Source organism: Stenotrophomonas sp. CCNWLW162 (genome assembly GCF_037203745.1).
Classification (GTDB): domain Bacteria; phylum Pseudomonadota; class Gammaproteobacteria; order Xanthomonadales; family Xanthomonadaceae; genus Stenotrophomonas; species Stenotrophomonas maltophilia_AQ.
In genome coordinates, this window is the sequence record NZ_JBBCBL010000001.1 from 925975 (window position 1) to 1040655 (window position 114681).

Consider the following 114681-nt stretch of genomic DNA (forward strand, 5'->3'; position numbering starts at 1 on the left):
GCGGAGCGGACGGGACTCGAACCCGCGACCTCCGGCGTGACAGGCCAGCATTCTAACCAGCTGAACTACCGCTCCGCATTGTTACCTTTTTTGTTTTCTGCCGATCTGGACCGGGAAGAAAACAAAGCCTCCAGCTTTTGGCCGGAGGCCTCGTTGAATGGCGGAGCGGACGGGACTCGAACCCGCGACCTCCGGCGTGACAGGCCAGCATTCTAACCAGCTGAACTACCGCTCCACACTCAAACTTTTACCGCGGTGCTGTGGTGGGTGCTGAGGGTTTCGAACCCCCGACCCTCTCCGTGTAAAGGAGACGCTCTACCGCTGAGCTAAGCACCCCAGCGAGCCGCTTAGTTTACAGCATCCTTCAGGGCCTTACCAGCCTTGAACGACGGATTCTTCGAAGCAGCGATCTTGATGGTGTCGCCGGTCTTCGGGTTGCGGCCGGTGCGGGCAGCACGGTCGCGGACCTGGAAGGTACCGAAGCCAACCAGGGTGACCGCATCGCCGTCCTTCAGCGCCTTGGTGACGGCAGCAACGACGGCATCGACAGCGCGGCTGGACTCGGCCTTGGTCAGGTCGGCAGCTTCAGCAACGGCATCGATCAATTCGGTCTTGTTCATTCTTTACAACTCCTTTGGCGGTGGGTTCCGCAGATTCGACAGGGAAGCAACCGCACGCCTTCTGCATGCGGCCGCCATGTGGAAACGGTTCGCTGATTCAGTCATCGCCGACAGCGATCACTCATTCGCGAGTGCTGCTTTTATACCAGTGGCCCTACCCCCACGCAAGCTGGAAAGCCAGCAACGACGCGGGTTTCAAGCCATTGGACAGCGCGCGTCAATGCTTGACGCGCGCGCTTCCACTCGGTTTGGCCTTGCTGCGCACCGTGACGCGTTGCGCACTCTTGCGCGCCTTCTTCGGTGCCAGCGGACGCTCCAGCGCCAGGTCCAGGACTTCTTCGATGTACTTCACCGGCACGATCTGCAGATCGCGGGTGACGCTGGCCGGGATGTCGGCCAGGTCCTTGCGGTTCTCTTCGGGGATGATGACGGTGCGGATACCGCCACGCAGTGCGGCCAGCAGCTTCTCCTTCAGGCCACCGATGGCAGTGACGCGACCACGCAGGGTGATCTCGCCGGTCATCGCCACATCGGCACGCACCGGCACCTTGGTCAGCATCGACACCAGCGAGGTGACCATCGCGGCACCGGCGCTGGGGCCGTCCTTCGGCGTGGCGCCGTCGGGCACGTGCACGTGCACGTCGTGCTTCTGCAGGAAGTCGCTGTCGATGCCAAAGCCCACCGCACGCGAACGCACCACCGACAGTGCCGCCGACGCCGATTCCTTCATCACGTTGCCGAGCTGGCCGGTCAGGATCAGCTGGCCCTTGCCCGGCACCAGCGTCGATTCGATCTGCAGCAGATCGCCGCCCACCTCGGTCCAGGCCAGGCCGGTAACCAGGCCGATCTCGTTCTCTTCCTCGGCGCGACCGAAGTCGAAGCGACGCACGCCCAGGTACTTGTCCAGGTTCTTGCCGGTCACGCTGACCAGCGCCTTGGACTTCTTCGCACCCTTCTTCGCCTTCACCGGCTGCGGGCCGGCCAGCGCGATCTCCTTCACCACCTTGCGGCAGATCTTGGCGATCTCGCGCTCCAGGTTGCGCACGCCCGATTCGCGCGTGTAGTAACGCACGATGTCCTGGATGGCATCGGCGCCGATTTCCAGCTCTTCCGGCTTCAGGCCGTTGGCCTTGATCTGCTTGGGCGACAGGTAACGGGTGGCGATGTTGAGCTTCTCATCCTCGGTGTAGCCGGGGATGCGGATCACTTCCATGCGGTCCAGCAGCGGGCCCGGAATGTTGAGTGAGTTCGAGGTGGCCACGAACATCACTTCGGACAGGTCCAGGTCCACTTCCAGGTAGTGGTCGTTGAAGGCGTTGTTCTGCTCCGGATCGAGCACTTCCAGCAGCGCCGATGACGGATCGCCACGGAAGTCCATCGACATCTTGTCGATCTCATCCAGCACGAACAGCGGGTTCTTGCTGCCCACCTTGTTGAGGTTCTGCACGATGCGGCCGGGCATCGAACCGACGTAGGTGCGGCGATGGCCACGGATCTCAGCCTCGTCGCGTACGCCGCCCAGCGACATGCGCACGAACTTGCGGTTGGTGGCCTTGGCGATGGACTGGCCCAGCGAGGTCTTGCCCACGCCCGGCGGACCAACCAGGCACAGGATCGGCCCCTTCATCTGCTTCACCCGCGACTGCACTGCCAGGTACTCAAGGATGCGTTCCTTGACCTTCTCCAGGCCGTAGTGATCGGCGTCCAGGGTGTCCTGCGCGGCCTTCAGGTCCTTGCGCACCTTGCTGCGCTTCTTCCACGGCACGCCCAGCAACCACTCAAGGTAGTTGCGCACCACCGCCGCTTCGGCGGACATCGGCGACATCTGCTTGAGCTTGTTCAGTTCGTTGCGTGCCTTGGCTTCAACAGCCTTCGGCATGCCGGCTTCGGCGATCTTGCGGGCCAGCTCTTCCAGCTCGCCCGGTGCGTCGTCGAGGTCACCCAGTTCCTTCTGGATGGCCTTCATCTGTTCGTTGAGGTAGTACTCGCGCTGGCTCTTCTCCATCTGCGACTTCACGCGGCCGCGGATGCGCTTTTCCATCTGCTGCACGTCGATCTCGCCGTCGACCAGGCCGACCAGCATCTCCAGGCGGTCGCCCACCGCCAGCGTTTCCAGCAGGCGCTGCTTGTCGGACAGGCGCACGCTGATGTGCGCGGCAATGGTGTCGGCCAGACGCGCCGGCTCATCGATGCCGGACAGGGTCTGCAGCAACTCCGGCGGCAGCTTGCGGTTGGTCTTCACGTACTGCTCGAACAACGACATCAGCGAGCGGGCGATCGCCTCGACCTCGCGTGCTTCGCGTTCGTCGGTGGCGTCGATCTCCACGGCCTGGCCATGCAGCGAGCCGTTGCGCTCGTCGACGTGGGTCACCTGCACGCGCGACAGGCCTTCGACCAGCACCTTGATGGTGCCGTCGGGCAGCTTCAGCAGCTGCAGCACCTGCGCCAGCGTACCGACCTGGTAGAGGTCGGCCGCATGCGGGTCATCGGTCTCGGCCGACTTCTGCGCCAGCAGCAGGATGCGCTTGTCCGCTTCCATTGCCTGTTCGAGCGCGTGCATGGACTTGTCACGGCCGACGAACAGCGGGATGACCATGTGCGGGAACACCACTACGTCGCGCAGCGGCAGGACCGGCAGGTCGAGGGTTTCACTTGGGGAACGGGCCATGGGGGCTCCAGGGAAGGGGAAAACCGCCTCCGGGAGGGCATCTTCCGGAGACAAAAAAAGCCGATGGCCCCGTTATGGGGCCATCGGCTTTCAGATGCAAGGCGTTCGTTTAAAATCCTTTCAAATCAAAAACTTGAAAGGATCACTCGGCGCCTGCGGCCTTCTGTTCGGGGGCCGCCGGGGTCTGGTAGATCAGGTACGGCTCGGACTTGTGCTCGATCACCGACTCGTCTACCACCACCTTGCTGACGTTTTCCTGCGACGGCAGGTCGTACATGGTGTCCAGCAGAACCGATTCGACGATGGTGCGCAGGCCACGGGCGCCGGTCTTGCGCTTGAGCGCCTTCCTGGCTATGGCCGACAACGCGTCCGGACGGAACTCCAGCTCGACGTTCTCCATCTCGAACAGCTTTTTGAACTGCTTGGTGATGGCGTTCTTCGGCTCGGTCAGGATCTTGATCAGGGCCGGCTCGTCCAGCTCCTCCAGGGTCGCCACCACCGGCAGGCGGCCGACGAACTCGGGGATCAGGCCGAACTTGATCAGGTCTTCCGGCTCGACTTCAGCCAGCACCTTGCCCACTTCCTGCTTGCGCTCGGCGCTCTTCACCTTGGCGCCGAAGCCGATGCTGCCGACGTCGGTGGAACGGGCCTGGATCACCTTGTCCAGCCCGGCGAACGCGCCGCCGCAGATGAACAGGATGTTCTTGGTGTCCACCTGAAGGAATTCCTGCTGCGGGTGCTTGCGGCCGCCCTGCGGCGGAACGCTGGCCACGGTGCCTTCGATCAGCTTCAACAGGGCCTGCTGCACGCCTTCGCCGGACACATCGCGGGTGATGGACGGGTTCTCGCTCTTGCGCGAGATCTTGTCGATTTCATCGATGTAGACGATGCCCTGCTGTGCCTTCTCGACGTCGTAGTCGCACTTCTGCAGCAGCTTCTGGATGATGTTCTCCACGTCCTCGCCCACGTAACCGGCTTCGGTCAGCGTGGTGGCGTCGGCCATGGTGAACGGCACGTTGAGCAGGCGGGCCAGGGTCTCGGCCAGCAGCGTCTTGCCCGAACCGGTCGGGCCGACCAGCAGGATGTTCGACTTGGCCAGTTCGACCTCGTCGTTCTTCTGCCGGCTTTCGATGCGCTTGTAGTGGTTGTACACAGCCACGGCCAGGGTACGCTTGGCACGGTTCTGGCCGATCACGTACTGGTCGAGGACCTCGAGGATCTCGCGCGGCTTGGGCAGCGAGCTGCGCGCCGACTGCGCCTTTTCCTCAAGTTCCTCACGGATGATGTCGTTGCACAGCTCCACGCATTCATCGCAGATGAACACGCTCGGACCCGCAATCAGCTTGCGCACTTCATGCTGGCTCTTGCCGCAGAAAGAGCAGTAGAGGATCTTGCCGGTGTCCGTGGAACGACCTTGGCGGTCTTCGCTCATGCTTCGCTTACCCAGTTACCCCACCCGCTGAACGGGGGTTCGATTCGAGAATAGCACAGGGCCGGAGGGACACCAGTCCCGCCCGACCCTGCAGGAACGGGACCTCCAGGGCCCCGTGATGATGGCTCAGCCGGCCTGGATCGACTCATCCGGACGACGCTCCAGAACCTGGTCGACCAGACCATAGGCCTGTGCCTCGAACGCGCTCTTGAAGTTGTCGCGCTCGGTGTCGCGGGCGATCGTCTCCAGCGACTGGCCGGTGTGCTTGGCCAGCACTTCGTTCAGGCGCGAACGCAGGGTCAGGATCTCACGCGCGTGGATGTCGATGTCGGTGGCCTGGCCCTGGTAGCCACCCAGCGGCTGGTGGATCATCACGCGCGAGTTCGGCAGCGCATAGCGCTTGCCGGCTTCGCCCGCGGCCAGCAGCAGGGCGCCCATCGAGGCGGCCTGGCCGATGCAGGTGGTGCTCACATTCGGCTTGATGTACTGCATGGTGTCGTAGATCGCCATACCGGCGGTGACCACGCCACCCGGCGAGTTGATGTAGATGTTGATGTCCTTTTCCGGGTTTTCCGATTCCAGGAACAGCAACTGCGCCACCACCACGTTGGCCATGTGATCGTCAATCGGGCCCACCAGGAAGATCAGGCGCTCCTTCAACAGGCGCGAATAGATGTCGTAGGCACGCTCGCCGCGGCTGGTCTGCTCGACCACCATCGGAACCAGGTTCAGGGCTTTGGTTCGGTTGTCCATTACGTGAGGTACCTATCTTGGGGGAAAACAACCCCGCGCCGGGACAGGCGCGGGGCATCCGGTGATCCGCCCGGACTTACTGGCGGATCGCGTCCTGGAACGACAGCTTTTCTTCAGTGTGCTGGGCACGCTCGGCGATCCAGTCGATCACCTGCTCTTCCATCACTCGGTTCTGCAGGCCAGACATCAGCTGGGGGTCGTTGCGGTACATCTCAATGACCTGTTCCGGCTCTTCATAGGTCGAAGCGATCAGGCGCATCGTTTCGTTCAGGCGCTTGGCTTCCAGGCGCAGATCGTTGACGCGGGCCACTTCACCGACCAGCAGACCGACCAGCACGCGCTTGGCGGCAGCATCCTTGAAGCCTTCATGGGCATCGGCCGGGATCTCACCGACGTTCTGGCCATTGCGGCGGATCTGCTCGACCTGCTGGGCCAGCATGGCGCGGGCTTCGTTCTCGACCAGGCGCGGCGGCATCTCCACCGAGGCATAGGCGGCGATCAACTGCTCGCCCACTTCACGGCGCAGGCGGTTCATCAGGGCGCCCTTCAGCTCGCGCTCCAGGTTGGCGCGGATGTCGCTGCGGAACTGCTCGACGTCGCCGCCCTTCACGCCGAAGCTCTTGATGAAGGCTTCGTCTACCGCCGGCACGACCGGCTCGGACACTTCGGCGACCTTGACGGTGACCTGCACGGTTTTGCCAGCCAGCACCGGCACGCGCCAGTCCGCCGGGAACTCGACGTCCAGCGTCTTTTCTTCACCCTTGGCCAGGCCGACCAGGCCCTTTTCGATGGTTTCGAACATCATGCCCTGGCCGAGCACGATCGAACCCTTCTCGGTGCCCTCGGCCGGCAGGCGCTCTTCGCCGGCCTGCGACCAGGTTTCCACCGCGACCAGGTCACCGTCCTGCGCGCCACGGCTGACCGGGGCCCAGGTGCGACGCTGGTTCTGCAGGTTCTCGATCATCTGGTCGATGTCGGCATCGGTGATCTCGGCGCTGTGGCGCACGACGGTCAGCTTGCTGACGTCGATGTCGCCGAAGTCCGGCACCACTTCCACAGTGGCGACGAAGGAGAATTCACCTTCGTCACCCTTGTCGATGCGCGGGCTGCCGACGATGCGCAGGTCGTGCTCGCGCACGGCCGCGTCGAAGGTCTCGCGCAGCAGGCCATCCAGCGCCTCGCCACGGACCTGCGCGCCGAAGCGCTGCTCGATCACCTTGGCCGGCACCTTGCCCGGACGGAAACCCTTGATGCGGGTGGTACGGGCGATTTCGCCCAGGCGGCCGACGATGTGGCTCTGCAGACGGTCTTCCGGCAGCGAGAAGCTCAGGCGGCGTTCCAGGTTGCCGGTGGATTCGATCGAAGCTTGCATGTTGACTCCTGCCACCGGTGGCCCAGGCCCCCGGCTCGATGATTGGGATGAAACGGTTGTAAGGACACGACGTCTGGGACGCGCCTGCTTGCCGCAGCCCTTTAGTTTCGCCCAATTTGGCCTGCACTGCCAGCGCGTGCCGGTCAAGGGGCGCAGATGGCCCAATCAGGGCGGGGACAGGCCGGCACTGGTGCGAAAGGGGGGACTCGAACCCCCACGCCTTGCGACACTGGAACCTAAATCCAGGGCGTCTACCAATTCCGCCACTTTCGCGTGGCCGGCACAGGGATTCATTGTCGCAGGCGGGGCTGGAAAGCGAAAGGCATGACAAAGATGAATGTGCGCCCGTCCCGCAATCCAAGCGCGCAAGGCAGGTCGTGCGACAGCCAGAGGGCCCGGAGGACCGGGGCCATTCCGGGCCCGGCAGGTTACTTCACCGGCGCGACCAGCTCCGCGCCCGCCTTGTCCACTTTGTGTACCTCGACGCCCTGCCCATCGGTCGAATGGCGAATCTCCACATCGGCCGCCGCCGGATCGGCGGGCGTCGCACCCGTTTCACCGGCATGCATGCCAGTTCCGGCCTGCTGCGTGGGAATCGAATCGGTACCGGCCGGCCGCTCGACCGTGCGGGAGGGATCCTGCTCCGGCGTTTCGCTTCTGCCGCAGGCCGACAATGCCATCACCAACAGGCCCGCTCCAACCAGCTTCGTGCTTCGGTTCACTCGCAACATCGACGTGCTCTCCAACATGCGCTTTGCGCGGAACATCCATTGGGAGTGATGCAGCGCGCGCCCGGTGAGATGCAGAGCACAGCATTGAAAACACTGATGACGCATGCAACCCGGTTTCAGGCATCCCTGGTGGATCCACGTCATGCGTGGATGTGCGACTACAGCTGATCGCCCGAGCGCAGGCAAGAAAAAAGCCACTTGGCGGACCAAGTGGCTTTTGTCTGGTGGGCTGTCAAGGATTCGAACCTTGGACCTATTGATTAAGAGTCAACTGCTCTACCAACTGAGCTAACAGCCCGAAATCGGGGCGCGAATTATGACCCGATCCGCTCGGTGGGCGCAAGCACTTTTTTCAACAGCGTTGAAAGCAGCACTACGATCCCGCTCCCGCAGAAGACCCGCACCAGGCGGGACTCCGCAGCGTGTCCGCCATCGAATCGAAGGGGTCACACTTATAAGAAAAAAGCCACCTGGCATGCCAGGTGGCTTCTGTCTTGGTGGGCCGTCAAGGATTCGAACCTTGGACCTATTGATTAAGAGTCAACTGCTCTACCAACTGAGCTAACGGCCCGTGAAACTCAGACGCACATTGTAGCGTGCCTTCTGTTTATTGCAATACCGTGTCGGCTGCGCCGATGCGGTTGAATCAGTGGGGTGGCTGAGGGGATTCGAACCCCCGACCACCGGAATCACAATCCGGTACTCTAACCAACTGAGCTACAGCCACCACTGAAACTTTCGTCCCTGCATCGATACCACTGACACCTGGACTTGATGCGTTGCGACCGGGTGGAACCAGAAGTCCGTCCCCCGAAGCGAGTCCGGCATTTTCCGGGAGCCGCAAGGGAATTGCAAGCACTTCTTCACATTGATGTGCAGGGGCAGGGCCAAGGCTTGCCGTTCTCCCCCACCCCTTGTTCAACCCAACGTTGCCACTGCTGCGTCGGCAGTCACCACACCACACCTGGTGGACGGTGGATCAGAGGGCGGTGCCCATTTGGAGCATCGCGTTGAACGATTCCGCATTGCCGGGAAACGCGGCAAGTGACCGACGACGCACCTCATTGCTCGGGTGTTGATCTTCGACAGAGAAGATGAGGCACCGCGACCCATCGGCGACATCAAACCGCCAACAAGCCGCATGCGCCTGGAAATGACCAGATGCCGCGTGCCATCGCGGTCCTCGATGTTGAGGTCCTACGCACCGATCGCGTCGAACAACGCCTGGAAGCAGCCCAGCCACCCGCTTCGCCTGACTCGCGCCTGCCCGTCTCGCCCGCTTTCGCCGAGTGAACAAAAAGTGAATGAATCGTGAACAAATCCGGAATGGGAATGGGGGAGATCTGTTCATGCAACGTTAGCTGCTGACATGGAACGCGGCGCTCGCGTTTGCAACCATGCCGGTTCCTGCAACGAAGGTGAGATCAGTAAATGAGAAAGCGGCTAATCGGATTCGTCACGCTGGCAGCGGCACTGGCAGTGGCAGCCGTTGCAGTGTCCAGCTATCGGCAGCAGGAGACGGCTGGCACCACACCGCAGGAATCCGACAGCAGCGGAAGCCAGCAAGGCACGCCTGCTCATGGAAAGCAGCTTCCTGCATCACGCGCAACGGCCGCACAGACGCTTGAAAGCGAGAACAAGATTCCTCGGGGCTCGTACAAGGCAGTGGGACCCAAAGCCTACGAAATCGTCAGGGGAAATGAATTCCGCCCTCCTGGTGACGCGCTCGCCCACGTCAAGCAACTGATGCAGCGCTCCGAATCTGGAGATGCCACGGCGACCTACGAAATCTATCGGACCGTCGAGCAATGCCAGACCTTCATCTCCGATCGCGCTGACAACCTGGCCGATTCAGCTGCCAGCGTCGGGGCAGGCAACTGGTTCCTGGAAAGATCCGAGCGAATCCTCAAGGAGTGCGAGTCGCTCGCTCTGGATCAGGACATCTATCACGCCGATTGGCTCTCGAAAGCCGCCGCCATGGGCTCGCAGGAAGCGATGCGCGCCTACTCACTCTCTCCAGAGAAGGCCATCGGTTCGCTTGATGACGCCATCCGTGACCCGGCGAAGCTTGAGGCATGGAAGGAGACAGCCACCGGGTATCTGCGCGAGCTGGAAGCACAGGGGAACGTCAACGTCATCAGCGACATGGCAATGGCCTACACCTACGGCGGCATCGTTCCTGCAGATCCTGTCGCCGCCCTGGCTTACACCCGCGTCCTCAACAGACTGGACCCGCGATTCGCCACAACCAATGACATTGCAACCCGTGAGAAAAACCTGAGCAGCCAACAGAAAGAAACAGCCCGCCTGTCATCCAACGAGATCTTCAAGAACTGTTGCATCCCACGATAAGGACATATTGTGAAAGCTAGACTGATTGGGATTATCCCTTCGCTTGGTAGAAGCTCCATCCCCGCCGTTGCAGGCGTCCTGCTGTTCATGGCGGCAGGGAGTGTTCAAGCGAAAAAGCTTCCTGGCGTCATCAACTGCACCGCCGGGTGCACGCTGGCAACTCCCTATCCGGACCCGGTGACCAACCAGCAGCTTTCCCAAGAGGTTGCAAAGCTCAACGACGGGCGGACAACCGTGTGGACAGCCCAGACCCGAGTCCAGTCAGGCGACGTCCTGACCGTCTGTAACGGCATTTCCTGCGTCAACTACACCTGGCGAAACGGGAAATTCGATTCCGGTGAAGTCATCTCGACCGTTCTTCCGCCCAACTCCCAGGGTGGCGGCGGCGGCGGTGGTGGCAGCGGTGGTGGTGGTGGCAGCGGCCCGATCGGCGGCGGCTGCTACGGCAACTGCGGCGGCGGCAAGGTACGGGTAGGCGAGCTGGAACAGATGTAACCCACCGCACCGCGACACAAAGAAAAAAGGCCAGCGCAGTGCGCTGGCTTTTTTCGTTGCTCGTTCCGCTACGACCAAGCCGCCACACTCACGGAGACGCCGAGTCAAAACGGAGCTGAATTCAGTAAGCCATTGATTTCAATGGCGCGCCCGACAGGAATCGAACCTGTAACCGCCGGCTTAGAAGGCCGGTGCTCTATCCAGTTGAGCTACGGGCGCCCAGACCGAACGGTGTCCAATCCGACATGGCGTGGGATTGGTCGGGGTAGAGGGATTCGAACCCCCGACATCCTGCTCCCAAAGCAGGCGCGCTACCAGACTGCGCTATACCCCGATCTTGCAATCCCCTCGGGCCGTGCCCGGGGAGCTCGCCATTGTCGCCAAGCGCATCGCGAACTGTCAACGCGGGATGTGCAGGCCTGAAGCCTGCCACAGCGCCGAAAGCAGTCATCGGCTATGCTCGCGACCATCGGCCGGATGGCCGTCCTGACCTTCATTCGCACGGAGAACACGCATGCGCAGCGGCAACCCGGCTCTTTCCGAGTCCACCTTCCTCGACCTTGCCAGTGGCTCGGTGGTGACCAGCCCCGACCAGGCCATGACCCTCAACGGCACCGTCAACAAGACCGGCTTCCTGCTGCTGTTGACCGTGCTGACCGCCGCCTTCGCCTGGAACCAGACCATCGATGATTACGGCCAGGTCATGGCCGGCGCCAAGCTGTATGCCATGGGCGGCGCCATCGGCGGCCTGGTGCTGGCGCTGATCACCGTGTTCAAGAAGGAATGGTCGCCGGTCACCGCACCGATGTACGCGCTGGTCGAAGGCCTGTTCCTGGGCGCGATCTCGGCGCTGTTCAACGCCAAGTTCCCCGGCATCGTGTTCCAGGCGGTATTGCTGACCTTCGGCACCCTGTTCGCGCTCCTGTTCGCTTACCGCAGCGGCCTGATCAAGGCCACCGAAAACTTCAAGATGGGCGTGGTCGCGGCAACCGGCGGCATCGCCCTGCTCTACCTGGCCTCGTTCGTACTGGGCTTCTTCAACATCAACGTGCCGGTGATCCACGACTCCAGCTGGCTGGGCATCGCCTTCAGCCTGTTCGTGGTGGTCGTGGCCGCGTTGAACCTGGTGCTGGATTTCGACTTCATCGAAACCGGGGTCGCCCAGCGCGCGCCGAAGTACATGGAGTGGTATGGCGCATTCGGCCTGATGGTGACCCTGGTCTGGCTGTATGTGGAGTTCCTGCGCCTGCTGTCGAAGATCCAGCAGCGCTGAGCCGCAACATGCCATAGACGACAAAGGGCGCCTCTCCTGGCGCCCTTTTTCGTTCCTCCCTCAGCGTGCCAGCAGCACCGGCAGCGACGACGCCAGCAACGCGATGCCTGACACGGTCAGCAGGCCCAGCACGACTTGCCGGAAGCGTGCCTCGCTGATGCCGACGTAGACCCGCGCGCCCAACAACGTAGGCACCAGCATGGCCGGTGCCACGATGGCGAAATAGGGCAGCATCTGGCGGTCTACCAGACCACTGCCGACGTAGGTGGCCATGGTCACCGCCAGCATCGCCAGGTTGAAGTTCTGGATGACCGCGCGCTGCTCGTCCTTGCCGAAGCCGCGCAGCGTGCTCCACAGCGTCGGTACCGGACCGGCAAAGCCACCGATGCCGCTGAGCACGCCACCGGCCATACCGGCGATCGCGTCCCCGAAACGGCCTCCGACGGTGATCGGCGGCAGCGAGCGCGCCATCAGCATCACCGGGCACCACAGTGCCAGGAAGCCACCCAGAAGCGCCTTGAACCAGTTCATATCGAGCTGCGGCAGCACCATCACGCCCAGCGGAATACCAGCCAATCCACCGAGCACGAACGGCAGCAGCAGGCGCAGGTTGAAGCCGCGGCGTACGGTGAACACGGCTACCAGCTGGCCAACCAGCGCGCCGAACACCGACAGCGTGGCCGCCAGTCGCGGCTCCAGCCCCCACGCCCAGAACGACATCGCCACCATGCCGAAAGCGAAACCGGACAGGCCCTGCACAAATCCGGCGACGATCGCACCGAGCGCGACCAGCAGATACACCGACTCCATCACCACCCTCGCTAAAACCGCGCGGCTAACCTGCTGCGCCGATCTGTGCAGCGTAGTGCGCGGCGAGGTGCTCGACCAGCGCGCGCACCTTGGGGGCGAGTGCCCTGGCATGCGGATAGAGCGCGAAGTAGCGGCGCTGGCCTGCATGCCACGCTGGCAACACGCGGATCAGTCGACCGGCACGCAGGTCTTCCTGCACGGTGAGCGCAGTGAACAGGCTGATGCCCATTCCAGCCAGTGCGGCGGCATGCAGCGCTGGCGTCGCGTCCACCCGCAGACGCTGGCCGGCCTCGATGCTGGCGCTGGCACCGCGCGGCCCCTGCAACTGCCATGGCGACATCGCAGGCGTAGGACTGAAGCCCAGCAGGGTGTGCTGCCGCAGGTCCGCGGCCTGCTGTGGCAGGCCGTGCCGGGCCAGGTAAGCAGGCGCCGCCACCAGGATGCGCGGGCAACTGGCCAGTTCACGCGCGACCAGTTGGCTGTCCGGCAACGAAGCCGCGATGCGCAGCGCCAGGTCGAAGCCGCCGCCGACCACGTCGACCAGCTGGTCATCGGCAGAAAGATCCAGCGTCACCTGCGGGTAGCGCTGAAGGAATGAGGGCAGCCAGTGCGGCAACTCCTGGCTGGCAACCACCTGCGGCACGCTGATCCGCAGCGTGCCACTGGGCTGTGCCTGGCCGGCACGCGCATGCTCGTCCGCTTCCTGCAGCCGATCCAGCAGCGCTGCCGCTTCCCGGTAGTAATCGCGCCCGGCTTCGGTCAGCGACAGCCGGCGGCTGTTGCGATCGAGCAGGCGCACCTGCAGGTGTTCTTCCAGCTGCCGCAGTTGCCGCGACATCGCCGAATGGGTGGTACCCAGGCGCTCGGCGGCAGCAGTGAAGCTGCCTGCGTCGACGATGGCGCGCAGCGCACGCAGGGCGGCGAAGTGATCCATCGGCGGGCGGCTCCACGTGTCGGGGCCCACGGCATGCGGGCCCCACCAGCTTATCAAGCGCGGTCGCCGGCCTTGCGCACCGGCAGCGCCAGGATCGCGTCGGTACTCATGACATCGCCGAAGGTGTCTTCGATCTGCGCCAGCGAGGCGTCATGCAGCGCGCGATGACCGATGCGCTGGCCACCGGCCAGGTCCAGGTCGCGACTGGCGGTTGCATCGGATGACACGATCACCCGGTAACCACGCGGTGCGGCTGCGGCATCGCGGGCGGCACCGGCCACGCAGGCATGGGTCTGCAGGCCAGTGACGATCAGGGTGTCGATGCCGGCATCCTTCAGCACCTGGTCGAGCACGGCCGCCGAGTCACCGGCGAACACGCTGACGTTGTCCTTCTGCACCACGGTCTCGCCCTGGCGCGGCTGCAGATCACGATGGAAGGCGGCGTTGACGCTGCCCTGCGCGAACAGCGGCGCGCCGACCGGCAGCACATGCTGCACGTGGATCACGCGGATGCCTTGGGCATCGGCAAATTCGACCACCCGCTTCGCCTGGCGCAGCGCCGCCACGCCATCGGGGATGACCATGCGGCCACCGGCAAAGCCCGAGGCGGCACTGGCATCGAAGTACTCGTTCTGGAAGTCGATCACCAGCACGGCGGTCCTGGCCGCATCCAACGAGGTCGCGACCGGTGCGCCCGCCATATGCCGGATGGTGGGATGCGCCGGCTCGGCGGCGGCCAGCGGGGACAGGGTCGCCATGCCGATCAGACTGGCCAGGCCAAAGGTATTGAGGTTCATCGTCGCGCTCCTGTGCGCTGGAAAGTGGACACAGGATGCGGAACGCGGCATGCACGGACCAGCCAGGAAAGCGCACATGATCTGTGCGTTTTTTGCACAGAAAGAAACCCCCTGGAACGTCATGCTGTTGGTCTTGTGCACCTTGGTGAACACTTCTCCGCCGGTGCTGCGGGCCAGCCAGAAGGCGTAGCGAGGGTGCGCTACTGGTCAAAAGCACGTGACTACGCCGCAGTGCCGTTCAGGCGCAGCACCCAAGCATGCTGACTGCCGACTACGACCTCGGCGTTGTTGTCGCCAGCACGCAAGGCCTGCTCCTGGCCGGACGCGAACTTCACCGGCACGCCGGCCAGGGTGTGCAGTTGCTGCGGCCCGCTCATACTTCCCCAGGTGAGCAACACGTACGGCCCGTGCAGCGAATACACCGGGGAATCGGCAGGAACAGCGAACACCTGCATCCAGCGCGCCTCACTCGGCGTGAGCCGGCGCAGCGGCGCTCCCTCGCGGCTCAGGCGGGACAATGCGCGTTGCGCGCGCGAGGCGGGCCAGAAGTAAACGGAGTACACAGCCACACCGAGCATATAGATCGCAACGGCGGCGAGGACCCACCAGGTCGTAGAGGACATGCAGGACTCCTGCGCCCGTAGCAGTTGAGGAGCGAAAACGCAGACAGGCCCGCTTCAACGGGCCTGTCGCGCATTGCATGCATCGGTATCGGTGCACATCGGGAGTCGCGTGCCGCGTCCCGCTGTGCACATCCAGACCGCTTACAGGCGGCTGGCGATCGCCTTGGCGAAGCCCATCGTGTTGCCAGTGCCGCCGAGGTCGCCGGTCAGCGAATCCTTGGCTTCCATGGTGGCCACGATGGCCTTGCGCAGGCGCTCGGCGTTTTCCGGCTGGCCGATATGGTCCAGCATCTGCGCGGCTGCCAGCAGCAGCGCGCACGGATTGGCCTTGCCCTGGCCGGCGATATCCGGCGCGGTGCCGTGCACGGCCTCGAAGATTGCCGCGTCCTTGCCGATGTTGGCACCCGGGGCCAGGCCCAGGCCGCCCACCAGGCCGGCGCACAGGTCGGAGATGATGTCGCCGAACAGGTTGGTGGTGACGATCACGTCGAACTGTTCCGGACGCATCACCAGCTGCATGCAGCAGTTGTCGACGATCATTTCCTGGAATTCGATGTCCGGGTACTGGGCGGCGACTTCACGGGCGACGTTCAGGAACAGGCCCGAGGTCGACTTGATGATGTTGGCCTTGTGCACCGCGGTGACCTTCTTGCGGCCGACACTGCGGGCCAGCTCGAAGGCATAGCGCACGATGCGCTCAGAGCCCTTGCGGGTGATACGGGTGCCGGAGAAGGCGGTCTCGCCATCGGCCGACACTTCCTGGCCTTCAGCCAGGTAGGCGCCTTCGGTGTTCTCACGAACGGTGATCAGGTCGACATTGTCGAAACGCGACTTGGTGTTCGGGAAGGTATGGGCCGGACGCACGTTGGCGTACAGGTCGAAGTGGCGGCGCAGGCTGACGTTGATCGAGGTGAAGCCACCACCGACCGGGGTGGTCAGCGGGCTCTTCAGCGCGACCTTGTTGCGCGCGATCGATTCCAGGGTCACCGCCGGCATCAGGTCGCCGTGCTTTTCCAGGGCCACCAGGCCGGCGTCAGCGTCTTCGTACTCCAGGCCAGTCTTGAGCTGGTCGAGCACGTACAGGGTGGCGTCCATGATTTCCGGGCCAATGCCGTCGCCGCGGATGACCGTAATTTTCTGCGTCATTGATCGATGTTCCGAACAGGGGGAAAAACGCCGTCCGGACGTGCCCGGAAACGCCGGCGCAAAGGAAGTTTCACCCGCAATTATGCCTGAGCCGGGGCCGAGGTCCCAAATAGACCATGGTCCCACTCCCCGGCTCAGGCAGAATTGCCCGCGCGTTCCTCCTCTACCCCCGCCTTCGGCGCGCCCCTCCAACAAGAAGGGGCTCCTGGGTTGTTGGATCGCGGGAAAGGCCCCTCGCGGGTGCGGTAGTGCCGGCCGCTGGCCAGCAACCTCGGCCATGTCGGGTTAACGGGATGCCGGCCAGCGGCCGGCACTACCGGGAGGGCCACAGGGCCCGGTTCCCGGCCCCCGCCAGGCTCAGTGCTCGTGCGCTTCGGGGGCGGCAGCACCGCTTTCGAGCTGGTCGAGGAAGTCGACCGCTCGGCGCAGGTGCGGGATGACGATGGAACCGCCGACCACCAGGCCGACCGAGAAGGTCTCGAAAAACTCTTCGCGGGTCACCCCGGCATCCTTGCACTGGGCTACGTGGTAGCTGATGCAGTCGTCGCAGCGCAGCACCATCGAGGCCACCAGGCCCAGCAGCTCCTTGGTCTTCACATCCAGCGCGCCGGCCTGGTAGGTCTGCGTGTCCAGCGCGAAGAAGCGCCTCACCACCTGGTTCGGTTCGCCCAGGATGCGCTCGTTCATGCGCTTGCGGAAGTCGGTGAACTCGGCGATGCGGTCCTTGCTGCCGTCGTCAGCCGCGCTCATGCCTGGCCCTGCCCGGCCAGCAGCGGCTCGAGCTTGCCTTCACGGTGCAGGGCCATCATGTCGTCGTAGCCGCCCACGTGGACGTCGCCGACGAAGATCTGCGGCACGCTGGTACGGCGGGTCCTGGCCATCATCTTCTCGCGCTCGACCGGGTCCAGGTCGATGCGGACCTCGGTCCACTGCTGTCCCTTGCTCTTCAGGAAGTTCTTGGCGGCTACGCAGTACGGGCAGACGGCGGTGGAATAGATGGTGATGGCGGGGGCACCGCCGGCGGTCTGGGCTGTCACGGGAAACTCCACGATGGATCGACGGTCCATATATGGTACCGGTGCGCTGGAATTTCCACGCCACGGCCGCAACACTGTGGATTAACGAATGGTTGCCCCCTGCCCTGCCACGCTTGGTGCGCCCCGCCCGAGGACCTTCTGCTTGCGAGCCCTGCTGCTGACTACCGCCGTCACCCTGGCCCTGGCCATGCCGTTGGCCCAGGCCCAGGAGAAGCTGCCCGACATCGGCTCCTCGGCCGGCGAGCTGCTGACCCCGGCGCGCCAGGCCGAGTACGGCGCGATGATGCTGCGCGAGCTGCGCAACTACGGCTACCTGCTGGACGATCCGCTGGTCAACGACTGGCTGCAGACCATGGGCACCCGGCTCGGCTCCAACAGTGACCAGCCACGCCAGCCCTACACCTTCTTCGTCATGAAGGACCGGCAGATCAATGCCTTCGCCACCCTGGGCGGCTACATCGGGGTCAATGCCGGCCTGGTGCTGACGGCCGAACGCGAAGACGAAGTGGCCGCCGTGCTGTCCCACGAAATCGCCCACGTCACCCAGCAGCACGTGCTGCGCGGGGTCGAGCGCGCGCAGCGCGACCAGATCCCGATCCTGCTCGGCATGCTGGCGGCCGTAGTGGCCGCCCAGGCCAGCAACAGCACCTCCTCGGGCAACGCGACCATGGCCGCGATCAGCTCGGGCATGGGCCTGATGCAGCAGCGCCAGATCAACTACACCCGCTCCAACGAGTCCGAGGCCGACCGCCTCGGCATCCGCACGCTGGCGCGCAGCGGCTACGACGTGGATGCGATGGCCGGCTTCTTCGAGAGGATGTCCGCAGCAATGCGCGGCAACGAGGGCGGCTACAGCGTCCCCGAGTTCCTGCGCACGCACCCGGTCAACATCACCCGCATCAGCGAAGCCAAGGCCCGCGCCGACCAGATGAAGAAGGACACGGTGCTGCTGACCACCAGTACCCCCAGCGGCGAGCGCAAGGAACGGGTGGACCCGGCCGATCCAAGCCTGGCCGAACCGCTGCTGCGTGGAAACAACCCGTTGCTGCCCAGCAGCGTGCTGCGCATTCCGATGGGCCAGCTCAGCCGTGGCGCCAGCGGCGACTTCGATTGGGCACGCGAGCGCCTGCGCGTGCTCAGCGCGGATTCCACCGCTGAGCTGGAGCGCGAGTATGCGGACATGGCCAAACGCCAGAAGGACGGCCTCAACGATGCCCAGCGCTATGGCCAGGCCCTGGCCATGATGCGCGGCGGCCGCAGCGGCGCCACGCAGGCCCGGCAGACGCTGGCGGGCCTGCTGCAGACCCGCCAGGACAACCTGTGGCTGGCGCTGGCGCTGGGTGAGGCCGAACTGCGCGCCGGGCAGACCGCCCAGGCCAACAGCCGCTTCGAGCAGCTGCTGCGCGAACACCCCAACAGCCGCCCGGTGGCGCTGACCTATGCCGAAATCCTGAACGAACAGGGCAACCGCGAGGCCGGCCAGCGCGCTCAGGCCATGTTGCGGCCTCTGCTGTCGCAAAGTGGTAACGATCCGGTCTTCCAGCAGCGTTACGCCCGCGCCAGCGAACTGGCCGGTGACAGCGTGCGGGCCAGCGAGGCCTATGCCGAGGCAGCGTTCCTCAGCGGGCGGCCGGAACAGTCGCTGATGCAGCTGCAGGCGCTCAAGCGCAATCCGGCGCTGGACTATGTGGGGCGGGCCCGGGTGGACGCACGCATCGAAGCGATCACCCCCACCGTGCTGGAACTGCGCCGGCAGGGCGTGCAGGACCCCGATCTGGACCGCCGCTGAGCGCTGCATGACCGGCCGATGGCACTGAGCGCGGGTTCCGGCCGGTTGGTCACAAACATGTCATCAAACCGTAGTCTACTGGCACCACTCCAGTAACCGAGCCCTACGGTGTCCTCGTGCAGAAACGCATCCTGATCGTCGACGACGAGCCCGCGATCCGTGAAATGGTCGCCTTCGCCCTGCGCAAGGGCGATTACGAACCGGTCCACGCCGGCGACGCCCGCGAGGCCCAGACCGCGATCGCCGATCGCGTTCCGGACCTGATCCTGCTGGACTGGATGCTGCCCGGCACCAGCGGCCTGGACCTTGCCCGCCGCTGGCGCAAGGAGACCCTGACCCGCGAAGTGCCGATCATCATGCTGACTGCCCGTGGCGAAGAGAACGACCGCGTCGGTGGCCTCGAAGCCGGCGTTGACGACTACGTGGTCAAACCATTCTCGGCGCGCGAACTGCTGGCCCGCATCCGCGCGGTCATGCGCCGTGCCCGCGAGGACGACGAGGACGGCAGCGTCGCGGTCGGCCCGATCCGCATCGACGGCGCCGCCCACCGCGTGTTCGCCAACGACCAGCCGGTGCCGATCGGCCCGACCGAATACCGGCTGCTGCACTTCTTCATGACCCATCCGGAACGCGTCTACACCCGCGCCCAGCTGCTGGACCATGTATGGGGCGGCAGCGTGTACGTGGAAGAGCGCACCATCGACGTGCACATCCGCCGCCTGCGCAAGACGCTGGAACCGTTCAACGCCGAGAACATGGTGCAGACCGTGCGCGGCGCTGGTTATCGCTTCTCCACGTCCACCTGAGTCTCGTCGTGCCGGCGCCGCGCACCCGCGGGTGCCGGCACCGGCAACTCTGCTATAACCCTCGGTTCACCCCAGTGAACCGCCGCACTTCAACGACGAGATCGCAATGCCCCGCCACATCCGCTCTGCCTGGTTGAAGACCCTGGCCACTGTCGCCGCGGTACTGCTGTTCTCCGGACTGGTGGGGTGGTTCACGGGCCACCTGTGGTTGTGCATCGCACTGGGCGCGCTGGCGACCCTCACCTGGCACTACTGGCGCCTGCGAACCGTGCTGCGCCGGCTGACCGCGCGCCAGCGCTGGGACACCGCCGAGGAAGGCACCGGCGTCTGGAACGAGCTGGATCGCCTGCTGTACCGCAACCAGGTGGAGATGCGCGTGCGCAAGCGCCGCCTGCTGGACATGCTGCGCAGCTACCGCGCCGCGGCCGCCGCGCTTCCCGATGCGGTGGTGGTGCTGGATCGCAACAGCCAGCGTGTGCAGTGGTTCAACGAGGCCGCCACCGCCCTGCTCGGCCTGCACCATCCCGGCGACCTGGGTGAGGCGCTGGTTGAGCGCCTGCAGCCGATGCCGCTGGCGCACTGGCTGGCCGGCGGCCGCAATGCCGAGCCGATCCTGGATGTTCCCTCGCCGGTCGATCCGGCAATCCGCCTCAACCTGCGCCTGATCCCCTATTCGTCGGATTACTGGCTGCTGATCGCCCGCGACGTCAGCAAGCTGCTGCGCCTGGAACAGGTGCGCCGCGATTTCGTGGCCAACGTTTCACATGAGCTGCGCACGCCGCTCACCGTGGTCCACGGCTACCTGGACATGATGGACCCGGAAGATTTCCCGGGAACCGGACCGATGCTGGAAGAAATGCGCAAGCAGAGCCAGCGCATGGCCCAGCTGGTGGAAGACCTGTTGACCCTGTCGAGGCTGGAGTCGCAGGAGCACAGCGAGGAGGAGACCGTGGCGATGCAGCCGATGCTGGCGACGCTGCGCCGCGAGGCCGAAGCGCACAGCCAGGGCCGCCACCAGATCAGCATCGACGACCTGGCCGGCGTCGACCTGCAGGGCTCGACCAAGGAACTGCACAGCGCGTTCTCCAACCTGGTCACCAATGCCGTGCGCTACACCCCGGCCGAGGGCCGCATCGCGGTCGAGTTCCGTCGCGAAGGCGATGGCGCGGTGCTGGCGGTACGCGACTCCGGCTATGGCATCCCGGCCAGCCACCTGCCGCGCCTGACCGAACGCTTCTACCGTGTCTCCAGCAGCCGTTCGCGCGAAAGCGGCGGTACCGGCCTGGGCCTGTCCATCGTCAAGCACATCCTCGGCCTGCATCACGCACGGCTGGAGATTGAAAGCGAAGTCGGCAAGGGCTCGGTGTTCTCCTGCCATTTCGATGCCGACCACGTGCGCCCGCGCGAGTCCGCCCCCCTGACCTCCATCGAAGAATGACGCCATGAGCAGCCTCGGATCCCTCCCCCTCCCCGTGAGCCCGGACAACGATCCGTTGCGCGACCCGGCGCTGTACATCAACCGCGAACTGTCTCAGCTGGATTTCAACTTCCGTGTGCTGGCGCAGGCGATGGACCCGCAGGTGCCGCTGCTGGAGCGCCTGCGCTTCATGTGCATCTCCTGCACCAACCTCGACGAGTTCTTCGAGATCCGCGCCGCCGCGGTGCGCCATGCGCAGGAATTCGGCCTGCCACCGGCGCCGGATGGAATGAGCCCGCAGGCCATCCTCAACGCCATCCACGACCGCGCCGCGGAACTGGTGGACCAGCAATACCGCTGCTGGAACCAGACACTGCGCCCGGCATTGATGGAGGCCGGCATCGGCGTGCTCGGCCGTCACTCCTGGACGCACCGCCAGAAGCGCTGGCTGCGCGCGTACTTCCGCAACGAGATCATGCCGGTGCTGTCACCGCTGGGCCTGGACCCGGTGCACCCGTTCCCGAAGATCCTCAACAAGTCGCTGAACATCGTGGTGGTGCTGAAGGGTACCGATGCGTTCGGCCGCACAGGCCACCTCGCCATCGTGCGCGCGCCGCGCTCGCTGCCGCGCATCATCCAGCTGCCGGAGAAGCTCGGCGGGCCGCAGAACTTCGTGTTCCTGTCCTCGGTGCTGTCCACCTTCGTCGACGAGCTGTTCCCTGGCCTGGAAGTCCAGGGCGCCTACCAGTTCCGCGTCACGCGCAACTCCGAGCTGGTGGTGGACGAGGAAGAAGTGGAGAACCTGGCGCTGGCCCTGCGCGATGAGCTGGTCGACCGTGGCTACCGCCCGGCGGTGCGGCTGGAGATCGCCCATGACATGCCGCGCGAGATCGTGCGCACCCTGCTGCAGAATTTCGGCCTGACCGAGAACGCGGTGTACCGCATTGACGGCCCGGTCAACCTCAACCGCATCATCCAGCTGTACGACCTGATCGCACAGCCCGACCTGAAGTACCCGCCGATGACCCCGCGCACGTTGCGCGACAGCGACGGCATCTTCGAGACCACGGCCCGCCAGGACCTGCTGCTGCACCACCCGTTCGATGCCTTCACCGCCGTGCTTGACCTGATCAGGCAGGCGGCGATCGACCCCAACGTGCTGGCGATCAAGCAGACCCTGTACCGCACCGGCAAGGATTCGCTGATCGTGGACGCACTGATCCAGGCCGCACGCAACGGCAAGGACGTGACCGTGGTGGTCGAGCTGCGCGCCCGTTTCGATGAAGAGGCCAACCTCGGCCTGGCCGATCGCCTGCAGGAAGCCGGCGTGCAGGTGGTGTATGGCGTGGTCGGCTACAAGACGCACGCCAAGATGCTGCTGATCGTGCGCCGCGAGGGCCGCAAGCTGCGCCGCTACGTGCACCTGGGCACCGGCAACTACCACAGCGGCACTGCCCGGGCGTACACCGACATCAGCCTGATCACCGCCGACGCGGACATCGGCAACGACGTGCACCTGCTGTTCCAGCAGCTGTCCGGGCTGGCCTCGAAGATGAAACTCAAGCGCCTGCTGCAGTCGCCCTTCACCCTGCACACCGGCATCCTCGGCCGCATCGAACGCGAAACGCGCATCGCGGCTGCCGGGCGCCCGGCGCGGATCATCGCCAAGATGAACGCACTGAACGAACCGCAGGTGGTGCGCGCGCTGTACGCCGCCTCGCAGGCCGGTGTGCAGATCGACCTGATCATCCGTGGAGCCTGCACCCTGCGCCCCGGCGTGCCGGGCGTGTCGGACAACATCCGCGTGCGCTCGATCGTCGGTCGCTTCCTCGAGCACAGCCGCGTGTACTGGTTCGGCAACGACGGTGCACCGGAGCTTTACTGCGCCAGCGCCGACTGGCTGGAACGCAACCTGCTGCGTCGGGTCGAGACCTGCTTCCCGATCCTCGACCCGGGACTGGCCAAGCGGGTGTACCGCGAGGTCCTGCAGAACTACCTCGATGACAATCTCAACGCCTGGGACCTGGACGCCGACGGTATCTACCACAAGCGCACCCCGGCCCACGACGAAGCCCCGCATTCTGCGCAGATGGCATTGATGCAGGGGCTCTGACCCGGTAGGTGCCGACCTTGGTCGGCACGTTTGGATTCATCCACGCATGGCGTGGATCTACCGTGTCGACCAAGGTCGACACCCACCAACAGTCGCGCAGAACGCCGTCCCGGCAGATCGCAGAGAACTGTCGAAGGCGGGGTGGGTCCGGTCGCGGGGGCGTGAGCCGCATGGGCCCGAGGCATGCCTCGGGCGGGTTGGGCAGGACGCCCAACCCCGGTCGTGCCGTGTGCGCAGGACTGCGCACACGAGCAAGCGGCGATCGAGCTTACATCGACGTACTTGCAGCGCCCCCGCAACCGGACCCACCCCGCCATCCCACGGATAGCCCGCCGTTGCCGTTGATTCGGCAGGTGCAGGACGCAGCCCTGCCGCCCCCTCCTCTTCCAAAATGTGAAGGCCGCGCGGTGACGAGCACACCGCCCCTTCGGCTAACATTCGTCCATGCCGCATACCACCACGACTCCGCCCGCATTGCAGGATGGCGACCTGCTGGCCGCCATCGACCTTGGCTCCAATAGTTTCCACATGGTCATCGCGCGCTACACGCTCGGCCAGCTGCGGGTGATCGACCGCCTGCGCGAAACGGTGCGCATGGCCGATGGCCTGGATGGCAAGGGTGGACTTTCCGCCGCCGCGCGGCAGCGCGCGCTGGAGTGCCTGGCCCGTTTCGGCCAACGCATCCGCAATGTGCCGCCACACCAGGTACGCGCGCTGGCCACCAATACCGTGCGCCAGCTGCGCTCGCCGCAATCGTTCCTGGTTCCGGCCGAGACCGCGCTCGGGCATGCGATCGAAGTGGTCAGCGGCCGAGAAGAGGCGCGCCTGATCTATCTTGGCGTGGCCCACGCGCAGCCACCCAAGCCCGGCCAGCGCCGGCTGGTGATCGACATCGGCGGCGGCTCCACCGAGTTCATCATCGGCATGGGCATGCAGACCCTGGAGCGCGAAAGCCTGCAGGCCGGCTGCATCGCCAGCACCCGTCGTTTCTTCCCGGGCGGCAAGCTCAGCAAGAAGCGCTGGAAAGATGCGCTGGCCGAGATCGGCCGCGAGTTCCAGCCCTTCGCCAGCAAGTACCGCGCCCTGGGCTGGCAGGAAGCATTGGGCTCATCGGGTACGCACAAGGCAATCAGCGAAATCTGCGCGACGATGAAGCTGAGCAAGGGCGCGATCACCGCCGAAGCCCTGCCGCAGCTGCGCGACGAACTGCTGAAAGCCAAGAAGATCGACGACATCGAGCTCCCGGGCCTGTCCAGCGATCGCCGCCCGATCATCGCCGGCGGCATCCTGGTGCTGGAGGCTGCCTTCCAGGCGCTGGGCCTGCAGAAGCTGCTGGTCAGCAAGGCGGCGATGCGCGAAGGCATCCTCTACGACATCGTCGGCCGCGCCGGCGAGAACGACCTGCGCGACGAATCGGTCACCGCGCTGACCCAGCGCTATGGCATCGACACGGTGCAGGCCGACCGTGTGCAGGACACCGCGCTGTCGCTGCTGGAGCAGGTACAGGAGCGCTGGAAGCTCGACGCCGACGATGCGCGCATGCTTGGCTGGGCCGCGCGCCTGCACGAGCTGGGGCTGATGATCGCCCACAGCGGTTACCACGTGCATGGCAGCTACGTGCTGGAGAACTCGGATATCGCCGGCTTCTCGCGGCAGGAACAGCAGATGCTGGCCGCGCTGGTGCGCAGCCACCGTCGCAGCGTGACCAAGACCGCCTTCGATGCCCTGCCCGAGCGACTGCTGCTGACCGCACGCCGGCTGGCCGCGCTGCTGCGCCTGGCGGTGCTGCTCAACCGTGCCCACGAAGACGACCCTATGCCGGTGCTGGAGCTGACCGCCGACGACAACCGGCTGTCGCTGATCGTGCCGCAGGCATTCATCGATGCGCGCCCGCTGCTGCGCGCCGACCTGATCGGCGAAACCGACGGCATCGCCGGCCTGGGCATCCAGTTCCGTCCGTTCGTGGCTTGATCGAGGGGGGGTGGCCTCGGGTCTATGTGGACCGTGCTTCGGGCCGAATCCGTCACACTTTGCGCAATCTGGCCTCTTTTTTTGTTGCGATGCAGCGACCTCGAACGACTGCGCGTCAGGCCCGCTTCGCGTAAGTCGATGCTTTTGTTCATTTTTTGTGAAAAGAAACGGCGTATCGCGAAATAATTGGATACGAAGTCTTTACAGATCATTAACCAACGAGACTACTATCAGGTCACCGGCTCAGTCCTTGGACCCGCCGGCTTCTTCGACGCCCACTTTGGCGTCTTTTGCACGACCTGAGAGAGAGAGCTCGCCATGACTTCACGCACCACCGCACTGGGGCAGGCCATCCGCTATGCCCTGGCAACCACCGCAGCGCTGGCTTCGCTGCCTGCGTTCGCCCAGGACGGCAGCGGCGCCACTCCCACCAACCTCGACCGCATCGAGATCACCGGTTCGCGCATCCGCCAGGTGGACGTGGAAACCGCCCAGCCGGTGTTCGCGATCACCCGTTCGGCCATCGAGCAGCAGGGCTTCAGCTCGGTCGCCGACATCCTGCAGAACGTCACCGCGATGGGCAGCCCGGCGATCAGCCGCGCCAACGCGCTGACTGCCGGTGAGAACGCGGGTGGTTCGTACATCGACATGCGCAACCTGGGCACCCAGCGCACGCTGGTGCTGATCAACGGCAAGCGCCTGGGCATCAGCACCTCGGGCTACCAGGACATCTCCACGATTCCGGTCTCGGCCGTGGAGCGCATCGAAGTACTGAAGGATGGCGCGTCGGCCATCTACGGTTCCGATGCCATGTCCGGCGTGGTCAACATCATCACCCGTTCCAATGTCACCGGTGTGACCGCCAACGTCTACCACGGCCAGTACAGCCAGGGCGACGGCGCGCGCGACCGCTTCGACGTGGTGGCCGGCTGGAGCAATGACCGCATCTCGCTGACCCTGGCCGCTGAACACTCCGAAGAAAAGTCGGTATGGGCCAAGGACCGCTGGTTCAGCGAGTACGGCATCACCGACCGCCATGCCGACAACCTGACCAACTGGACCACCATCAGCCAGTGGGGCCAGTTCACCGGCCTGAAGGGCGGCCCGGGCTGCAAGGTGGCTGCCGGTTGCAACTACTCGCTCAACCGTGGCGCCGACCCGACCAACCCGGCCAACTACCACCTCACCGATCCGTCTGCGTTCACCGGCGATGTCAGCAACGCCAACGAGCAGATGCACGTGAACTATCCGCTGAAGCGCGACTCGGTGTACTTCGACGGCCGCTTCAAGATCACCGACAACGTCAACTTCCGCGCCGAGCTGGGCTACAACAAGCGCGAAGCAACCCGCCAGATCGCCGGCTACCCGCTGCAGTCGAGCACCCCGGGTATCGGCTCGATGTCGGTTGACAGCTACTTCAACCCGTTCGGCAACCAGCACGGCTACGCCAACCCGACCGCCGTGGCCTGGAACCGCCGCACCTGGGAAGTGCCGCGCGTGACCACCAGCGAGTTGAAGACCTACCGCGCGGTAGCTTCGTTCGACGGTTCGTTCGAGATTGGTGAGCGCTTCTTCGACTGGGAAGTGGGCTACCAGTACAATCGCAACGAGTTGGAATCGACCGCCACCGGCAACCTGCACAAGGGCCGCGTCGCCGCCGGCGTAGGCCCGTCGTACTACAACGCCGCCACCGGCAAGGTCGAGTGTGGCCGCCCGGGCGCGCCGATCGCCAACTGCATGCCGTGGAACCCGCTGGTGCCGTACGGCAAGATCGATCCGAACGGCATCGATGGCAATGCGGCTCTGCAGCAGTGGCTGTTCCCGCCGGAGGTCACCACCGGCAAGACCACCAGCAAGAACTTCTTCGCCAACATCGCCGGTTCCATCGTGACCCTGCCGGCCGGCGACCTGGGCTTCGCGTTCGGTGTCGAAAGCCGCAAGGAATCGGGCCAGTACCGCCCGGATCCGCTGGCGCAGACCGGTGCCACCACCAACCTGGCCGCTGGCCCGACCGGTGGCGACTACAAGGTCAGTGAGGCGTACCTGGAAATCAACGTGCCGGTGCTGGCCGACCTGCCGGGTGCGAAGGAACTGACCTTCAACGGCGCGACCCGCTTCTCCGATTACGACACCTTCGGCAACACGCTCAACAGCAAGTTCGGCTTCAAGTGGAAGCCGTTTGATTCGCTGCTGGTCCGTGGCACCTGGGCCGAGGGCTTCCGCGCCCCGACCATCAACGACCTGTACGGCGGTGGTTCGGAAACCTTCGCCCAGTTCAGCGATCCCTGCGACGTCCAGTTCGGTTCGTCCAAGACCAGTGCCGAAGTGCGTGCCCGCTGTGCGCGTGACATCGCCAATGCCGACACTTTCCGCCAGCTGAAGCAGGGCAACCAGGCTGTCACCACCGCCACCGACGCCACCCCGGTGCCGTTCGTGTCCGGCTCGGATCCGAAGCTGACCCCGGAAACCTCGACCAGCAAGACGCTGGGCCTGGTCTGGAGCCCGAGCTTCATCAAGAACTTCAACGCCTCGCTGGACTGGTGGAAGATCCGTATCGACAACACGATCGTGTCCGATACCCCGACCCAGATCCTGATCGACTGCTATGAGCAGGGCGTTGCTGCTCGCTGCGCCCGCTTTACCCGTGACACCTCGACGGGTCCGACCGCCGGCATCGTCAACAAGCTGACCTTCGGTAGCCGCAACTCCGGCTTCATGGAGACCGAAGGTTACGACCTGGACCTGAACTACCGCCTGGATACCAGCGTCGGCAAGTTCAACGCCGGCTGGGCCACCACCTATGTCAGCAAGAGCATCTACCGCTCGACCAACGACACCACGGTGGTGCCGACTGTTTCCAACGGCATCGGCAGCAACTTCCGCGTCCGTTCGAACCTGGTGCTGGGCTGGGACCTGGGCAACTTCGGCGTGAGCTGGACCGCGCGCTACTACTCCGGCGTGAAGGAACAGTGCGTGGACATCCGTTCGTACCCGGGTGAATGCTCGGATCCGAACGTCTACGCCCCGTGGTACAAGGGTGCACGCAACTACAACGAGCGTGGCTCGGTCACCTTCCACGATGTGCAGTTCCGCTACTCGCTGCCGTGGGATGCAACCGTCTCGGTCGGTGCCAACAACGTGTTCGAGAAGTACGGCCCGGTCATGTACAGCAAGCCGAACTCGGCCTTCTCGTACTACGGCGGTTACGACATCGGTCGCTTCGTCTACATGAAGTACCAGCAGCGCTTCTGATCCATCGCGCGGCAATGCACCACGACCACGGCCCTTCGGGGCCGTGGTTTTTTTGTTTCTGCGCAGGTTGACGTGTTTGACAGGCTCGGCCTCCTTCGCTGCGTCTCCATCGCGGCAATCCCGGAATGGCGGTGACGCGTCATCGAACAGCGCAGCCACCTGATTCGCATCGACTTTGTGCAGATGCGTCAGCCTCGCCGATTGCAGATTCGTACCTTTCCCATACCTCTCTCATCGGGCCTTCACTAGCGTCGAGTCTCCACCGTCTGCGGTGGTATTTGCGCCGTCCGCTTTGGCAGCGCACCGAAGACCTAGAAGAGAGAGAGACCCATGACCATCCGTACTCCCGAACTGGGGTTGGCGATCCGTCGCGCGCTTGCGATGACCGCAGCCACTGCGCTCGCCGTTCCTGCATTCGCCCAGCACGCGCCGGACGCCACCACGCTCGATCGCATCGAGATCACCGGCTCGCGCATCCGCCAGGTCGACCTGGAAACCGCGCAACCGGTGCTGACCATCAGCCGTACCGACATCGAGCGGCAGGGCTTCAATTCCGTCGCCGACATCCTGCAGAACCTGACCGCGACCGGCAGCCCTGCCCTCAGCCGTGCCAGCCCGCTCAGCGCGGGCGAGGCCTCTGGTGGCAGCTACGTGGACATGCGCGGCCTCGGCCCGCAGCGCACCCTGGTGCTGGTCAATGGCAAGCGCCTGGGCATGACCACCTCCGGCTACCAGGACATCTCCAGCATTCCTGCCGCTGCCGTGGAGCGCATGGAAGTCCTCAAGGATGGCGCCTCGGCCATCTACGGTTCCGATGCGATGGCCGGCGTGGTCAACATCATCACCCGCCGCAACGTCGAGGGCGTGACCGCCAGCGTCTACCACGGCCAGTACAGCGAGGGCGACGGCGCCCGCACCCAGTACGACGTGGTGGCCGGCTGGTCCAATGACCGCGCCTCGATCAGCGTCGCCGCCGAGCATGTCGAAGAAAAGGGCGTGTGGGCAAAGGACCGTGGCTTCAGTGCCTACACCTACACTGATCGCCATCCGGACGACGGCTGGACCACGGTCGGCCAGTGGGGCCGCATCACCGGCTTCAAGGGCCCGGGCTGCAGCAACAGCCGTGGCTGCAGCTATTCGCTCGACCGTGGCAGCCAGCCGGGCGGTCCGGACAGCTTCCATCTCAGCGACAACACGCCGTTCACCGGCGACGTCAGCAACAGCAACGAGCAGATGCACGTGCAGACGCCGATCAAGCGCGACTCGATCTTCGTCGACGCACGCATGGATCTCAATGACCAGGTCCGCTTCAACACCCAGCTGGCCTACAACCGGCGCACCACCACCCGCCAGATCGCGGGCTATCCGTTCCAGTCCGCTGCCGCCGGCATCACGCCGATGTCCGCCGACAGCTGGTTCAATCCGTTCGGCAGCCACCATGGCTATGAAAGCCCCAGCGACGTGCACTGGAACCGCCGCACCTGGGAGATTCCACGCGTCAGCACCAGCGAACTGACCACCTGGCAGGGCGTTGCAGCATTTGAAGGCAACTTCGCGTTCGGCGGTCGCGAATTCGACTGGGAAGCAGGCTACCAGTACAACCGCAGTGAACTGAGCCAGCGCGCCACCGGCAACCTGCACAAGCAGCGCGTTGCCGATGCCACCGGCCCCTCGTTCTACAACCCGGCAACCGGCAAGGTCGAATGCGGTACGCCGGAGGCGCCGATTGCCGGCTGCAAGCCCTGGAACCCGCTGGTTCCGTATGGCCAGGATGATCCCTATGGCCTGACCGGCAATCCGGAACTGCAGGACTGGCTGTTCCCGGAAGAACTCACCCGTGGCCGTACCACCACCCGCAACCTGTTCGCCAGCCTCAGCGGCAGCCTCGCCACGTTGCCGGCCGGTGAGCTGGGCTTCGCCGTCGGTGCCGAGAGCCGTCGCGAAGATGGACGTTTCATCCCCGATGCACTGGCACAGACCGGCGCCACCACCAACCTGGCCTCAGGTCCTACCGGCGGCGGCTATCGTGTCGACGAGGCGTACCTGGAGCTGAGCGTGCCGGTGCTGCGTGACCTGGCCGGTGCACGTGAGCTGAGCCTGAGCGCTGCGACTCGCTACTCGGACTACACCACCTTCGGCGGTACCCTCAACAGCAAGTTCGGCTTCACCTGGAAGCCGATCGACCAGTTGCTGGTCCGCGGCACCTGGGCCCAGGGCTTCCGCGCACCGACCATTTCCAACCTGTACGGCGGTGGCTCGGAGACCTTCACCACCGGCTTCCGTGACCCCTGCGACACCGTCTACGGCGCTGCGGCCAGCAGTCCGGAAGTGCGTGCACGCTGCGCCGCCGACATTGCCAATGCGGACAGCTACCGCCAGCTCGGCCAGGGCAATGAACCGATCACCGGCAGCAGTGGGCAGACTCCCCTGCCCTTCACCAACGGCTCCAATCCCAACCTGAAGCCCGAGACCTCGACCAGCCGTACGCTGGGCCTGGTCTGGAGCCCGACGTTCGCCGAAGGGCTGAACATCGCCCTGGACTGGTGGAAGATCCGCATCGACAACACCATCGTCGCCGACCACCCCAACGACATCCTTCGCGACTGCTACGAGCTGGGCATTGCCGAGCGCTGCGGCAGCTTCACCCGCGATCCGGAGCTGGGCATCGTCAACAAGCTCAACTATGGCAGCCGCAACAGCGGCTTCCGCCAGGCCGAAGGCTATGACCTGGAGGTCGGCCACAAGATCGAAACGTCCTGGGGCACGCTGAGCGCCGACTGGAAAACCACCTATGTGGTTGCTGCGGAAGAACGGACCACCAACGAGGTCGATGTACCGCCGATTCCCAGCAATGGCATCGCCACCAATGGGGGCATCGGCTTCCGCGTGCGTTCCAACGCGTCATTGGGCTGGGAGCGTGGCGACTTCGGCCTCACATGGAGCCTGCGCTATTTCTCCGCAGTGAAGGAACGCTGCCTGGGCCTGGCGGACTATCCGAACGAGTGCTCGCACCCGAACCAGCGCGCACCGTGGTTCAGTGGCACGCGCGACTACAACCGCCGCGGATCGGTCACCTTCCACGACGTGCAGGCCCGCTATAACCTGCCATGGGACGCCACTGTTTCAATCGGCGCCAACAACGTGTTCGGCCGCCAGGGCCCGGTCATGTACAGCCAGCCGAGTTCCAATTTCTCCTACTACGGTGGTTTTGACATCGGCCGTTTCATCTACATGAAATACCAGCAGCGCTTCTGATCCACCACACGGCGTGAGCTGTTACGCCACGGCCCTTCGGGGCCGTGGCGTCGCGCGTCCAGGCCTGCGTCATCTGGCGGTCGCAAAGCGGTCATATCGGCTACATCGCCAGGACCGAGCATGCCGGAAACCCGGAGGCCCGCCATGCGCTATGCCATCGTCACCGAGACCTATCCGCCGGAAGTGAATGGCGTTGCCCTCACCGTGCAGGGCCTGGAACAGGGGCTACGCGCATCGGGGCATGACATCGACCTGATCCGGCCACGCCAGGCCAGCGAAGCGCTGGATTCAGCACCCGGCACCCTGCTGGTCCCGGGTGCAGCGCTGCCGCGCTACCCCGGCCTGCGCTTCGGCCTGCCCGCACCGATCCGGCTCGGCCGCCACTGGCAGCAGCAACGCCCGGATGCAGTGTACGTCGCCACTGAAGGCCCGCTGGGCTGGTCGGCACTGCGCACCGCGCGCCGCCTCGGCATCCCGGTCGCCAGTGGCTTCCACACCCGCTTTGACGAGTACCTGCCCGACTACGGCGTGGCCTGGCTGCAGGCAGCGGCAATGCGCTGGATGCGTCGCTTCCACAACCAGGCCGATGCGACCCTGGTGCCAACCCGCGAGCTGCAGCAGTTCCTCGGCGAACAGGGCTTCGAACGCGTGCGCCTGCTGGCGCGCGCAGTCGACAGCCAGCAGTTCGATCCGAGCCGTCGTGACCCTGCGCTGCGCGAGGAATGGGGTGTGGACGGCAACGGCCTGGTAGCGATCTACGTCGGGCGTATCGCCGCAGAAAAGAACCTCGGCCTGGCGGTGAAGGCGTTCCGCAGGCTGCAGCAGATCCGGCCGAAGGCACGCTTCGTGTGGGTCGGCGATGGCCCGGCCCGCGAGAAGCTCGCGCATGAAAACCCCGACTTCATTTTCTGTGGCATCCAGCGCGGAGATGCCCTGGCACGGCACTTCGCCAGCGGCGATCTGTTTCTGTTTCCCAGCCGCAGCGAGACTTTTGGCAACGTGACCCTGGAAAGCATGGCCAGCGGCCTGGCAACCGTGGCCTTCGACTACGGTGCCGCCCGCGAGTACCTGCGCAACGGCGAGAACGGCGCAGCGGTGGATAACGACGAGCAGTTCATTGAAGCGGCCGTGCAACTGGCCGCTGATGATGCGCAGCGCCACGCACTGGGCAGCAATGCCGCGCAGGCGATGAAACGCCTGCATCCACAGCAGGTGGTGGCCGAGTTCGATGCCCTGCTGGCCGAGCTGGCCCAGTCGCGGAGGAGCGGCCATGCGCACCACGCCGCTTGAACTGCTGGCCGGCCGCGAAGCACGGCTGTGCCGACGGGCCAACCACTACTGCCGGCGCCGCCGCGTGCGCCGCCTGTTCTCGGTCATCAGCCGGCTCGGCGATGGCGTGTTCTGGTATGTACTGATGGGCGCGCTGGTGCTGCTCGATGGCTTCGATGGCCTGCGCGCCTCGGTGCACATGGCAGCCACCGGCCTGGCCGCGCTGCTGCTGTACAAGAGCCTCAAGCGCTGGACCCGGCGCCCGCGCCCGTACGCCGCCGACCTCCGCATTCGCGCCTGGGTGGCACCGCTGGACGAATTCAGCTTCCCCTCCGGACACACCCTGCACGCAGTGTCGTTCACCATCGTCGCACTGGCCTACTATCCGTGGCTGGCACCGCTGCTGGTGCCGTTCACCGTCGGTGTGGCGCTGTCGCGCGTGGTGCTGGGCCTGCACTACCCCAGCGATGTCCTCGCTGCCACCGGCATCGCCGCGTTGCTGGCCGCGGCCAGCCTGGCTTGGTTGCCGCTGCCGGCGTGACGTGCTTTCCGCCGGGCATGGCCCGGCGCCACCGGTCAGCACGCGATTCCCGGGCAACGCCGCGCCAGGCCCAGCGAGCGCAGCAGCCCCTTGGTAGCGCCGGGCCGTGTCCGGCGAGCGCAGCGGCATCCCCGGCGGGCGGATGCCCTAGAATGCAGGCATGACCACGCTGTTCATTTCCGACCTGCACCTGGACCCCAGCCGTCCGGAGATCACCGACCTGTTCCTGCGCTTCCTGCGCGAGCAGGCGCCCACCGCCGATGCGCTTTACATCCTCGGCGACCTGTTCGAAGCCTGGATCGGCGACGACACCCCCTCGCCCGCCGCCGATGCGGTGGCCGATGCGTTGAAGGTGCTGACCGACAGCGGCGTGCCCGCATACTTCATCCGTGGCAACCGCGATTTCCTGCTCGGCGAGGACTACGCACGCCGCGCCGGCCTGCGCATCCTGCCCGACCCGTGCGTGATCGAGCTGTACGGCCGCCCGGTGCTGCTGCAGCACGGTGACCTGCTGTGCACCGATGACATCCCCTACCAGCAGTTCCGCGCACAGACGCGCGACCCCGCATTCCAGGCGCAGTTCCTGTCACAGCCGCTGGCCGCGCGCATCGCGTTCGCACAGAAGGCACGCGACGCCAGCCAGGCCCGCCAGTCGGAAATGAAGCAGGGCGATCGTGCGCAGTTCGAGACCGTGACCGACGTGGCCCCGGCCGAAGTCGATGCCACCTTCGTGCGCCATGGGGTGGACACCATGATCCACGGCCATACTCATCGCCCGGCCATCCATGCACTGCAGGTCGGTGGCCGTGCCTGCACCCGCATCGTGCTGGGCGACTGGTACGAACAGGGTTCGGTGCTGCGCGTGGACGCCAATGGCTGGACCCTGGACACGCTCAGCCGCGAATGATGGATCGCAGGGTGCCAACCAAGGTTGGCATCTACCAGAGCAGGTGCACGCGCCCTGGTAGACGCCGACCTTGGCCGGCGCCTGGACTCAGCGGAAGGCCGCGATGGTGGCCTTGGTGTTGACCAGCACACGCTGGTTGTCGGCACTGCTGGCGATGCCCATCGGCACACCGTTGTAGCTGATGTTCGGATTGGACCAGTAGTTCAGCCGCGGGCAGCCGGCCGAGCAGTCATAGGCCATGATCGTGCGCCAGCGCGATCCGCTCGCCGGCTCATAACGATAGCCGTGGCCATAGGCGTACGGTGACGTGCTCGGATCACTGGCGATGTCGTGCCGTGCGCTCTGCAGGTGGCCGATTTCATGAGCGAACGAGTAGTAGCCCGTGGCGCAATCCCAGTACACCGCGGCAAACGCGGTCGATGCGGTGGAACCGATACCCGAAGCCAACCCGCAGTAGCTGGTGTTGTTGATCAGCAGTACACCGACGTCGGCAGCGGTGTTGTTGCGGCTGGTATGGATGCTGTCCATGTAGCCGTCGCTGGTGTTGCGGAAGCGGGTCAGGTCGGTGGTGAAGTTGCCGGACTCGGTGTAGCTGGTGGTCTCGTAGCCGGCCAGCTGCATGGTGATGCCCACGTTGCTGTTGACGTAGCCCTGGTTGGATTCGGCTACCGCCAGTTGCACCAGCGACTGCATGTTGCCGCCATAGGCTGCGACGGCGGCATTGGTCGCCACCACCAGCACGCGGATGGTCGCCGGCGTACCGGACGAAGCCTGCGCGATGCCGATGCGATCGTTGTCGCCCATCGGAATCTTCGGCAGCTGGTTGTAGTCGGCCGGATGGTCGGCCGGCATGCGCGACTCGTCCACTTCCACCAGCACATGGCGGTTACCCAGCGGACGCAGCCGGTAGAGCTTGCCGTCCTTGCGGATTGAACCGGTGATGGTGTTGCCCGAACGCACCAGGATCACTGAATTGCCAGGATCATCCTGGCCGTTCGAAGTGGCAGCGGTCAGCCGGTCGGAGGGCGAGCGGAACTGCCCATACCAGATGCTGCCGCCATCGGGCAGCGACTCGACCTTGCTGCGTAGTGCCTGTACGCGCTGGCCGAGCAGTTCGAACTCCAGCTGCGGCTGCGCGGTGGCAGCAGCATCGACACGCACTTCCTGTACCGTCGCTGTGGACGGGGTGGCGAGCAGCTTGCCCAGCGCGGGCTCACTGTTTGCCGATGCCCGGCTGATGACCGTCACCGGCTCGAACAACGGTGCGGCGTGCGCGGCCGCCGCCACCGACAAACCCAACACCAGGCCACCTGCCGCTTTGCCAATCGATCTGGACAACATTGCGTCGCTCCTTGAATGATGTGAACAGCGTTGATGCAGCACGCCCGGGTTTGCCGGGTCTGGCCATCTGGCCTGCGCGGGTCGTGTGAATTCAATAGAAGATGGGAATGAAAATCAGGAAGTGTGATCGACCGCATCTGCGTTCAGTCAGGTCAAAAGCGTCACTACACTTCGCCAACACATCGCTTTCGCGCTACCGCGACGCAGCCACGACGGGGAATGCACATGGCACCATCGCAGGACACGGACGAAGATGTCGGCTTGCTGCGGATCGGCCTGTTCTTCGATGGCACCCGCAACAACGCACACAATCTGGAACGCGGCCGCCCGCAGCTGCCACAGCCGCGCCCGGCCCAGCTCCGCGCCGATGACGATTCGACCTACCAGAGCCGGCTGACCAGCAGCTACGACAACGGCCTGACCAACATCGCCCGCCTGCAGCAGCTGTACCCGGATAGTCGCCGCGATACGCTGGCGACTGCATCGCTGTCGATCTATGTGGAAGGCGTCGGCACCCGCGATGATGCAGACGACGACCTGATCGGCCTGGCCTTCGGTATCGGCGCCAGCGGCGTGCGGGCCAAAGTGCAACGCGCGCTGCAGGTGCTGCTGCCGGCCGCGCTGGGCGAACTGGCCACACGCTGGCAGCAGCCGCTGCGCCGCGTGCAGCTCGACCTGTTCGGCTATTCGCGCGGTGCCGCCGCTGCACGTGATCTCGCCAACCAGTTGCAGGCCTGGGACAACGCACGCTGGCGGCAACTGCTGCAGTCGTCCGGCCTGTCCTGTACCGGTGACTTCGCTGCCGCAACACCGGCACTGCGCTTCATCGGCCTGTTCGACACCGTGGTTGCAGTCAATGGTGGCCGCGCCGACGAACAGCCACGGCTCGCGCTGCGTACCGGCATCGCCGGTCAGGTGCTGCAGTTGAGCGCACGCGACGAACACCGCCAGCACTATCCGCTCACCAGCGTGGCCCCTCCCTTCACCGAAATCGCACTGCCGGGCGTGCACGCCAACATCGGCGGTGGCTACAACCAGATCGAAGAAGGCCCCAAGCTGCTCAGTCGTCCGCGTCGGCAGCAGCTGCGTCGCACGGCCATTGCCGATTACCAGATACCGCCCCTGACGGTGCTGCAGGCAACCACCGCCTATGCCGAAGCGCAGGCCGATGCCGAGCGCTGGCGGCAGCAGCTGGGCGCGGACCAGAAGGAAGTGTGGGTCGATGTCTGGCACCAGTGGCAGCAGCAGCGTCGAGCAGGCAGCCGCAGCGTCCTGCTGTCACCGGTGCTGTACGTGACTGCTGCCGTGGTGCTGCGCCGGCGCATCGACTGGCGGTACCAGCTGATTGCGCTGCAGGTGATGCAGCAGCACGCACGCGATGCCGGCGTTCAGTGGCGTGCCGATGCAGCCGATGTTCCAGGCTGGGCGCTCCCCTCCGCGCTGCTGCCGATTGCACGGCGACTGGTCGCCGGGCAGACGCTGACCCCGACCCAGGAGTCGCTGCTGAGGCGGCGCTATCTGATGCAGTCGGCGCACTGGAATTTCGATGCACTGGGCGATACCGCACTGACCTATGCCGCCGATGCCGGGGTGAGCGAACTGCCCTACCGGCCAGGGCCCGGCCTGTTCTACATCAACCGGCCGACGGTGGATGGCAGGCGCGTGGTGTTGCCGAACGGGTGAAGCAAAAAAAGGGACGGAGGGGATCAGGTCGTTTGTGCCTCAAACGACCTGATCCCCTCCGTCCCTTTTTTCAGCCGGCCTGCTCGACCAGGTTGGCCAGTTCGTCGGCATCGAAGCCGGCCAGCAGTCGCGCCTCCAGATTGAAGGGGCCATACAGATAGCCGCCAGCGTATTCGACCAGCAGCTCCTTGAAGCGTGCGCGCGGCTCGATACCGGCACGGTCGCAATACCAGCGGAACCAGCGCGAACCCGCAGCGACGTGCGCCACTTCCTCACGCAGGATCACCTCCAGCACATCGGCGGTTTCAGCGTCACCGACATTGCGCAGTTTCTCGATCATGCCCGGAGTCACGTCCAGGCCACGTGCTTCCAGTACCCGCGGCACCAATGCCATGCGTGCCAGGCCGTCATGCGCAGTCTTTTCGCACATCTCCCACAAGCCGTTGTGCGCGGGGAAATCGGCGTAATCATGGCCGTGGGCCTGCAGGCGTTCGCGCAGCAGCATGAAGTGCCGGGATTCGTCGTCGGCACAACTCACCCAATCGGCAAGGAACGCCGACGGCAGGCCACGGAAGCGATACACCGCATCCCAGGCCAGGTCGATCGCGTTGAGTTCGATGTGGGCGATGGCATGGATGAAGGCAGCCCGCCCTTCCACGCCGCCCAGCCCGCGCCGCGGCACTTCGCGCGGATGCACCAGTACCAGCTGCGCCGGCCGGCCCGGCATGCGGATCGGCTCGGGCGGCGGCGCATCGGCCGCCACCTTCAGGCGGCCGGCACGGAACGCGGCCGCATAAGCCTGGGTCAGCGCGACCTTGCGCAGCGCGTCGGCTTCCGCCAGGCACTGCTGCGCGGCACGCAGCAGATCGCCACCGACGTCGGGCACGTCAATCACGCCTGGACCTCAGGCGCGGCGCTTGTGCTTGGCGTCATCCGAACGCAGTTGCTGGATGCGCTCGAAGTAGCCCGGCTCGATGCCGGTCGGGTAATGGCCATTGAAGCAGGACGAATCGAAGTTGCGCAGCGCCGGGTTGCCCTCGCTCACTGCCGCTTCCATGTCTTCCAGGTCCTGGTAGATCAGCCAGTCACAGCCCAGGTGGGCTTCGATCTCTTCCACGGTACGGTTATGCGCGACCAGCTCTTCGGCCGCCGGCATGTCGATGCCGTAGATGTTCGGGTAACGCACCGGCGGTGCCGCACTGGCCAGGTAGACCTTGCGTGCGCCCGCATCACGGGCCATCTGCACGATCTGCTGGCTGGTGGTGCCACGCACGATCGAGTCGTCCACCAGCAGCACCACGCGGTTGCGGAACTCCAGGTGGATCGGGTTGAGTTTGCGGCGCACCGACTTCACCCGCTCACCCTGGCCCGGCATGATGAAGGTGCGGCCGATGTAGCGGTTCTTGATGAAGCCTTCGCGGTACTTCACCCCAAGCACGTTGGAGATCTCCAGCGCGGCATCGCGCGAGGTATCCGGGATCGGGATGATGGTGTCGATGTCGTGGTCCGGGCGCAGGCGCAGGATCTTCTCGCCCAGCTTGATGCCCATGCGCATGCGCGCCTTGTGCACCGAGACGTTGTCGATCATCGAATCCGGGCGCGCGAAGTACACGTATTCGAAGATGCACGGGGTGTGCTCGGCCGGCTCGGCACAGATCTCCGAGAACAGCTCGCCACGCGCGGTGATCACCAGCGCTTCGCCCGGCTGCACATCGCGCACGCGCTGGAAGCCCAGCACGTCCAGCGCAGCCGATTCGGAAGCGACGATGTACTCGTCACCCTCGGCGTGGCTGCGCTTGCCCAGCACCAGCGGACGGATGCCATGCGGATCGCGGAAGGCGACCAGGCCCAGGCCCAGCACCACGCTGACCACCGCATAACCGCCCTTGCAGCGACGGTGCACGCCGGCCACCGCGCGGATCGCGGCTTCCGGGCTGAGCTGGCGCTGCTGCTCCAGTTCGTAGGCGAACACGTTCAGCAGCACTTCGCTGTCCGAATCGGTGTTGACGTTGCGGCGGTCCTGCTCGAACACCTGCTGGCGCAGCGCCTCGGTGTTGATCAGGTTGCCGTTGTGGGCCAGCGCGATGCCGTAGGGCGAATTCACATAGAACGGCTGTGCCTCGTCCATGCCTTCCGAGCCGGCGGTCGGGTAACGCACATGGGCGATGCCGACGCTGCCTTCCAGGGTGGACATCGTGCGTGCATCGAACACATCGCGGACCAGGCCCGTGGCCTTCTGCACCCGCAGGCGGCTGCCATTGACGGTGGCGATGCCCGCCGCATCCTGGCCGCGATGCTGGAGAACGGTCAAGCCGTCATACAACTGCCCGGCGACGTTCTGGTTGCCGACGATTCCGACGATGCCACACATGGTGCGAGGTCTCCGCTGGGCTGTGCCCAGTTACAAGGAAGGTGGCCGTACCTGGCCGCGGTGGTCGCCGCGCGCGCGGTCGACATTGGCCGGATCGCCCGGCTCGATACTGTCCGGCAGTGCTGGGGCGTCCGGACGCACTTCGGCCGGATCGTAGGAATCGCCCTGTTCCGCTTTCGCAGGCCGCAGCCATCCGCTGCCTGCCACTACCTGATTGAGGATGCCATTATCGCCTGCCGCGCCCGGCTTTCCCAACCCGGCGCCTGCGTTCTTGCCCAACTCCATCAATGCAGATGGGGACAGCGCGTCGGTCGGCAAGGCCTTGGGCAGCAGATCGGCCCCGGGAACCTCCCAGTGCGGCAGCTTGCTGTTCATCCAGGCCACGGTGGGGTTCAGCAGTGGGCGCACCGCCGAACGCTGCCAGGAGGGCTCGGCGGTCAGCGGAGTGAAACTGCCCAGCAGCAGCAGGATCGCGGCGATCAGGCCGCCACGGACAACGCCCAGCACGCCGCCCAGCAGGCGGTCCAGGCTGGTCAGCATGCTGCGATGGACCATGGCCTTGATGACCATGCCGATCACCGCGACCACGATCATCACGCCGATGCCGACGCCCAGGTAGCCACCGACGAAGTGCTCGCCGCCCGGTGCGGCCGGTGCGGCCCACCAGTGGGCCGCGTCATTGCCGAAGGCGAAGGCGGCCCACGCGGCCAACAGCCACGACAGGGTGCCGATGACGATGCCGACGAAGCCGCGCAGCATCCCCAGCAGGGCCGAGGCGGCGATCACGATCAGCAGCACCACGTCGATCATGGCGCCCCGCTCCTTCGGCGGCGCTGGCAACGGGGCTGCGCGTGGGTCATGGGTGCGGTCGCACCATGCCGGCCACGCCGACCTTGGCGGCGACCTGCGCCTTCAGCTGTTCGGCGTCGGCGCGGTTGGCCACCGGTCCGACGCGGACACGATGCAGGGTGCCCTTGTCGGTACGCACCTGCTCGACGAAGGCGCTGAAGCCAGCGGCGCGGACCTTGTCGCGCAGGGCATTGGCATCGTTGGCCTGGCCGAAAGCGCCCAGCTGCACCGCGAAGCCGACGCCACTGGCGGCCGGGGCTGCAGGCGTGGCCGGCGCCGTCGTCGGCTTGCTGGCCGCGGTTTCCGGCTTGGGCTCAGGCTTGGCTTCCGGCTTCGGTGCCGGCTTCGGCGGCTCCGGCTTGGCCACCGGGGTGGTGGTGGCAGTCGGCGTGCTCGGCGGCAGGCTTTCGCTGCGCACCGGATTGCCATTGGCCGAGGGTGCGGTGGCTGCCGCCGGGGTGCTCGCACTCGCCGGCGCAGGCGCCGGAGTGGCGGCAACTGCGGCGTTGCCGCCCGTCGCCGCATCCAGAGCAATAACCTCAGCCTTCACATCCGCACGGATCTTCACCGCCTGCAGCCGGGCCGCCTCGGCCTGGGCACGGTCGGCATACGGCCCGACCCGCACGCGCCATGCCTGGCGGCCGTTGATGGTGGCGCTCTCAGCGAAGCCCGGCAGCTGCGAACGCTTCAGGTAGGCAATCACCGCATCGGCGTCGGCCTTGCTGCCGTAGGCACCGAAGGTGACCGCGTAGTTGCCGGCGGCCACCGCAGGCGAGGTGTCCACGGTCGGCGGCGTGGCCGGTGCGGCAGCATCCGGCAGCGGCTTGGTCTGGCCGGTCTGCAGGCCGGTGGCACCGCCCGCCGGCGCAACCAGCGGCAGTTCGCGGGTTTCGAACTGGCCATCGGCTGGCGCATCCGGCGCGGCGATCGGCACATTGGCCACGCCACTGTCCGGGGCCGGCCCCTTGACCAGCATCGGCAGGAAAATCACGGCCAGCGCTACCAGCACGATGGCACCAATCAGACGCTGTTTCAGAGGCGTATCCACGTGAGGCAGGCAACTGTCCGGGGGTTGCGGTCGATTATACGGGTGCCGGACCGGACGGCGTCGGCGTTGGCTGAACGTGGATCAGGCCGGGTCCTGCAGCCACTGCAGGGCCGCGGCGGCGGTGTGGAACGAGCCGAACACCAGCACCCGGTCACCGCGCTTGGCCTGGGCCAGCACCTGCGCCAGCGCTTGTTCGACGCTGTCGGACAGCTGTGCGGCAGCGGCAGCGGTATCGGCCAGGCGCGCCTGCAGCTGCGCCGCGCTCTGCCCACGCGGGCCGTCCAGGCCGGCCAGGGTCCACTCGCCCACCACGTCCTGCAGTGCCTGCACCACGCCCAGCGCGTCCTTGTCCTGCAGCGCGGCGTACACCGCCAGGGTGCGCCCAGGTACCGCCTCGGCCTTCAGCGCGCGCGCCAGCTGGCCGGCGGCCTGCGGGTTGTGGCCCACGTCCACGCGGATCTGCACGCCGTCACGCTCGAACGCCTGCAGGCGGCCGGCGATGCGGGCGGCGGCCACGCCTTCGGCCCACGCGGCGCGCGGCACCGGCTTGTCCAGCGCACGCAGTGCAGCGATCGCAGCACCGGCATTGGCCAGCTGGATCGGCCCGGCCAGCGCCGGGGTCGGCAGCTCCAGACGGGTACCGACATCGCGCCAGCGCCAGCGCTGGGCATCGATCGGCTCGTAGAAGTAGTCGCTGCCGCCGCGGATCGCGTTGGCACCCACCAGGTAGGCACGCGCCAGCACGCTTGATGGCGGATCGGTCTCACCCAGGATCACCGGCTTCCAGCCGCGGATGATGCCGGCCTTCTCGGTACCGATGGCTTCGCGGTCATCGCCCAGCCATTCGGCGTGATCGATGTCCACGGTGGTGATCACCGATACATCGGCGTCGACGATGTTGACCGCGTCCAGGCGGCCACCGAGGCCCACTTCCAGCACGGCCAGATCCAGCCCGGCGTCGGCAAACAGCTGCAGCGCAGCGAGCGTGCCGTACTCGAAATAGGTCAGCGTGGTGTCACCGCGCGCCGCTTCGACGGCATTGAACGCAGCAACCAGCGCCGCATCGTCGACATCCTGGCCATCGATGCGCACACGTTCGTTGTAGCGCAGCAGGTGCGGCGAGGTGTAGGCGCCGACCTTCCAGCCGGCAGCACGCGCGATGGACTCGATGAAGGCCACGGTGGACCCCTTGCCGTTGGTGCCACCGACCACGATGGTGCGCCCGGCCGGTGCACCCAGGCCCATCGCGGTGGCAACGGTGCGCACGCGCTCCAGTCCCATGTCAATGCTCGCCGGGTGCTGGCGTTCAATGTAATCCAGCCAATCGGCCAGGGTGGTCGGGGTGTTCGTCACGGCAGTGCTTCCAGCAGGTACAGGTGGTTCGGTGTGGCGGGTCAGAGTGCGCGGTGCTTGGCTTCGCCGAAGAACGGCGTGTGGTGGGCGCAGTCGTTCAGGCGCACCACTTCCAGGCTGTCCAGATCGGCGCCTTCGAGCAGGTTGAGCGTGGTCGGCGCCTGGCGGAAGGTCCACAGGCGGGAAATCGGCAGGCCCAGCACCTTGCACAGGATCACGCGGTTGACCGCGTCATGGGCAACCACCAGCAGCGTGTCGTGCTCGCCGAGACCTTCGGTGGCACGGGCCAGGCCACGCCAGCTGCGTTCCAGCACCAGGCGCAGCGATTCGCCGCCGGGCATCAGCACGGTATCGGGCTCCTCGCGCCAGGCCTGCAGGCGCGACGGGTCCTTCTCGTTGATCTCGCTGGCGAGCAGGCCTTCCCACTCACCGTGCGCGATTTCCTGCAGCTCCGGCTCGGTCAGCAGCATGTCGGCACGCGCGGCGCCAAGCGCCAGCTGCGCGGTGCGCTGGGCGCGCGACAGCGGCGAGGCCACCGCACGGGTGATGTCGACCGAAGCCAGGCGGGCACCGAGGGCCTGGGCCTGAGCTTCGCCGATCGGCGAAAGCGGAATATCGATCTGGCCCTGGTAGCGGCCTTCGGCGTTCCACGGCGTTTCACCGTGGCGGGCAAGCAGGATGCGCATGCGTGCAAGGGGTCCTGGGGGGAGGAGGTTTCCGCGTTTCGTTCACATCCTGTGAAGTCCACGGAACAGGGATGATACCTGTTCGGCGGACCCGGCCGGGCCGGGCACGAAAAAACCCCGCGACGTAGGTCGCGGGGTTTCGGAAACTCCGGCTATCTGGTCGAGGTTGCCGGCCAGCGGCCGGCACTACCGCAACCGGTTTATTTCGCCAGGTTCAGTTCCTTCAGCAGCTGCGGCGCCGGCGCCACTTCCTGCATGATCCACTGCATGTAGCGGCTGTCCACGGCGATCATGCGGGTCATCACCGGGTCGAACACCCAGTTGGAACTGACCGATTCCCAGTTGCCGTCGAAGGCCAGGCCCACCAGCTTGCCGTTGGCATCCAGCACCGGCGAACCCGAGTTGCCGCCGGTAATGTCCAGGTTGGACAGGAAGTTCACCGGCACCGAACCAATGCGCTTGTCTTCCAGGCCACCGTAACGCTTGGCCTTGACCGCATCGAGCAGCGCCTTCGGCGAATCAAACGGATCTTCACCGGTTTCCTTCGCCGCCACGCCTTCCAGGGTGGTGAACGGGGTGTACTTCACGCCGTCCTTGCCGTACCCCATGACGTTGCCGAAGGTGATGCGCAGCGACAGGTTGGCATCCGGATAGACGAACTCGCCCTGGCTCTTCTTGTAATCGGCCACCGCCTGCAGGTACAGCGGACGTGCGGTCAGCGATTCGCCTTCGCGGATCTTCTTCTGCTCTTCCTGCTTCAGCAGCGCCGGCATGACCGCAACGGCGTACTGGATGGCCGGATCGTTGCTGGCTTCGAACGCAGCGCGGTCGGCCTTGAACCACTTCAGGCGGGTGTCCAGGCTGCCCAGCTCGGTGCCGCCCAGCTTGGCCACCAGCGACTTCACCGCAGCGGCATCGCTGCCGGCAAGCCACTTGTTCAGCACTTCGTTGTCGCGCTGCGCGGCCGGCAGAGCCACGTACTGGTCCAGCCAGTAGGCCTGCAACTGCTGGTCCATCTTCGCCACGTAGCGGCGATCCATCTGCTTCAGACCGCCTTCGATGGTGGTCAGGTCGCGTTCCTGGTAACCAGCTTCGCGTTCGGCATCCGGCTTGCTGCGCTCGATCGACAGGCGGTACAGGGTGATCGCCGCGCCGACGGCCGAGGTGTTGTTGAACTGACCGACGAACAGGTCGCGTTCGCGGGTGGACTTGCTGGTATCCAGATGCTTGAGCAGCTGCGCGTGTGCGGCCAGGGCCGGCTTGCCGGCAGCACCCTGCTTCTTCAGCCAGGCCAGCACGGCGGCTTCTTCAGCCTGCTTCTGGCCGGCGGCGTCGATGCGCTTGAAGCCTTCCAGCTGGCCCAGGTAGTTCTTGGCCACGTTGTTCATGCTGGCGGCAGTGGCGGCGTACTTCACCTTGACGTCGGCGTCGGCCTTGCCGGCATCGGCGATCATCTTCAGCACTGCGTTGTAGTGCTTGGCGATGGTCGGGTAGGTGAAGCTGGCGGTTTCGTTGAACTCGCCGGCCAGTGCGTAGCGGTTGGTGCGGCCCGGGTAGCCGGCCACCATCACGAAGTCGTCGGCACCCAGCGGCTGGTCGGCGAACTTCAGGAAGTGCTTGGGCTGGTACGGCACGTTGTCGGCGGCGAAGGCGGCCGGCTTGCCATCCTTGCCTACATAGGCGCGGTAGAACGAGAAATCACCGGTGTGGCGCGGCCACATCCAGTTGTCGACGTCGCCACCGAACTTGCCGACGCTGCCCGGGGGCGCGTAGACCAGGCGCACGTCCTTGATTTCCATGTTGCGGAACAGGCGGTAGGTGTTGCCACCGGAGAAACTGTACAGGCGGCAGCGGAAGCCGGCGTCGGCTTCACAGGCGGCGACCTGTGCCTTGTCGAAGGCGTCCAACGCGCGGCTGCGGGCCAGCGGGTCGTTGCCGGCGGCAGCGATGGCGGCCTTGGCCTGGGTGGTGACGTCGGTGATCTGGTCGAGCACGAACACGCGGGCGTTCGGGCCGGCGCTCAGTTCATCCTTCAGGGTCGGCGCGTTGAAGCCGTCCTTGATCAGGTTCTTCTGCGCAGTCGAATTCAGCTGGATGGCGCCATAAGCGCAGTGGTGGTTGGTGACCACCAGGCCCTGCGGCGAGACGAAGCTGGCGGTGCAGCCACCGAGGGCGACGACCGCGCCCATCGGGTCGCCGGTCAGGTTGGACAGCTGTTCCGGGGACAGCTTCAGGCCGGCCTTCTGCAGCGGGCCGGCGATTTCCGGCAGCTGCTGCGGCACCCACATGCCTTCAGCGGCATGGGCGACCTGGGCCAGCCCGAGGCTGGCGACGATGGAGAATGCAAGCAGGTTCGAGCGCATGGAGCGGCCCCTGGTAGTGGAACCTTCGATTGTAGCCCGCCGCCCTGCCCCGCCCCGAACCCCGGAAGTCATGGACCTACTTCTCGCTCTGCCACGCGCACGTCGGCCGCGCACACGGAAATCGTCCAGAGGGGGCGTGGTCACCCTGGACGGGACCGTTGGCGCCATGGGCCGGGCGCATGCGACTGGCGGGTTGGGCAGGACGCCAACCCCGGTCTTGCCGTGTGCGCAGGACAGCGCGCACGAGCAAGGCGCCATCGAGCACCATGGAGGGGCTTTTGCGTGTCCCGGCCAGGGTGACCACGCCCCCTTTCCCGGATCAGGGAGGCGCCGCTGTTCGCAGCACGTTCGAAACGCCCGCCAGCACACGCCTTTCGTTCCGCCACTGCACCCGCAGCGCAACATGGGAATTCCGCGCGGGCCTCTATAATCCGCGTTTTCCCCCTGATGAGTTCCACCCCGATGGCGCAGCAAACGATGAAGGCCCTGGTCAAGCGCGAAGCAGCCAAGGGCATCTGGATGGAAGAGGTTCCGGTGCCTACCCCGGGCCCCAACCAGGTGTTGATCAAGCTGGAAAAGACCGCGATCTGCGGTACCGACCTGCACATCTACCTGTGGGACGAATGGAGCCAGCGCACGATCAAGCCGGGCCTGACCATCGGCCATGAGTTCGTCGGCCGCATCGCCGAGATCGGCCCGGGCGTGACCGGCTACGAGATCGGCCAGCGCGTCTCGGCCGAAGGCCACATCGTCTGCGGCCATTGCCGCAACTGCCGTGGCGGCCGCCCGCACCTGTGCCCGAACACCGTCGGCATCGGCGTCAACGTCAACGGCGCGTTCGCCGAATACATGGTGATGCCGGCCAGCAACCTGTGGCCGATCCCGGACCAGATTCCGTCCGAGCTGGCCGCGTTCTTCGATCCGTACGGCAACGCCGCGCACTGCGCGCTGGAGTTCAACGTGATCGGTGAAGACGTGCTGATCACTGGCGCTGGCCCGATTGGCATCATCGCCGCAGGCATCTGCAAGCACATCGGCGCACGCAACGTGGTGGTCACCGACGTCAACGATTTCCGCCTGAAGCTGGCCGCCGACATGGGCGCCACCCGCGTGGTCAACGTCGCCAACACCTCGTTGAAGGACGTGATGAAGGAACTGCACATGGAAGGCTTCGACGTGGGCCTGGAAATGAGCGGCAACCCGCGTGCGTTCAACGACATGCTCGACTGCATGTACCACGGCGGCAAGATCGCCATGCTCGGCATCATGCCCAAGGGCGCCGGCTGCGACTGGGACAAGATCATCTTCAAGGGCCTGACCGTGCAGGGCATCTACGGCCGCAAGATGTACGAGACCTGGTACAAGATGACCCAGCTGGTGCTGTCCGGCTTCCCGCTCGGCAAGGTGATGACCCACCAGCTGCCGATCGACGACTTCCAGAAGGGCTTCGACCTGATGGAAGAAGGCAAGGCCGGCAAGGTTGTTTTGAGCTGGAATTGACCCTTCGCCGCGCGCGATGAGTGGGTGCCGAGCTTGCTCGGCACACCTTGAAATTGAAAAAGGCGCCCGATGGGCGCCTTTTTCGTAAAGCGTGCCAGGCAAGCCTGGCACCTACCGTAACGCCTGCGGCGTTACTTACCGATGGCCACGCTCAGCATCACGCGGCTGTGGGCCAGCTTGCCGGAGTTGTCGCGGCCGTTGCCGTCGGTGCCGTAGTAGCCCAGGCCGACCTTGGCCATCCCGAACTGGCGCTCAACGCCGACATTCCAGTCGGTGTAATCCTTGGCGATGCCGTCTTCAAACGTGCTGCGGCCGACATTGGCATTCAGGGTGAAGTCCTTCGGCAGGCCCCAGCTGCCACCCAGGCCGAAGTACCAGCCATCGGTGCTGCTGTTCCATACATCGTTGGTGTAGGCCACCGTCAGCTTGTAGGTGTCATCCAGCGTGGTGGTGGTGATCAGCTCGTTGTAGTTCTGGTGGCTGGACTTCAGGTAGGTGTAGCGGTTCAGCAGCACGTCGAAGTTGACGCGCTCGGTGACGTCCACGCCGTAGCCGATCAGGTAGTCGACCTCGGTCTTCGGATCACCTGCACCGAAGTCCACGCCCGAGCCCCAGACGCCGGCATACAGGCCGACCGGGCTGGTGTAGGTGAAGCCAGCCTGCAGGGTCGGATCCTCATCGGTCTGCGACACACCACGGAACAGGTAATCGGAAACAGCGGTGACGTTCCAGCTGTACGGCGATTCGTTTTCCTGGGCGCTGGCGGCGAACGGGGCGGCCAGGGTCAGGGCAGCGGCAATGGCGAGGCAGGCACGGGCGTGCGTCATGAGCGTCTCCGGTGGGGGCGGTGGCGTGGAAGGCAGGAGCGGGCGTAGCGGCCGGAGCCCGACAGCTCCGGTTCACGAATTCTTAACCAGTTTGCTATTGCGATGCAACATGTGCCGGCCGTGGCGATGCCCCACCAAGGCCGGTTGGCGAGCGGCGATGCCCGGTAGAATCAGTGGTTTCCCCGTTCAGAGCCGTGCCCACGCCATGACCGACGCCTCCTCCGCCCTGACCCGCCACTATGCCGAGGAACTGGACGCCATCCGCGCCCAGGGCCTGTTCAAGTCCGAGCGGATCATCACCAGCCCGCAGTCGGCCGAGATCACCCTCGACGACGGCCGCACGGTGCTGAACTTCTGCGCCAACAACTACCTGGGCCTGGCCGATCATCCGGACCTGATCCAGGCGGCCAAGGACGCACTGGACAGCCACGGCTTCGGCATGGCCTCGGTGCGCTTCATCTGCGGCACCCAGGACCTGCACAAGCAGCTGGAAAAGCAGATCGCCGAGTTCTTCGGCAAGCAGGACACCATCCTGTACGCGGCCTGCTTCGATGCCAACGGAGGCCTGTTCGAGCCGCTGCTCGGTGAGAACGACGCGATCATTTCCGACGCGCTGAACCATGCCTCGATCATCGACGGCGTGCGCCTGTGCAAGGCCAAGCGCTTCCGCTATGCCAACTGCGACATGGCCGACCTGGAAGCGCAGCTGCAGGCCGCGGATGCCGCCGGCTGCAAGACCAAGCTGATCACCACCGACGGCGTGTTCTCGATGGACGGCTTCATCGCCCCGCTGGACGAGATCACCGCACTGGCGAAGAAGTACAACGCGCTGGTGCACATCGATGAGTGCCATGCCACTGGCTTCCTTGGCGCCACCGGCCGCGGTTCGGCCGAGGTGAAAGGCGTGCTGGAAAAGATCGACATCATCACCGGCACCCTGGGCAAGGCCATGGGCGGTGCGCTGGGCGGTTTCACCTGCGCCAGCGCCGAAGTGATCGAACTGCTGCGCCAGCGCTCGCGTCCCTACCTGTTCTCCAACTCGCTGCCGCCGCACGTGGTTGCTGCCGGCATCAAGGCATTCGAGATGCTAGCCGCCGCCGATGACCTGCGCGGCTCCCTGGCCGAGAACACCGCTTACTTCCGCGAAAAGATGACCGCCGCCGGATTCGACGTGAAGCCGGGCGTGCACCCGATCAGCCCGGTGATGCTGTACGACGCACCGCTTGCACAGAAGTTCGCCGAGCGCCTGCTTGAGGAAGGCATCTATGCGATCGGCTTCTTCTTCCCGGTGGTGCCCAAGGGCCAGGCCCGCATCCGTACCCAGATCAGCGCCGCGCATACGCGTGCCCACCTGGATCGCGCCATCGATGCGTTCACCCGCATCGGCGTCGAGCTGGGCGTGATCAAGGGTTGATCATGGCCGGGGTCGGATCCCTTTCCTGCGGAAAGGGCTCTGACCCATCGGTCAAGGCGTGTCGACCAAGGTCGACACCCACAGGCGTCATTTCTTTTTCTTCTTGCCCTTCGGCTCGTCCTTGCTGGCCACCACCACCGGCTTGGCAGCGGCATCCTGGCCGTTGCCCTTGGCAACGCGGATGCCGTTGGCCTTCATCCAGGCATCGAACTCGTCGGCGGTCATCTTCTTGTCGCCGTTGCTCATCAGGAAGCGGTAGCTGCCGCGACCGTCCAGTTCCGGGGTCTTCACTTCCACCACCGGGGTTTCGGCAGGCGTTTCCGCCTTGGCCACTTTCTTGTGGCCGCCACAGGCCGTGAGCAGCACCATCGGCAGCAGCAGGCCTGCGCAGCGCAGGGTTTGGTTGAGGGTCGGGTGGTACATGGTGGGCAGGCTCCGTTCGGGAAATTCAACAACCAGGCGCCCCCTACGCCTGGAACGGTGACCGGCAGTTGCCGGCCGCAGGCGATGATCAGCCTGTTGCAGCGGCCCCCAGCCGCTGCTGGTCGCTGACCTCAAGCACCCGCCACTGGCCCTTGCCGAGATCGCCGAGCGTGAGCTCTCCGATCGCAACCCGGACCAGGCGCAGCACCTGCAGGTCGAAGGCCGCCAACAGGCGACGGATATGGCGGTTGCGACCCTCGTCGAGGACCACCTCCAGCCACGCGGTCTTGTCACCGCTGCGCAGCACGCGCACGGCCAGGGCGACCAGGAACTCGCCCTCGTCTTCGACACCGGCGCGCAACGCGGCCAGGGTGTCCTGGTCGGGCAGGCGGTCCACCTGCACGTGATAGGTCTTCTGCGGCCCGGTCTCCGGATCGGTCAGATGCGCCGCCCACTGCGGATCATTGCTGAACAACAGCAGGCCTTCACTGGCCTTGTCGAGGCGCCCGACCGGTGCGATCCACGGCAGGCCGGCACCATCGAAACAACGGTAGACCGTGTCACGTCCACGCTCGTCCTGTGCGGTAGTGACCACGCCCCGTGGCTTGTTGAGCATCAGGTACAGGCGCTGCGGCGCAGCCATCGGCTGGCCGTCGACCTCGATCAGCGGTGCCGGGCTGGCAATTGGAAATTCAGGATCACGGACGATGCGGCCAGAGACGCGTACCCGCCCTTCGGCGATCCAGCGCGCGGCCTCGCTGCGCGAGCACACGCCGGCCTTGGACAGCACGCGCGCCAGGCCATGGCGCACACCACTGGAGGCGTTCGGGTTCGCACGCCCACGCGGGGCGTGGGAGCGGGCGGCGGGGGCGGCAGGTGGGCGGCGCGTGCGCAAGCCTCTGCTCCCCGCGTCGCTTACTTCTTGTCGACCGGCTTGGTCTCAGCCGGTACTTCGGCTGCGGCCGGGGTGGCTGCCGGGGTCGCTGCCGGAGCCGGACGCGCCTTGACCACGCGCACACCACGCGCCTTCATCCAGGCGTCGAACTCCTCGGCGGTCATGCGCTTGCCGTTCTGGCTCATGTCGAAGCGCCACGGCGTATTGTCGAACTCGGTCTGCGGCTTGTAGGCGGCCGGATCGTTCGGCTTCACCGCTGGTGCACTCGGAATGGCCTTGGCGATGTTCTGGCAACCATCAATGCGCAGACGCTGCAGCACCTGGTCCAGCGACTGCGACGGATCGTAGTTGCCGCTCAGCACGCCGGCCGGCATGCCCAGCTGGTTGCCACGGATGTACAGCTCGTCAGCCACCGGTGCGATGGTCGTGGCCGGCAACGGCAGCGGCGAGGCGCTGGTGTTGACCGAGCAATCGACCGCAGCGTGGGCGGCGGGAACCAGGGCCAGCGCCAGGACGGCGGCCGATGCAGAGCGCAGCATGAAGGGCATCCAGGAAAGGAAGTGACGCGGCGAGTTTAGCAATGCCGCGACAGCTTTCAAGCGCCACTTTCAATGAATACGGCAACTCATTGGTTCTAGAAGAAAATTACCGACGAACGGTTGGCCGTCAGCGGGCGACTTCGGGGGGTCCGGACAGTCCAGGCCGCAGAAACAACAAGACCCGGCCGAAGCCGGGTCCTGCTGTGTCCTACTGGCAGAGCGTCAGAACTTAGTTCTGGACGTTCAGCTCGGTACGACGGTTCTTGGCGCGACCTTCCGGGTTGTCCGAACCATCCGGGTTGGTGTTCGGGGCAATCGGACGGCTCTCGCCGTAGCCGATCGGGCCGACCAGGCGACCGGCGTCAACGCCGTTCTTGGTCAGGTAGTTGTACACGGCGGTAGCACGACGCTCCGACAGCTTCTGGTTGTAAGCGTCGGTACCCTTCGAGTCGGTGTGACCGGCGACTTCAACGCGCAGATCCGGGTAACGCTTCAGGATCTCGGTGGCTTCGCTCAGGATCGCCACGGCGTCCGGACGCAGGTTCGACTTGTCGAAGTCGAAGTTGACGCCCTTCAGGTCGATGGAGACCGGCACCGGGCAACCGTCCGGACCGATGGTCTGACCCGGCTGCGAGTTCGGGCACTTGTCGTCGCAGTTGTTGACGCCGTCACCGTCGTCATCCAGGTCGGCGCAGCTCGGGGCAACCGGAGCCGGAGCCGGCACAGCTGCCACCGGGGCCGGGCCCAGCGGGATCACGACGCCGACCGAAGCCAGCACGTCACCGAACCAGTCTTCCTTCGGAGCGGCAACGCTCTGGTCGTCGAAGTCAGCGCGGTAGGCCACTTCGGCGCGGACAGCAACGCGCTTCTCGAAGGTGGTCTGCAGGCCGACGCCCAGCTTGGCGGCAACGTTGCCGTCCTTACGCTGGCGCGGACCATTGGCATTCAGCGCCGGGTACTCTTCTTCCGACTTCTGGTAGCCCAGGCCACCGACGATGTACGGGTTCCAGCCGCGGCCTTCCTTGATGAAGTGGCGACGCAGGTCCAGCGAGACGCCGTACTGCGACCAGTTCAGGTCCTTGTTCGAATCGAAGTTCGGGTTCTGATAGTTCAGCTCACCGTCCAGCGACCAGTTCGGGCTGATGAACTTGCCCAGGCCCAGGGTCACGAACGGAGCGTCATTGGTCAGACGGTCGCTGTCCTGGAAGTTGAAGCCGGCCGAACCGGTCAGGTACCAGCGGTCATCGAACTCCTGCGCGGAAGCAGCCTGGGCGAAAGCCAGACCGCCCAGCAGCGCGGCAGTAAGGATCTTCTTGTTCATTGAGTACAGCTCCTATTTCGGGGGTATGAAACCGGTAGAGGCATGGGCCAGCACTACTGCGTCGAAGCTCGACAGCCGATTCAGCACGCCACCGCCGCGAACATTATGCTCAGGCGGGTGAAGGTCATGTTAACAGTCCCGTAACATGTGAAGTGTTGTGCCCGACCCTCCACCGGTCCGACGTTGAAACCCTATACAGGATGATGAAAATCCGCAAGACCCTCACGCTGCAAGGGTTTGACGGGGTTTAAGTGCGAAAAGCGACATTCTTCGCCACACACTGCATCACGCGATTCAGCGCGTTTGCGGAAAGGTGAGGAACCTTATGATGCAGATACGAACCCAGCCGGAGCCGAGATGAAAGCCGTCGCCCTGAGTCGTGAATCCGCCCCCGCCCTGCACGATATTCATCTGCCTCCACCGCTGCCTCCGGGCGGCCGCGACCTGTTGGTGCGGGTCGAGGCGGTCTCGGTCAACCCCGTCGACAGCAAGCAGCGCGCCGCCACCGATCCGGCCACGCTCGACGCCCCCCGCGTCCTCGGCTGGGACGCCGCCGGCGTGGTCGAGGCGATCGGCGACGAGGCCAGCCTGTTCGCCTCCGGTGACGAGGTCTACTACGCCGGTGATGTCACCCGCCCCGGCTGCAACGCGCAGTACCAGCTGGTGGATGAGCGCCTGGTCGCACGCAAGCCGACCACCCTCGACTTCGCCGAGGCCGCCGCATTGCCACTGACCACCCTCACCGCATGGGAACTGCTGTTCGAGCGGATGCCCCTGCGGCTGGATGACCGTCGCCAATCCGGCCAGCACCTGCTGGTGATCGGCGGCGCAGGTGGCGTCGGCTCGATGGCGATCCAGCTGGCCTGTCACGCAGGCTTCGAGGTGATCGCCACCGCATCCCGCGAGGCCTCGATCGACTGGTGCCGGCGAATGGGTGCCCAGCACGTGATCGACCACCGGCAACCGCTGCTGCCACAACTGCAGGCGCTGGGAATCGATGCGGTGCAGGTCGCACTCAACCTGGCCGACACTGATCACTATTGGGACGAACTGGGCCTGCTGCTGGCGCCGCAGGGACATGTCGGCCTCATCGTCGAACCGCGCGGCCCGCTGCGTATCGGCGATCCCTACAAAGCCAAGTGCATCGGCATCCACTGGGAATTCATGTTCGCGCGCTCGCGCTTCGCCACGGCCGACCGCATCGAGCAGCACCGCATCCTCAGCCGCGCAGCCAGCATGATCGATGCCGGCCAGCTGCGTGGCACGCTCAGCGAGACGCTGGGCACGATCAATGCGGCGAATCTGGACATCGCGCATCAGCGCCTGGCCAGCGGACGCACGCTCGGCAAGCTGGCACTGGTGGGCTGGGGCGAGTGAGCGGTCGGGTAGGAACGCGTCCACACTCGGCTTGGCTCGAATGCTGATGTAGAGCCGAGCCCATGCTCGGCTGTGCGGCCCGCCTGTGGCGGTGGATTGGCCTGCATCTGTATCTATTGAATCAACGGAATCGGGATTACGGTGGAAACAGATTCCCCTCCCCCCGAGACCGCCATGCCCACCGCTCTGCCCCTGCGCCTGCTGCAACTGACCGTCGGCCTGTTCCTGTACGGCTTCGGTGCCTCGCTGATGATCCGCGCCGCCATCGGCGTGGCGCCCTGGGATGTACTGTCGCAGGGCATCGCCGCGCAGACGCCGCTGTCCTTCGGCCTGGCCACCAACGTGATCGGCGCACTGGTGCTGCTGCTGTGGTGGCCGCTGCGGCAGAAGCCGGGCGTGGGAACCGTGCTCAACGTAATGCTGATCGGTCCCTCGGCCCAGTTCGGGCTGTGGCTGCTGCCGCCAGCAGTCGGCCTCGGCTGGCAGCTCGCGATGTTCTGCGCCGGCATGCTGCTGGTCGCGCTGGCCACCGGCCTGTACATCGGTGCCAAGCTCGGCCCGGGCCCGCGCGATGGCCTGATGACCGGCCTGCACGCCCGCACTGGCTGGCCGATCTGGAAGGTGCGCAGCCTGATCGAGGGCAGCGTGCTGCTGCTGGGCTGGTGGCTGGGCGGCAATGTCGGCCTGGGTACGCTGGCCTTCGCCCTGCTCATCGGCCCGCTGTGCGGGGTGACGCTGGGCTGGTTCGGGATTGGTCGTCCCGCGGTAGTGCCGGCCGCTGGCCGGCAGCCGCAGTCCCCCTGAGCTACCCCGAATGCCGGCCAGCGGCCGGCACTACCCAAAGGCCGGCCCTTGCCCCGGCCGCCGTTTCGCGGCACCCTTCGCGCTTCCGTACGCAAGCGTATCGACCATGTCGCCAGCCAACGAAAGCGCCTATCCCCACCTGTTCGCCCCGCTGGACCTGGGCTTCACCCAGCTGCGCAACCGCGTATTGATGGGCTCGATGCACACCGGCCTGGAAGATCGCGCCCGCGACTTCCCGCGGCTGGCGGCCTACTTCGCCGAGCGCGCCGAGGGCGGTGTTGGCCTGATCGTCACTGGTGGCTTCGCCCCGAACGTGGTCGGCTGGCTGAAGCCATTCGGCGGCAAGCTCTCCTGGCCCTGGGAAGTGCGGCCGCACCGCCAGCTGACCGCCGCCGCGCACCAGCACGGCGCGAAGATCTGCCTGCAGCTGCTGCATGCCGGCCGCTATGCCTACCACCCGCTGTCGGTGGCGCCGTCGAAGCTGAAGGCGCCGATCAACCCGTTCACCCCGCGCGCGCTGTCGGCCGGTGGTGTCGAACGCCATATCGCCGACTACGCACGCAGCGCGAAGCTGGCCCGCGAGGCCGGCTATGACGGCGTCGAAGTGATGGGCTCGGAGGGTTACCTCATCAACGAGTTCATCGCACCGCGTACCAACAAGCGCGCTGATCAATGGGGCGGCGACGCACGCCAGCGCATGCGCTTCGCAGTGGAAATCGTGCGCCGCATCCGCGAAGCCTGCGGCCCGGACTTCATCATCATCTACCGCCTGTCGCTGGTCGACCTGGTGGAAGACGGCAGCAACTGGGACGAGATCGTGCAGCAGGCGCAGGCCATCGAGGCTGCCGGTGCGACCATCATCAACTCCGGCATCGGCTGGCACGAAGCGCGCATTCCGACCATCGCCACCTCGGTACCGCGCGCGGCCTTCGCCGGGGTTACCGCCAAGCTCAAGCCGCACGTAAAGCTGCCGCTGGTGGCGACCAACCGCATCAACATGCCCGACGTGGCCGAGCGCATCCTGGCCGGCGGCGGCGCCGACATGGTGTCGCTGGCGCGGCCGCTGCTGGCCGACCCGCAGTGGCCGAACAAGGCGCGTGCCGGCCGTGCCGAGGCGATCAACACCTGCATCGCCTGCAACCAGGCCTGCCTGGACCATGTGTTCGAGAACAAGCTGGCCAGCTGCCTGGTCAATCCGCGTGCCGCACACGAGACCGAGCTGGTCTACCACCCCACTGCCGCGCCGAAGAAGATCGCCGTGGTCGGCGCCGGCCCGGCCGGCCTGGCCTGCGCCACCGTCGCTGCCCAGCGCGGCCACCAGGTGACCCTGTTCGATGCCAACGACGAGATCGGCGGCCAGTTCAACGTGGCCAAGCGCATCCCGGGCAAGGAAGAATTCCACGAGACCCTGCGCTATTTCCGCCACACGCTGGGCGAGACTGGCGTGCAGCTGCGCCTCGGCACCCGCGCCGATGCCGCCAATCTGGCCGGCTTCGACGAGGTGGTGCTGGCCACGGGAATCACCCCGCGCAGGGTCGACTTCCCCGGTGCCGACCACGCCAAGGTGGTGAACTACCTGGACGTGCTGCTGGGCCGTGTCGAAGTCGGCGCCAATGCGGCGATCATCGGCGCCGGCGGCATCGGCTTCGACGTCGGCGAGTTCCTCAGCCATTCGGGCGAGTCGCCGTCGCTGGACCCGCAGCGCTGGATGGCCGAATGGGGCGTGGACGCCACCTTCGAGGCCCGCGGCTCGCTGGCGCGGCCGCAGGCCGAGGCGTCGCCGCGCCGGTTGTGGCTGCTGCAGCGCAGCCCGGGCAAGCCCGGCGCGCGGTTGGGCAAGACCACCGGCTGGATCCACCGGGCCACACTGAAGGCCAAGGGCGTACGCATGCTCGGCGGCGTCGAGTACCTGGGCGTGGACGACGAAGGCCTGCGCATCCGCGTTGAAGGCAGCGAACAACTGCTGCCGGTCGATCACGTGGTGATCTGCGCCGGCCAGGAACCGAACCGCACGCTGGAGGCCGAACTGCAGGCCGCCGGCATCAACGCACAGTTGATCGGCGGCGCCGATGTGGCCGCCGAACTGGATGCGAAGCGGGCGATCGACCAGGGCAGCCGGGTCGCCGCTGCGCTTTGATGAGCACCTGAATGGGGGGCGGAATGTGATTTCCGTCACCCCTGCCGAACCTGAATGTCAAGCCGGGCGATTCACGATGCGTTCGGCTATCCCCCCCTACCTTGCGCCATCTTTCCGCTCACCAGCCAGTTTCCGGTGAGCCGGCGCGGCCCCCTCGATCGGTACTGATCGTTCTTTTGGGGCTGCCCACGGGGCGGCCCCGATGGCCGCCTCCCCATGACGCCAAGTCGTACCCCGCCTCCTGTCGCGCCCGCGGCCGGAACCGGAGCGTGCGGCCCATACGGAGCAAGGAGTTATATGAAACTGGCCTGGATTCTCTGGCTGTCGCAGTTGTTACCGCAGCCGGCCGCTGATTCATTGTGTTTGAGCACCACCGTGTACCTGGAAGCCCGCGACCAGACCCTGCGTGGCCAACAGGCCGTGGCCGAGGTTGCCCTGCGCCGCCTCGACAGCGGCCTGTGGGGTGACTCGATGTGCCAGGTGGTGACCGCGCGCAAGCAGTTCGCACCGACCATCGTCTCCCCCGGCACCCAGCTGGGGAACGACGCGGCCTGGAGCGAGGCGATGAACGTGGCCTTCGACGCCGAGCGCAACTGGGCGCTGCCGGCCGGCGAGCGCCGCGAGATCGTGCCCGGTGCCAGTCACTTCGCCGCGCTGGCCATCGCCAGCCCGAACTGGCGCAACGCCTACCAGGTGGCCACCATCGGCGATCACACCTTCTATAAGGTGCAGAACCTCAAGCCACGGCAGTCGTAACGATCCGTGCTGGCGGCAGCGTTGCCGCCCGCCGCCAGGCTCTGGGATAGTGGGTGCTTCCCGCACGCATCACCTGGAGTTCCCATGAAGCTGTACAGCAAGCCCGGTGCCTGTTCCACCGCCGACCACATCGCCCTGCAATGGACCGGCCAGCCGTTCGAGGTTGAACTGCTGAACAAGGACACCCTGAAGGGTCCGGAATTCCTCAAGATCAATCCGGCCGGCGCGGTACCCGCGCTGGTCGATGGCGACTTCGTGCTGCTGCAGAACGCGGCAATCATGGGCTACATCGCTGACAGCTTCCCGCAGGCCGGCCTCGGCGGCGACGGTAGTCCGCGCCAGCGCGCCGAGGCCACCCGCTGGCTCGCCTTTGTCAACTCCGATGTGCATCCGGCGTTCTCGCCGCTGTTCGCGCCGGGCAAGTTCATTGCCGACGAAAGCCAGTTCGATGCGATCCGCGCCGCCGCACACAAGCGCCTGCGTGGCCTGTTCGAGACCGCCGACAAGCAGCTGTCCGACAAGCCGTGGCTCGCCGGCTTCCGCAGCTTCGCCGATCCGTACTTCTACATCACCCTGCGCTGGGCCGCCGGTACCAAGGTCGATCTGTCCGGCCTGGACAACCTTGCCGCCTACAAAGCGCGCATGGACGCCGATGCCGGCGTGCAGGCCGTGCTGAAGGCCGAAGGCCTGGCCTGACCCTGGTCAGGGGTCAGAGCCGTTCGCGTGGCGAGCGGATCCGGCCCCAGAGGCCCCGAGGCGGGGTCGGAACCGTCTGCGCAGCAGGCGGCTCTGACCCATCGGCTCCATCGACCCGATCAGCCGATCTGGCGGATCACTTCGCCCTTGGCATCGCGCAGGTAGGTCGGCACCACTTCGATGCGCAGCGCCGCCGCCACCGGGTAGATACCGCGCTCGGCACGCACGCCCGCCAGCGCCTGCAGTCCCGGCTCGTCCAGTGCCCAGCGCGCGCTGTCGGCGGACACGTCGCCGACGTCACTGCGCCCGGCCGGAATGAATTCCCACTGCCGCTCGCGGCTGACCAGTTCCAGCGATTTGCCATGGCGCAGGCGCAGCGGCAGCAGCTCGCACACGCTGGCGACCTGGCCGGCCCCCAGCACCAGGGTAGTGATGCCCGCCTCCTGCCGCCAATCCAGTGTCTCGATGAACAACATGCCGGTACTGGAGCCCTCGCGCTCGCTGCCGGCCCTCACCTGCTGCGCCAACCCCGCATCGTCCAGCAGGTTGCCGCGGTGCAGGTCGCTGATCCACAGCGGCATCGCCGGCTGCAGCACCTGCAGCACACCGCGCGTCGACCAGCGTTTGACCGCCTCCATTTCTTCGTCGGTCAACCCGACCAGCTGCAGGAACTGCAGATGACCGTTTGCGGTATCACGCGCGGGAAGCTGCGGGTCGGCGATGAAGGCGAGGTGGCACAACCGCGTGTCGGTCTCCAGCGCAATCGGACCATTGGCATTGAGGTGGTGACCGTCCTCGAACACATTGCCGCTGCCGAACACATAGCGCGCCAGGTTCTGCAGCAGGTTCATCGGCCACACCGGCGGCTCACTGCCTGTGGTCTCGCCGGTGCTCGCAGCCAGGCGGAACGTCAGTTCGAAGCCATAACCGCTGTTGGCGGCATCGCCGCTCTCCTTGGCGTACAGCTCGGAGAATCCATAGGTGATGTAGTGCCAGTGCGGGACCGGCGCATCCGCCCAGTACACGCTGATGCCATCGAGGGGATCCTGGCCACCCAGCGTGTATGGCAATGCAGTGCCGTAATGGCGCGGTTCCTGGCCGGCATGCAACGGCGCAAGCGCGGCGTTGATCGCGTCCCAGCCTGGGGTGTCGGTGTCGTCGTGGTCGTCCTGCACGGGAGACTCCTTGTGGGAAGTGAACCGGTCACTTTACGCGGTGGCTCAGGCCTGCACGACCTCGCCACCGTCATTCACCACGGCCGCCTGGGTTTCATGCCACCAGCGCTGGGCCAGCGCCGGGCTGCGCGCCTTGCCCACCGCCGCCAGCAGTTCCGGGCACAGGCGCTCCAGCGCCAGCGCATCGGTGCAGCGTTCTATCTTCAACTGCATGAAGTAGCCCTTCAGGCCCAGGTGGCGGCGCACGGCCTCGCTCATCGCGTCGTACAGCTGCTGGTACAGCGCCGGATCCTGTTCGCGCCCGGTGCTGATGCCACGCAGCGGTGTCACCTCGGCACTTCCGCCGATCACTTCGATCAGGCCCTGTGCGGCCAGCTGCTCCAGTGCATCGGGTGGTGCGCGCAGGCCTTCGAACAGGCCGCGCAGTTCGGTGTCATCGCGATGGCCGTCAACCATCAGCAGGATCGAACGCAGTGCCGCCGGCAGGCGCCGGCCACGGTCCTCTATTTCCTGACGGCCAGCAGCCGTCTTGGCGTGCAGCAATGCCATTGCCTCCCCCTCCCTCGATGCGCAATGCCGGCGCACCCTTGCGGGCACGCTCCCCTGTGTGCCATCCCCGGACGGGGCGCGCCTTCCCCGGCGCGCGCCGCGTGTTGCAGGTCGATGACAGGCCGAGCTTAGCGCATGTTCTCGAAGCGGAGGGTAGTGCCGGCCGCTGGCCGGCAACCCCATGATTCCCGAGGTTGCCGGCCAGCGCCCGGCACTACCGGATCAGCGGCCCAGCGCGCGGCGGATCTCCTCCAGCGCTCCGGGGTCATCCAGCGTCGACAGGTCGCCCGGGTCGCGTTGCTCGGCCAGCGCCTGCAGCGAACGCCGCAGCAGCTTGCCCGAGCGGGTCTTGGGCAACGCGTTGACCACGTGCACATGCGCCGGGCGTGCAACCGCACCGAGCGATGCGGTCACCGTGGCCATCATCTCGGCCACCACCGGCGCCGGATCCTCACCATCGAGGCCCTGCTTGAGGGTGACGAACACCAGCGGCACCTGCCCCTTCAGCTCATCCTTGACCCCGATCACGGCGGCCTCGGCCACACGCGGATGGCTGGAGATGGCTTCTTCAATCTCGCGCGTACCCAACCGGTGACCGGCCACGTTGATCACATCGTCGGTGCGGCCGAGGATGAAGGTGTAGCCATCGTCATCGCGGATCGCCCAGTCCAGTGAGCTGTACAGCAGCTCCTTGAAGTGGCTGAAATAGCTCTGCAGGAAGCGGCTGTCGTCGTTCCACACCGTGCTCATGCAGCCCGGCGGCAATGGAGGGGTCATCACCAGCACGCCCTTCTGCCCCGGCGCCACTTCTTCGCCGGTGTTCTCGTCGATCACCTTCATGCGGTAACCGAGATTGGGGAAGCCCGGCGAACCGAACCGGACCGGCTTCATCTCCAGGCCCGGCAGCAGGGTCAGCGCCGGCCAGCCGGTTTCGGTCTGCCAGTAGTTGTCGATGATCGGCTTGCCAAGCGCCTCGCTGATCCAGTGCGCGGTCGGTTCATCCAGCGGCTCGCCGGCCAGGAACAGGTACTTCAGTGCGCCCAGGTCGTGGCGATGGATGAAGTCCGCGTCGTGCTTCTTCAGCACGCGGATGGCGGTGGGCGAAGAGAACATCGTGCGCACGTTGTACTGCTCGCACAGCGCCCACCAGATGCCCGGATCCGGGTTGGTCGGCAGCCCTTCGTACAGCAGCGAGGTGCAGCCACCGATCAGCGGGCCGTACACGTTGTAGGAATGGCCGACCGCCCAGCCGACATCGGAGGTGGAGAACATCACCTGCCCTGGCCGGCAGTCGAACACGGTCTCCATCGACTGCGCCATCGCCACCGCATAGCCGCCGACATCGCGTTGCACGCCCTTCGGCTTGCCGGTGGTGCCGGAGGTGTACAGCAGGTAGCTCGGCTCGCTTGATTCCAGCCACTGTACCGGCACATCGGTTTCGCCGAGTTGCGCATGCAGGGTGGCGTATTCCACATCGCGCCCCGCCACACGCGGTTCTGCCGGGTCCAGCCCACGCGACACGATCAACACATGTGGCGGCGGATTACTGGCCTCGGCACAGGCCGCGTCGACCATCGCCTTGTACGGAATCAGCTTGCCGCCGCGCATGCCGGCATCGGCGGCGATCAGCAGTTTGGGCTTGGCATCGTCGATGCGCAGCGCCAGGTTGTGCGCGGCGAAGCCGCCGAACACCACCGAGTGCACCGCACCGATGCGCGCGCAGGCGAGCATGGCAAATACCGCTTCGGCCATGTTCGGCATGTAGATCACCACGCGGTCACCGTGACCGACGCCCAGGTGCCTGAGCACGGCGGCGAAGTCGTTCACTTCGCGATACAGCTGGCGATAGGTGATCTCGCGGGTGCTGTTGGTCTCGGTGGAGATGGCGACCAACGCCAGCTGGTCGGCGCGGTCGGCCAGGTGGCGGTCGACGGCGTTGTAGCAGAGATTGGTTTCGCCACCGACGAACCAGCGCCGGAACGGCGGATTGCTGTAGTCGAGCACCTGCTGCGGCGGTTTGTGCCAATGGATGCGCTTGGCTTCCTCGCCCCAGAAGGCCTCCGGCTCGTCGATCGAGCGACGGTAGGTTTCCTCGTAGTTCATGACGCAGCCCTCCCAGACAAAGTCATGGGTTCGAGGATAGTCCGGCGCTGCCGCGCGGGCCGCCCTACCTTGGTAGGGGGTGTGTTGCCGGCAGGGCTGCGCCCTGCACCCGCCGAAGCAACGGCAACGGCAATGGCAACTGCAACAGCCGAAGCAACAGCAATGGCAGATTCCGGGTTTGGCGGGGAGGGGGCAGATGGCGGGGGACGCTGCAAGTACGTCCCTGTAAGCTCGGTCGCGCCATCCATGGCGCTCACGCCCCCGCCATCTGCCCCCTCCCCGCCTCCGACAATTTCCCGCTGCTGTTGGGCTGCTGTTGGTAGCTGTCGACCTTGGTCGACACGTAGATCCACGCCATGCGTGGATGCTTTTCGATGAATTGTCGAAATATTCGATTCCGATGGATTTGATCCACGCAAAGCGCGGACAGACCTCCGTCACCGGAGATCTGTCGAAGGCGGGGCGGTGCGGGTTGGCAGGACCGTTGGCGCCATGGATGGCGCCATCGAGCCCCCATGGATGGGTTAACGGCGTGTCCTGCCAACCCACACCGCCCCGCCCAACACGCAGAAAACCAGAGCTGCCTTGGCTTTTGGCATTGCTTCGGTTCGTAGCAGGGTGCAGGGCGCAGCCCTGCCGAACACCCTACCCTTCTAGAACGGAGTCGCAGACTCGAACGCGAGCACCTCGCCTGTCACCGGATGAGTGAACTGCAGCTTCCGTGCATGCAGGCACACGCGCTGCGCTGCCTCTGCGCCATACAGCACGTCACCAACGATGGGATGGCCGAGACTGGCCATGTGCAGGCGCAGCTGATGGCTGCGGCCAGTGATCGGTTCCAATTCCACGCGGGTGCGCTGCGCTTCAACATCACGGGCAAGTACACGCCAGCGTGTCAGCGCCGGCTTGCCGCGTTCGTGGTCGACCATCTGCTTCGGCCGGTTCGGCCAGTCCACGATCAGCGGCAGATCCACCTCACCGGCTTCGGCGTCCAGCTCCCCCTGCACGATCGCTTCGTAGCGCTTGCCGACCTGGCGCTGTTCGAACTGCATCGACAACGCCGCCTGCATGTCCTTGCCACGCGCATGCAGCAGCAGGCCCGAGGTCACCTGGTCCAGGCGGTGCACGGTCAGCGCGTCCAGGTACAGCGCCTGCAGCCGTGCGATCACGCAGTCCTGGTTCTCGGCGCTGCGACCGGGCACGGACAGCAGTCCGGCCGGCTTCTCGGCCACCAGCAGCGTGTCGTCGATGTAATGCAGATGGATCATGTCGTTGCCAGGTGCTCCATACGAAAACGGGGAAGCCGAAGCCTCCCCGTTTCATTTCAGGCAGTGCCGGCAAGCTGCCGGCACAGACCGCATCAGCCCAGCAGGTGGGCGACGCCGGAGCGCTCTTCTTCCAGCTCGGCCAGGGTCTTGTCGATGTACTTCTGGCTGAAGTCGTCGATCGGCAGATCCTTGACCAGGGTGTACTTGCCGTTCTCGGTGGTCACCGCGAAGCCGAAGATCACGCCTTCCGGAATACCGTAGGAACCGTCGGACGGCACGCCCATGGTGACCCACTTGCCGTTGCTGCCCAGCACCCAGTCACGCACGTGGTCGATGGCTGCGTTGGCCGCCGAAGCCGCCGAGGACGAGCCACGGGCTTCGATGATCGCCGCGCCGCGCTTGCCCACGGTCGGGATGAAGGTGTTGGCGTTCCATTCCTGGTCATTGATCGCATCGGCGATCGACGCACCATCGGCGGTGGCGAAACGGTAGTCCGGGTACATGGTCGGGCTGTGGTTGCCCCACACGACCAGCTTTTCCATGCCACCGACCGGCTTGCCCAGCTTGGCCGACAGCTGGCTCAGGGCGCGGTTGTGGTCCAGGCGCAGCATGGCGGTGAAGTTTTCCGGCTTCAGGTCCGGGGCCGACTTCATGGCGATGTAGGCATTGGTGTTGGCCGGGTTGCCTACCACCAGCACCTTCACGTCACGGCTGGCGACCTTGTTCAGCGCCGCGCCCTGGGCGGTGAAGATCTTGGCGTTTTCCAGCAGCAGGTCCTTGCGCTCCATGCCCGGGCCGCGCGGACGCGCGCCAACCAGCAGGGCGATGTCAGCGTCCTTGAAGGCCACTTCGGCGTCGTCGGTACCGACCATGCCGGCCAGCAGCGGGAAAGCGCAGTCTTCCAGCTCCATCATCACGCCCTTCAGGGCGGCCTGGGCCTTGTCGACCGGCAGTTCCAGCAGCTGCAGGATGACCGGCTGGTCCTTGCCCAGCATTTCGCCGGAGGCGATGCGGAACAGCAGGGCATAACCGATCTGGCCGGCGGCGCCGGTCACGGCAACACGAACGGGTGCTTTCATGGGGGTTTCCTCTTGCTTGCAAGCGTTTGATGGAACGCCGCGGGCGTGGCCGAGCAGGCCTGGCGGGCGGCGGGGAACAGGGAAACGGCCACCGATGGGTGGCCGTTTCGAAGGGGGATCAGGCGGCGAGGAGCTTGTTCCACTCCGCGACGCGGTCGGCCTGTGCGGCGAGCACGGCGTCGGTATCGCCTTCCAGGGTGATCGAATGGATCACGTCACCCTGCTTGACCGAATCGACGATGGCCTGGCCTTCCAGGACCTTGCCGAACACGGTGTGGCGGCCGTCCAGCCAATCGGTCTTGATGTGGGTGATGAAGAACTGGCTGCCGTTGGTGTTCGGGCCGGCGTTGGCCATCGACAGCGAGCCGACTTCGTGCTTCACGCCGTTCTTCTCGTCCTCGAACTTGTAGCCCGGGCCACCGGTGCCACGACCCTGCGGGCAACCGCCCTGGATCATGAAGTCGGCGATCACGCGGTGGAAGATCAGGCCGTCATAGAAGCCGTGCTTGACCAGGTTCACGAAGTTGGCAACGGTCAGCGGCGCCTTGTCAGCGAACAGCTCGACCTTGATCGGGCCCTGGGTGGTGTCGAAAGTGGCGATGAGGGACATGAAGATCCTTGATGCAGAGGGGAATGCGTCTAGCCACCTAGTTTACACCCGCCTCGTGGCGACGGCGGCTTCGACCATGGGCGCAGATCCCTGCTTCAGCCTCCGGAAGGGGGAGGCCAGACCTACGGCCCCCAGGCCCCGGCCCAGCTTGGGGGACACCCAGCTGAATGGGCACCATGACCGATGTGAAATCCGGGTTTTCGCCAATCGTCAACTTCGACGTATAATGTTGGACTTCTTTTTCCAAATCCGGCGCCGACTGGCCCCCTTTCGTATGTCCATCGAAAATCTTCGCAACATCGCCATCGTCGCCCACGTCGACCATGGCAAGACCACCCTGGTCGACCAGCTGCTGAAGCAGTCCGGCACCCTGTCCGAGCGTACCGTCCTCGCCGAGCGCGTGATGGACAGCAACGACCAGGAAAAGGAACGCGGCATCACCATCCTGGCCAAGAACACGGCCATCACCTGGGAAGACAAGAAGACCGGTATCAAGAACCGGATCAACATCGTCGACACCCCCGGACACGCCGACTTCGGCGGTGAGGTCGAGCGCGTGCTGTCGATGGTCGACACCGTGCTGATCCTCGTCGACGCGATGGACGGCCCGATGCCGCAGACCCGCTTCGTCACCCAGAAGGCCTTCGCGATGGGCTTCAAGCCGATCGTCGTGGTCAACAAGGTCGACCGCCCGGGCTCGCGTCCGGAGTGGGTGATCGACCAGGTGTTCGACCTGTTCGACAAGCTCGGCGCCACCAATGAGCAGCTCGACTTCCCGATCGTCTACGCCTCGGCCCTGAACGGCTACGCTGGCCTGGAAGACACCGTGCGCGACGGCGACATGACCCCGCTGTACGAAGCAATCATGCAGCACGCGCCGAAGCCGGAAGTCGATCCGGAAGGCCCGTTCCAGATGCGCATCAGCCAGCTGGACTACAACAACTTCGTGGGCGTGATCGGCATCGGTCGCATCCAGCGTGGCACCCTGAAGAAGAACATGCAGGTCGCGGTCATCGACCGTGAAGGCAAGAAGCGCAACGGCAAGGTGCTGCAGGTGCTGGGCTTCCTGGGCCTGGAGCGCATCGAGCAGGATTCGGCCGAGGCCGGTGACATCGTCGCCATCTCGGGCATCCAGGAGCTGACCATCTCCGACACCCTGTGCGCCCCGGACACCCCGGAAGCGCTGCCGGCACTGACCGTCGACGAGCCGACCATCTCGATGACCTTCCAGGTCAACAACTCGCCGTTCGCCGGTAACAAGGACCTGTCCGGTGGCAAGTTCCTGACCAGCCGCCAGATCAAGGACCGTCTGGACCGTGAAAAGGTCCACAACGTCGCGCTGAAGGTTGAACAGCTGGAAGATGCCGACAAGTTCCTGGTCTCCGGCCGTGGCGAACTGCACCTGTCGGTGCTGATCGAGAACATGCGTCGTGAAGGCTACGAGCTGGCCGTGTCGCGCCCGGAAGTGATCATCAAGCAGATCGACGGCCAGGCCATGGAGCCGATCGAGCAGCTGGTGGTGGACATCGAAGAAATCCACCAGGGCGGCGTGATGGAAAAGCTGGGCACCCGCAAGGGCCAGCTGAAGAACATGGAATCGGACGGCAAGGGCCGTGTGCGCCTTGAGTACCAGATCCCGGCCCGTGGCCTGATCGGTTTCCAGAACGAGTTCAAGACCCTCACCCAGGGTTCGGGCCTGCTGTTCCATGTCTTCGACCACTACGGTCCGAAGGAGCAGGGCGCGATCGCCAAGCGCATCAACGGCGTGATGATCGCCAATGCGCCGGGCGCCACGCCGGCCTACTCGCTGGGCCCGCTGCAGGAGCGCGGCAAGCTCTTCGCCGCTGAAGGCGACAACGTGTATGAAGGCCAGCTGGTCGGTATCCACTCCAAGGACAACGACCTGACCGTCAACGCGATCAAGACCAAGCCGCTGACCAACATGCGCGCTTCGGGCAAGGACGATGCGATCCAGCTGACCCCGGCGATCAAGTACTCGCTGGAACAGGCCCTGGACTTCATCGAAGACGACGAGCTGGTCGAGATCACCCCCAAGGAGATCCGCCTGCGCAAGAAGTTCCTGACCGAAAGCGACCGCAAGAAGGCTTCGCGCGGCGGCTGAGCCAGCACCCCGTGAACCAGAGCGGCTACAACCCGGATCCACACCGGCATCCGGGTCTGCACGTCATCGCCTTGCTCGAAGCGAGCAAGGCGATGCTGGCGCTGTTGGCCGCAACCGGGCTGGAAGTGCTCGGACCGCAGCCGCTGCGGCACGGCATCATGGCCCTGATCCGGCGCTTCAGCCTGGATCCGGACCATGGCACCCTGCCCTCGCTGCTGCACATGATCAGCCCCGACGCGGTGCACCTGGCCGCGGCGGGGATGATCGGTTACGGCCTGCTGCATCTGGTTGAAGCCTGGGGCCTGTGGCGTGCCAAGGCCTGGGCCTCCTGGCTGGGCTGCCTGACCGCTTCGCTGTACCTGCCGTTCGATATCTTTGCGATCATCCGCCATCCTGGCTGGCCCTCGTGGACGATCCTGGCGATCAACCTGATCGTGGTCTACGTGCTGGCCCGCGACCTGCGCAAGCGCCGCCGCTGAGCTCCGGCTACACTGGGGATTGGAGCCGACCAAGCCGCCCCATGCGCCCGTCCTTGCCGCCCCTCCTGATCTGCCTGCTCGCTGCGCTGCCTGCGCTGCTTGTCGCTGCCTGCAGCCCGGCCACGCCCAGCGCCCACGCCGCCGAACCTGCCAGCCGCAACGTGCCATTCCCCTACGCCGAAACCGATGTCGCCGACCTGCAGGCGCGGATGACCGCCGGCGAACTGGACAGCACCACCCTCACCCAGGCCTACCTGCAGCGCATCGCCGCGCTGGACCGTGCCGGCCCCCGACTGCGCGCGGTGATCGAACTCAACCCGGATGCACTGAAGGAAGCCGCCGAACGCGATCGCGAGCGTCGTGACGGTCGCCTGCGCGGCCCGCTGCACGGCATCCCAGTCGTGCTGAAGGACAACATCAACGCCGCGCCGATGGCCACCACGGCCGGCTCGCTGGCGCTGCGGGGCTTCCGCCCGGACGACGCCTATCTGGTACGTCGCCTGCGCGAGGCCGGTGCCGTGGTGCTGGGCAAGACCAACCTCAGCGAATGGGCCAATTTCCGCGGCAATAATTCGGTGTCCGGCTGGAGCGCGCGCGGCGGCCAGACCCGCAATCCCTACCGCCTCAGCCATTCGCCCTGCGGCTCCAGCAGCGGCAGCGCAGTGGCCGTAGCCGCCAACCTCGCCAGCGTGGCGATCGGCACCGAAACCGACGGCAGCATCGTCTGCCCGGCTGCGGTCAATGGCGTGGTCGGCCTGAAGCCGACGGTCGGCCTGGTCAGCCGCGACGGCATCATCCCGATTTCCTTCAGCCAGGACACCGCCGGGCCGATGACACGCAGCGTCGCCGATGCCGCCGCCGTGCTGACCGCCATTGCCGGTCGCGATGACGCCGACCCTGCCACCGCAACCATGCCTGGCCGCGCGGTCTACGACTACACCGCGCGCCTGGACCCGCAGGGCCTGCGTGGCAAGCGCATCGGCCTGCTGCAGACGCCCCTGCTGAAGTACCGCGGCATGCCGCCACTGATCGAACAGGCCACCACCGAGCTGCGCCGCGCCGGCGCAGTGGTGGTGCCGGTGGAACTGCCCAACCAGGGCGCCTGGGCCGAGGCCGAACGCAGCGTGCTGCTGTACGAGTTCAAGGCCGGCCTGGAGCGCTACCTCAGCACCCATCGCGCGCCGCTGCGCAGCCTTGCCGAACTGATCGCCTTCAACCAGGCACACAGCAAGCAGGAACTGGGCCTGTTCGGCCAGGAACTGCTGGTTGAGGCAGATGCCACCGCCGGCCTGGCCGACCCGGCCTACATCCGCGCGCGGACCGATGCGCGCCGCCTGGCCGGCCCGGAAGGCATCGATGCCGCCCTCGCCGCCCATCAGCTCGATGCACTGGTGGCACCGACCACGGGCGTGGCGTGGCCGATCCGCAGTGACGGCGACGACTTCCCTGGCGAGAGCTACAGCGTTGCCGCCGTAGCCGGCTATCCCAGCCTCAGCGTGCCGATGGGGCAGATCGATCGCCTTCCGGTCGGCCTGCTGTTCATGGGTACCGCCTGGAGCGAACCGAAGCTGATCGAGATGGCCTATGCCTACGAACAGCGCACCCGCGCACGACGGCCGCCGCACTTCGATACTGACGCGCTGATCGACGCTGGCGAGCCTTGATCGGCGTGGTAGTGCCGGCCGCTGGCCAGCAGATCCCGGGGCGCCGGCCAGCGGCCGGCACTACCGATCCGCAGGCTCCTCCGGCACGATCGCCGCCTCACCATCTTCCGCACCCGGCGACCGTACATCCGCGGTGCGTGCGCGAGGTCCTCGCGGCATGTCCAGTTCGTCTTCGTGCTGCACGCGCGCACGCACCTGCGGCAACGACTGCGGATGCTCGCGCGCCAGGAAATCCAGCATCCGCTCTCGTACCAGGCAGCGCAGGTCGAAGGCATCACCGGAACTGCGTGCGCTGACCAGCAGGCGGACCTGGATTGCCCGTTCGCTGGTTTCGGTTACCTGGGTCACGCAGACCCGCCCATCCCACAGCGCCTCACCACGGCAGATGCGCTCCAGCTCGGTGCGGATCGCCGCGATCGGGGCGCGGTAGTCCAGCCACAGGAACGCCGTGCCGAGCAGATCGGCGCTGCGCCGCGTCCAATTCTGGAACGGGTTCTCGATGAACCAGGTCAGCGGCACCACCATGCGTCGCTCATCCCAGATGCGGACCACGACGTAGCTGCTGCCGATCTCCTCGATACGGCCCCACTCGCCTTCGACGATCACCACGTCATCCAGCCGGATCGGCTGCGTCACCGCAATCTGCAGGCCAGCGATCAGGTTGCCGAACACCGGCTTGGCCGCGATGCCGGCCACCAGGCCGATCAGGCCTGCCGATGCCAGCAGCGCGGTGCCGATCTTCTGCACCATCGGGAACGTCAGTAGTACCAGCGACGCGCCCAGCACGATGATGCCGCCCATCAGCACACGGCTGAGCACCCGCGTCTGGGTCTGGATGCGGCGCGCCTCCAGGTTGTCGGAGACATCGATGGGATGGCTGCGCAGGATCGCGCGCTCGCCCGCCGCAACGCCCCGAACCAGCAACCAGATGAAGCAGGCAGTCAGGGCGATGTGCAGCACGCGCAGCAGTTGATCGAGCGTGTGTTCCGGCAATGGCGTGGCCTGCAGCGCCGGCACCAGCAACAGCAGGGGCAGTGCAAGGGCCAGCGGCGGTCCGATCACCCGGCCAATGCGCGCGCGGCGCCGGTCACGCCCGCGCAGGCGGCGGTACAGTGCCAGTACGACCCAAGCGCCCAGGCCACCGACCACCAAAGCGGTTCCGATCGGCCACAGATACTGCTGCAGGTGTTGCCATATCACTGCGCATTCTCGCTGTCTGCATCAAGGAGCCAGCGTGGCGCATGCACCATGAGCGCGATGTCAGCCGTTCGTAAGCAGAATGTAGGCGGGGGTGTTCGGCAGGGCTGCGCCCTGCACCCGCGGTAGTGCCGGCCGCTGGCCGGCAACCTCAACAGCAACAGCAAAAGCCGGTTTACTGCGGGATGGCAGGGTGGGGCCGGTTGCGGGGGACGCCGTGAATCCGTCCCTGGAGGCTTGGGCGCGCCATCCATGGCGCTTACACCCCCGCAACCGGTCCCACCCCGCCTTCGACAATTTCCCGCCGCTGTTGGTGGGTGTCGACCTTGGTCGACACGTAGATCCACGCCATGCGTGGATGCTCTTCAAATTCAATTCGAAATATTCGATTCCGATGGAGATTCATCCACGCATGGCGTGAATCCAACAGACACCGGAAAACTGTCGAAGGCGGGGCGGTGTCGGATTGCGGGGTGTCAGCCGCATGGATGCGGCTGCCAAGCCTACAGGGACGTACTTGCGGCGTCCCCGCACTCCGACACCGCCCCGCCAACCCACGGATAGCCCGCTTTTGACGTTGACGTTGCTCTGGCCTCCGGCAGGTGCAGGGCGCAGCCCTGCCGAAACACACTTACCGCACCTGCTCCTGCTTGCGCACGATCGCCATCGCGATCTCCAGCGACTGCTCGTAGTTCAACCGCGGGTCCACCGTCGAACGATAGGCGCGCTCCAGGTCACGCTCGGTCAGCTCACGCGCGCCACCGGTGCACTCGGTCACGTCTTCGCCGGTCAGCTCCAGGTGCACGCCGCCCAGGCGCGTGCCTGCGGCCGCATGCAGATCGAACGACATCTCCACTTCGCCACGCACGTTGTCGAAGCGCCGCGTCTTGAAGCCGTTGGCGGTGCTCTCGGTGTTGCCATGCATCGCATCGCACACCCACAGCACGCGACGACCGTCGCGCTTGACCGCATCCAGCAGCGGCGGCAGCTTCTGCGCGATCTGCGACGCCCCCATGCGATGGATGAAGCTCAGGCGGCCCGGCTCGTCATGCGGATTGAGCACGTCGATCAGGCGCAGCAGCTGGTCCGGGGTTACCGACGGGCCCACCTTGATCGCAATCGGGTTGCGCACGCCACGCAGGTATTCCACGTGCGCGCCATCGAGTGCGGCCGTTCGCATGCCGATCCACGGATAGTGCGTGCTCAGGTTCAACCAGCCCTGCTGGCGCGGCACCTGGCGGGTCAGCGCCTGCTCGTAGGGCAGCAGCAACGCTTCGTGCGAGGTGTAGAAATCGATGCGGTTGAGGTTGTGCACGCGGGCCCCGGCCAGGGTCTCCATGAAGTGCACCGCATCACCGATCGACGCCACCATCTTCTGGTACTCGGCGGCCAGCGGCGAATGGCTCACCCATTCCAGGTTCCAGTACTCGGGGTGGTGCAGGTCGGCGAAACCGCCGTCGATCAGCGCACGCACGAAGTTCATGGTCATCGCCGAGTGCGCGTGGGCCTGCAGCATCCGCTTCGGATCCGGCAGCCGCGCCGCTTCGGTGAAGGCCGGCGCGTTGATGACATCACCGCGATAGCTGGGCAGGGTCAGGCCATCACGGGTTTCGGTATCGGCCGAACGCGGCTTGGCGTACTGGCCGGCAAAGCGGCCGACGCGGATAACCGGCTGGCGCAGGCCGTGCACCAGCACCAGGCTCATCTGCAACAGCACCTTCAACCGGTTGGAGATGGTTCCCGACTCGCAGTCGCTGAAATTCTCGGCGCAGTCCCCGCCCTGCAGCAGGAAGCGCTTGCCCTCCTGGGCGTCGGCCAGCTGCTGCTTCAGCGCCAGGATCTCCCAGGAGGTCACCAGCGGCGGCAGCCGCTTCAGCTCGTGCAGGGCCGCGTCCAGCGCCACCGGATCGGGATAGGTTGGCATCTGCAGCGCGGTCTTGCCACGCCAGCTCTCCGGCGACCAGGCAGCGCCAGCGGCGGTCGCAGCGGGTTCGGGGACGGGCGGAACGGCGGACAGGCTCATTGCAGACTTCCGGGGTGGGGGGCCGCCATGGTCGCATCGCCAGCTGCTGCCGCAAAGGCCCAACCGGTCCGGCGCGGCCGCCTGAACGGCAGAGAAAGGCCGACGCGAGCAGCCAGATCGAGCATGGTCAGCCGCCCGGGACAAGCGCATGATTTGTTACGGAGTAACACTCTCATGTCATGGATCGGCCCCTTCCACGCCCTGCCATCACTCTTCCCATCATGAAGCCCTCGCCCCTCGCTACCGGCATCACCTTCGCCCTGGCCCTGGCCAGCCTGCCCGCCTTCGCGGCCTCCACCGATGACGACAGAACCTCGGTCAAGGACCTGGATACGGTCACCGTCAGTGCTCAGCTCGACCAGGCCCGCAACGCCCTGTCACCGGACATCGGCAGCAGCCAGTACCAGATCACCGCCGAGGACATCCAGAAGCAGCCGCTGGGCGCTTCCGCCCCGCTCAGCCAAGTGCTGCTGCAGGCCCCGGGCGTGGTCCAGGACTCCTACGGCGGCGTGCACGTGCGCGGCGACCACGCCAACCTGCAGTACCGCATCAACGGCGTACTGCTGCCCGAATCGATCTCCGGCTTCGGCCAGACCCTGGATGCGCGCACCATCAAGAGCATCCGCCTGATGGACGGCGCGCTGCCGGCGCAGTTTGGTGAGCGTACTGCTGCGGTGGTCGACATCACTACCCGCAGTGGCGCCGAGCTGGGCAACGGCGGCAGCGCCGGGCTGACCGCGGGCTCATTCGGCAAGGTCAATCCGAATGCCTCCTGGTGGGGCTCACAGGGGCGCTGGAGCTGGTTCCTGACCGGCAACTACGACCAGAACGAGGTCGGCCTGGAGAACCCGACCAACTCACGCAGGCCGCTCCACGACGACACCCACCAGGGCAAGGCGTTCGCCGACCTCACTTATCTGGTCAACGAGAACACCCGCCTGAGCGTGTTCGCCGGCTTCGCCAACAACCGTTTCCAGATTCCGGTCAACCCCGGCCAGACGCCACAGTTCGGCTACCTGGACACCACCACCTTCGACTCCAGCCAGCTGGATGAGACCCAGCGCGAGACCACCCGCTTCGGCATGCTGGTGCTGCAAGGCACGTTGGGCAGCACCGCCTACCAGCTGTCCGCCGGCCAGCGCTACAGCGATGTCGGCTTCAATCCCGACGTGGCCGGCGACCTGGTGTTCAGTGGCGTCGCCTCGCAGGTCCAGCGCAGCAACCGTGCCAACACCCTGCAGGCCGATTTCTCGACGCCACTGGGCGACAACCACACCCTGCGCTACGGCCTGTACGGCAACTACGAGAACGCGCGGGCCAGCAACGACAGCTGGGTGTTCCCGGTCGGCGCCGACGGCCAGCAGTCCAGCACCACGCCACGGCTGATTCCCGATCGCAGCGCGTTCCACGCCAGCACGCTGGCGCTGTACGTGCAGGACGAATGGAAGATCGGCGACGACTGGACCGTGAACTACGGGCTGCGTGGCGACCACTACAAGGCCTTTGGCCACACCGAGGGCCAGCTCAGCCCACGCGTGGGTGTGGTCTGGAATGCCAGCAGCAGCACCACCGTGCACGCCGGCTACTCGCGCTACTTCACGCCACCGGCCAGTGAACTGATCGCCAGCAGCGACATCGCCCTGTACGACGGCACCAGCAACCAGCAGTCCAGCTCAGGCAACAGCACGCCACTGGCCGAACGCAGCGACTACTACGACATCGGCGTCTCCCAGCAGCTGGGCGAGCACCTGACCCTGGGCCTGGATGCGTACGACCGCCGCGTCTCGCGCCTGCAGGACGAGGGCCAGTTCGGCGCCGCGTACATCTATTCGACGTTCAACTACCGCCGCGGCCACATCCGTGGCCTGGAGTTCAGTGCCGACTACAGCAACGGCCCGTTCAGCGCCTACGTCAATGCCGCCCTGAGCAAGGCGATCGGCACCGACGTCATCACCGGCCAGTACAACCTCGATCCCGAGGCGCTGGCCTACGTGGCCAACCACTGGATCCACCTGGACCACGACCAGAAGCTGACGTCGTCAGGCGGCTTCAGCTACGCCTTCGCCGGCCACAACCGGATCGGTGCCAACTACGTGTTCGGCAGCGGGTTGCGCTCGGATGTCGAGGGCGTCCCCAACGGTGGAGAGCTGCCGTCATACCTGCAGGTGAACCTCAGTGCAGGACATGACTTCAATGCCGACAGCGGCCATCCGCTGCACGTGCAGCTGGCGGTGATCAACGCGCTGGACCGCAGCTACCAGCTGCGCGATGGCGGTGGCGTGGGCGTCTTCGCACCACAGTGGGGGCCACGCCGCGGCGCCTACCTGAGCCTGCAGCAGGACTTCTGAGGCAGTGCCGGCCGCTGGCCGGCATTCCCACGGTGTGCCGGCCAGCGGCCGGCACTAACCTGCTTTCAGCGCTTGACCTTGCGCAGCGACACCACCAGTGCCCACAGCGCCAGCAGCACGAACCACACGCCCGACCACATCGGCATGGTCAGGCCCAGGAAGGTCCAGTCGATGTTGCCGCAGTTGCCGGTACCGGTCAGCACCGTGCGGAACACTTCCAGCGGCCCCATGGTCTCGCTCAGAAAGCTCAGCGGCGGGCCACAGGTGGCGCCCATTTCCGGCGGCAGCATCTGCACGTAGACGTGGCGGGCAGCGATGCCGACGCCCACCGCCGCGGCAATGAAAGCCAGCACGCCATAGGTCGCGCGGCCAGCGCGGTTGGACGGCCCGGGCCCGTGCAGTGCACCGATCAGGAACAGCAGGCCGAGTGCGGCGAACGCCAGGCGTTGGAAGATGCACAGCGGACACGGCTCCAGCCCCATCTTCAGCTGCAGGAAGATCGCGTAGCCAAGCAGGCCCGCGCAGATCAGGAAGCCCAGGAAGAACTGGGCGCGGAAGGGCCAGCGCAATGGATTCATCGTCAACGCTCAAACGGATCAGGCGCCAAGCGTAACCGAGAGTGCGCGCCATTCGAACCGCTGCAGGTGACGCCTGTCGGAACGGTATGGGTCAGACGCTCTTTGCGAACGCAAAGGGCCCGGACCCGCTGTGCTACGGGCATGGGGTCAGAGCCCTTTCCTGCGGAAAGGGATCCGCCCCCTGGAAGAGATCCGACCCCTGGAAACGCAAAAGCCCGGCAGAGGCCGGGCTTTCGCTGTGTCGCGTTGGAGCGGTCCGATTACTCGGCCACTGCCTCGGCCACGACCGGACGGTCAACCAGCTCGACGTAGGCCATCGGCGCGTTGTCGCCGGCGCGGAAGCCGCACTTCAGCAGGCGCAGGTAGCCGCCCGGACGGTTCGCGTAGCGCGGGCCCAGGATGGTGAACAGGTTGCCCACGGCTTCGTTGTCGCGCAGACGGGCGAAGGCCAGACGGCGGTTGGCGACGGAGTCGACCTTGGCCAGGGTGATCAGCGGCTCGGCAACGCGGCGCAGTTCCTTGGCCTTCGGCAGGGTGGTCTTGATCAGCTCGTGCTTGAACAGCGAGGCGGCCATGTTCTTGAACATCGCTTCGCGGTGGGCGCTGGTACGGCTGAACTTACGGCCAGACTTCTGGTGACGCATGGTGATATTCCTTGGTTAATGATGTGGCTGTGCGGATCGTTGTCGCCTTCATGGCGTTGCTGCGCGGACTGCGGTTGGTCCTGGCCATCCATCCTGGACGACCTGCCCGCGAACCTTCGTTCGTCGTGGCGGTGTTGCCTGGGTGCAATGGCCCCGCCGTTGCCGACGGGGCCATGCGGTCTTGCAGAAAGGCGTTATCAGCCCAGCATGCCGTGGCTGGCGACGCCGGCCGGCGGCCAGTTCTCCAGCTTCATGCCGAGTGACAGGCCACGCTGGGCCAGCACTTCCTTGATTTCGGTGAGCGACTTCTTGCCCAGGTTCGGGGTCTTCAGCAGCTCCACTTCGGTCTTCTGGATCAGATCGCCGATGTAGTAGATGCTTTCGGCCTTCAGGCAGTTGGCCGAACGCACGGTCAGCTCCAGATCGTCGATCGGGCGCAGCAGCACCGGATCCACGCCGTTGTTGGCCGGCTTCGCCGCACCGCGGTCGCGGTGGGTGAAGTCACCGAACACCGACAGCTGGTCGCTGAGGATGTCGGCGGCGGTGCGCACGGCTTCCTCGGCATCGATGGTGCCGTTGGTCTCGATATCGATGACCAGCTTGTCCAGGTCGGTACGCTGCTCGACGCGGGCCGCTTCCACGGCATAGGCGACGCGGCGAACCGGCGAGAACGAGGCATCCAGGACCAGACGGCCGATGGCACGGGTTTCTTCGTCCGGACGACGACGCGCGGCAGCCGGCTGGTAGCCGAAACCACGTTCGATCTTCAGACGCATGTTGACTGCCGTGTCCTTGGTCAGGTGGCAGATGACATGGTCGCCGTTCAGGATCTCCACATTGTGGTCGACCTTGATATCGGCAGCGGTGACAACGCCCGGGCCCTGCTTGGACAGGGACAGGGTGGCGCTGTCGCCGGAGTGCATACGGGTGGCCACGTCCTTCAGGTTCAGCAGGACTTCGAGCACGTCCTCCTGCAGACCCTCGACCGTGGTGTACTCATGCAACACGCCGTCGATTTCGACTTCCGTGATGGCGAAGCCCGGGATGGACGACAGCAGCACGCGACGCAGGGCATTACCCAGCGTATGCCCGTAACCCCGCTCCAAAGGTTCGATAACGACCTTTGCACGGGTGTCGGTAAGGCGTTCGATCTGCGGACCGCGAGGACGCAGAACCTGGTTGGCGGTAACCGTCATGTTGCGGGTTCTCCTAGTGAACCCCCGGCCGTCGCCGGGGGCTCTCCAATGTGAATTACTTCGAATACAGCTCGACGATCAGCGCTTCGTTGATGTCCGCAGGCAGATCCGAACGATCCGGAACAGCCTTGAAGATGCCGGTGAACTTACCGGAATCCACTTCAACCCACGACGGGCTCAGGTCATGCTGGGCGGCGACGGTCAGGGCTTCCTGGACGCGCAGCTGCTTGGCAGCCTTTTCAGACAGGGCGATGGCGTCGCCAGCCTTGACCTGGTACGAAGCCAGGTTGACCGACTTGCCATTCACGGTGACGCCGCGGTGCGACACCAGCTGACGGGCAGCCGGACGGGTCACGGCGAAGCCCATGCGGTAGACGACATTGTCCAGGCGGGTTTCCAGCAGCTGCAGGAGGTTCTCGCCGGTGTTGCCCTTCTTGGTCGAGGCCTTCTTGTAGTAGTTGCGGAACTGACGCTCCAGCAGGCCGTAGATACGCTTGACCTTCTGCTTTTCACGCAGCTGGGTGGCGTAGTCGGACAGCTTGCCCTTGCGGGCAGTGGCGCCGTGCTGGCCGGGCTTCTGCTCCAGCTTGCACTTGGAGTCCAGCGCACGCGCCGGGCTCTTCAGGGACAGGTCGGCGCCTTCGCGACGGGCGAGCTTACAGGTAGGACCGATATAACGAGCCATTTCTTATCGCTCCCTTTAGACGCGACGCTTCTTCGGCGGACGGCACCCGTTGTGCGGGATGGGCGTCACGTCGATGATGTTGGTGATCTTGTAGCCGACGTTGTTCAACGAACGCACGGCCGACTCACGGCCCGGACCCGGACCCTTGATGCGGACTTCCAGCGACTTCACGCCGTAGTCCAGCGCAGCACGACCGGCCTTTTCGGCAGCCACCTGGGCAGCGAACGGGGTCGACTTGCGCGAACCGCGGAAGCCAGCGCCACCGGAGGTCGCCCACGACAGAGCATTGCCCTGGCGGTCGGTGATGGTCACGATGGTGTTGTTGAACGAAGCGTGGACGTGGGCGACGCCGTCGGTGACGACGCGCTTGATCTTCTTCTTGGTTTTAGCAGCGGGCTTAGCCATTTATAGGTCCCTTACTTCCTGATCGCCTTGCGCGGGCCCTTGCGGGTGCGGGCGTTGGTACGGGTGCGCTGGCCACGCAGCGGCAGGCCGCGACGGTGACGCAGGCCGCGGTAGCAGCCCAGGTCCATCAGGCGCTTGATCGCGATGCCGATTTCACGGCGCAGATCGCCCTCCACGATGTACTTGCCGACTTCGGCGCGCAGGCGCTCGATTTCCGGCTCCGACAGATCGCGGATCTTGGTGGTCGAAGCAACGCCTGCGACTTCGCAGACCTTCTTCGAACGGGTACGGCCGATGCCGTAAATGCTTTGCAACCCGACCCAGACGTGCTTCTGGGCTGGCAGGTTGACGCCTGCAATACGCGCCATGACGCGGTTCTCCAGCTGAGTGATGGCCGACAGCGCGCCTCGGGCACGCCAATCCGGCAGGATGGATCAAAAAAGTGAACTAGCGATACTAACAAGGTTCCGGTTTACATGGAAGCCCGTGAAACCATTGGTTTCATGAACCCGGCCTGGGGAGTGTGCCCAGGCTCCGGCGCCGGATGGGGTTGATCCTGGGGTTTCCCCCGGGGTCGCCCGCGCTACTCCAGCGCGGGACCACCTCATCACACCCCCACCCGGAACCGCTGCGGGGGCCGCCCTTCGTTTGTGTGGCCGGAGTCCGCGAAGCGGAGGGACCATCACGTCAGGAAGACGAAAGTATAACAGGCCAATCAGCCGCGGGCAAAACCGCCGCGGTTGCCGCCCTTCAGGTTGGCCTTCTTCAACAGGCTCTCGTACTGGTGCGACATCAGGTGCGCCTGCACCTGGGCAATGAAGTCCATCACCACCACCACCACGATCAGCAGCGACGTGCCGCCGAAGTAGAACGAGGCGTTCAGCTGCGTGCGCATCAGTTCCGGCAGCAGGCAGACGATCACCAGGTAAGCCGAGCCGGCCGCGGTCAGGCGGGTCAGCACGCCATCGATGTAATCAGCAGTGGCCTTGCCCGGACGGATGCCCGGAATCAGCGCACCCGACTTCTTCAGGTTGTCTGCGGTTTCCTGCGAGTTGAACACCAGCGCGGTGTAGAAGAACGCGAAACCGGTGATCAGAGCGGCGAACACGATCATGTGCAGCGGCTCGCCCGGACCGAGGGCGTTGGCCACCTTCTGCAGGATCTGGCCGGTGCTGCTCTGGTTCGCAGCCTGGCCGGACCACATCGCCAGGGTGGCCGGGAAGGCCAGCAGGCTCGAGGCGAAGATCGCCGGGATGACGCCGGCCATGTTGAGCTTCAGCGGCAGGAACGAGGTCTGGTTCATGTACGCGTTGCGACCGCCCTGGCGGCGCGCGTAGTTCACCGTGATCCGGCGCTGGCCACGCTCGACGAACACCACGAAGAAGGTGAAGGCGAGCACGACGATGGCGATCAGCAGCAGCTGGATGAACTGGATGTTGCCGTCGCGGTAGGCGTCGAAGGTGTGGATGACCGCACCCGGCAGGCCGGCCACGATACCGGCGAAGATGATCAGCGACACGCCGTTGCCGATGCCGCGCTCGGTGACCTGCTCACCGACCCACATCAGGAACATGGTGCCGGCGGTCAGCGCGACCACGGCGGTGAGCACGAAGCCCATGCCTGGTGCGTACACGACCGGAGCGCCCGACGGCGAGACCTGGCCCTGCAGGGCCAGCGCGATCGAACCGCCCTGCACCACTGCCAGCAGCACGGCGCCGATGCGCGAATACTGGGTGATCTTGCGGCGACCGGACTCACCTTCCTTCTGCATCGCCTTCAGGGCGGGGAAGATGTGCACGGCCAACTGCATCACGATCGATGCCGAGATGTACGGCATCACGTTCAGCGCGAAGATGCTGAAACGGTGCAGGGCGCCGCCCGAGAACATGTTGAACATGTCCACGATGCCGCCGCCCTGCTGTTGCATCATGGCAAGCATGGCATCGGGATTGACGCCCGGCACCGGCACATAGCAGCCGATGCGATAGACGATCAAAGCCCCGACGACGAACAGCAAACGTTGGCGAAGTTCAGTGAACTTGCCCATTCCGCCCGCGAGGTTACCGATGCCAGCTTGCGCCATGATTTTCTTACTCCGTTACGCTGCCGCCGGCAGCTTCGATCGCGGCCTTGGCACCAGCCGTGGCAGCGATACCCTTCAGGGTGAACGCCTTGGTCACTTCGCCCTTGACGACGACCTTGGCCTTCTTTGCAGTGCTCGGGACCAGCTTGGCAGCACGCAGGGCGGCGAAGTCGATCTCACCGGCCGGCAGCTTGTCCAGCGCGTACAGCAGCACTTCAGCGGTGTCCTTGGCGATCGGCGAACGGAAGCCGATCTTCGGCAGACGACGCTGCATGGGGGTCTGGCCGCCTTCGAAGCCAGCCTTGATCTTGCCGCCACCCTTACGGGCGAACGAACCCTTGTGGCCGCGGCCGGCAGTCTTGCCCAGGCCCGAGCCGATACCGCGACCGACGCGGGTGCGCTCGGTGCGGGCGCCCGGTGCCGGGCTCAGTTCATTGAGACGCAGAGTCATGATCGATTACTCCTCAACCTTGACGAGGTAGTGAACGGTGTTGATCAGGCCGCGAACCTGCGGGCTGTCCTTCAGTTCACGCACATCGTTCAGCTTGTTCAGGCCCAGAGCACGCACCGACAGGCGGTGACGCGACTGAGCACCACGCAGGCCACGCACCAGGCGCACCTTCACAGTCTTGTTGGACTCATTAGCCATGGTTGAGTTCCTCCACCTTCTTGCCGCGCTTGGCCGCGATGCGAGCCGGCGACTGCGCAGCAGACAGGCCCTTCACGGTGGCACGCACCAGGTTGATCGGGTTGCGCGAACCGGTGGCCTTGGCCAGCACGTTCTTCACGCCAACCGCTTCCAGCACGGCGCGCATGGCACCGCCGGCGATGACGCCGGTACCTTCGGAAGCCGGCTGCATGAACACGCGGGCTGCGCCGTGACCATCCTTGATGGTGTGCCACAGGGTGCCGTTGTTCAGGTCAACGCTGACCAGGTTCTTGCGAGCCTGCTCCATCGACTTCTGGATGGCGACCGGCACTTCGCGGGCCTTGCCATAACCGAAACCGACCTTGCCTTCGCCGTCGCCGACAACAGTCAGGGCGGTGAAGGTGAACTGGCGGCCACCCTTGACGGTCTTGCTGACGCGGTTGACCGCGACCAGCTTTTCGATCATGCCGTCGTCGACTTTCTCTTCGCGGTTACGGTCGCGATCGCGACCCCGCTGCTGACGTTCTTCTGCCATCTTGATTCCTTGGTTGTTTGGGTATGTACGGCTCGAGGCCGCTTATGGTTGTGGAGTGGCGCGTTGTACCGGTGGGCCGCTGCAGAAGAGCGGCGCCGTCCAGCCTCATTCAGGCTGGCGAGCAGGCGGGCAGGAGACCAGAGGCCCCCTGCCCTTGTCCCTTAGAACTGCAGGCCGGCTTCGCGGGCGGCTTCTGCCAGGGCCTTGATGCGGCCGTGGTAGCGGTAGCCCGAACGATCGAAGGCAACCTTCTCGACGCCGGCGGCCTTGGCGCGCTCGGCAACGATACGGCCAACCTTGGCAGCAGCATCAGCGTTCTTGCCGTTCTTCAGGCCGTCCTTGATGTCGGCCTGGGTGGTGTTGGCAGCAGCCAGCACCTTGGAGCCGTCGGCGGTGAAGACCTGGGCGTACAGGTGCTGACCGGTGCGCAGCACCGACAGGCGGGCGACACCGAGCTCACGGATGTGGGCGCGGGTCGACTTGGCGCGACGCAGGCGGGCGATGTTCTTGTTCATTTTGATTATTCCTTGAAAGCTGAAGGATGGGCTTTTCCCTGAGGAGTCCGCACAGGGATGTGCGGGCTCTTGCAAGGGACTCGCACTTACGCCTTCTTGGCTTCCTTACGGATGATGACTTCGTCGGAGTACTTCACGCCCTTGCCCTTGTACGGTTCCGGCTTGCGGAACGCACGGATCTTGGCGGCAACTTCACCGACGACCTGCTTGTCAGCGCCCTGCACCAGGATTTCGGTCTGGGTCGGGGTGGTGATGGTGATGCCTTCCGGCGCCACGAACACGATCGGGTGCGAGAAGCCCAGCGACAGGCTGAGGTCCTTGCCCTGCATGGCGGCACGGTAACCCACGCCGACCAGCTCCAGCTTGCGCTCGAAGCCTTCGGAAACACCCTTGACCATGTTGGACAGGATGGCGCGGACGGTACCGGTCAGCGGGATCAGATCGACGCTTTCGGTGCTCAGGGTGGCAACGCCGTTCTCGACGTTGATGGCAATACCAGCCGGCTTGGCCAGCGACAGGGTGCCCTTCGGGCCCTTGGCGGTGACGTTGTCGTTCTGGACGTTCAGTTCAACCTTACCCAGGTCGATCGGCTTCTTGGCTACGCGGGACATAGTTCTACTCCTTTCGCCTTAGGCCACGAAGCACAGGACTTCGCCGCCGACGCCCAGCTGGCGCGCCTGCGCATCAGTCATGATGCCCTTGGAGGTGGAAATGATGGAGATACCCAGGCCGTTCATGACCTTCGGCAGCTCGCTCTTGCCGCGGTACTGGCGCAGGCCCGAACGCGAGAAGCGCTTCAGGGTCGCGATGACCGGCTTGCCTTCGAAATACTTCAGCACGATTTCCAGCTCGGACTTGTTGTTCTCGAGCGCAGTCACGCGCAGGTCGGTGATGTAACCCTCGTCCTTCAGGACCTGGGCGATCGCAACCTTGATCTTGGACGACGGGGCTTTCACCGTCTGCTTGCCAACCGCGGCCGCATTCTTGATGCGGACCAGCAGGTCGGCGATGGGATCAGTCATGCTCATATGAGTACCTTTGAGTGCACCGATATCCGCTTTCGCGAAAATCTGTTGTCTCCTGGAAACGGGCCAGGTCCCTTCATGCAGTGGGCCGGAAGCCCACCCCTACATCCCCGTTTGCGCAGGGCAAGACGCGGGAGTATACGCCAAAAGAGCCCGACTTGCGTCGGGCTCTTCGGGTTTTTTCGCAGAGGGAAAGCTGAACGCCTTCCCTTCCCGGTTCAGGAGCCCCCGAGGGGGCCCCTGATCGCAGGACCGGCTGGGATTACCAGCTGGCCTTGCGCAGGCCCGGAACGTCGCCACGCATGGTGGCTTCGCGCAGCTTGTTGCGACCCAGGCCGAACTTGCTGTACACGCCACGCGGGCGGCCAGACAGTTCGCAACGGCTGCGGTGGCGGCTCGGCGACGAATCGCGCGGCAGCTTCGACAGCTTGGTGGCGGCCTCGATCTTCTCTTCGTAGGTCGCGTCCTGCGAGGACACGATCTTCTTCAGAGCCGCACGCTTGACAGCGTACTTTTCAGCCAGCTTCTTCCGCTTGATGTCGCGGTTGACCATGGAGGTCTTTGCCATTTCGGTTTCCTCGACGGATCAGTTACGGAACGGGAACTTGAACGCTGCCAGCAGCGCCTTCGCTTCCGCGTCGGTCTTCGCAGTGGTGGTGATGGCGATATCCATGCCGCGGATCGCGTCGACAGCGTCGAAGTCGATTTCCGGGAAGATGATCTGTTCCTTCACACCCATGTTGAAGTTGCCGCGACCGTCGAAGGAACGACCGGAAACACCACGGAAGTCGCGCACGCGCGGCAGCGAGATGTTGATCAGGCGGTCCAGGAACTCGTACATCTTGTGGCGACGCAGCGTGGTCTTGCAGCCGATCGGCCAACCATCACGGATCTTGAACGACGCAACCGAGATACGCGACTTGGTGACAACCGGCTTCTGGCCGGAAATCTTGGTCATGTCGCCGACGGCGTTTTCCAGGATCTTCTTGTTGGTGGCCGCTTCGCCGACACCCATGTTCAGGGTGACCTTGACCAGCTTCGGCACTTCCATCGGATTGGTGTAGCCGAACTGCTTCATCAGCGCCGGCACCACTTCTTCCTTGTAAAACTTTTCGAGACGGGAAGTCATCTTCACATTCCTCAGGCGTCGAGCGCCTCACCGCTGGAGCGGAACACACGCAGTTTGCGTCCATCCTCCAGCACCTTGAAGCCAACGCGTTCGCCCTTGCCCGAAGCCGGGTTCAGCACATTCACGTTGGAGATATGGATCGACGCTTCACGCTCGACCACGCCGCCGGCAACACCTGCCTGCGGGTTCGGCTTGGTGTGGCGCTTGACGATGTTCACGTTGGCGACGACCACACGGTCGCCGTCGACGCGGACGATTTCGCCCTGCTTGCCCTTGTCCTTGCCGGCGTTGACGACAACCTGGTCGCCCTTCTTGATACGGTTAGCCATGATTATCTCCTGTCGCTCACAGCACTTCGGGAGCGAGCGAGACGATCTTCATGAACTTCTCCGAACGAAGTTCACGCGTCACCGGCCCGAAGATACGGGTACCGATCGGCTCCTGCTTGCTGTTCAGCAGAACGGCAGCGTTGCCGTCGAAGCGGATCAGCGAGCCATCGGCGCGACGCACACCCTTGCGGGTACGCACCACGACGGCGTCATACACTTCACCCTTCTTGACCTTGCCGCGCGGAATTGCATCCTTCACGGTGACCTTGATGATGTCGCCGATACCGGCGTAACGGCGCTTGGAACCACCCAGCACCTTGAAGCACATCACCTGCTTGGCACCCGAATTGTCCGCGACGTCAAGGTAGCTCTGCATCTGGATCATGATTCAGACTCCTTATTCAGCCGCACGCGTGATGACTTCCACCACGCGCCAGTTCTTGGTCTTGGACATCGGAGCAATCTCGGTCACGCGGACGACATCGCCTTCCTTGCAGGCGTTGTCGGCATCGTGGGCGTGCAGCTTGGTCGAGCGCTTGATGTACTTGCCGTACAGCGCGTGCTTGACCTGACGCTCAACCAGGACGGTAACCGTCTTGTCCATCTTGTTGCTGACGACACGGCCTTCGACCGTGCGCAGCGCCTTGTTTTCAGTATTGTCGCTCATAGCGGCCATCCTTACTTCGTGCTGCCGAGCAGGGTCTTGACGCGAGCAATCTCGCGACGGACCCGGCGGATGTCGTGTGTCTTCGGCAGCTGGCCGGTGACCTGCTGCATACGGACAGAGAACTGTTCCTTACGCAGGTCGATCAGGTGGGCCTTGAGTTCGTCAGCCGACTTTTCACGGAGAGTTTTGAGTTCCATCAGCGCACCGTCCGGGTCACGAAAGTGGTGGTGACCGAGAGTTTGGCGGCGGCCAGGCGGAATGCCTCGCGTGCCACGTCTTCGGTAACACCCTCGATTTCATAGATCATGCGGCCGGGCTGGATCTGGGCCACCCAGTATTCCACGTTGCCCTTACCCGAACCCATTCGAACTTCGATGGGCTTCTTGGTGATGGGCTTGTCGGGGAACACGCGGATCCACATCTTGCCGCCGCGCTTCACGTAGCGGCTGATCGAGCGGCGGGCCGCTTCGATCTGACGCGCGGTCAGCTGACCGTGGGCGGTTGCCTTCAGGCCGTATTCGCCGAAGCTGACAGCGTTGGCGCTCCAGCTCAGGCCTTCGTTACGGCCCTTGTGTACCTTGCGGTACTTGGTTCGCTTGGGTTGCAACATTGTCGTTACCTCGCTTCACGGGCCGGGCGCTGACGGTCACCACGGTCGCCGCGATCGTGACGATCGTTGCGCGACGGGGTGTCGTCCTGCTTTTCCTGGCCAACCTGGGAGAAATCGAAGACTTCGCCCTTGTAGATCCAGACCTTGATGCCGATGATGCCGTAGGTCGTCTTGGCTTCAGCGAAGCCATAGTCGATGTCGGCACGCAGGGTGTGCAGCGGCACGCGGCCTTCGCGGTACCACTCCGAACGGGCGATTTCTGCACCGTTGAGGCGGCCACCAACGTTGACCTTGATGCCCAGGGCACCCAGGCGCATCGCGTTGCCCACCGAGCGCTTCATGGCGCGGCGGAACATGATGCGACGCTCCAGCTGCTGCGCGATCGATTCGGCAACCAGCTGTGCGTCCAGCTCCGGCTTGCGCACTTCGGTGACGTTGATGTGCGCCGGGACGCCCATCATCTCGCTCACTTCCTTGCGCAGCTTCTCGATGTCCTCACCGCGCTTGCCGATCACCACGCCCGGACGGGCGGTGTGGATCGTCACGCGAGCGGTCTTGGCCGGACGCTCGATCAGGATCTTGCTGATGCCGGCCTGAGCCAGCTTCTTGCGCAGCATTTCGCGAACTTTCAGGTCGGCTGCCAGGTAACCAGCGAACTCGGCCTTGTTGGCGTACCACTTGGAGTTCCAGTCCTTGGAAATGCCGAGGCGGATACCAATCGGATGAACTTTATGACCCATGGTCTTTTCCTTATCCGCTTACTTGGCGGCGCCCACAACCACAGTGATGTGGCTGGTGCGCTTGAGGATGCGGGTACCGCGGCCTTTCGCCCGCGCCATGAAACGCTTCAGGGTCGGACCTTCATCAACCATGATGGTCTGAACCTTCAGCTCGTCGACGTCGGCGCCCTGGTTGTTCTCGGCATTTGCAATAGCCGACTCCACCACCTTCTTGATCAGGTGGGCAGCCTTCTTGTCCGAGAACTTCAGCAGGTTGACCGCACGCTCGGCCGGCAGACCGCGCACCTGGTCAGCGACCAGACGAGCCTTCTGCGGGGAGATGCGCGCAGTGCGCAGGATGGCTTTCGCTTCCATTGTCATCTCTCCTTACTTGCCCGACTTCTTGTCACCACCGTGACCCTTGAAGGTCCGGGTGATGGCAAATTCGCCGAGCTTGTGGCCGACCATGTTCTCGTTGACGAGAACCGGGATGTGGTTCTTGCCGTTATGCACGGCAATGGTGACGCCTACCATGTCAGGCAGGATCATCGAACGACGCGACCAGGTCTTGATCGGACGCTTGCTACCCGCAGCGGCAGCCACCTTAGCAACCAGGTGGTGATCGACAAACGGGCCCTTCTTGAGTGAACGTGCCATGGTCGATTAGCCCCTACGATCGCGGACGATGAACTGCTGAGTGCGCTTGTTATGGCGCGTCTTGTAACCCTTGGTCGGGACACCCCACGGGGTGACCGGATGCGGGTTACCCTGGCCGGCCTTCGCCTCACCACCACCGTGCGGGTGGTCAACCGGGTTCATGGCTGCACCACGAACGGTCGGGCGGACGCCGCGCCAGCGCTTGGCACCGGCCTTGCCCAGCTTTTCCAGGCTGTGCTCGTCGTTGCCGACTTCGCCGATGGTTGCGCAGCACTCGACCGGAACCTTGCGCATTTCACCCGAGCGCAGGCGCAGGGTGGCGTAGATGCCTTCACGAGCCACCAGCTGCACGGCCGCACCAGCGGCGCGAGCGATCTGAGCGCCCTTGCCGGGCTTCAGTTCGATGCAGTGGATGGTGGTACCAACCGGGATGTTGCGCAGCGGCAGGGTGTTGCCCGCCTTGATCGGGGCGTCCGAACCGGCGATCACCTGATCACCCGCCTTCAGACCCTTCGGGGCGATGATGTAGCGACGCTCGCCGTCGACGTAGCACAGCAGGGCGATGTGGGCGGTGCGGTTCGGATCGTATTCGATGCGTTCCACACGCGCCGGGATGCCCAGCTTGTTGCGCTTGAAGTCGATGATGCGGTAGTGCTGCTTGGCACCACCACCGACGTGACGCACGGTGATGCGGCCATGGTGGTTACGACCACCCGAGCGGCTCTGCGACTCGACCAGCGCGGCGTGCGGAGCACCCTTGTGCAGGTCGGGAGTGACCACGCGCACGGCCGAACGGCGGCCGGGGGAAGTGGGCTTGAATTTCATCAATGGCATGGGATGTACCTCAGGCCTTGGCCGTTACATCGATCGACTGGCCGTCGGCCAGGCGAACGTACGCCTTGCGCCAATCGCCGCGGCGGCCAGCACGGTTACGGAAGGACTTGTTCTTGCCCTTGACGTTGACCACGTTGACTGCTTCGACCTTGACGTCGAACAGCTGCTCAACCGCGGCCTTTACATCGGCCTTGGTGGCTTCGTTCGAAACTTCGAAGACATACTGGTTGGAGAGTTCCTGCAGGCGCGCGGTCTTTTCGGAGACACGCGGGGCACGCAGCACGCTGAAGATTTTTTCGTTGCTGTTCATGCCAGCCACTCCTCGACCTTCTTGACCGCGTCAGCGGTGATGACGACCGTGTCGGCACCGACCAGCGACACCGGATCCAGGCCCTGGACGTCACGCACCTGCACGTACGGCAGATTGCGGGCGGACAGGTACAGGTGCTCGGAGGCTTCTTCAGTGACGATCAGCGGGCGCTTGCCCACTTCCAGGCCGGCCAGCTTGGCGATCAGACCCTTCGTGTTGGTCACTTCGACATCGAAGGACTCCACGATGGTCAGACGGCCTTGACGGTTCAGCTCGGACAGGATCGCGCACATGGCGGCACGGTACTGCTTACGATTGACCTTCTGCTCGAAGCTGCGCGGCTTTGCCGCGAAGGTGACACCGCCGCCGACGAAGATCGGAGCCGTCAGTGCGCCATGACGCGCGCCGCCGCCCTTCTGCTTCTTCGACTTCTTGGTGGTACCTGCCACTTCGGAGCGAGTCTTCTGCGCCTTGGTGCCGGCGCGACCGGCGTTGCGGTAAGCAACGACGACCTGGTGGACCAGATCTTCGCTGAAATCGCGACCGAACACGGCGTCGGAGACCGAGACCTTGTTGTTGCTACCCGTGATAACGAGTTCCATCGTCATCTCTCCTTATGCCTTGCTCGCCGGACGGACGATCACATCGCCACCCGCCGCGCCCGGAACGGCGCCGCGAACCGCGATCAGACCGCGCTCCACGTCGACCTTGACCACTTCCAGGTTCTGGGTGCTCTGCTGCACCGCGCCCATGTGGCCCGACATCTTCTTGCCCGGGAAAACGCGACCCGGGGTCTGGCGCTGACCCAGCGAACCCGGCGCGCGATGCGACAGCGAGTTACCGTGGGTTGCATCGCCCATACGGAAGTTGTGGCGCTTGATGGTGCCCTGGAAACCCTTACCCTTGGTGACACCCTGGACGTCGACGATCTGGCCGACTTCGAAGATGTCCGCCTTGACTTCGCCGCCAACGGCGAAATCGCCGAGCTGCGCGTCTTCAACGCGGAATTCCCACAGGCCACGGCCCGCTTCCACCTTCGCCTTGGCGAAGTGGCCGGCTTCCGGCTTGTTGACCAGGGCAGCGCGACGCGCGCCGACGGTCACCTGCACGGCGCTGTAGCCGTCGGTTTCGACGGTCTTGATCTGCGCGATGCGGTTCGGGGTTGCTTCGATCAGGGTCACCGGGATGGAACGACCATCTTCGGTGAACACGCGGCTCATGCCAGCCTTGCGGCCCACGAAGCCCAACGAATACTTCTTCGTCATGGTCGTAGTCCTCAGGTCAGCTTGATCTGAACGTCGACGCCGGCAGCCAGTTCGAGCTTCATCAGCGCGTCCACGGTCTTGTCATTCGGGTCAACGATATCGAGCACGCGCTTGTGCGTGCGGGTCTCGTACTGGTCACGCGCGTCCTTGTCGACGTGCGGGGAGACGAGAACGGTATAACGCTCGATCTTGGTCGGCAGCGGGATCGGGCCACGCACTTGCGCGCCGGTCCGCTTGGCCGTCTCAACGATCTCGCTGGCCGAACGGTCGATCAGACGATGATCGAACGCTTTCAGCCGGATCCGGATCTTTTGGTCCGCCATGGCGGTAGGTTCCTTCGTTAAAAGAGCGACAGACAAAGCCTCTGGGTTGCTTTGTCCCATGAAATTCCTGAATACAGACGGCCCGCACTCCTGCAGGCCGACAAGGTCAATCCATGGACCTCAAAAACGTAGGCAGACCCGTTTCCCGGTCTGCCCAGACGTAGAAGCATAATGGCACGCAAGGCAGCTGTCAACAGTCTCCTGTTGACGCCGCCTGAATGGCATTGACCCTTCCTGGTCCGGGGAACACAAGGCACATCCTGTGCCTGCTTTCCCATTTTGATACGCCCCGATGCCCTACCCAGGCAACATCGGGGCGCAGATACTACCAGATTACTCGATGATCTTCGAGACCACGCCGGCGCCGACGGTACGGCCGCCTTCGCGGATGGCGAAGCGCAGGCCTTCGTCCATTGCCACCGGGTTGATCAGGGTGACGACCATCTTGACGTTGTCACCCGGCATCACCATTTCGACGCCTTCCGGCAGCTGGGCTGCACCGGTGATGTCGGTGGTGCGGAAGTAGAACTGCGGACGGTAGCCGTTGAAGAACGGGGTGTGACGGCCGCCCTCATCCTTCGACAGCACGTACACTTCGCCTTCGAACTTGGTGTGCGGCTTGATCGAACCCGGCTTGGCCAGAACCTGGCCACGCTCGACGTCGTCACGCTTGGTGCCGCGCAGCAGCAGGCCAGCGTTGTCGCCTGCCTGACCCTGGTCCAGCAGCTTGCGGAACATTTCAACGCCGGTCACGGTGGTCTTCTGCACCGGACGGATACCGACGATTTCGATTTCGTCGCCGACCTTGATGATGCCGCGCTCGATACGACCGGTCACCACGGTGCCGCGGCCCGAGATCGAGAACACGTCTTCCACCGGCATCAGGAACGGCTTGTCGATCGCACGCTCCGGCTCCGGAATCCAGCTGTCCAGGGCGTCGACCAGCTTCAGGATGGCCGGCACGCCGATGTCGCTCTGGTCGCCTTCCAGCGCCAGACGGGCCGAACCCGCGATGATCGGGGTGTCGTCGCCCGGGAAGTCGTACTTGCTCAGCAGCTCGCGCACTTCCATTTCGACCAGCTCGAGCAGCTCGGCGTCGTCGACCATGTCGGCCTTGTTCAGGAACACGACGATGTACGGCACGCCGACCTGACGCGACAGCAGAATGTGCTCGCGGGTCTGCGGCATCGGGCCGTCAGCGGCCGAGCAGACCAGGATCGCGCCGTCCATCTGGGCAGCACCGGTGATCATGTTCTTGACGTAGTCAGCGTGGCCCGGGCAATCGACGTGGGCGTAGTGACGCTTCTCGGATTCGTATTCGACGTGCGCGGTCGAGATCGTGATACCACGAGCCTTTTCTTCCGGCGCGGCGTCGATCGAGGAGTAGTCCTTGAACTCGCCACCGAAGCGCTCGGCACCGATCTTGGTCAGTGCGGCGGTCAGCGTGGTCTTGCCGTGATCGACGTGACCGATGGTGCCGACGTTGACGTGCGGCTTGGTGCGCTCGAACTTACCCTTTGCCATTGTTGTATACCTTGATTTTGTAAGTGGTTTTCAGGAGAGGCTGAGCGAGGCTCAGCCCTTCTTCATGACGGCTTCGGCGATGTTGTTCGGCGCCGGCTCGTAGTGATCGAATTCCATGGTGAAGGTGGCACGGCCCTGGGTCTGCGAACGCAGCGCAGTGGCGTAGCCGAACATTTCACCCAGCGGGATCATCGCGTTGATGATGCTGGCCGAACCGTCACCGGTGGTGTCGGAACCCTGCAGCACGCCGCGACGACGGCTGACGTCGCCCATCACGTCACCCTGGTAATCCTCCGGGGTCACGATCTCGACCTTCATGATCGGCTCCAGCAGAACCGGCTTGGCCTTGGCGAAGCCCTGCTTGAAGGCCATCGACGAAGCGAGCTTGAACGCCATTTCCGAGGAGTCGACGTCGTGGTACGAGCCGAACACCAGCTTGACCTTGACATCCACCACCGGGAAGCCAGCCAGCGGACCGCTGGTGATGGTTTCGCGCAGGCCCTTTTCGATCGAAGGAATGAATTCCTTCGGGATCACGCCGCCGGTGATGTCATTGACGAACAGGAAGTCATCCTTGATCGCCGGGGCCAGCTTGGCATCGGCACGGTCTGCAGCGGTCAGCGGCGACAGCTCGATCACGACGTGACCGTACTGACCCTTACCACCGGACTGCTTGGCGTGCTTGTAGTCCGACTTGACGTCGGCCAGGGTGATGGTTTCGCGGTAGGCCACCTGCGGCGCGCCGACGTTGGCTTCAACGTTGAACTCGCGCTTCAGGCGGTCGACGATGATGTCCAGGTGCAGCTCGCCCATGCCCGAGATGATGGTCTGGCCGGATTCTTCGTCGGTCTTGACGCGGAACGACGGATCTTCCTGCGCCAGGCGACCCAGAGCCAGACCCATCTTTTCCTGGTCCGACTTGGTCTTCGGCTCGACAGCCATCGAGATCACCGGCTCCGGGAACGTCATGCGCTCCAGGATGATCGGCTGGTCGATCGAGCACAGGGTGTCACCGGTGGTGGTGTCCTTCAGGCCCACGGCAGCGGCGATGTCACCGGCCAGAACTTCCTTGATCTCTTCGCGGTTGTTCGAATGCATCTGCAGGATGCGGCCGATGCGCTCCTTCTTGCCCTTCACCGAGTTCAGCACGGTGTCGCCACCGTTCAGGGTGCCCGAGTAGACGCGGAAGAAGGTCAGCGCGCCGACGAACGGATCGGTGATGATCTTGAAGGCCAGCGACGAGAACGGAGCCTTGTCGTCCGACTTGCGGCTCATGGCGACGTTTTCGTCGTCCACGTCGGTACCGGTCACGTCCGGCACGTCGACCGGCGACGGCAGCAGCTGGATCACGCCGTCGAGCATGGCCTGCACGCCCTTGTTCTTGAACGCCGAGCCGCAGTACATCGGCACGATCTCGGTGGCCAGGGTGCGGGTACGCAGCGCATTGATGATTTCAGCCTCGGCCAGCTCTTCGCCGCCCAGGTACTTTTCCATCAGCTCTTCGTTGGCTTCAGCCGCGGCTTCGATCATGAAGGTACGGGCTTCTTCAGCCTTTTCCTGCAGGTCGGCCGGGATGTCGCCGTATTCGAACTTCATGCCCTGCGAGGCTTCATCCCAATGGATGGCCTTCATCTTCAGCAGGTCGACAACGCCCTTGAAGCCCTCTTCAGCGCCGATCGGCAGCTGCATCGGCACGGCGACGGCGCCGAGCTTTGCCTTCAGCTGGTCACGGACCTTGTAGAAGTTGGCACCGGTGCGGTCCATCTTGTTGACGAACGCGATGCGCGGCACCTTGTAACGGTTGGCCTGGCGCCACACGGTTTCCGACTGCGGCTGCACGCCACCGACGGCACACAGCACGAACACCGCACCGTCGAGCACGCGCAGCGAACGCTCGACTTCGATGGTGAAGTCAACGTGCCCGGGGGTGTCGATGATGTTGAAACGGTGCTCCGGCAGGGACTTGTCCATGCCCTTCCAGAACGCGGTGGTCGCAGCGGACTGGATCGTGATGCCACGCTCCTGCTCCTGCTCCATCCAGTCCATGGTGGCGGCGCCGTCGTGCACTTCACCGATCTTGTGGCTCTTGCCGGTGTAGAACAGGATGCGCTCGGACGTGGTGGTCTTGCCGGCATCGATGTGGGCCATGATGCCGAAGTTACGGTAACGCTCGATGGGAGTGGAACGGGCCACGGGGAGCCTCTCAGATTTCTTGGATTTCGGATGGCCGAACGCCGCCTTGCGGCGGCCTTCGGATTGGCGCAGTCCTTCCGGGACCGCGAGGCAGCACCGTAATGGTGCTGCCCTGCCTGTTTTACAAGGCCGTCAAACTCACCAGCGGTAGTGGGCGAATGCCTTGTTGGCTTCGGCCATGCGGTGGGTTTCTTCGCGCTTCTTGATGGCGCCGCCACGGTTTTCCGAGGCGTCGATCAGTTCAGCAGCCAGCTTCTTCGGCATGGTGTTCTCACCACGCTTGCGCGCGGAGTCGATCAGCCAGCGCATGGCCAGGGCCATCTTGCGCGACGAACGCACTTCGACCGGCACCTGATAGGTGGCGCCGCCGACGCGACGCGACTTCACTTCGACCGCCGGAGCAACGTTGTCCAGCGCCTTCTGCACCAGTTCAATGGCGTTGGCGCTGCTGTTCTTCTCGGTGATCACGTCCATGGCGCCGTACACGATCTTTTCGGCGACGGACTTCTTGCCGCTCTGCATGACCATGTTGATGAAGCGGGCGATGGTTTCGCTTCCGTGCTTCGGATCGGGCAGGACGGAACGCTGCGGAGTATTACCCTTACGCGACATATGCTCTCTCCTTAGGCCTTCGGACGCTTGGCGCCGTACTTGGAACGGGCCTGGCGACGCTTGGCGACGCCGGCGGCGTCGAGCGAGCCACGAACGGTGTGGTAACGCACACCCGGCAGATCCTTGACGCGACCGCCACGGATCAGGACCACGGAGTGCTCCTGCAGGTTGTGGCCTTCACCACCGATGTAGGAGATCACCTCTTCCTGGTTGGTCAGGCGAACCTTGGCAACCTTGCGCAGAGCCGAGTTCGGCTTCTTCGGAGTGGTGGTGTAAACGCGGGTGCAGACGCCACGGCGCTGCGGGCACTTGTCGAGCGCCGGCGAGGCACTCTTGTACGTAGTAGCTTGCCGCGGCTTGCGGACCAGCTGGTTAATCGTCGCCATCAGTAGGTTCTTCTGATTGGTGGCCGGAAATCCGGCCAGAGATGCGGAAATGTTAAAGCAGGCCAAAATTCTGGCCTGCTGAGACAGACGATTGTAGCAACCTGCCAGGAAAGCAGTCAAACGCCTCCTGTCAAGCCCGTTCCTGATCCTGGAACGTTACTGGGGGGCCTCCATGTACCCCGTTCAGGTTGGCAGGGTGGATCGCGGACGATCCCCCCTGCCCTTTCCCAATCCCATCGATGAACCGATGGGGTGGTCCGGCCTCTCGGCCGGACCTGATACCTCATTCTTCGCCAGACGCCTGTTCAGCTTCGGCTTCAACGGCCGGCGCCTCGACTGCAGCCGGGGTGCCGGTCAGGGCCTGCATCTCCGAGTCGGTCAGACCCGAAGCGCCGCGGCGGCGGTTGCTGTGGTACGACAGACCGGTACCGGCCGGGATCAGGCGGCCGACGATCACGTTTTCCTTCAGGCCGCGCAGGTTGTCCTTGGTGCCGCGGACGGCAGCCTCGGTCAGCACGCGGGTGGTCTCCTGGAAGGAGGCCGCCGAGATGAACGACTCGGTAGCCAGCGAGGCCTTGGTGATACCCAGCAGCACCGGATCGAAGCGGGCGATCAGCTCGTTGCGGGCACCGAGGCGTGCATTCTCCTCGATAACGCGCTGGCGTTCGACCTGTTCGCCGTTCAGGAACTTGCTGCTGCCCTGATCGGTGATCTCGACCTTGCGCAGCATCTGGCGGGTGATCACCTCGATGTGCTTGTCGTTGATCTTCACGCCCTGCAGGCGGTACACGTCCTGGATTTCCTTGACCAGGTAGGCAGCCAGCGGCTCGACACCCAGCAGGCGCAGGATGTCCTGCGGGCTCGGCTCGCCGTCCACGATGGTTTCGCCCTTGGTCACGTGTTCACCTTCGAACACGATCACCTGGCGGTACTTCGGAATCAGCTCTTCGTGCTCCGAACCATCGGTGTCCTTGATGATCAGGCGCTGCTTGCCCTTGGTGTCCTTGCCGAAGCTGATGATGCCCGAACGCTCGGCCAGCACCGCCGGATCCTTCGGCTTGCGCGCTTCGAACAGATCGGCCACGCGCGGCAGACCACCGGTGATGTCACGGGTCTTGGAGGCTTCCTGCGGGATCTTGGCAACCACGTCGCCCACGCCGACAGCGGCGCCGTCCTGCAGGTTGACGATCGAGCGCGGCGGCAGCAGGTACTGCGCCGGCAGATCGGTACCCGGAATGGTCAGGTCGTTGCCCTTGGCGTCGACGATGCGGACGATCGGGCGCAGATCCTTGGCCTGAGCGCCGCGGCGCTTCGGATCGGTGATCTCGCGCGAGGCCAGGCCAGTCAGCTCGTCGGTCTTCTCGATGACGGTGACGCCGTCGATGAAGTCGATGAAGCGGATGAAACCGGCCACTTCCGAAACGATCGGGTGGTTATGCGGATCCCAGTTGGCCACGGTCTGGCCAGCCTTCACTGCATCGCCATCCTTGGAGGCGATCATCGAGCCGTACGGCAGCTTGTAGCGCTCACGCTCACGGCCGTGAGCATCGAGCACCGAGATTTCGCCCGAACGCGACACTGCCACCAGCGAGCCATTGGCATGCTCGACCGACTTGAGGTTGCTGAACTTGACCGAGCCGGTGGTCTTGACGGTGATGTTGTCGACCGCAGCCGCACGCGACGCCGCACCACCGATGTGGAACGTACGCATGGTCAGCTGGGTACCCGGCTCACCGATGGACTGTGCGGCGATGACGCCGACCGCTTCACCGATGTTGACGATGTGGCCACGGGCCAGATCGCGGCCGTAGCAGCGACCGCAGACGCCGAAGGCGGATTCGCAGGAGATGGTCGAGCGGACCTTGATGGTCTGCACGCCGGCATCTTCCAGCTTGGCCACCCAGGCTTCGTCGAGCAGGGTGTTGCGGGTGACGATGGGATCTTCGTCGTTGCCCGGCAGGAACACGTCCTCGGCAACCACGCGACCCAGCACACGATCCTTCAACGGCTCGACCACGTCGCCGCCTTCCACGATCGGGGTCATGATCAGGCCTTCGGTGGTACCGCAATCCACCTCGGTGATCACCACGTCCTGCGCCACGTCGACCAGACGACGGGTCAGGTAACCCGAGTTCGCGGTCTTCAGCGCGGTATCGGCCAGACCCTTACGGGCACCGTGGGTGGAGTTGAAGTACTCCTGCACGTTCAGGCCTTCACGGAAGTTCGCCTTGATGGGCGTCTCGATGATCGAGCCATCCGGACGCGCCATCAGGCCGCGCATACCGGCCAGCTGACGAATCTGCGCCTGGCTACCACGGGCACCGGAGTCGGCCATGATGTACAGCGAGTTCATCGACTTCTGGTCGATGGTCTCGCCCTTGGCATTGACGACCTTCTCGGTACCGATGGTGTCCATCATCGCCTTGGCGATGCGCTCGTTGGTGCGCGACCAGATGTCGACCACCTTGTTGTAGCGCTCGCCAGCGGTGACCAGGCCCGACTGGTACTGCTCCTGGATTTCCAGCACTTCGGCTTCGGCCTCGGTGAGGATGCCCTTCTTCTCGTCCGGGATCAGCATGTCGTCGATGCCGATCGAGACGCCGGCGCGGGTCGCGTAGGCGAAGCCGGTGTACATCAGCTTGTCGGCGAACACGACCGTGTCCTTCAAGCCCAGCTGGCGGTAGCTGGAGTTGATCAGGCGGCTGATGTTCTTCTTGGTCAGCTCGGTGTTGGCCAGCGCGAACGGCAGGCCTTCCGGGAGGATTTCAGCCAGCAGGGCGCGACCGATCGTGGTGTCCACGATCGAGGTCTTGTTCTGCTTGATGCCGTCTTCGTCGGTCACCACCTCGGTGATGCGGACCTTGACGCGTGCGTGCAGTTCCACCACGCGGTTGTCGTAGGCGCGCTTGACTTCGGCGATGTTGGCGAAGGCCATGCCCTCGCCCTTCTTGTTTTCCAGCGAGCGGGTCATGTAGTACAGACCCAGCACGACGTCCTGCGACGGCACGATGATCGGCTCGCCGTTGGCCGGCGACAGGATGTTGTTGGTCGACATCATCAGCGCACGCGCTTCCAGCTGGGCTTCCAGCGAGAGCGGCACGTGGACGGCCATCTGGTCACCGTCGAAGTCGGCATTGAACGCGGTGCAGACCAGCGGGTGCAGCTGGATGGCCTTGCCTTCGATCAGCACCGGCTCGAACGCCTGGATGCCCAGACGGTGCAGGGTCGGCGCACGGTTCAGCATCACCGGATGTTCGCGGATGACCTCTTCCAGGATGTCCCAGACTTCGGCTTCTTCGCGCTCGACCAGCTTCTTGGCGGCCTTGATGGTGGTGGCCAGGCCACGACGCTGCAGCTTGGCGAACACGAACGGCTTGAACAGTTCGAGCGCCATCTTCTTCGGCAGGCCGCACTGGTGCAGGCGCAGGTACGGACCGACCACGATGACCGAACGGCCCGAGTAGTCGACGCGCTTGCCGAGCAGGTTCTGGCGGAAGCGGCCCTGCTTGCCCTTGATCATGTCGGCCAGCGACTTCAGCGGGCGCTTGTTGGTGCCGGTGATGGCACGGCCGCGACGGCCGTTGTCCAGCAGCGCATCGACCGATTCCTGCAGCATGCGCTTTTCATTGCGCACGATGATGTCCGGCGCGCTCAGTTCGAGCAGGCGGCGCAGGCGGTTGTTGCGGTTGATGACGCGGCGGTACAGGTCGTTCAGGTCGGAGGTCGCGAAGCGGCCGCCATCCAGCGGAACCAGCGGACGCAGGTCCGGCGGCAGCACCGGCAGCACGGTCATGACCATCCACTCCGGACGGTTGCCCGATTCCAGGAAGGCTTCGATCAGCTTGATGCGCTTGGTGAGGCGCTTGAGCTTGGTTTCCGAACCGGTGCTGGCGATTTCTTCGCGCAGGCGGGTCATTTCCGACTGCAGGTCGATGGTGCGCAGCAGCTCGTACACGGCCTCGGCGCCCATGGCGGCGTCGAAGTCGTCACCGTGCTCCTGGCGGGCCTGGAGGTACTGTTCTTCGGTCAGCAGCTGGCGGCGCTCCAGGGCGGTCAGGCCCGGCTCGGTCACCACGTACGCTTCGAAGTACAGCACGCGCTCGATGTCGCGCAGGGTCATGTCCAGCATCAGGCCGATGCGCGACGGCAGCGACTTCAGGAACCAGATGTGTGCGACCGGCGAAGCCAGGTCGATGTGGCCCATGCGCTCGCGGCGCACCTTGGCCAGGGTCACTTCGGTGCCGCACTTCTCGCACACGACACCACGGTGCTTCATGCGCTTGTACTTGCCGCACAGGCACTCGTAGTCCTTCACCGGGCCGAAGATGGCGGCGCAGAACAGGCCGTCACGTTCCGGCTTGAAGGTACGGTAGTTGATGGTTTCCGGCTTCTTCACTTCGCCGAAGGACCACGAACGGATCAGGTCCGGCGAGGCCAGCGCGATCTTGATCGCGTCGAAGTCCAGCGTCTGGCGCTGCTGGTTGAAGAGGTTGAGCAGGTCTTTCATGGTGTTCTCCAGAAGGAGGAATGCTGTGTCGATGGGCTTTCAGTTGACTGCCAGCGGCGCGGCGGCGGACCGCCGCGCCGGCATGGATCAGTTGTCTTCCAGTTCCATGTTGATGGCCAGCGAGCGGATTTCCTTCACGAGCACGTTGAAGGATTCCGGCATGCCCGCGACCATCTCGTGCTCACCGTCGACGATGTTCTTGTACATCTGGTTGCGGCCCTGCACGTCATCGGACTTCACCGTCAGCATTTCCTGCAGGGTGTAGGCCGCGCCGTAGGCTTCCAGCGCCCAGACTTCCATTTCACCGAAGCGCTGGCCGCCGAACTGCGCCTTGCCGCCCAGCGGCTGCTGGGTGACGAGCGAGTACGGACCGGTCGAACGCGCGTGCATCTTGTCGTCGACCAGGTGGTTCAGCTTCAGGTAGTGCATGTAACCGACGGTGGTGTGGCGATCGAACGCTTCACCGGTGCGGCCGTCGTACAGCTGGGTCTGGCCACTGCTCGGCAGGTCGGCCAGTTCCAGCATGCGCTTGATTTCCGCTTCGGTGGCGCCGTCGAACACCGGGGTGGCCATCGGCACGCCGTCGGTGAGGTTACGGGCCAGACGCAGCAGCTCCTCGTCGCTGAACTGCGACAGGTCGACACGGTTGGCCACGTTGGTGTCGTCGTGGTTGTAGATGTCGTCCAGGAACTTGCGCAGGTCGGCGACCGCAGCCTGGGCTTCCATCATCGCCTGGATCTTGCGACCCAGGCCCTTGGCTGCCCAGCCCAGGTGCACTTCCAGAATCTGGCCGATGTTCATACGCGACGGCACGCCCAGCGGGTTCAGCACGATGTCCACGGTTTCGCCCGAGGCCATGTACGGCATGTCCTCGACCGGCACCACGTTGGACACCACACCCTTGTTGCCGTGGCGGCCTGCCATCTTGTCGCCCGGCTGGATGCGGCGCTTCACGGCCAGGAACACCTTGACCATCTTCAGCACGCCCGGGGCGAGGTCATCGCCAGCAGTGATCTTGCCGCGCTTGTCGGCGAAACGACGCTCGAATTCCTTCTCGTGCGCCTGGATCTGCTTCTGGGCGCGCTCGATGGCTTCCGAAGCGTCTTCGTCCTTCATGCGCAGGGCGAACCAGTCAGCCTTCTTCAGGCCGTCCAGGAAGGCGTCGGTGATGACGTCGCCCTTCTTCAGGCTGGCGCCACCGTTGACCACCTTGCCCACGATCTGCGAACGCAGACGCATGTAGATGGCCGCTTCCAGGATGCGGAACTGGTCGTCGAAGTCCTTCTTGACGCGCTTGATTTCAGACTCTTCGATCTGACGGGCGCGCTTGTCCTTCTCGATGCCGTCGCGGGTGAAGACCTGCACATCGATGACGGTGCCGTCCATGCCCGGCGGCACGCGCAGCGAGCTGTCCTTCACGTCCGACGCCTTCTCGCCGAAGATCGCGCGCAGCAGCTTCTCTTCCGGGGTCAGCTGGCTTTCGCCCTTCGGGGTGACCTTGCCGACCATGATGTCGCCGGCGCGGACTTCGGCACCGATGTACACCACGCCGCTTTCGTCCAGGCGGTTCAGCGCCTGCTCGGAAACGTTCGGGATGTCGGCGGAGATTTCCTCCGGCCCCAGCTTGGTATCACGCGCGACGCAGGTCAGCTCTTCGATGTGGATCGTGGTGTAGCGATCCTCTTCCACCACGCGCTCGGAAAGCAGGATGGAGTCTTCGAAGTTGTAGCCGTTCCACGGCATGAACGCGATCAGCATGTTCTGGCCCAGAGCCAGTTCGCCGATGTCGGTGGACGGACCGTCGGCCAGCACATCGCCGCGGGCGATGATGTCACCCACCTGGACCAGCGGACGCTGGTTGATGCAGGTGTTCTGGTTCGAACGGGTGTACTTGACCAGGTTGTAGATGTCGACGCCGGCGTCGGTGGCACCGACGATTTCTTCCTCGACCACCTTGACCACGATGCGGGCGGCATCGATCTGCACGATCTCGCCACCACGACGGGCGTTCACGGTCACACCGGAGTCACGCGCCACGGCGCGCTCGATGCCGGTACCGACCAGCGGCTTCTGCGCACGCAGGGTCGGCACGGCCTGACGCTGCATGTTGGCGCCCATCAGTGCACGGTTGGCGTCATCGTGCTCCAGGAACGGAACCAGCGCGGCCGCGATCGACACGGTCTGCATCGGCGACACGTCCATGAAGTGGACTTCCGCCGGCGGCTTCAGCAGCGATTCGCCCTGGAAGCGGCAAGGAACGAACTGTTCGGTCAGCACGCTGTCGGCATTGGTCAGCGCGTTGGCCTGCGCAATGACGTACTCGTTTTCTTCGATGGCCGACAGGAACTCGACTTCGTCATAGACCTTGCCGTCCACGACCTTGCGGTACGGGGTCTCGAGGAAACCGTACTGGTTGGTGCGGGCGTACACGGCCAGCGAGTTGATCAGGCCGATGTTCGGGCCTTCCGGGGTTTCGATGGTGCAGACGCGGCCGTAATGGGTCGGGTGCACGTCGCGCACTTCGAAGCCGGCGCGCTCACGGGTCAGACCGCCCGGCCCCAGGGCCGAGACGCGACGCTTGTGCGTGACTTCCGACAGCGGGTTGTTCTGATCCATGAACTGCGACAGCTGCGAGGAGCCGAAGAATTCCTTGATCGCCGCAGCCACCGGCTTGGCGTTGATCAGCTCCTGCGGAGTCAGGCCTTCCGACTCCGCCATCGACAGGCGTTCCTTGACCGCGCGCTCGACGCGGACCAGGCCCACGCGGAACACGTTCTCGGCCATTTCACCGACCGAACGCACGCGACGGTTGCCCAGGTGATCGATGTCATCGACCACGCCGCGACCGTTGCGGATCTCGGTCAGGACCTTGATCACGTCCAGGATGTCCGAGCTGTCGCCGTGGGCGGCAACCAGGCGCTTGGACTCTTCGTCGTTGCGCTCGCCGTAGTACTTGCGGTCGTACAGCACGGCTTCGCCGGTGGTTTCCTTGCGGCCCACGCGACGGTTGAACTTCATGCGGCCGACCGCAGACAGGTCGTAGCGCTCGAAGGTGAAGAACAGGTTGTGGAACAGGTTCTGCGCGGCGTCCTTGGTCGGCGGTTCGCCCGGACGCATCATGCGGTAGATCTCGACCAGGGCTTCCAGCTGGGTCTTGGTCGGGTCGATGCGCAGGGTGTTGGACAGGTACGGGCCACGATCCAGATCGTTCACCCACAGGGTGCCCACGGCATCCACACCGGCCTTGCGGAAGGCCTGCAGCTGCTCGTCGGTGATCTCGTCGTTGGCCTGGGCCAGCAGTTCGCCGGTCGAAGCATCGACCACGTCGTGCGACAGGATGCGGCCGACGATGTAGTCGTCCGGCACGGCCAGGGCGGCGATGCCCGAGGCTTCCAGCTGCTTGATGTGGCGCGCGGTGATGCGCTTGCCGGCTTCCACGATGACCTTGTCGCCGTCGGCGAGGTCGAAGCCCAGGGTTTCGCCGCGCAGGCGCTCCGGCACCAGCTCCAGCTGGACGCCTTCATCCGGGTTGATGTGGAAGGTGTTGATCTCGAAGAACTCGGCCAGCATCTCTTCGTTGCTGTAGCCCAGCGCACGCAGCAGGATCGACACCGGCAGCTTGCGGCGACGGTCGATACGGGTGAACAGCGCGTCCTTCGGGTCGAACTCGAAGTCCAGCCAGGAGCCGCGGTAAGGAATGATGCGGGCGCTGTACAGCAGCTTGCCCGAGCTGTGGGTCTTGCCACGGTCGTGATCGAAGAACACGCCCGGCGAACGGTGCAGCTGCGAGACGATGACGCGCTCGGTGCCGTTGACGATGAAGGTGCCGTTTTCGGTCATCAGCGGGATTTCGCCCAGATAGACCTCCTGCTCCTTCACGTACTTGATGGCCTTGGTCGACGACTCACGGTCGTAGATCACCAGGCGCACGGTCACGCGCAGCGGCGCGCCGTAGCTCATGCCACGCTGGCGGCACTCACGCTCGTCGAAGACCGGTTCGCCCAGCTTGTAGCCGACGTATTCCAGGGCAGCATTGCCGCTGTAGCTGGCGATCGGGAAGACCGACTTCAGCGCAGCGTGCAGGCCGTGGTCCGTGCGCTTGGCCGGATCGACGTTTTCCTGCAGGAATTCACGGTAGGAATCCACCTGGATGGCGAGCAGGAACGGCACTTCGAGAATCGAACGCTGCTTGCCGAAATCCTTGCGGATACGCTTTTTTTCGGTGAACGAATAGGACGTCATGAGGTCTTCCACCTTGTTGTGCGGATCGTGCGCCCACGATCCGAAGGGAACTTGAAATTGTCAGTTGGAAGTCGCTGGTATTGCCGGCACCAGCACGCCTTCTCCCGCTACTTCCAACTGCCAACTCGTCTGCTACCACGCCCCTGCTGCCGCGCTCCGCGCTGGCTTGCCGGGGTTTGACTGCAGCCCGTGTTGGGCTTTTTTCTGCATCTGGAACGGTAGAGTCGACTGTTAGTCGACCTTTTTCACAGCAGTCGACTAACAGTCGACTCTACCCGCACCGCAACAACGACCAAAGGCCGGGGGCTTACGCCCCCAGCCTTGGCTGCATCGCCGTGAATCGATGACGATGCAAAGGAAGTGCTTACTTGACTTCGACAGTCGCGCCAGCAGCTTCCAGGTCCTTCTTCATCTTCTCGGCTTCGTCCTTCGAAGCGGCATCCTTCAGGACGCCACCGGCTTCGGCCAGGTCCTTCGCTTCCTTCAGGCCCAGGCCGGTGATGGCGCGGACGGCCTTGATGACTTCGACCTTCTTGTCGCCGGCCGACTTCAGGGTGACGGTGAACTCGGTCTGCTCTTCAACAGCAGCGGCCGGGCCAGCGGCAGCAGCCACGGCAACCGGAGCAGCGGCGGAGACGCCGAACTTCTCTTCGATGGCCTTGACCAGCTCCATCACTTCCATCAGGGACTTCTCGGCGATGGCGTCGACGATCTGTTCGTTGGTAAGGGACATGATTAATACCTTTGGATGATTTTCTGGGTTGAGGTTCCGTCAGGAACCACGGTAAGTCGAAACTCAGGCGGTCTCGGCGGCCGGCTCAGCAGCGTCGGCGGCGACGTCGCCACCATTCTGCTTGTCGCCAATTGCCTTGATGGCGCGGGCGAACATCGTGACCGGCTCGGTCAGGACGCGGGCCAGCATTGCCAGGGCCTGGTCGCGGGTCGGCAGCGAGGCCAGCACGTCGACATGGCTTGCCGGGAACACTTCACCACCGATGGCGACGACCTTAGCCTTCAGCTTGTCGTTGCCCTTGGCAGCTTCCTTGATCAGGCGACCGGCTGCGCCGGGCTCCTCAAGCGAGAACGCGTACAGCAGCGGACCAACCATCTGGTCCTGGGCGACTGCGAACTCGGTGCCTTCAACGGCGCGCGAAGCCAGGGTGTTCTTGACAACCTTCAAGAAAACACCGGTTTCACGAGCCTGCTTGCGCATCGCGGTCATCTGGGCGACCGTGGTGCCAGCGTATTCGGCTGCGATCAAGGAGTGGGCCTTGGCGGCGATGTCTGCCAGCTCGGCGACTACTTCTTGCTTCTGGGACAGATTGAGAGCCATTGCACTCCTCCTATTGAACTCCGCTTACGGCTCCTGCCGTGTGCGGTCCTGTGCAGCATCCGTCCTGGACGCCGGGAACATCGGAATGATGCTCCGGGGGGTGGGCCGTTCCAGACCTGGAGGCAATCAGGGAAATCCCAGACATGCGTGAACCAGAAAAACTCCAGAAGGGCACCATCTACGCAGGGTGATTCCGGGGAATCGATTAAGCGCTCATGACTGCTCCGGCGGCGACTCCCTGCCAGTTCGAGCTTCCGTGCCCGTCGCCGGTATTGCCATGACCGCGCCTGCGGTCTTTGACGGCTACCACCGGCGATGTGCTGCCGGCGATGCCTTCAAATGTCACGGTCACGGCACCCAGGGCACCGTGACCGCTTGAAACAATTACTTCAGGGTCAGCGACGACTGGTCGACGGTGACGCCCGGGCCCATCGTCGAGCTGACCGAAACCTTCTGCAGGTAGGTGCCCTTCGAGGTGGCCGGCTTGGCCTTGATCAGGTCCAGCAGCAGCGCGGTCAGGTTCGACTTCAGCGCGTCTTCGGCGAAGTCGGCCTTGCCGATGGTGCAATGGATGATGCCGGCCTTGTCGGTGCGGTAGCGCACCTGACCCGACTTGGCATTCTTCACGGCTTCACCCGGGTTCGGGGAAACGGTGCCGACCTTCGGGTTCGGCATCAGGCCGCGCGGGCCCAGCACGGTGCCCAGCTTACCGACAACGCGCATGGCATCCGGGGTCGCGATGACGACGTCGTAGTTCAGATCGCCGGCCTGCATCTTCTCGGCCAGATCGTCCATACCGACGGCTTCGGCGCCAGCGGCCAGGGCTTCGTCAGCCTTGGCACCGGCCGGAGCGAACACGGCGACGCGGACCGACTTGCCGGTACCAGCCGGCAGCACGGTGGAGCCACGGACCTGCTGGTCGGACTTCTTCGCATCGACGCCCAGGCGCACGGACACGTCGATCGACTCGACGAACTTGGCCTTGGTGGCGGTCTTCAGGATGTTGATCGCGTCCTCGAAGGCGTATGCCTTGCCCGGAACGACAGCGGCCTTGATGGCCTTCTCACGCTTGGTCTGTGCCATCTTCTTAACCCTCCACCACGAGGCCCATGGAACGGGCAGAGCCAGCGATGGTACGCACGGCGGCGTCCAGGTCGGCGGCAGTCAGATCCGGTTCCTTCGCCTTGGCGATCTCTTCCAGCTGCTTACGGGTGACCTTGCCGACCTTCTCGGTGTTCGGGCGCTTGGAGCCCGACGAGATGCCAGCGGCCTTCTTCAGCAGAGTGGTGGCCGGGGTGCTCTTGGTGATGAAGGTGAACGTACGGTCCGAGTAGGCCGTGATGATCACCGGAACCGGCAGACCCGGCTCGAGCTTCTGCGTGGCAGCGTTGAACGCCTTGCAGAATTCCATGATGTTCAGGCCGCGCTGACCCAGCGCAGGACCGACCGGCGGCGAGGGGTTGGCCTGACCGGCCTTCACCTGCAGCTTGATGTAACCGACAACTTTCTTTGCCATGAGTATGCTCTCCGGGTGCTAGCGCCTTGCGACAACAGGCTCCCCATCGGACCGGGAATCACGCGTCCCGGCATCGCGTTTTGAAATCATGCTGAAGGCCACCTTGCGGCGGCCTCGTCCTGCTGGCTTCCCAGCGGGGAGCCGCGCACTATATCAGGTTTTTTCTTCACATGCCTGAAGCGGCACATAAACGAAGGAAACCGGGCAAGGCCCGGTTCCTTCTGTAGAGTCGAGCCATGCTCGACTGCACCGCCATCCAGACTCCGCAGTCGAGCATGGCTCGACTCTACAGCCGGATCAGACGGCCTTTTCGACCTGGCCGAACTCGAGCTCGACCGGAGTGGCACGACCGAAGATCAGCACCGAGACGCGCAGACGGCTCTTCTCGTAATTGACTTCTTCGACCACGCCATTGAAATCGTTGAACGGACCGTCGGTGACACGGACCATCTGGCCCGGCTCGAACAGCACCTTCGGACGCGGCTTCTCGACACCTTCCTGAACGCGATTCAGGATGGCTTCGGCCTCGGAATCGGCGATCGGCAGCGGACGATCGGCGGTACCGCCGATGAAGCCCATGACGCGCGGGGTTTCCTTGACCAGGTGCCAGCTTTCGTTGTCGATGCGCGGAATGCCCGCCTCTTCGTGGGTCTCGATCTGGACCAGCACGTAACCCGGGAAGAACTTGCGCTCGGAGCGGCGCTTCTGGCCGGCGCGCATCTCGATCACTTCCTCGGTCGGAACCAGGACGTCGCCGAAGCGCTCTTCCATGCCGTCACGGACGATGCGATCGCGCAGGGCCTGCGCCACCGACTTCTCGAAGCCCGAATAGGCGTGAACGACGTACCAACGCTTCATGCAATTCTCCTTAGCGGCTCAGGAACCACTGAGTCAGTTTCTGGATCAGGAAGTCGAAGCCACCCAGCAGCAGGCTGAGGATAAGGACCACGACGATCACGACCCAGGTCATGCGGACGGCTTCCTGGCGCGTCGGCCAGACAACCTTGCGCAGTTCAAAGCGCGACTCGGAGAGGAATTCGCGGGTGTCGCGCCCCTTGCCGGTCAGCATGAACACGCCGATACCGCCAACCAGACCGACCACAACCGCCAACGCACGCAGCTGACCCGCCCACGCACCCAGCTGGGCGGCGCGACCGGAGTCGGCGGAGAACCAGAACCAGACGAACAGACCCGCCAGCACCAGCAGTGATGCGGCAACGTACTTGACGATATCCCCGCCGTTGGCGGAGTTGTCCTTGGAATGTTCGATCTTGCTATTCATCCGGCTGTGTCTGCTTTAGCGGCCCAGGCCGCTGGATAAGGTGGGCAGATGGCACGCCAGGAGGGACTCGAACCCCCAACCTGCGGTTTTGGAGACCGCTGCTCTGCCAATTGAGCTACTGGCGTACGTGATAAAACTTGCCTTCCCTTAGACGGCGAAGGCGGACCGAGGTTCCCGGCCCGCCATTCGCGTAACCGGCGGCGCTATGCAACCGCCGGTACTGCAGGCTTACTCGATGATCTTCGAGACCACGCCGGCGCCGACGGTACGGCCGCCTTCGCGGATGGCGAAGCGCAGGCCTTCGTCCATTGCCACCGGGTTGATCAGGGTGACGACCATCTTGACGTTGTCACCCGGCATCACCATTTCGACGCCTTCCGGCAGCTGGGCTGCACCGGTGATGTCGGTGGTGCGGAAGTAGAACTGCGGACGGTAGCCGTTGAAGAACGGGGTGTGACGGCCGCCCTCATCCTTCGACAGCACGTACACTTCGCCTTCGAACTTGGTGTGCGGCTTGATCGAACCCGGCTTGGCCAGAACCTGGCCACGCTCGACGTCGTCACGCTTGGTGCCGCGCAGCAGCAGGCCAGCGTTGTCGCCTGCCTGACCCTGGTCCAGCAGCTTGCGGAACATTTCAACGCCGGTCACGGTGGTCTTCTGCACCGGACGGATACCGACGATTTCGATTTCGTCGCCGACCTTGATGATGCCGCGCTCGATACGACCGGTCACCACGGTGCCGCGGCCCGAGATCGAGAACACGTCTTCCACCGGCATCAGGAACGGCTTGTCGATCGCACGCTCCGGCTCCGGAATCCAGCTGTCCAGGGCGTCGACCAGCTTCAGGATGGCCGGCACGCCGATGTCGCTCTGGTCGCCTTCCAGCGCCAGACGGGCCGAACCCGCGATGATCGGGGTGTCGTCGCCCGGGAAGTCGTACTTGCTCAGCAGCTCGCGCACTTCCATTTCGACCAGCTCGAGCAGCTCGGCGTCGTCGACCATGTCGGCCTTGTTCAGGAACACGACGATGTACGGCACGCCGACCTGACGCGACAGCAGGATGTGCTCGCGGGTCTGCGGCATCGGGCCGTCAGCGGCCGAGCAGACCAGGATCGCGCCGTCCATCTGGGCAGCACCGGTGATCATGTTCTTGACGTAGTCAGCGTGGCCCGGGCAATCGACGTGGGCGTAGTGACGCTTCTCGGATTCGTATTCGACGTGCGCGGTCGAGATCGTGATACCACGAGCCTTTTCTTCCGGCGCGGCGTCGATCGAGGAGTAGTCCTTGAACTCGCCACCGAAGCGCTCGGCACCGATCTTGGTCAGTGCGGCGGTCAGCGTGGTCTTGCCGTGGTCGACGTGACCGATGGTGCCGACATTGACGTGCGGCTTGGTGCGCTCGAACTTACCCTTGGCCATGGCTGCTTATCTCGAATTCGTCTGAGAGGTGGTGCTTAAGATGGTGCTCACGAAAGGAATCGAACCTTCGACCTCTTCCTTACCAAGGAAGTGCTCTACCGACTGAGCTACGTGAGCCGAGTTTTGCATTATGACATGAACTCGATAATATTCAAAGTTCATTCAATGGAGCGGGAGACGGGAATCGAACCCGCACCATCAGCTTGGAAGGCTGAGGTTCTACCATTGAACTACTCCCGCGCCGGGAATGTCACAACGTGAAACTGGTGGAGGGAGGTGGATTCGAACCACCGAAGGCGTAAGCCAGCAGATTTACAGTCTGCCCCCGTTGGCCGCTTGGGTATCCCTCCTTACCACCCCATTCCGTGCCGCCGAAGCGTTGCGGTGTGTGGTGGTGAGCCCGCAATTCTGGAGATGAAGCGGAGACCTGTCAACGCTTTTTTTCACTTTTTTTCACATGCGTCGCAAAGCCATTGATACGCAAGGCTATTGCGCGGGCACTGCCAGGGACTCGCTGGCGAAAATTGCGACATGGGGGATTCCGTCCGACCCGATCCAGCCGCGGTACATGCCCTGGGTGTTGAACGGCGCCGCCATTTTCCCGTCTGCGGCCAGCACGATGGCACCACCGTCGCCACCCATCTGCGGAATCGTTTCGTTGATCACGCCCTTGCCGGCCTGCTCCGGCGTCTGCCCCTGGTAGCGCATGCGCGCGCAGATCTCGTGCGCGGCCGCGGTACGGATGTAGTACTCGCCCCAACCGGTACCGGACACCGCACAGCGGGCATCGGCCCAGGTACCGGCACCAATGATCGGCGAGTCGCCGACACGGCCGTAGCGCTTGTTGGTCATGCCACCGGTGGAGGTGCCGGCGGCGAGATGGCCCTGCGCATCCAGCGCAACCGCGCCGACGGTACCAAAGTGCTTTGCGGTCTCCAGGTCAGCATGCGCCTGGCCGCTGGCCTCTTCCTTCAGTGCCCGCTGCAGCTGCTGCCAGCGCTTGTCGGTCCGGAAGTACGAGGGATCGACCAGGGTCATGCCCTGCTCCACCGCGAAGGACTCGGCGCCCTGCCCGACCATCATCACGTGCCGGGACTTCTGCATCACCGTCTGTGCCAGCAGGATCGGATTGCGCACCCGCTGCACGCCGGCCACCGCACCAGCGGCCTGGGTCGCGCCATCCATCACCGCCGCGTCCAGCTCGTTGTGGCCATCGTGGGTGAACACCGCGCCCTTGCCGGCGTTGAAGGTCGGATCGTCCTCCAGCACGGTGATCGCTGCGGTGACCGCTGCCAGCGCCGGACGGCCGGCGGCCAGCTCCGCATGCCCCTTCAACAGGGCCGCCCGCAGCGCGTCACGCGCAGCCTTTTCCTCGGCCGGCGACAGGTCCTTGCGCTCGACACCGGCGCCACCGTGGATGACCAGCAGCGGTGAGGTGGCCGGCGCGGCCTGGGCAAGCATGGGCAGGGACAACAGTGCGGACAGCGCCAGGCGCAGTTTCATCGGGTACGTCTCCAGCAGAACGAGGGAATGGATTGCAAGGTAGTGCCGGCCGCTGGCCGGCAAGGGGCGTATCAGGGAAGTGAGTTGCCGGCCAGCGGCCGGCACTACCGAAGCGTGAACTCAATCTCGCCGTCGCTGATGTCGGCCACCGCCTGATAGCCGGCCTCGGCCTGGAAGTCGTCCAGGCGCATGCGGCTGCCGCTGGCGACCACGGTCACCGGCACGGCGTGGAAGCGCAGCGGCTCGCCTTCGACCAGGCGATCGGCATCACGGCCGGGGCTGACCACCCAGACCTTGCCTTCGCCATCAGCGCTGTAGACCTGCGCCTGGCCATCCGGCTCCACGCACAGGGCGGTGTCTTCATCGACGCCGATGCCGACGATGTCCGGGTCGCCACTGTCCTGTACGGCGCGGGCGACGAACACGATCAGGCGGCCGAGGCGGTCGCGCTTGTCGAAGTGGGTATCGGTGACCACGCGCTGCAGATAGGGCATCTGCAGGAAGCCGCTGTCCATGGTCACCGCGCTGCCCTTCGGGTCGGCCAGCGCACCGGCGGAGGTGACGCTGCCGCCATCCATCGCGCCATAGGCATAGCCGCCCAGAATCGCCAGCCCGGCGCTGGTGCCGGCAATCGGCTTGCCGGCGCGCACGTGGGCATTGAGTGCGCGGTTGAGCGCGGTGCCTTTCCAGAAGCGGATGTAGCGCGACTGGTCGCCGCCGGCAATGAAGATGGCGTCGGCCGCAGCGACCACGCGCAGTACCGCCGGATCGTCGGCGCCACGGCGATTGTCGAAGACCAGGGTCTGCACGGCGGTGGTGCCGCCGATGTCCCGGTACAGGCGGTCCTGCAATTCATCGCTGCCCGACGCGCGCAGGATCAGCACACGGCCGTTGCCGGCCTGCTTCAGCCACCACTGGAAGGCCTCGGGCACCCACTCGCCGCCCCCCATCAGCATCATCGCTGGCGCGCGCGGACCAGGCCGGGGGGCTTCCAGATCACCGACTTCGTAATAGGCGAAACCGGGGCCCTGCAGGTCCTGCGCAGGCGCCGCCAGCGGCCAGGCCAGGGCCAGCAGCGCCAGCCAGGAAAAGGGGCCGTGCAGGGTTCTGTGGAGGCGTCGCATCTTGATCTCCCTGAACAAAATCGACTTGCAAGCGTTTTCACTCTTTGCCAGATAGGAACCCAGTAGTCAAGGACATAAAAAAGGCGTTAAATGCGCGCGCCCATTCCAGAAATCTGAATGGGGGACAGGGCCCCACCTCTGCGGGCCGGCTTCATTTCTGAGAATTCCTCATGCGTAGAAAGGCGATGGCGTGGTCGATCCAGCTGGCGTTGATGGGCGTGGCTGCTTCCGCGGCGGCCCAGGCTCCGGCTTCCTCTTCGGTTCAACAGCTGGACGCGGTGCAGGTCACCGGTTCGCGCATTCCGCGCGCCCAGGTTGAAGGCCCCGCCCCGATCACGGTGATCAGCGCCGAGCAGATCCGCTCCAGCGGCTTCACCACCGTGCCCGACGTACTGCGGTCGATGACCCAGAACGGCGGCGAGACGCAGAGCCAGCAGTCGTCCAGTGGCGCCGACTTCTCGCCGGGCGCCCAGCAGGTGGACCTGCGCGGCCTGGGCCCGAACCACACGCTGGTGCTGGTCAACGGCCGCCGCATCGCCGATTTCCCGATGCCGTTCAAGGGCCGCAGCAACTTCACCGACGTCTCCAACATCCCGCTGGGGATGATCGAACGCATCGAAGTGCTGACCGGCAGCGCCTCGGCCATCTACGGCTCGGATGCAATCGCCGGCGTGGTCAACTTCATCCTGAAGAAGAAGGCCGACGGCACCACCGTCGACATGCGCATGGGCACCACCAGCGAAGGCGGTGGCGAGTCGTTCGACGTGAGCATCGCCAGCGGCTTCAGCCACGGCAACTTCAATGCGGTGTACAGCGTTGAGCTGCAATCGCAGACCCCGCTGTGGGCCTACGAGCGCGACATCCAGGATTCGACCCAGGACGGCCCCACCGAAGGCTCGCGCATCGCCCGCCGCGCATATCTGCGCACCGACTACAACGACGACTACCTGGACCCGGGCGCGGCCACCTGCGAAGCGCTGGCCGGGCAGAACCAGGGCAGCACCTACCGTGCCTATCGGCCGAAGTACGGTTACTACTGCGGCAGCGACAGCTCGATCGGCTACGGCACCATCCTCAGCAAGCGCCGCGGCGCCAATGGCTACGCCTCGCTGAGCTACGACTTCGACAACGGCCAGCAGTGGTTCGCCGATGTGCAGCTGGGCTACCACACGATGTCGCTGATGCGCGACGTCACCAAGTGGGGCCGCATGGATGCCACTGGCGATGAGTCGGGCTACTTCAACAACCAGGCCACCGGCGAGGTCGAGTTCTGGCAGCGCCAGTTCTCGCCTGAAGAAATGGGCGGCCTGCGCAATGCGATGGTACGCAGCACGCAAAAGACCCTCAGCATGACCACCGGCTTCAAGGGCAATCTGGCCGGCAACTGGGACTACGAAGCGGCCCTGAGCCACTCGCAGTACCAGTCGATGATCAGCTGGGCGCAGATCATCGCCGCCAAGGCCAATGACCTGTTCCTGGGCCCGCAGCTGGGCGTGGACGATGACGGCTTCCCGATCTACAACGCCGACCCGTCACGCCTGTACCGGCCGCTGACCCGCGCCGAGTACGATTCGATCGCCGCACGCACCACCTACACCCCGAAGTCGCGCACCGAGACGGCTGCCTTCACTGTGACCAACTCCGCACTGTTCGGCCTGCCGGGCGGCGACGCTGGTTTCGCCGCGACCGTGGAAGTGGGCCAGCAGGCGTATTCGCTGAACCCCGATCCGCTGGCCACCCAGTACTACTACTACAGCTGGAAGGATTCGGACGGCAAGGGCTCACGCAACCGCTGGGCCACCGCCGCAGAGCTGCGCATGCCGCTGCACGAGACGGTCAACCTGAGCGTGGCCGGTCGCTACGACCAGTACCGCTATTCCGGCAACACCATCGGCAAGGCGACCTGGAGTGGCGGCCTGGAATGGCGCCCGATCGACACCCTGCTGGTGCGCGGTTCATACGGCACTGCCTTCCGCGCGCCGGACCTGCACTATGTATTCGCCGGCCCGGGCAATGACGAGACCAGCGCCGAGGACCTGTACAGCTGCCGCGCCGACGGCGCCACCGACTGTTCCGACTACGAGCGCAACCTGATCCGCAGCCGCACCGGCAACCGCCAGCTCGACCCGGAAACCAGCACCTCGTGGAGTGCGGGCCTGGTCTGGTCGCCGGCGATCGGCCTGGACCTGTCGCTGGACTGGTTCGACATCGACATGCGCAAGCAGGTGCAGGACATGGACGTGCGCACGATCCTGGCCAGCGAAGCGAACTGCCGCCTCGGCAGCGTCGACATCAATTCGCCGACCTGCGTGGACGCGCTCGACCGCATCACCCGCACCAGTGATGGCCGCCTGTACGGCGTGCGCGTCGCCCCGATCAACGTCGCCCGCGAATCGACCTCCGGCATCGACGTCGGCCTGCGCTACCGCCTGCAGACCGGCATCGGTGATTTCATCCTCAGCGGCACCCACACCTGGGTGAAGAAGCACGATTTCCAGCGCTACCCCGGTGATCCGATC

General features: G+C 64.9%; 103 protein-coding genes and 13 tRNA genes (1 of these 116 only partly in view). 26 read left to right on the forward strand and 90 right to left on the reverse strand.

Annotated elements, in window-relative coordinates:
- Position 1: 1 nt before the first annotated feature.
- The 13 genes from V9K93_RS04415 to V9K93_RS04475 form a co-directional block, all read right to left on the reverse strand.
- Positions 2-75 (reverse strand) — tRNA-Asp (locus V9K93_RS04415).
- Positions 76-158: 83 nt separating this feature from the next.
- Positions 159-235 (reverse strand) — tRNA-Asp (locus tag V9K93_RS04420).
- A 26-nt stretch (positions 236-261) separates the two neighbouring features.
- A tRNA-Val gene (locus V9K93_RS04425) sits at positions 262-336 on the reverse strand.
- A gap of 11 nt (positions 337-347) precedes the next feature.
- Complete coding sequence (locus V9K93_RS04430) at positions 348-620, reverse strand: HU family DNA-binding protein (protein WP_004146343.1); 273 nt, start codon at positions 618-620, stop codon at positions 348-350.
- A gap of 217 nt (positions 621-837) precedes the next feature.
- Complete coding sequence (lon, locus tag V9K93_RS04435; protein WP_046988260.1) at positions 838-3288, reverse strand: endopeptidase La; 2451 nt, start codon at positions 3286-3288, stop codon at positions 838-840.
- Between the two features lie 142 nt (positions 3289-3430).
- Entirely contained in the window at positions 3431-4720 is a 1290-nt protein-coding gene (clpX, locus tag V9K93_RS04440) for an ATP-dependent Clp protease ATP-binding subunit ClpX (RefSeq protein WP_004146319.1), read from the reverse strand.
- Positions 4721-4846: 126 nt separating this feature from the next.
- On the reverse strand, positions 4847-5473 hold the full coding sequence (clpP, locus tag V9K93_RS04445; protein ID WP_004146318.1) for an ATP-dependent Clp endopeptidase proteolytic subunit ClpP: 627 nt from the start codon (positions 5471-5473) through the stop codon (positions 4847-4849).
- 76 nt (positions 5474-5549) lie between these two features.
- Complete coding sequence (gene tig / locus V9K93_RS04450) at positions 5550-6845, reverse strand: trigger factor (RefSeq protein ID WP_136640032.1); 1296 nt, start codon at positions 6843-6845, stop codon at positions 5550-5552.
- Between the two features lie 188 nt (positions 6846-7033).
- Positions 7034-7118: transfer RNA gene (locus tag V9K93_RS04455), tRNA-Leu, on the reverse strand.
- 155 nt (positions 7119-7273) lie between these two features.
- Positions 7274-7720: a hypothetical protein gene (locus V9K93_RS04460; RefSeq protein ID WP_248298526.1), complete on the reverse strand. Its 447-nt coding sequence runs from the start codon at positions 7718-7720 to the stop codon at positions 7274-7276.
- 78 nt (positions 7721-7798) lie between these two features.
- Positions 7799-7874, reverse strand: a tRNA-Lys gene (locus V9K93_RS04465).
- A 197-nt stretch (positions 7875-8071) separates the two neighbouring features.
- Positions 8072-8147: transfer RNA gene (locus V9K93_RS04470), tRNA-Lys, on the reverse strand.
- A 79-nt stretch (positions 8148-8226) separates the two neighbouring features.
- Positions 8227-8303, reverse strand: a tRNA-His gene (locus V9K93_RS04475).
- A 704-nt stretch (positions 8304-9007) separates the two neighbouring features.
- Between V9K93_RS04475 and V9K93_RS04480 the strand changes: the two genes are divergently transcribed.
- Both V9K93_RS04480 and V9K93_RS04485 read left to right on the forward strand, forming a co-directional pair.
- On the forward strand, positions 9008-9928 hold the full coding sequence (locus tag V9K93_RS04480; RefSeq protein ID WP_046988263.1) for a hypothetical protein: 921 nt from the start codon (positions 9008-9010) through the stop codon (positions 9926-9928).
- Between the two features lie 9 nt (positions 9929-9937).
- Positions 9938-10423, forward strand: coding sequence for a hypothetical protein (locus V9K93_RS04485; RefSeq protein WP_295379986.1), 486 nt, complete (start codon positions 9938-9940; stop codon positions 10421-10423).
- Positions 10424-10565: 142 nt separating this feature from the next.
- Here V9K93_RS04485 and V9K93_RS04490 read toward each other — a convergent pair.
- Both V9K93_RS04490 and V9K93_RS04495 read right to left on the reverse strand, forming a co-directional pair.
- Positions 10566-10642, reverse strand: a tRNA-Arg gene (locus V9K93_RS04490).
- A gap of 38 nt (positions 10643-10680) precedes the next feature.
- Positions 10681-10757 (reverse strand) — tRNA-Pro (locus tag V9K93_RS04495).
- Between the two features lie 180 nt (positions 10758-10937).
- Here V9K93_RS04495 and V9K93_RS04500 point away from each other — a divergent pair.
- Positions 10938-11696 carry a Bax inhibitor-1/YccA family protein gene (locus V9K93_RS04500; RefSeq protein ID WP_337302129.1) on the forward strand — a complete coding sequence of 253 codons (759 nt, stop codon included), beginning with the start codon at positions 10938-10940 and terminating at the stop codon, positions 11694-11696.
- 60 nt (positions 11697-11756) lie between these two features.
- Here V9K93_RS04500 and V9K93_RS04505 read toward each other — a convergent pair whose 3' ends face one another.
- The 7 genes from V9K93_RS04505 to grxC all read right to left on the reverse strand — a co-directional run bounded on the left by V9K93_RS04505 (position 11757) and on the right by grxC (position 17043).
- Positions 11757-12506 carry a sulfite exporter TauE/SafE family protein gene (locus V9K93_RS04505; protein ID WP_337302130.1) on the reverse strand — a complete coding sequence of 250 codons (750 nt, stop codon included), beginning with the start codon at positions 12504-12506 and terminating at the stop codon, positions 11757-11759.
- 25 nt (positions 12507-12531) lie between these two features.
- Positions 12532-13440 (reverse strand): LysR family transcriptional regulator, encoded by a 909-nt coding sequence (locus V9K93_RS04510; RefSeq protein ID WP_337302131.1) that lies wholly within the window; start codon positions 13438-13440, stop codon positions 12532-12534.
- Positions 13441-13493: 53 nt separating this feature from the next.
- Positions 13494-14237, reverse strand: a complete 744-nt coding sequence (locus tag V9K93_RS04515; RefSeq protein ID WP_337302132.1) for a cysteine hydrolase family protein — start codon at positions 14235-14237, stop codon at positions 13494-13496.
- Positions 14238-14458: 221 nt separating this feature from the next.
- Positions 14459-14860: a hypothetical protein gene (locus V9K93_RS04520; RefSeq protein WP_337302133.1), complete on the reverse strand. Its 402-nt coding sequence runs from the start codon at positions 14858-14860 to the stop codon at positions 14459-14461.
- Between the two features lie 141 nt (positions 14861-15001).
- On the reverse strand, positions 15002-16006 hold the full coding sequence (locus V9K93_RS04525; RefSeq protein ID WP_136639746.1) for an isocitrate dehydrogenase: 1005 nt from the start codon (positions 16004-16006) through the stop codon (positions 15002-15004).
- A 357-nt stretch (positions 16007-16363) separates the two neighbouring features.
- On the reverse strand, positions 16364-16756 hold the full coding sequence (locus V9K93_RS04530; protein WP_136639747.1) for a carboxymuconolactone decarboxylase family protein: 393 nt from the start codon (positions 16754-16756) through the stop codon (positions 16364-16366).
- On the reverse strand, positions 16753-17043 hold the full coding sequence (gene grxC / locus V9K93_RS04535) for a glutaredoxin 3 (protein WP_004146039.1): 291 nt from the start codon (positions 17041-17043) through the stop codon (positions 16753-16755). The genes V9K93_RS04530 and grxC overlap by 4 nt, the downstream gene beginning before the upstream one ends.
- Positions 17044-17185: 142 nt before the next feature.
- Here grxC and V9K93_RS04540 point away from each other — a divergent pair, with 142 nt between their 5' ends.
- From V9K93_RS04540 to lpxH, 10 genes are all read left to right on the forward strand, one after another.
- A complete protein-coding gene (locus V9K93_RS04540) occupies positions 17186-18832 on the forward strand; it encodes a M48 family metalloprotease (protein ID WP_046986955.1) in 1647 nt (548 codons plus the stop codon).
- 116 nt (positions 18833-18948) lie between these two features.
- Positions 18949-19638 carry a phosphate regulon transcriptional regulator PhoB gene (phoB, locus tag V9K93_RS04545; RefSeq protein ID WP_004146035.1) on the forward strand — a complete coding sequence of 230 codons (690 nt, stop codon included), beginning with the start codon at positions 18949-18951 and terminating at the stop codon, positions 19636-19638.
- A gap of 106 nt (positions 19639-19744) precedes the next feature.
- Positions 19745-21076: a phosphate regulon sensor histidine kinase PhoR gene (phoR, locus tag V9K93_RS04550; RefSeq protein ID WP_046986954.1), complete on the forward strand. Its 1332-nt coding sequence runs from the start codon at positions 19745-19747 to the stop codon at positions 21074-21076.
- Positions 21077-21080: 4 nt separating this feature from the next.
- Complete coding sequence (gene ppk1, locus V9K93_RS04555) at positions 21081-23168, forward strand: polyphosphate kinase 1 (RefSeq protein ID WP_046986953.1); 2088 nt, start codon at positions 21081-21083, stop codon at positions 23166-23168.
- A gap of 444 nt (positions 23169-23612) precedes the next feature.
- Positions 23613-25139: an exopolyphosphatase gene (gene ppx, locus V9K93_RS04560; RefSeq protein WP_046982497.1), complete on the forward strand. Its 1527-nt coding sequence runs from the start codon at positions 23613-23615 to the stop codon at positions 25137-25139.
- 318 nt (positions 25140-25457) lie between these two features.
- Positions 25458-28391 (forward strand): TonB-dependent receptor domain-containing protein, encoded by a 2934-nt coding sequence (locus V9K93_RS04565; RefSeq protein ID WP_337302134.1) that lies wholly within the window; start codon positions 25458-25460, stop codon positions 28389-28391.
- 330 nt (positions 28392-28721) lie between these two features.
- A complete protein-coding gene (locus V9K93_RS04570; protein WP_337302135.1) occupies positions 28722-31646 on the forward strand; it encodes a TonB-dependent receptor domain-containing protein in 2925 nt (974 codons plus the stop codon).
- A 144-nt stretch (positions 31647-31790) separates the two neighbouring features.
- Positions 31791-32936: a glycosyltransferase family 4 protein gene (locus tag V9K93_RS04575; RefSeq protein WP_046982500.1), complete on the forward strand. Its 1146-nt coding sequence runs from the start codon at positions 31791-31793 to the stop codon at positions 32934-32936.
- Positions 32917-33456, forward strand: coding sequence for a phosphatase PAP2 family protein (locus V9K93_RS04580; RefSeq protein WP_337302136.1), 540 nt, complete (start codon positions 32917-32919; stop codon positions 33454-33456). The genes V9K93_RS04575 and V9K93_RS04580 overlap by 20 nt, the downstream gene beginning before the upstream one ends.
- Before the next feature lie 160 nt (positions 33457-33616).
- A complete protein-coding gene (gene lpxH, locus V9K93_RS04585) occupies positions 33617-34363 on the forward strand; it encodes a UDP-2,3-diacylglucosamine diphosphatase (protein ID WP_046982502.1) in 747 nt (248 codons plus the stop codon).
- 87 nt (positions 34364-34450) lie between these two features.
- On the opposite strand, the gene V9K93_RS04590 is transcribed toward lpxH, so the two are convergent.
- Positions 34451-35704 carry a zinc-dependent metalloprotease gene (locus V9K93_RS04590; protein ID WP_046982503.1) on the reverse strand — a complete coding sequence of 418 codons (1254 nt, stop codon included), beginning with the start codon at positions 35702-35704 and terminating at the stop codon, positions 34451-34453.
- Between the two features lie 225 nt (positions 35705-35929).
- On the opposite strand from V9K93_RS04590, the gene V9K93_RS04595 reads away from it, so the two are divergent.
- Positions 35930-37387, forward strand: a complete 1458-nt coding sequence (locus V9K93_RS04595; RefSeq protein WP_337302137.1) for a T6SS phospholipase effector Tle1-like catalytic domain-containing protein — start codon at positions 35930-35932, stop codon at positions 37385-37387.
- A 70-nt stretch (positions 37388-37457) separates the two neighbouring features.
- Here V9K93_RS04595 and V9K93_RS04600 read toward each other — a convergent pair whose 3' ends face one another.
- From V9K93_RS04600 to V9K93_RS04630, 7 genes are all read right to left on the reverse strand, one after another.
- On the reverse strand, positions 37458-38282 hold the full coding sequence (locus V9K93_RS04600; protein WP_337302138.1) for a ferritin-like domain-containing protein: 825 nt from the start codon (positions 38280-38282) through the stop codon (positions 37458-37460).
- A 9-nt stretch (positions 38283-38291) separates the two neighbouring features.
- Positions 38292-39758: an amidophosphoribosyltransferase gene (gene purF, locus V9K93_RS04605; RefSeq protein WP_012510177.1), complete on the reverse strand. Its 1467-nt coding sequence runs from the start codon at positions 39756-39758 to the stop codon at positions 38292-38294.
- 30 nt (positions 39759-39788) lie between these two features.
- Positions 39789-40568, reverse strand: a complete 780-nt coding sequence (locus V9K93_RS04610) for a CvpA family protein (RefSeq protein WP_046982505.1) — start codon at positions 40566-40568, stop codon at positions 39789-39791.
- Positions 40569-40614: 46 nt separating this feature from the next.
- Positions 40615-41655, reverse strand: coding sequence for an SPOR domain-containing protein (locus V9K93_RS04615; protein WP_136639882.1), 1041 nt, complete (start codon positions 41653-41655; stop codon positions 40615-40617).
- Positions 41656-41736: 81 nt separating this feature from the next.
- Complete coding sequence (gene folC / locus V9K93_RS04620) at positions 41737-43008, reverse strand: bifunctional tetrahydrofolate synthase/dihydrofolate synthase (RefSeq protein WP_046982507.1); 1272 nt, start codon at positions 43006-43008, stop codon at positions 41737-41739.
- Between the two features lie 41 nt (positions 43009-43049).
- Positions 43050-43694, reverse strand: a complete 645-nt coding sequence (locus tag V9K93_RS04625) for a histidine phosphatase family protein (RefSeq protein ID WP_010483945.1) — start codon at positions 43692-43694, stop codon at positions 43050-43052.
- A 200-nt stretch (positions 43695-43894) separates the two neighbouring features.
- Positions 43895-46057: a S46 family peptidase gene (locus V9K93_RS04630; RefSeq protein WP_253079319.1), complete on the reverse strand. Its 2163-nt coding sequence runs from the start codon at positions 46055-46057 to the stop codon at positions 43895-43897.
- 477 nt (positions 46058-46534) lie between these two features.
- On the opposite strand from V9K93_RS04630, the gene tdh reads away from it, so the two are divergent.
- Complete coding sequence (tdh, locus tag V9K93_RS04635; RefSeq protein ID WP_032952044.1) at positions 46535-47557, forward strand: L-threonine 3-dehydrogenase; 1023 nt, start codon at positions 46535-46537, stop codon at positions 47555-47557.
- Positions 47558-47688: 131 nt separating this feature from the next.
- Here tdh and V9K93_RS04640 read toward each other — a convergent pair whose 3' ends face one another.
- On the reverse strand, positions 47689-48384 hold the full coding sequence (locus tag V9K93_RS04640) for a TorF family putative porin (protein WP_136639885.1): 696 nt from the start codon (positions 48382-48384) through the stop codon (positions 47689-47691).
- 205 nt (positions 48385-48589) lie between these two features.
- On the opposite strand from V9K93_RS04640, the gene kbl reads away from it, so the two are divergent.
- Positions 48590-49798, forward strand: a complete 1209-nt coding sequence (kbl, locus tag V9K93_RS04645; RefSeq protein ID WP_337302139.1) for a glycine C-acetyltransferase — start codon at positions 48590-48592, stop codon at positions 49796-49798.
- Positions 49799-49885: 87 nt separating this feature from the next.
- Here the strand turns inward: kbl and V9K93_RS04650 are convergent, their stop codons facing one another.
- From V9K93_RS04650 to V9K93_RS04665, 4 genes are all read right to left on the reverse strand, one after another.
- Positions 49886-50221 (reverse strand): hypothetical protein, encoded by a 336-nt coding sequence (locus V9K93_RS04650; protein ID WP_005412356.1) that lies wholly within the window; start codon positions 50219-50221, stop codon positions 49886-49888.
- Positions 50222-50309: 88 nt separating this feature from the next.
- Entirely contained in the window at positions 50310-51116 is an 807-nt protein-coding gene (locus tag V9K93_RS04655) for a pseudouridine synthase (RefSeq protein ID WP_253079321.1), read from the reverse strand.
- Between the two features lie 20 nt (positions 51117-51136).
- Positions 51137-51655, reverse strand: a complete 519-nt coding sequence (locus tag V9K93_RS04660) for a hypothetical protein (protein ID WP_046988125.1) — start codon at positions 51653-51655, stop codon at positions 51137-51139.
- A 229-nt stretch (positions 51656-51884) separates the two neighbouring features.
- Positions 51885-52976 carry an OmpA family protein gene (locus tag V9K93_RS04665; RefSeq protein ID WP_046988126.1) on the reverse strand — a complete coding sequence of 364 codons (1092 nt, stop codon included), beginning with the start codon at positions 52974-52976 and terminating at the stop codon, positions 51885-51887.
- A 357-nt stretch (positions 52977-53333) separates the two neighbouring features.
- On the opposite strand from V9K93_RS04665, the gene V9K93_RS04670 reads away from it, so the two are divergent.
- The 5 genes from V9K93_RS04670 to V9K93_RS04690 all read left to right on the forward strand — a co-directional run bounded on the left by V9K93_RS04670 (position 53334) and on the right by V9K93_RS04690 (position 58746).
- Positions 53334-54353, forward strand: coding sequence for a zinc-binding alcohol dehydrogenase family protein (locus V9K93_RS04670; protein ID WP_337302140.1), 1020 nt, complete (start codon positions 53334-53336; stop codon positions 54351-54353).
- 174 nt (positions 54354-54527) lie between these two features.
- Positions 54528-55157, forward strand: a complete 630-nt coding sequence (gene yczE / locus V9K93_RS04675) for a membrane protein YczE (protein ID WP_253079324.1) — start codon at positions 54528-54530, stop codon at positions 55155-55157.
- A gap of 106 nt (positions 55158-55263) precedes the next feature.
- A complete protein-coding gene (locus V9K93_RS04680) occupies positions 55264-57294 on the forward strand; it encodes an FAD-dependent oxidoreductase (protein WP_337302141.1) in 2031 nt (676 codons plus the stop codon).
- Positions 57295-57591: 297 nt separating this feature from the next.
- The gene (locus V9K93_RS04685) at positions 57592-58050 is read left to right on the forward strand and encodes a cell wall hydrolase (RefSeq protein ID WP_004145661.1); all 459 of its coding nucleotides are present in this window, start codon (positions 57592-57594) and stop codon (positions 58048-58050) included.
- Positions 58051-58134: 84 nt separating this feature from the next.
- Positions 58135-58746 carry a glutathione S-transferase N-terminal domain-containing protein gene (locus V9K93_RS04690; protein WP_253079326.1) on the forward strand — a complete coding sequence of 204 codons (612 nt, stop codon included), beginning with the start codon at positions 58135-58137 and terminating at the stop codon, positions 58744-58746.
- A 119-nt stretch (positions 58747-58865) separates the two neighbouring features.
- Here V9K93_RS04690 and V9K93_RS04695 read toward each other — a convergent pair whose 3' ends face one another.
- The 6 genes from V9K93_RS04695 to V9K93_RS04720 form a co-directional block, all read right to left on the reverse strand.
- Positions 58866-59921 (reverse strand): suppressor of fused domain protein, encoded by a 1056-nt coding sequence (locus tag V9K93_RS04695; protein ID WP_337302142.1) that lies wholly within the window; start codon positions 59919-59921, stop codon positions 58866-58868.
- Positions 59922-59966: 45 nt separating this feature from the next.
- Entirely contained in the window at positions 59967-60470 is a 504-nt protein-coding gene (locus V9K93_RS04700) for a hypothetical protein (protein ID WP_337302143.1), read from the reverse strand.
- 222 nt (positions 60471-60692) lie between these two features.
- Complete coding sequence (prpE, locus tag V9K93_RS04705; protein WP_136640051.1) at positions 60693-62573, reverse strand: propionate--CoA ligase; 1881 nt, start codon at positions 62571-62573, stop codon at positions 60693-60695.
- A 653-nt stretch (positions 62574-63226) separates the two neighbouring features.
- Positions 63227-63841, reverse strand: coding sequence for an RluA family pseudouridine synthase (locus V9K93_RS04710; protein ID WP_136639361.1), 615 nt, complete (start codon positions 63839-63841; stop codon positions 63227-63229).
- Between the two features lie 92 nt (positions 63842-63933).
- Positions 63934-64920 (reverse strand): malate dehydrogenase, encoded by a 987-nt coding sequence (locus tag V9K93_RS04715; RefSeq protein WP_136639360.1) that lies wholly within the window; start codon positions 64918-64920, stop codon positions 63934-63936.
- A 118-nt stretch (positions 64921-65038) separates the two neighbouring features.
- A complete protein-coding gene (locus V9K93_RS04720) occupies positions 65039-65530 on the reverse strand; it encodes a peptidylprolyl isomerase (RefSeq protein WP_136639359.1) in 492 nt (163 codons plus the stop codon).
- 274 nt (positions 65531-65804) lie between these two features.
- On the opposite strand from V9K93_RS04720, the gene typA reads away from it, so the two are divergent.
- Genes typA through V9K93_RS04735 form a run of 3 tightly spaced genes read left to right on the forward strand, consistent with a single transcriptional unit; the run spans position 65805 to position 69795 of the window.
- Positions 65805-67652 (forward strand): translational GTPase TypA, encoded by a 1848-nt coding sequence (gene typA, locus V9K93_RS04725; RefSeq protein WP_012510162.1) that lies wholly within the window; start codon positions 65805-65807, stop codon positions 67650-67652.
- Between the two features lie 11 nt (positions 67653-67663).
- Positions 67664-68131: a DUF2127 domain-containing protein gene (locus tag V9K93_RS04730; RefSeq protein ID WP_012510161.1), complete on the forward strand. Its 468-nt coding sequence runs from the start codon at positions 67664-67666 to the stop codon at positions 68129-68131.
- Positions 68132-68172: 41 nt separating this feature from the next.
- Positions 68173-69795, forward strand: a complete 1623-nt coding sequence (locus V9K93_RS04735; protein ID WP_337302144.1) for an amidase — start codon at positions 68173-68175, stop codon at positions 69793-69795.
- Between the two features lie 60 nt (positions 69796-69855).
- On the opposite strand, the gene V9K93_RS04740 is transcribed toward V9K93_RS04735, so the two are convergent.
- Together V9K93_RS04740 and V9K93_RS04745 are read right to left on the reverse strand one after the other, a co-directional pair.
- The gene (locus V9K93_RS04740; protein ID WP_136639357.1) at positions 69856-70995 is read right to left on the reverse strand and encodes a mechanosensitive ion channel family protein; all 1140 of its coding nucleotides are present in this window, start codon (positions 70993-70995) and stop codon (positions 69856-69858) included.
- Between the two features lie 628 nt (positions 70996-71623).
- The gene (locus V9K93_RS04745) at positions 71624-73015 is read right to left on the reverse strand and encodes a class II 3-deoxy-7-phosphoheptulonate synthase (RefSeq protein WP_295379044.1); all 1392 of its coding nucleotides are present in this window, start codon (positions 73013-73015) and stop codon (positions 71624-71626) included.
- Between the two features lie 221 nt (positions 73016-73236).
- On the opposite strand from V9K93_RS04745, the gene V9K93_RS04750 reads away from it, so the two are divergent.
- Positions 73237-75363: a TonB-dependent receptor gene (locus V9K93_RS04750; protein WP_337302145.1), complete on the forward strand. Its 2127-nt coding sequence runs from the start codon at positions 73237-73239 to the stop codon at positions 75361-75363.
- A 65-nt stretch (positions 75364-75428) separates the two neighbouring features.
- On the opposite strand, the gene V9K93_RS04755 is transcribed toward V9K93_RS04750, so the two are convergent.
- The 47 genes from V9K93_RS04755 to V9K93_RS04985 form a co-directional block, all read right to left on the reverse strand.
- Complete coding sequence (locus V9K93_RS04755) at positions 75429-75941, reverse strand: disulfide bond formation protein B (RefSeq protein ID WP_136639354.1); 513 nt, start codon at positions 75939-75941, stop codon at positions 75429-75431.
- Between the two features lie 260 nt (positions 75942-76201).
- Positions 76202-76585 (reverse strand): 50S ribosomal protein L17, encoded by a 384-nt coding sequence (gene rplQ, locus V9K93_RS04760; protein WP_004145464.1) that lies wholly within the window; start codon positions 76583-76585, stop codon positions 76202-76204.
- A gap of 197 nt (positions 76586-76782) precedes the next feature.
- Positions 76783-77781, reverse strand: coding sequence for a DNA-directed RNA polymerase subunit alpha (locus V9K93_RS04765; protein WP_337302146.1), 999 nt, complete (start codon positions 77779-77781; stop codon positions 76783-76785).
- A 55-nt stretch (positions 77782-77836) separates the two neighbouring features.
- Complete coding sequence (gene rpsD, locus V9K93_RS04770) at positions 77837-78466, reverse strand: 30S ribosomal protein S4 (protein WP_004145446.1); 630 nt, start codon at positions 78464-78466, stop codon at positions 77837-77839.
- A 15-nt stretch (positions 78467-78481) separates the two neighbouring features.
- Entirely contained in the window at positions 78482-78871 is a 390-nt protein-coding gene (gene rpsK / locus V9K93_RS04775; protein ID WP_004145443.1) for a 30S ribosomal protein S11, read from the reverse strand.
- Between the two features lie 11 nt (positions 78872-78882).
- Entirely contained in the window at positions 78883-79239 is a 357-nt protein-coding gene (gene rpsM / locus V9K93_RS04780) for a 30S ribosomal protein S13 (protein WP_004145437.1), read from the reverse strand.
- Positions 79240-79586: 347 nt separating this feature from the next.
- Positions 79587-80954: a preprotein translocase subunit SecY gene (gene secY, locus V9K93_RS04785; RefSeq protein WP_004145436.1), complete on the reverse strand. Its 1368-nt coding sequence runs from the start codon at positions 80952-80954 to the stop codon at positions 79587-79589.
- A 7-nt stretch (positions 80955-80961) separates the two neighbouring features.
- On the reverse strand, positions 80962-81405 hold the full coding sequence (rplO, locus tag V9K93_RS04790) for a 50S ribosomal protein L15 (RefSeq protein WP_004154498.1): 444 nt from the start codon (positions 81403-81405) through the stop codon (positions 80962-80964).
- Between the two features lie 6 nt (positions 81406-81411).
- The gene (rpmD, locus tag V9K93_RS04795) at positions 81412-81603 is read right to left on the reverse strand and encodes a 50S ribosomal protein L30 (protein WP_004145412.1); all 192 of its coding nucleotides are present in this window, start codon (positions 81601-81603) and stop codon (positions 81412-81414) included.
- Entirely contained in the window at positions 81596-82138 is a 543-nt protein-coding gene (gene rpsE, locus V9K93_RS04800; RefSeq protein ID WP_004145411.1) for a 30S ribosomal protein S5, read from the reverse strand. Before rpsE ends, rpmD begins: the two co-directional genes overlap by 8 nt.
- A 161-nt stretch (positions 82139-82299) precedes the next feature.
- The gene (gene rplR, locus V9K93_RS04805) at positions 82300-82659 is read right to left on the reverse strand and encodes a 50S ribosomal protein L18 (RefSeq protein WP_174238316.1); all 360 of its coding nucleotides are present in this window, start codon (positions 82657-82659) and stop codon (positions 82300-82302) included.
- Between the two features lie 80 nt (positions 82660-82739).
- On the reverse strand, positions 82740-83264 hold the full coding sequence (rplF, locus tag V9K93_RS04810; protein WP_004145389.1) for a 50S ribosomal protein L6: 525 nt from the start codon (positions 83262-83264) through the stop codon (positions 82740-82742).
- A gap of 18 nt (positions 83265-83282) precedes the next feature.
- The gene (rpsH, locus tag V9K93_RS04815) at positions 83283-83681 is read right to left on the reverse strand and encodes a 30S ribosomal protein S8 (protein WP_004145387.1); all 399 of its coding nucleotides are present in this window, start codon (positions 83679-83681) and stop codon (positions 83283-83285) included.
- A gap of 259 nt (positions 83682-83940) precedes the next feature.
- Positions 83941-84246 carry a 30S ribosomal protein S14 gene (gene rpsN / locus V9K93_RS04820; RefSeq protein WP_004145363.1) on the reverse strand — a complete coding sequence of 102 codons (306 nt, stop codon included), beginning with the start codon at positions 84244-84246 and terminating at the stop codon, positions 83941-83943.
- A gap of 18 nt (positions 84247-84264) precedes the next feature.
- On the reverse strand, positions 84265-84807 hold the full coding sequence (gene rplE / locus V9K93_RS04825; protein WP_004145361.1) for a 50S ribosomal protein L5: 543 nt from the start codon (positions 84805-84807) through the stop codon (positions 84265-84267).
- Positions 84808-84818: 11 nt separating this feature from the next.
- Positions 84819-85136 carry a 50S ribosomal protein L24 gene (gene rplX / locus V9K93_RS04830; RefSeq protein ID WP_004145359.1) on the reverse strand — a complete coding sequence of 106 codons (318 nt, stop codon included), beginning with the start codon at positions 85134-85136 and terminating at the stop codon, positions 84819-84821.
- Positions 85137-85152: 16 nt separating this feature from the next.
- Positions 85153-85521: a 50S ribosomal protein L14 gene (gene rplN / locus V9K93_RS04835; protein ID WP_004145357.1), complete on the reverse strand. Its 369-nt coding sequence runs from the start codon at positions 85519-85521 to the stop codon at positions 85153-85155.
- Positions 85522-85533: 12 nt separating this feature from the next.
- Positions 85534-85803 (reverse strand): 30S ribosomal protein S17, encoded by a 270-nt coding sequence (rpsQ, locus tag V9K93_RS04840; protein ID WP_004145355.1) that lies wholly within the window; start codon positions 85801-85803, stop codon positions 85534-85536.
- An 11-nt stretch (positions 85804-85814) separates the two neighbouring features.
- Positions 85815-86000 (reverse strand): 50S ribosomal protein L29, encoded by a 186-nt coding sequence (gene rpmC / locus V9K93_RS04845; protein ID WP_004145353.1) that lies wholly within the window; start codon positions 85998-86000, stop codon positions 85815-85817.
- The gene (gene rplP, locus V9K93_RS04850) at positions 86000-86413 is read right to left on the reverse strand and encodes a 50S ribosomal protein L16 (protein WP_004145352.1); all 414 of its coding nucleotides are present in this window, start codon (positions 86411-86413) and stop codon (positions 86000-86002) included. Before rplP ends, rpmC begins: the two co-directional genes overlap by 1 nt.
- 5 nt (positions 86414-86418) lie before the next feature.
- Positions 86419-87153: a 30S ribosomal protein S3 gene (gene rpsC / locus V9K93_RS04855; protein WP_004145350.1), complete on the reverse strand. Its 735-nt coding sequence runs from the start codon at positions 87151-87153 to the stop codon at positions 86419-86421.
- A gap of 18 nt (positions 87154-87171) precedes the next feature.
- Positions 87172-87507, reverse strand: a complete 336-nt coding sequence (gene rplV / locus V9K93_RS04860) for a 50S ribosomal protein L22 (protein ID WP_004145348.1) — start codon at positions 87505-87507, stop codon at positions 87172-87174.
- Positions 87508-87519: 12 nt separating this feature from the next.
- Positions 87520-87789: a 30S ribosomal protein S19 gene (rpsS, locus tag V9K93_RS04865; RefSeq protein WP_004145340.1), complete on the reverse strand. Its 270-nt coding sequence runs from the start codon at positions 87787-87789 to the stop codon at positions 87520-87522.
- Between the two features lie 6 nt (positions 87790-87795).
- Positions 87796-88623, reverse strand: a complete 828-nt coding sequence (gene rplB / locus V9K93_RS04870; protein WP_004145339.1) for a 50S ribosomal protein L2 — start codon at positions 88621-88623, stop codon at positions 87796-87798.
- Positions 88624-88633: 10 nt separating this feature from the next.
- The gene (gene rplW, locus V9K93_RS04875) at positions 88634-88933 is read right to left on the reverse strand and encodes a 50S ribosomal protein L23 (RefSeq protein ID WP_004145338.1); all 300 of its coding nucleotides are present in this window, start codon (positions 88931-88933) and stop codon (positions 88634-88636) included.
- Entirely contained in the window at positions 88930-89535 is a 606-nt protein-coding gene (rplD, locus tag V9K93_RS04880; RefSeq protein ID WP_004145337.1) for a 50S ribosomal protein L4, read from the reverse strand. The genes rplW and rplD overlap by 4 nt, the downstream gene beginning before the upstream one ends.
- Before the next feature lie 12 nt (positions 89536-89547).
- Positions 89548-90198, reverse strand: coding sequence for a 50S ribosomal protein L3 (gene rplC, locus V9K93_RS04885; protein WP_004145336.1), 651 nt, complete (start codon positions 90196-90198; stop codon positions 89548-89550).
- An 11-nt stretch (positions 90199-90209) separates the two neighbouring features.
- Positions 90210-90521, reverse strand: coding sequence for a 30S ribosomal protein S10 (gene rpsJ, locus V9K93_RS04890; RefSeq protein WP_005408208.1), 312 nt, complete (start codon positions 90519-90521; stop codon positions 90210-90212).
- A gap of 333 nt (positions 90522-90854) precedes the next feature.
- A complete protein-coding gene (gene tuf, locus V9K93_RS04895) occupies positions 90855-92045 on the reverse strand; it encodes an elongation factor Tu (RefSeq protein ID WP_012510154.1) in 1191 nt (396 codons plus the stop codon).
- Positions 92046-92096: 51 nt separating this feature from the next.
- Positions 92097-94238 carry an elongation factor G gene (gene fusA / locus V9K93_RS04900; RefSeq protein ID WP_065722846.1) on the reverse strand — a complete coding sequence of 714 codons (2142 nt, stop codon included), beginning with the start codon at positions 94236-94238 and terminating at the stop codon, positions 92097-92099.
- A 138-nt stretch (positions 94239-94376) separates the two neighbouring features.
- Positions 94377-94850 (reverse strand): 30S ribosomal protein S7, encoded by a 474-nt coding sequence (rpsG, locus tag V9K93_RS04905; RefSeq protein WP_004145321.1) that lies wholly within the window; start codon positions 94848-94850, stop codon positions 94377-94379.
- An 11-nt stretch (positions 94851-94861) separates the two neighbouring features.
- Positions 94862-95236, reverse strand: coding sequence for a 30S ribosomal protein S12 (gene rpsL / locus V9K93_RS04910; RefSeq protein ID WP_004145320.1), 375 nt, complete (start codon positions 95234-95236; stop codon positions 94862-94864).
- Between the two features lie 283 nt (positions 95237-95519).
- On the reverse strand, positions 95520-99743 hold the full coding sequence (gene rpoC / locus V9K93_RS04915) for a DNA-directed RNA polymerase subunit beta' (RefSeq protein WP_046988087.1): 4224 nt from the start codon (positions 99741-99743) through the stop codon (positions 95520-95522).
- Positions 99744-99830: 87 nt separating this feature from the next.
- Positions 99831-103985: a DNA-directed RNA polymerase subunit beta gene (gene rpoB / locus V9K93_RS04920; RefSeq protein ID WP_046988086.1), complete on the reverse strand. Its 4155-nt coding sequence runs from the start codon at positions 103983-103985 to the stop codon at positions 99831-99833.
- Between the two features lie 364 nt (positions 103986-104349).
- Complete coding sequence (rplL, locus tag V9K93_RS04925; protein WP_004145253.1) at positions 104350-104718, reverse strand: 50S ribosomal protein L7/L12; 369 nt, start codon at positions 104716-104718, stop codon at positions 104350-104352.
- A gap of 63 nt (positions 104719-104781) precedes the next feature.
- Positions 104782-105318: a 50S ribosomal protein L10 gene (gene rplJ / locus V9K93_RS04930; RefSeq protein WP_004145252.1), complete on the reverse strand. Its 537-nt coding sequence runs from the start codon at positions 105316-105318 to the stop codon at positions 104782-104784.
- Positions 105319-105702: 384 nt separating this feature from the next.
- Complete coding sequence (gene rplA / locus V9K93_RS04935; RefSeq protein WP_004145250.1) at positions 105703-106401, reverse strand: 50S ribosomal protein L1; 699 nt, start codon at positions 106399-106401, stop codon at positions 105703-105705.
- Positions 106402-106405: 4 nt separating this feature from the next.
- Positions 106406-106834, reverse strand: a complete 429-nt coding sequence (gene rplK / locus V9K93_RS04940) for a 50S ribosomal protein L11 (RefSeq protein WP_004145248.1) — start codon at positions 106832-106834, stop codon at positions 106406-106408.
- A gap of 297 nt (positions 106835-107131) precedes the next feature.
- Entirely contained in the window at positions 107132-107692 is a 561-nt protein-coding gene (gene nusG / locus V9K93_RS04945) for a transcription termination/antitermination protein NusG (RefSeq protein ID WP_004145203.1), read from the reverse strand.
- 10 nt (positions 107693-107702) lie between these two features.
- The gene (gene secE, locus V9K93_RS04950; protein WP_004145202.1) at positions 107703-108116 is read right to left on the reverse strand and encodes a preprotein translocase subunit SecE; all 414 of its coding nucleotides are present in this window, start codon (positions 108114-108116) and stop codon (positions 107703-107705) included.
- Positions 108117-108165: 49 nt separating this feature from the next.
- A tRNA-Trp gene (locus tag V9K93_RS04955) sits at positions 108166-108241 on the reverse strand.
- A 103-nt stretch (positions 108242-108344) separates the two neighbouring features.
- Positions 108345-109535: an elongation factor Tu gene (gene tuf / locus V9K93_RS04960; RefSeq protein WP_012510154.1), complete on the reverse strand. Its 1191-nt coding sequence runs from the start codon at positions 109533-109535 to the stop codon at positions 108345-108347.
- Between the two features lie 41 nt (positions 109536-109576).
- Positions 109577-109652: transfer RNA gene (locus V9K93_RS04965), tRNA-Thr, on the reverse strand.
- Between the two features lie 49 nt (positions 109653-109701).
- Positions 109702-109775 (reverse strand) — tRNA-Gly (locus V9K93_RS04970).
- A gap of 24 nt (positions 109776-109799) precedes the next feature.
- Positions 109800-109885 (reverse strand) — tRNA-Tyr (locus V9K93_RS04975).
- A 136-nt stretch (positions 109886-110021) separates the two neighbouring features.
- Positions 110022-111038, reverse strand: coding sequence for an isoaspartyl peptidase/L-asparaginase family protein (locus V9K93_RS04980; protein WP_046983096.1), 1017 nt, complete (start codon positions 111036-111038; stop codon positions 110022-110024).
- A 104-nt stretch (positions 111039-111142) separates the two neighbouring features.
- The gene (locus V9K93_RS04985) at positions 111143-112162 is read right to left on the reverse strand and encodes a cyanophycinase (RefSeq protein WP_337302147.1); all 1020 of its coding nucleotides are present in this window, start codon (positions 112160-112162) and stop codon (positions 111143-111145) included.
- A gap of 170 nt (positions 112163-112332) precedes the next feature.
- Between V9K93_RS04985 and V9K93_RS04990 the strand changes: the two genes are divergently transcribed.
- Positions 112333-114681 carry the 5' portion of a TonB-dependent receptor plug domain-containing protein gene (locus V9K93_RS04990; protein WP_337302148.1) on the forward strand. It continues 390 nt past the right edge of the window, so only the first 2349 of its 2739 coding nucleotides appear in the window; the start codon lies at positions 112333-112335; the stop codon falls past the right edge of the window.

Bases quoted from the DNA above. Each gene is read 5' to 3' on its own strand.
- V9K93_RS04430 (WP_004146343.1), bottom strand. From the start codon at position 620: ATGAACAAGACCGAATTGATCGATGCCGTTGCTGAAGCTGCCGACCTG.
- lon (WP_046988260.1), bottom strand. From the start codon at position 3,288: ATGGCCCGTTCCCCAAGTGAAACCCTCGACCTGCCGGTCCTGCCGCTG.
- clpX (WP_004146319.1), bottom strand. From the start codon at position 4,720: ATGAGCGAAGACCGCCAAGGTCGTTCCACGGACACCGGCAAGATCCTC.
- clpP (WP_004146318.1), bottom strand. From the start codon at position 5,473: ATGGACAACCGAACCAAAGCCCTGAACCTGGTTCCGATGGTGGTCGAG.
- tig (WP_136640032.1), bottom strand. From the start codon at position 6,845: ATGCAAGCTTCGATCGAATCCACCGGCAACCTGGAACGCCGCCTGAGC.
- V9K93_RS04460 (WP_248298526.1), bottom strand. From the start codon at position 7,720: ATGACGTGGATCCACCAGGGATGCCTGAAACCGGGTTGCATGCGTCAT.
- V9K93_RS04480 (WP_046988263.1), top strand. From the start codon at position 9,008: ATGAGAAAGCGGCTAATCGGATTCGTCACGCTGGCAGCGGCACTGGCA.
- V9K93_RS04500 (WP_337302129.1), top strand. From the start codon at position 10,938: ATGCGCAGCGGCAACCCGGCTCTTTCCGAGTCCACCTTCCTCGACCTT.
- V9K93_RS04505 (WP_337302130.1), bottom strand. From the start codon at position 12,506: ATGGAGTCGGTGTATCTGCTGGTCGCGCTCGGTGCGATCGTCGCCGGA.
- V9K93_RS04510 (WP_337302131.1), bottom strand. From the start codon at position 13,440: ATGGATCACTTCGCCGCCCTGCGTGCGCTGCGCGCCATCGTCGACGCA.
- V9K93_RS04515 (WP_337302132.1), bottom strand. From the start codon at position 14,237: ATGAACCTCAATACCTTTGGCCTGGCCAGTCTGATCGGCATGGCGACC.
- V9K93_RS04520 (WP_337302133.1), bottom strand. From the start codon at position 14,860: ATGTCCTCTACGACCTGGTGGGTCCTCGCCGCCGTTGCGATCTATATG.
- V9K93_RS04525 (WP_136639746.1), bottom strand. From the start codon at position 16,006: ATGACGCAGAAAATTACGGTCATCCGCGGCGACGGCATTGGCCCGGAA.
- V9K93_RS04530 (WP_136639747.1), bottom strand. From the start codon at position 16,756: ATGAGCGCGGCTGACGACGGCAGCAAGGACCGCATCGCCGAGTTCACC.
- phoR (WP_046986954.1), top strand. From the start codon at position 19,745: ATGCCCCGCCACATCCGCTCTGCCTGGTTGAAGACCCTGGCCACTGTC.
- ppk1 (WP_046986953.1), top strand. From the start codon at position 21,081: ATGAGCAGCCTCGGATCCCTCCCCCTCCCCGTGAGCCCGGACAACGAT.
- ppx (WP_046982497.1), top strand. From the start codon at position 23,613: ATGCCGCATACCACCACGACTCCGCCCGCATTGCAGGATGGCGACCTG.
- V9K93_RS04565 (WP_337302134.1), top strand. From the start codon at position 25,458: ATGACTTCACGCACCACCGCACTGGGGCAGGCCATCCGCTATGCCCTG.
- V9K93_RS04570 (WP_337302135.1), top strand. From the start codon at position 28,722: ATGACCATCCGTACTCCCGAACTGGGGTTGGCGATCCGTCGCGCGCTT.
- V9K93_RS04575 (WP_046982500.1), top strand. From the start codon at position 31,791: ATGCGCTATGCCATCGTCACCGAGACCTATCCGCCGGAAGTGAATGGC.
- V9K93_RS04580 (WP_337302136.1), top strand. From the start codon at position 32,917: ATGCGCACCACGCCGCTTGAACTGCTGGCCGGCCGCGAAGCACGGCTG.
- lpxH (WP_046982502.1), top strand. From the start codon at position 33,617: ATGACCACGCTGTTCATTTCCGACCTGCACCTGGACCCCAGCCGTCCG.
- V9K93_RS04590 (WP_046982503.1), bottom strand. From the start codon at position 35,704: ATGTTGTCCAGATCGATTGGCAAAGCGGCAGGTGGCCTGGTGTTGGGT.
- V9K93_RS04595 (WP_337302137.1), top strand. From the start codon at position 35,930: ATGGCACCATCGCAGGACACGGACGAAGATGTCGGCTTGCTGCGGATC.
- purF (WP_012510177.1), bottom strand. From the start codon at position 39,758: ATGTGTGGCATCGTCGGAATCGTCGGCAACCAGAACGTCGCCGGGCAG.
- V9K93_RS04610 (WP_046982505.1), bottom strand. From the start codon at position 40,568: ATGATCGACGTGGTGCTGCTGATCGTGATCGCCGCCTCGGCCCTGCTG.
- V9K93_RS04625 (WP_010483945.1), bottom strand. From the start codon at position 43,694: ATGCGCATCCTGCTTGCCCGCCACGGTGAAACGCCGTGGAACGCCGAA.
- V9K93_RS04630 (WP_253079319.1), bottom strand. From the start codon at position 46,057: ATGCGCTCGAACCTGCTTGCATTCTCCATCGTCGCCAGCCTCGGGCTG.
- tdh (WP_032952044.1), top strand. From the start codon at position 46,535: ATGAAGGCCCTGGTCAAGCGCGAAGCAGCCAAGGGCATCTGGATGGAA.
- V9K93_RS04640 (WP_136639885.1), bottom strand. From the start codon at position 48,384: ATGACGCACGCCCGTGCCTGCCTCGCCATTGCCGCTGCCCTGACCCTG.
- kbl (WP_337302139.1), top strand. From the start codon at position 48,590: ATGACCGACGCCTCCTCCGCCCTGACCCGCCACTATGCCGAGGAACTG.
- V9K93_RS04650 (WP_005412356.1), bottom strand. From the start codon at position 50,221: ATGTACCACCCGACCCTCAACCAAACCCTGCGCTGCGCAGGCCTGCTG.
- V9K93_RS04660 (WP_046988125.1), bottom strand. From the start codon at position 51,655: ATGCTGCGCTCTGCATCGGCCGCCGTCCTGGCGCTGGCCCTGGTTCCC.
- V9K93_RS04665 (WP_046988126.1), bottom strand. From the start codon at position 52,976: ATGAACAAGAAGATCCTTACTGCCGCGCTGCTGGGCGGTCTGGCTTTC.
- V9K93_RS04670 (WP_337302140.1), top strand. From the start codon at position 53,334: ATGAAAGCCGTCGCCCTGAGTCGTGAATCCGCCCCCGCCCTGCACGAT.
- yczE (WP_253079324.1), top strand. From the start codon at position 54,528: ATGCCCACCGCTCTGCCCCTGCGCCTGCTGCAACTGACCGTCGGCCTG.
- V9K93_RS04680 (WP_337302141.1), top strand. From the start codon at position 55,264: ATGTCGCCAGCCAACGAAAGCGCCTATCCCCACCTGTTCGCCCCGCTG.
- V9K93_RS04685 (WP_004145661.1), top strand. From the start codon at position 57,592: ATGAAACTGGCCTGGATTCTCTGGCTGTCGCAGTTGTTACCGCAGCCG.
- V9K93_RS04690 (WP_253079326.1), top strand. From the start codon at position 58,135: ATGAAGCTGTACAGCAAGCCCGGTGCCTGTTCCACCGCCGACCACATC.
- V9K93_RS04700 (WP_337302143.1), bottom strand. From the start codon at position 60,470: ATGGCATTGCTGCACGCCAAGACGGCTGCTGGCCGTCAGGAAATAGAG.
- prpE (WP_136640051.1), bottom strand. From the start codon at position 62,573: ATGAACTACGAGGAAACCTACCGTCGCTCGATCGACGAGCCGGAGGCC.
- V9K93_RS04710 (WP_136639361.1), bottom strand. From the start codon at position 63,841: ATGATCCATCTGCATTACATCGACGACACGCTGCTGGTGGCCGAGAAG.
- V9K93_RS04715 (WP_136639360.1), bottom strand. From the start codon at position 64,920: ATGAAAGCACCCGTTCGTGTTGCCGTGACCGGCGCCGCCGGCCAGATC.
- V9K93_RS04720 (WP_136639359.1), bottom strand. From the start codon at position 65,530: ATGTCCCTCATCGCCACTTTCGACACCACCCAGGGCCCGATCAAGGTC.
- typA (WP_012510162.1), top strand. From the start codon at position 65,805: ATGTCCATCGAAAATCTTCGCAACATCGCCATCGTCGCCCACGTCGAC.
- V9K93_RS04735 (WP_337302144.1), top strand. From the start codon at position 68,173: ATGCGCCCGTCCTTGCCGCCCCTCCTGATCTGCCTGCTCGCTGCGCTG.
- V9K93_RS04745 (WP_295379044.1), bottom strand. From the start codon at position 73,015: ATGAGCCTGTCCGCCGTTCCGCCCGTCCCCGAACCCGCTGCGACCGCC.
- V9K93_RS04750 (WP_337302145.1), top strand. From the start codon at position 73,237: ATGAAGCCCTCGCCCCTCGCTACCGGCATCACCTTCGCCCTGGCCCTG.
- V9K93_RS04755 (WP_136639354.1), bottom strand. From the start codon at position 75,941: ATGAATCCATTGCGCTGGCCCTTCCGCGCCCAGTTCTTCCTGGGCTTC.
- rplQ (WP_004145464.1), bottom strand. From the start codon at position 76,585: ATGCGTCACCAGAAGTCTGGCCGTAAGTTCAGCCGTACCAGCGCCCAC.
- V9K93_RS04765 (WP_337302146.1), bottom strand. From the start codon at position 77,781: ATGACGGTTACCGCCAACCAGGTTCTGCGTCCTCGCGGTCCGCAGATC.
- rpsD (WP_004145446.1), bottom strand. From the start codon at position 78,466: ATGGCTCGTTATATCGGTCCTACCTGTAAGCTCGCCCGTCGCGAAGGC.
- rpsK (WP_004145443.1), bottom strand. From the start codon at position 78,871: ATGGCTAAGCCCGCTGCTAAAACCAAGAAGAAGATCAAGCGCGTCGTC.
- rpsM (WP_004145437.1), bottom strand. From the start codon at position 79,239: ATGGCGCGTATTGCAGGCGTCAACCTGCCAGCCCAGAAGCACGTCTGG.
- secY (WP_004145436.1), bottom strand. From the start codon at position 80,954: ATGGCGCAAGCTGGCATCGGTAACCTCGCGGGCGGAATGGGCAAGTTC.
- rplO (WP_004154498.1), bottom strand. From the start codon at position 81,405: ATGACTCTGCGTCTCAATGAACTGAGCCCGGCACCGGGCGCCCGCACC.
- rpmD (WP_004145412.1), bottom strand. From the start codon at position 81,603: ATGGCTAATGAGTCCAACAAGACTGTGAAGGTGCGCCTGGTGCGTGGC.
- rpsE (WP_004145411.1), bottom strand. From the start codon at position 82,138: ATGGCAGAAGAACGTCAGCAGCGGGGTCGCGATCGCGACCGTAACCGC.
- rplF (WP_004145389.1), bottom strand. From the start codon at position 83,264: ATGTCCCGCGTAGCCAAGAAGCCGATCGACCTGGGTAAGGTTGAACTG.
- rpsH (WP_004145387.1), bottom strand. From the start codon at position 83,681: ATGAGCATGACTGATCCCATCGCCGACCTGCTGGTCCGCATCAAGAAT.
- rpsN (WP_004145363.1), bottom strand. From the start codon at position 84,246: ATGGCAAAGACCTCCATGGTCAACCGCGACATCAAGCGGAAGAAGCTG.
- rplE (WP_004145361.1), bottom strand. From the start codon at position 84,807: ATGACTTCCCGTCTCGAAAAGTTTTACAAGGAAGAAGTGGTGCCGGCG.
- rplX (WP_004145359.1), bottom strand. From the start codon at position 85,136: ATGGCTAACCGTATCAAGAAGGGCGACCAGGTTGTCGTCAACGCCGGC.
- rplN (WP_004145357.1), bottom strand. From the start codon at position 85,521: ATGATCCAGATGCAGAGCTACCTTGACGTCGCGGACAATTCGGGTGCC.
- rpsQ (WP_004145355.1), bottom strand. From the start codon at position 85,803: ATGAGCGACAATACTGAAAACAAGGCGCTGCGCACGGTCGAAGGCCGT.
- rpmC (WP_004145353.1), bottom strand. From the start codon at position 86,000: ATGGAACTCAAAACTCTCCGTGAAAAGTCGGCTGACGAACTCAAGGCC.
- rplP (WP_004145352.1), bottom strand. From the start codon at position 86,413: ATGTTGCAACCCAAGCGAACCAAGTACCGCAAGGTACACAAGGGCCGT.
- rpsC (WP_004145350.1), bottom strand. From the start codon at position 87,153: ATGGGTCATAAAGTTCATCCGATTGGTATCCGCCTCGGCATTTCCAAG.
- rplV (WP_004145348.1), bottom strand. From the start codon at position 87,507: ATGGAAGCGAAAGCCATCCTGCGCACTGCGCGCATCTCCCCGCAGAAG.
- rpsS (WP_004145340.1), bottom strand. From the start codon at position 87,789: ATGGCACGTTCACTCAAGAAGGGCCCGTTTGTCGATCACCACCTGGTT.
- rplB (WP_004145339.1), bottom strand. From the start codon at position 88,623: ATGCCATTGATGAAATTCAAGCCCACTTCCCCCGGCCGCCGTTCGGCC.
- rplW (WP_004145338.1), bottom strand. From the start codon at position 88,933: ATGAACAGCAACGAAAAAATCTTCAGCGTGCTGCGTGCCCCGCGTGTC.
- rplD (WP_004145337.1), bottom strand. From the start codon at position 89,535: ATGGAACTCGTTATCACGGGTAGCAACAACAAGGTCTCGGTCTCCGAC.
- rplC (WP_004145336.1), bottom strand. From the start codon at position 90,198: ATGACGAAGAAGTATTCGTTGGGCTTCGTGGGCCGCAAGGCTGGCATG.
- rpsJ (WP_005408208.1), bottom strand. From the start codon at position 90,521: ATGGCGGACCAAAAGATCCGGATCCGGCTGAAAGCGTTCGATCATCGT.
- tuf (WP_012510154.1), bottom strand. From the start codon at position 92,045: ATGGCAAAGGGTAAGTTCGAGCGCACCAAGCCGCACGTCAACGTCGGC.
- rpsG (WP_004145321.1), bottom strand. From the start codon at position 94,850: ATGTCGCGTAAGGGTAATACTCCGCAGCGTTCCGTCCTGCCCGATCCG.
- rpsL (WP_004145320.1), bottom strand. From the start codon at position 95,236: ATGGCGACGATTAACCAGCTGGTCCGCAAGCCGCGGCAAGCTACTACG.
- rpoC (WP_046988087.1), bottom strand. From the start codon at position 99,743: ATGAAAGACCTGCTCAACCTCTTCAACCAGCAGCGCCAGACGCTGGAC.
- rpoB (WP_046988086.1), bottom strand. From the start codon at position 103,985: ATGACGTCCTATTCGTTCACCGAAAAAAAGCGTATCCGCAAGGATTTC.
- rplL (WP_004145253.1), bottom strand. From the start codon at position 104,718: ATGTCCCTTACCAACGAACAGATCGTCGACGCCATCGCCGAGAAGTCC.
- rplJ (WP_004145252.1), bottom strand. From the start codon at position 105,318: ATGGCTCTCAATCTGTCCCAGAAGCAAGAAGTAGTCGCCGAGCTGGCA.
- rplA (WP_004145250.1), bottom strand. From the start codon at position 106,401: ATGGCACAGACCAAGCGTGAGAAGGCCATCAAGGCCGCTGTCGTTCCG.
- rplK (WP_004145248.1), bottom strand. From the start codon at position 106,834: ATGGCAAAGAAAGTTGTCGGTTACATCAAGCTGCAGGTGAAGGCCGGT.
- nusG (WP_004145203.1), bottom strand. From the start codon at position 107,692: ATGAAGCGTTGGTACGTCGTTCACGCCTATTCGGGCTTCGAGAAGTCG.
- secE (WP_004145202.1), bottom strand. From the start codon at position 108,116: ATGAATAGCAAGATCGAACATTCCAAGGACAACTCCGCCAACGGCGGG.
- tuf (WP_012510154.1), bottom strand. From the start codon at position 109,535: ATGGCCAAGGGTAAGTTCGAGCGCACCAAGCCGCACGTCAATGTCGGC.
- V9K93_RS04980 (WP_046983096.1), bottom strand. From the start codon at position 111,038: ATGAAACTGCGCCTGGCGCTGTCCGCACTGTTGTCCCTGCCCATGCTT.
- V9K93_RS04985 (WP_337302147.1), bottom strand. From the start codon at position 112,162: ATGCGACGCCTCCACAGAACCCTGCACGGCCCCTTTTCCTGGCTGGCG.